The organism is Limimaricola pyoseonensis, assembly GCF_900102015.1.
Classification (GTDB): Bacteria; Pseudomonadota; Alphaproteobacteria; order Rhodobacterales; family Rhodobacteraceae; genus Limimaricola; species Limimaricola pyoseonensis.
This window is the reverse complement of the sequence record NZ_FNAT01000003.1, coordinates 382,598-464,323: the sequence shown is the minus strand read 5'-3', so window position 1 is coordinate 464,323 and position 81,726 is coordinate 382,598. Positions and strand designations below refer to the sequence as shown.

Annotated in this window: 76 protein-coding genes, 1 tRNA gene and 3 riboswitches (1 of these 80 running past the window's edge); of the genes, 47 read left to right on the top strand and 30 right to left on the bottom strand. The window is 71.6% G+C overall.

Annotated features, from left to right (window positions below; genetic code table 11):
- Positions 1–532: 532 nt before the first annotated feature.
- The gene (gene msrQ, locus BLT43_RS09800) at positions 533–1,162 is read right to left on the bottom strand and encodes a protein-methionine-sulfoxide reductase heme-binding subunit MsrQ (protein WP_090112337.1); all 630 of its coding nucleotides are present in this window, start codon (positions 1,160–1,162) and stop codon (positions 533–535) included.
- Positions 1,162–2,061, bottom strand: coding sequence for a protein-methionine-sulfoxide reductase catalytic subunit MsrP (gene msrP / locus BLT43_RS09795; RefSeq protein ID WP_090112336.1), 900 nt, complete (start codon positions 2,059–2,061; stop codon positions 1,162–1,164). Before msrP ends, msrQ begins: the two co-directional genes overlap by 1 nt.
- Before the next feature lie 300 nt (positions 2,062–2,361).
- Between msrP and BLT43_RS09790 the strand changes: the two genes are divergently transcribed.
- Positions 2,362–2,844, top strand: a complete 483-nt coding sequence (locus tag BLT43_RS09790) for a fasciclin domain-containing protein (RefSeq protein ID WP_090112335.1) — start codon at positions 2,362–2,364, stop codon at positions 2,842–2,844.
- A gap of 73 nt (positions 2,845–2,917) precedes the next feature.
- Here BLT43_RS09790 and clpB read toward each other — a convergent pair whose 3' ends face one another.
- Positions 2,918–5,533, bottom strand: a complete 2,616-nt coding sequence (gene clpB / locus BLT43_RS09785) for an ATP-dependent chaperone ClpB (RefSeq protein WP_090112334.1) — start codon at positions 5,531–5,533, stop codon at positions 2,918–2,920.
- 169 nt (positions 5,534–5,702) lie between these two features.
- On the bottom strand, positions 5,703–5,993 hold the full coding sequence (locus BLT43_RS09780; protein WP_090112333.1) for a hypothetical protein: 291 nt from the start codon (positions 5,991–5,993) through the stop codon (positions 5,703–5,705).
- A gap of 159 nt (positions 5,994–6,152) precedes the next feature.
- On the opposite strand from BLT43_RS09780, the gene pyrF reads away from it, so the two are divergent.
- Positions 6,153–6,863, top strand: a complete 711-nt coding sequence (gene pyrF, locus BLT43_RS09775) for an orotidine-5'-phosphate decarboxylase (RefSeq protein ID WP_090112332.1) — start codon at positions 6,153–6,155, stop codon at positions 6,861–6,863.
- A 130-nt stretch (positions 6,864–6,993) separates the two neighbouring features.
- A complete protein-coding gene (locus BLT43_RS09770; protein WP_090112331.1) occupies positions 6,994–7,206 on the top strand; it encodes an orotidine 5'-phosphate decarboxylase in 213 nt (70 codons plus the stop codon).
- Positions 7,207–7,284: 78 nt separating this feature from the next.
- On the opposite strand, the gene BLT43_RS09765 is transcribed toward BLT43_RS09770, so the two are convergent.
- On the bottom strand, positions 7,285–8,529 hold the full coding sequence (locus tag BLT43_RS09765) for a D-amino acid dehydrogenase (protein ID WP_090112330.1): 1,245 nt from the start codon (positions 8,527–8,529) through the stop codon (positions 7,285–7,287).
- A gap of 14 nt (positions 8,530–8,543) precedes the next feature.
- Positions 8,544–8,650, bottom strand: a riboswitch (glycine riboswitch).
- A 1-nt stretch (position 8,651) separates the two neighbouring features.
- A riboswitch (glycine riboswitch) is annotated at positions 8,652–8,739 on the bottom strand.
- Between the two features lie 188 nt (positions 8,740–8,927).
- Here BLT43_RS09765 and BLT43_RS09760 point away from each other — a divergent pair.
- On the top strand, positions 8,928–9,692 hold the full coding sequence (locus BLT43_RS09760) for an aldolase/citrate lyase family protein (RefSeq protein ID WP_090112329.1): 765 nt from the start codon (positions 8,928–8,930) through the stop codon (positions 9,690–9,692).
- On the opposite strand, the gene BLT43_RS09755 is transcribed toward BLT43_RS09760, so the two are convergent.
- Positions 9,689–10,126 carry an NUDIX domain-containing protein gene (locus BLT43_RS09755; RefSeq protein WP_090112328.1) on the bottom strand — a complete coding sequence of 146 codons (438 nt, stop codon included), beginning with the start codon at positions 10,124–10,126 and terminating at the stop codon, positions 9,689–9,691. The genes BLT43_RS09760 and BLT43_RS09755 overlap by 4 nt on opposite strands.
- On the opposite strand from BLT43_RS09755, the gene BLT43_RS09750 reads away from it, so the two are divergent.
- Positions 10,125–11,378 carry a DNA polymerase IV gene (locus BLT43_RS09750; RefSeq protein WP_090112326.1) on the top strand — a complete coding sequence of 418 codons (1,254 nt, stop codon included), beginning with the start codon at positions 10,125–10,127 and terminating at the stop codon, positions 11,376–11,378. The genes BLT43_RS09755 and BLT43_RS09750 overlap by 2 nt on opposite strands.
- Here BLT43_RS09750 and BLT43_RS09745 read toward each other — a convergent pair.
- The 3 genes from BLT43_RS09745 to BLT43_RS09735 form a co-directional block, all read right to left on the bottom strand.
- Positions 11,375–12,307 carry a lytic transglycosylase domain-containing protein gene (locus BLT43_RS09745; RefSeq protein WP_090112324.1) on the bottom strand — a complete coding sequence of 311 codons (933 nt, stop codon included), beginning with the start codon at positions 12,305–12,307 and terminating at the stop codon, positions 11,375–11,377. The two genes, BLT43_RS09750 and BLT43_RS09745, sit on opposite strands and share 4 nt — an antisense overlap.
- Positions 12,308–12,358: 51 nt before the next feature.
- Entirely contained in the window at positions 12,359–14,146 is a 1,788-nt protein-coding gene (locus BLT43_RS09740) for an SLC13 family permease (RefSeq protein ID WP_090112322.1), read from the bottom strand.
- Positions 14,147–14,217: 71 nt separating this feature from the next.
- The gene (locus BLT43_RS09735) at positions 14,218–15,075 is read right to left on the bottom strand and encodes an N-formylglutamate amidohydrolase (protein WP_090112320.1); all 858 of its coding nucleotides are present in this window, start codon (positions 15,073–15,075) and stop codon (positions 14,218–14,220) included.
- A gap of 146 nt (positions 15,076–15,221) precedes the next feature.
- On the opposite strand from BLT43_RS09735, the gene BLT43_RS09730 reads away from it, so the two are divergent.
- Positions 15,222–15,296 (top strand) — tRNA-Val (locus BLT43_RS09730).
- A gap of 84 nt (positions 15,297–15,380) precedes the next feature.
- Complete coding sequence (gene ykgO, locus BLT43_RS09725) at positions 15,381–15,506, top strand: type B 50S ribosomal protein L36 (protein ID WP_008884645.1); 126 nt, start codon at positions 15,381–15,383, stop codon at positions 15,504–15,506.
- 133 nt (positions 15,507–15,639) lie between these two features.
- Here ykgO and BLT43_RS09720 read toward each other — a convergent pair whose 3' ends face one another.
- Both BLT43_RS09720 and BLT43_RS09715 read right to left on the bottom strand, forming a co-directional pair.
- Complete coding sequence (locus BLT43_RS09720) at positions 15,640–17,304, bottom strand: peptidoglycan-binding domain-containing protein (protein ID WP_090112318.1); 1,665 nt, start codon at positions 17,302–17,304, stop codon at positions 15,640–15,642.
- 202 nt (positions 17,305–17,506) lie between these two features.
- Complete coding sequence (locus tag BLT43_RS09715; RefSeq protein ID WP_090112316.1) at positions 17,507–18,334, bottom strand: DUF481 domain-containing protein; 828 nt, start codon at positions 18,332–18,334, stop codon at positions 17,507–17,509.
- Positions 18,335–18,592: 258 nt separating this feature from the next.
- Between BLT43_RS09715 and BLT43_RS09710 the strand changes: the two genes are divergently transcribed.
- Positions 18,593–19,636 carry a saccharopine dehydrogenase gene (locus tag BLT43_RS09710; protein ID WP_090112315.1) on the top strand — a complete coding sequence of 348 codons (1,044 nt, stop codon included), beginning with the start codon at positions 18,593–18,595 and terminating at the stop codon, positions 19,634–19,636.
- On the opposite strand, the gene BLT43_RS09705 is transcribed toward BLT43_RS09710, so the two are convergent.
- Entirely contained in the window at positions 19,626–20,360 is a 735-nt protein-coding gene (locus BLT43_RS09705) for an SDR family NAD(P)-dependent oxidoreductase (protein WP_090112378.1), read from the bottom strand. The two genes, BLT43_RS09710 and BLT43_RS09705, sit on opposite strands and share 11 nt — an antisense overlap.
- Positions 20,361–20,519: 159 nt before the next feature.
- Between BLT43_RS09705 and BLT43_RS09700 the strand changes: the two genes are divergently transcribed.
- The 6 genes from BLT43_RS09700 to BLT43_RS09675 all read left to right on the top strand — a co-directional run bounded on the left by BLT43_RS09700 (position 20,520) and on the right by BLT43_RS09675 (position 25,903).
- Complete coding sequence (locus BLT43_RS09700; protein WP_090112309.1) at positions 20,520–21,512, top strand: glutathione S-transferase family protein; 993 nt, start codon at positions 20,520–20,522, stop codon at positions 21,510–21,512.
- Between the two features lie 62 nt (positions 21,513–21,574).
- Positions 21,575–21,958: a DUF1636 family protein gene (locus BLT43_RS09695; protein WP_090112307.1), complete on the top strand. Its 384-nt coding sequence runs from the start codon at positions 21,575–21,577 to the stop codon at positions 21,956–21,958.
- Positions 21,955–22,899, top strand: a complete 945-nt coding sequence (gene cobD / locus BLT43_RS09690) for a threonine-phosphate decarboxylase CobD (protein ID WP_131802638.1) — start codon at positions 21,955–21,957, stop codon at positions 22,897–22,899. Before BLT43_RS09695 ends, cobD begins: the two co-directional genes overlap by 4 nt.
- Before the next feature lie 20 nt (positions 22,900–22,919).
- Complete coding sequence (gene cbiB / locus BLT43_RS09685) at positions 22,920–23,801, top strand: adenosylcobinamide-phosphate synthase CbiB (RefSeq protein ID WP_242652266.1); 882 nt, start codon at positions 22,920–22,922, stop codon at positions 23,799–23,801.
- A gap of 65 nt (positions 23,802–23,866) precedes the next feature.
- Complete coding sequence (locus tag BLT43_RS09680) at positions 23,867–25,081, top strand: lytic murein transglycosylase (RefSeq protein WP_090112302.1); 1,215 nt, start codon at positions 23,867–23,869, stop codon at positions 25,079–25,081.
- A gap of 84 nt (positions 25,082–25,165) precedes the next feature.
- Positions 25,166–25,903, top strand: a complete 738-nt coding sequence (locus BLT43_RS09675; RefSeq protein WP_090112300.1) for a MauE/DoxX family redox-associated membrane protein — start codon at positions 25,166–25,168, stop codon at positions 25,901–25,903.
- 308 nt (positions 25,904–26,211) lie between these two features.
- Here BLT43_RS09675 and BLT43_RS09670 read toward each other — a convergent pair whose 3' ends face one another.
- Positions 26,212–29,667 carry a chromosome segregation SMC family protein gene (locus BLT43_RS09670; protein WP_090112296.1) on the bottom strand — a complete coding sequence of 1,152 codons (3,456 nt, stop codon included), beginning with the start codon at positions 29,665–29,667 and terminating at the stop codon, positions 26,212–26,214.
- A gap of 158 nt (positions 29,668–29,825) precedes the next feature.
- Positions 29,826–30,049, top strand: a riboswitch (cobalamin riboswitch).
- Between the two features lie 37 nt (positions 30,050–30,086).
- On the opposite strand from BLT43_RS09670, the gene BLT43_RS09665 reads away from it, so the two are divergent.
- The 3 genes from BLT43_RS09665 to BLT43_RS09655 all read left to right on the top strand — a co-directional run bounded on the left by BLT43_RS09665 (position 30,087) and on the right by BLT43_RS09655 (position 32,351).
- Positions 30,087–30,758 carry an energy-coupling factor ABC transporter permease gene (locus BLT43_RS09665; RefSeq protein WP_090112294.1) on the top strand — a complete coding sequence of 224 codons (672 nt, stop codon included), beginning with the start codon at positions 30,087–30,089 and terminating at the stop codon, positions 30,756–30,758.
- A 79-nt stretch (positions 30,759–30,837) separates the two neighbouring features.
- Complete coding sequence (cobW, locus tag BLT43_RS09660) at positions 30,838–31,902, top strand: cobalamin biosynthesis protein CobW (protein ID WP_090112292.1); 1,065 nt, start codon at positions 30,838–30,840, stop codon at positions 31,900–31,902.
- Entirely contained in the window at positions 31,899–32,351 is a 453-nt protein-coding gene (locus BLT43_RS09655) for a GNAT family N-acetyltransferase (RefSeq protein WP_242652260.1), read from the top strand. The genes cobW and BLT43_RS09655 overlap by 4 nt, the downstream gene beginning before the upstream one ends.
- A gap of 2 nt (positions 32,352–32,353) precedes the next feature.
- Here the strand turns inward: BLT43_RS09655 and BLT43_RS09650 are convergent, their stop codons facing one another.
- Complete coding sequence (locus BLT43_RS09650) at positions 32,354–32,536, bottom strand: hypothetical protein (RefSeq protein WP_090112291.1); 183 nt, start codon at positions 32,534–32,536, stop codon at positions 32,354–32,356.
- Positions 32,537–32,614: 78 nt separating this feature from the next.
- Between BLT43_RS09650 and cobN the strand changes: the two genes are divergently transcribed.
- From cobN to cobO, 4 genes are read left to right on the top strand one after another with little or no spacing between them, the layout of a single operon-like run.
- Positions 32,615–36,316, top strand: coding sequence for a cobaltochelatase subunit CobN (gene cobN / locus BLT43_RS09645; protein ID WP_090112289.1), 3,702 nt, complete (start codon positions 32,615–32,617; stop codon positions 36,314–36,316).
- Between the two features lie 22 nt (positions 36,317–36,338).
- Entirely contained in the window at positions 36,339–36,689 is a 351-nt protein-coding gene (locus BLT43_RS09640; protein WP_090112286.1) for a CidA/LrgA family protein, read from the top strand.
- Positions 36,686–37,423 carry an LrgB family protein gene (locus BLT43_RS09635; RefSeq protein WP_090112285.1) on the top strand — a complete coding sequence of 246 codons (738 nt, stop codon included), beginning with the start codon at positions 36,686–36,688 and terminating at the stop codon, positions 37,421–37,423. The genes BLT43_RS09640 and BLT43_RS09635 overlap by 4 nt, the downstream gene beginning before the upstream one ends.
- A 59-nt stretch (positions 37,424–37,482) precedes the next feature.
- Complete coding sequence (cobO, locus tag BLT43_RS09630) at positions 37,483–38,091, top strand: cob(I)yrinic acid a,c-diamide adenosyltransferase (protein ID WP_090112283.1); 609 nt, start codon at positions 37,483–37,485, stop codon at positions 38,089–38,091.
- Between the two features lie 3 nt (positions 38,092–38,094).
- On the opposite strand, the gene BLT43_RS09625 is transcribed toward cobO, so the two are convergent.
- The 4 genes from BLT43_RS09625 to BLT43_RS09610 form a co-directional block, all read right to left on the bottom strand.
- Positions 38,095–39,471 carry an HWE histidine kinase domain-containing protein gene (locus BLT43_RS09625; RefSeq protein WP_165612580.1) on the bottom strand — a complete coding sequence of 459 codons (1,377 nt, stop codon included), beginning with the start codon at positions 39,469–39,471 and terminating at the stop codon, positions 38,095–38,097.
- A gap of 83 nt (positions 39,472–39,554) precedes the next feature.
- Entirely contained in the window at positions 39,555–41,204 is a 1,650-nt protein-coding gene (locus tag BLT43_RS09620; protein WP_090112279.1) for a thiamine pyrophosphate-binding protein, read from the bottom strand.
- Between the two features lie 62 nt (positions 41,205–41,266).
- Positions 41,267–41,665, bottom strand: coding sequence for a VOC family protein (locus BLT43_RS09615; RefSeq protein ID WP_090112277.1), 399 nt, complete (start codon positions 41,663–41,665; stop codon positions 41,267–41,269).
- Positions 41,662–42,711, bottom strand: coding sequence for an NAD(P)/FAD-dependent oxidoreductase (locus BLT43_RS09610; RefSeq protein WP_090112276.1), 1,050 nt, complete (start codon positions 42,709–42,711; stop codon positions 41,662–41,664). Before BLT43_RS09610 ends, BLT43_RS09615 begins: the two co-directional genes overlap by 4 nt.
- Before the next feature lie 48 nt (positions 42,712–42,759).
- On the opposite strand from BLT43_RS09610, the gene mnmC2 reads away from it, so the two are divergent.
- The gene (gene mnmC2 / locus BLT43_RS09605; RefSeq protein ID WP_090112275.1) at positions 42,760–43,434 is read left to right on the top strand and encodes a tRNA (5-methylaminomethyl-2-thiouridine)(34)-methyltransferase MnmC2; all 675 of its coding nucleotides are present in this window, start codon (positions 42,760–42,762) and stop codon (positions 43,432–43,434) included.
- Between the two features lie 2 nt (positions 43,435–43,436).
- Positions 43,437–44,306 carry a DMT family transporter gene (locus BLT43_RS09600; protein WP_090112274.1) on the top strand — a complete coding sequence of 290 codons (870 nt, stop codon included), beginning with the start codon at positions 43,437–43,439 and terminating at the stop codon, positions 44,304–44,306.
- A 9-nt stretch (positions 44,307–44,315) separates the two neighbouring features.
- Here BLT43_RS09600 and BLT43_RS09595 read toward each other — a convergent pair whose 3' ends face one another.
- Positions 44,316–46,433 carry a transglycosylase SLT domain-containing protein gene (locus BLT43_RS09595; protein ID WP_090112273.1) on the bottom strand — a complete coding sequence of 706 codons (2,118 nt, stop codon included), beginning with the start codon at positions 46,431–46,433 and terminating at the stop codon, positions 44,316–44,318.
- Between the two features lie 146 nt (positions 46,434–46,579).
- Here BLT43_RS09595 and dapA point away from each other — a divergent pair, with 146 nt between their 5' ends.
- The 7 genes from dapA (at position 46,580) to BLT43_RS09560 (ending at position 52,841) form a co-directional block, all read left to right on the top strand.
- A complete protein-coding gene (gene dapA, locus BLT43_RS09590; RefSeq protein ID WP_090112272.1) occupies positions 46,580–47,455 on the top strand; it encodes a 4-hydroxy-tetrahydrodipicolinate synthase in 876 nt (291 codons plus the stop codon).
- Between the two features lie 113 nt (positions 47,456–47,568).
- Positions 47,569–48,045, top strand: coding sequence for an SsrA-binding protein SmpB (gene smpB / locus BLT43_RS09585; protein ID WP_090112271.1), 477 nt, complete (start codon positions 47,569–47,571; stop codon positions 48,043–48,045).
- A 124-nt stretch (positions 48,046–48,169) separates the two neighbouring features.
- Complete coding sequence (gene sseA / locus BLT43_RS09580; RefSeq protein WP_090112270.1) at positions 48,170–49,045, top strand: 3-mercaptopyruvate sulfurtransferase; 876 nt, start codon at positions 48,170–48,172, stop codon at positions 49,043–49,045.
- A 2-nt stretch (positions 49,046–49,047) separates the two neighbouring features.
- Entirely contained in the window at positions 49,048–50,232 is a 1,185-nt protein-coding gene (locus tag BLT43_RS09575) for an amino acid aminotransferase (protein ID WP_090112269.1), read from the top strand.
- Between the two features lie 335 nt (positions 50,233–50,567).
- The gene (locus BLT43_RS09570) at positions 50,568–51,317 is read left to right on the top strand and encodes a hypothetical protein (RefSeq protein WP_090112267.1); all 750 of its coding nucleotides are present in this window, start codon (positions 50,568–50,570) and stop codon (positions 51,315–51,317) included.
- Positions 51,314–51,751, top strand: a complete 438-nt coding sequence (locus tag BLT43_RS09565) for a phage holin family protein (RefSeq protein ID WP_090112265.1) — start codon at positions 51,314–51,316, stop codon at positions 51,749–51,751. The genes BLT43_RS09570 and BLT43_RS09565 overlap by 4 nt, the downstream gene beginning before the upstream one ends.
- On the top strand, positions 51,744–52,841 hold the full coding sequence (locus tag BLT43_RS09560) for a DUF3618 domain-containing protein (protein WP_090112263.1): 1,098 nt from the start codon (positions 51,744–51,746) through the stop codon (positions 52,839–52,841). Before BLT43_RS09565 ends, BLT43_RS09560 begins: the two co-directional genes overlap by 8 nt.
- A 67-nt stretch (positions 52,842–52,908) precedes the next feature.
- Here the strand turns inward: BLT43_RS09560 and BLT43_RS09555 are convergent, their stop codons facing one another.
- Together BLT43_RS09555 and BLT43_RS09550 are read right to left on the bottom strand one after the other, a co-directional pair.
- Entirely contained in the window at positions 52,909–54,258 is a 1,350-nt protein-coding gene (locus BLT43_RS09555; protein WP_090112261.1) for an ammonium transporter, read from the bottom strand.
- A gap of 20 nt (positions 54,259–54,278) precedes the next feature.
- Entirely contained in the window at positions 54,279–54,617 is a 339-nt protein-coding gene (locus BLT43_RS09550; RefSeq protein ID WP_090112259.1) for a P-II family nitrogen regulator, read from the bottom strand.
- Between the two features lie 269 nt (positions 54,618–54,886).
- Here BLT43_RS09550 and BLT43_RS09545 point away from each other — a divergent pair, with 269 nt between their 5' ends.
- Positions 54,887–57,109: a transglycosylase domain-containing protein gene (locus tag BLT43_RS09545; protein WP_090112257.1), complete on the top strand. Its 2,223-nt coding sequence runs from the start codon at positions 54,887–54,889 to the stop codon at positions 57,107–57,109.
- 1 nt (position 57,110) lies between these two features.
- Here the strand turns inward: BLT43_RS09545 and BLT43_RS09540 are convergent, their stop codons facing one another.
- Complete coding sequence (locus BLT43_RS09540; RefSeq protein ID WP_207497483.1) at positions 57,111–57,653, bottom strand: hypothetical protein; 543 nt, start codon at positions 57,651–57,653, stop codon at positions 57,111–57,113.
- 196 nt (positions 57,654–57,849) lie between these two features.
- Between BLT43_RS09540 and BLT43_RS09535 the strand changes: the two genes are divergently transcribed.
- From BLT43_RS09535 to BLT43_RS09510, 6 genes are all read left to right on the top strand, one after another.
- Positions 57,850–59,589, top strand: a complete 1,740-nt coding sequence (locus BLT43_RS09535; protein WP_090112255.1) for a type I secretion system permease/ATPase — start codon at positions 57,850–57,852, stop codon at positions 59,587–59,589.
- The gene (locus BLT43_RS09530; protein ID WP_090112253.1) at positions 59,586–60,890 is read left to right on the top strand and encodes an HlyD family type I secretion periplasmic adaptor subunit; all 1,305 of its coding nucleotides are present in this window, start codon (positions 59,586–59,588) and stop codon (positions 60,888–60,890) included. Before BLT43_RS09535 ends, BLT43_RS09530 begins: the two co-directional genes overlap by 4 nt.
- Before the next feature lie 94 nt (positions 60,891–60,984).
- Positions 60,985–61,458: a RidA family protein gene (locus tag BLT43_RS09525; RefSeq protein ID WP_090112251.1), complete on the top strand. Its 474-nt coding sequence runs from the start codon at positions 60,985–60,987 to the stop codon at positions 61,456–61,458.
- On the top strand, positions 61,455–62,231 hold the full coding sequence (locus tag BLT43_RS09520) for a glycerophosphodiester phosphodiesterase family protein (RefSeq protein WP_090112249.1): 777 nt from the start codon (positions 61,455–61,457) through the stop codon (positions 62,229–62,231). The genes BLT43_RS09525 and BLT43_RS09520 overlap by 4 nt, the downstream gene beginning before the upstream one ends.
- Before the next feature lie 31 nt (positions 62,232–62,262).
- Positions 62,263–63,471: a GNAT family N-acetyltransferase gene (locus BLT43_RS09515; RefSeq protein WP_090112376.1), complete on the top strand. Its 1,209-nt coding sequence runs from the start codon at positions 62,263–62,265 to the stop codon at positions 63,469–63,471.
- A complete protein-coding gene (locus BLT43_RS09510; protein WP_090112247.1) occupies positions 63,468–63,755 on the top strand; it encodes a 4a-hydroxytetrahydrobiopterin dehydratase in 288 nt (95 codons plus the stop codon). The genes BLT43_RS09515 and BLT43_RS09510 overlap by 4 nt, the downstream gene beginning before the upstream one ends.
- An 83-nt stretch (positions 63,756–63,838) precedes the next feature.
- Here BLT43_RS09510 and BLT43_RS09505 read toward each other — a convergent pair whose 3' ends face one another.
- Positions 63,839–64,327, bottom strand: coding sequence for a peroxiredoxin (locus tag BLT43_RS09505; protein ID WP_090112245.1), 489 nt, complete (start codon positions 64,325–64,327; stop codon positions 63,839–63,841).
- Positions 64,328–64,408: 81 nt separating this feature from the next.
- Between BLT43_RS09505 and BLT43_RS09500 the strand changes: the two genes are divergently transcribed.
- Positions 64,409–65,620: an NAD(P)/FAD-dependent oxidoreductase gene (locus tag BLT43_RS09500; RefSeq protein ID WP_090112243.1), complete on the top strand. Its 1,212-nt coding sequence runs from the start codon at positions 64,409–64,411 to the stop codon at positions 65,618–65,620.
- Positions 65,617–66,177 (top strand): 16S rRNA (guanine(966)-N(2))-methyltransferase RsmD, encoded by a 561-nt coding sequence (gene rsmD, locus BLT43_RS09495; RefSeq protein WP_090112241.1) that lies wholly within the window; start codon positions 65,617–65,619, stop codon positions 66,175–66,177. Before BLT43_RS09500 ends, rsmD begins: the two co-directional genes overlap by 4 nt.
- On the opposite strand, the gene map is transcribed toward rsmD, so the two are convergent.
- Positions 66,178–67,011 (bottom strand): type I methionyl aminopeptidase, encoded by an 834-nt coding sequence (gene map / locus BLT43_RS09490; RefSeq protein WP_090112239.1) that lies wholly within the window; start codon positions 67,009–67,011, stop codon positions 66,178–66,180.
- A gap of 127 nt (positions 67,012–67,138) precedes the next feature.
- On the opposite strand from map, the gene BLT43_RS09485 reads away from it, so the two are divergent.
- The 5 genes from BLT43_RS09485 (at position 67,139) to BLT43_RS09465 (ending at position 71,383) form a co-directional block, all read left to right on the top strand.
- Positions 67,139–67,861, top strand: coding sequence for a competence/damage-inducible protein A (locus BLT43_RS09485; RefSeq protein WP_090112237.1), 723 nt, complete (start codon positions 67,139–67,141; stop codon positions 67,859–67,861).
- Complete coding sequence (locus BLT43_RS09480; protein ID WP_090112235.1) at positions 67,858–68,541, top strand: GNAT family N-acetyltransferase; 684 nt, start codon at positions 67,858–67,860, stop codon at positions 68,539–68,541. Before BLT43_RS09485 ends, BLT43_RS09480 begins: the two co-directional genes overlap by 4 nt.
- Positions 68,538–69,461 carry an OmpA family protein gene (locus BLT43_RS09475; protein ID WP_242652259.1) on the top strand — a complete coding sequence of 308 codons (924 nt, stop codon included), beginning with the start codon at positions 68,538–68,540 and terminating at the stop codon, positions 69,459–69,461. Before BLT43_RS09480 ends, BLT43_RS09475 begins: the two co-directional genes overlap by 4 nt.
- A 43-nt stretch (positions 69,462–69,504) precedes the next feature.
- Positions 69,505–70,425, top strand: a complete 921-nt coding sequence (locus BLT43_RS09470) for a cation diffusion facilitator family transporter (protein WP_165612579.1) — start codon at positions 69,505–69,507, stop codon at positions 70,423–70,425.
- 175 nt (positions 70,426–70,600) lie between these two features.
- Positions 70,601–71,383, top strand: coding sequence for a GNAT family N-acetyltransferase (locus BLT43_RS09465; RefSeq protein ID WP_090112229.1), 783 nt, complete (start codon positions 70,601–70,603; stop codon positions 71,381–71,383).
- A 58-nt stretch (positions 71,384–71,441) separates the two neighbouring features.
- On the opposite strand, the gene dps is transcribed toward BLT43_RS09465, so the two are convergent.
- The 5 genes from dps to ilvD all read right to left on the bottom strand — a co-directional run bounded on the left by dps (position 71,442) and on the right by ilvD (position 77,505).
- The gene (gene dps / locus BLT43_RS09460) at positions 71,442–71,915 is read right to left on the bottom strand and encodes a DNA starvation/stationary phase protection protein Dps (RefSeq protein WP_090112227.1); all 474 of its coding nucleotides are present in this window, start codon (positions 71,913–71,915) and stop codon (positions 71,442–71,444) included.
- A gap of 188 nt (positions 71,916–72,103) precedes the next feature.
- The gene (locus BLT43_RS09455) at positions 72,104–73,009 is read right to left on the bottom strand and encodes a LysR family transcriptional regulator (RefSeq protein WP_090112225.1); all 906 of its coding nucleotides are present in this window, start codon (positions 73,007–73,009) and stop codon (positions 72,104–72,106) included.
- A 116-nt stretch (positions 73,010–73,125) separates the two neighbouring features.
- Positions 73,126–75,141: an NADPH-dependent 2,4-dienoyl-CoA reductase gene (locus BLT43_RS09450; protein ID WP_090112223.1), complete on the bottom strand. Its 2,016-nt coding sequence runs from the start codon at positions 75,139–75,141 to the stop codon at positions 73,126–73,128.
- Between the two features lie 70 nt (positions 75,142–75,211).
- Positions 75,212–75,775, bottom strand: a complete 564-nt coding sequence (locus BLT43_RS09445) for a DUF6478 family protein (protein WP_131802637.1) — start codon at positions 75,773–75,775, stop codon at positions 75,212–75,214.
- Complete coding sequence (gene ilvD, locus BLT43_RS09440; protein ID WP_090112219.1) at positions 75,772–77,505, bottom strand: dihydroxy-acid dehydratase; 1,734 nt, start codon at positions 77,503–77,505, stop codon at positions 75,772–75,774. Before ilvD ends, BLT43_RS09445 begins: the two co-directional genes overlap by 4 nt.
- A gap of 308 nt (positions 77,506–77,813) precedes the next feature.
- Between ilvD and accD the strand changes: the two genes are divergently transcribed.
- The 3 genes from accD to BLT43_RS09425 are packed head-to-tail and all read left to right on the top strand — an operon-like array spanning position 77,814 to position 80,610.
- Positions 77,814–78,809 carry an acetyl-CoA carboxylase, carboxyltransferase subunit beta gene (accD, locus tag BLT43_RS09435; RefSeq protein ID WP_090112218.1) on the top strand — a complete coding sequence of 332 codons (996 nt, stop codon included), beginning with the start codon at positions 77,814–77,816 and terminating at the stop codon, positions 78,807–78,809.
- Positions 78,806–80,095 carry a bifunctional folylpolyglutamate synthase/dihydrofolate synthase gene (locus BLT43_RS09430; RefSeq protein ID WP_090112217.1) on the top strand — a complete coding sequence of 430 codons (1,290 nt, stop codon included), beginning with the start codon at positions 78,806–78,808 and terminating at the stop codon, positions 80,093–80,095. The genes accD and BLT43_RS09430 overlap by 4 nt, the downstream gene beginning before the upstream one ends.
- Positions 80,092–80,610, top strand: a complete 519-nt coding sequence (locus BLT43_RS09425; RefSeq protein WP_090112216.1) for a hypothetical protein — start codon at positions 80,092–80,094, stop codon at positions 80,608–80,610. Before BLT43_RS09430 ends, BLT43_RS09425 begins: the two co-directional genes overlap by 4 nt.
- Positions 80,611–80,843: 233 nt before the next feature.
- Here the strand turns inward: BLT43_RS09425 and zapE are convergent, their stop codons facing one another.
- Positions 80,844–81,726 carry the 3' portion of a cell division protein ZapE gene (gene zapE, locus BLT43_RS09420; RefSeq protein ID WP_090112215.1) on the bottom strand. It continues 197 nt past the right edge of the window, so only the last 883 of its 1,080 coding nucleotides appear in the window; the start codon falls outside the window, past its right edge; it ends in the stop codon at positions 80,844–80,846.

Genomic DNA, 81,726 nt, shown 5'->3' with positions numbered 1-81,726 from the left:
GAACCTCTGCACATCGTCCCGGCCGGCTAGGACCGGGACAGTCATCCGTCTTGTGCTTCAGATCTCATAAGAGAACCGAAAGCCGTCCAAGACGGTGAAGCTGACATCTCATCATCGGCCGAAGCCTAGAGACGCGATACACAGACGTTGATCCATCGAAATGAACCCGTGACCGCCCGCATATCTCTTCAGATACTCGCGATGTCAAAGAGCCAACGGAAGAACATCAAAACCAGGCGCCCTAACTCGCGGCGCCCCGCCCTGCCTCATCTTCCGAAGCCCAGCAGCACCTCAGCGCCGCCGGTGAGGGGCCTTCTACGGATACCCACCGACCCCCGCAAGAGAAAAATTCGAACTCCCCGCGACACCCCGACACTCGCAACGATCTTGCGCCGCGCCGCGCCGGATGGACCGATCGGGCCGCGCCGTTATACGCCTCCGCGCAACTTCAGGCAAGCTTTTCCGGGCTCGATGGCGGGCCGCCCGGCGGCCGGCCCGCCGATGCGGGCCGAAACGGCCGGAATCGGGCGATTCAGGCCTCGGCGCGGCGCCCGATCCGCAGGCCGCGCCAGCGAATCCGGGTGGCCAGGAGCCCGAGGATCAGCCCGAGATAGACCAGCGGCTCGATCTGGAAGCCCTTGGCCAGCCAGAGGTAGTGCACGGCCCCCAGCACGGCGACCGGGTAGACCAGCTTGTGCAGGCTCCGCCATTTCCGCCCCAGCCGGCGCACCGAGAGGTCGTTCGAGGTCAGCGCCAGCGGGATCAGCCCGAGAAAGGCCAGCATGCCCACCGTCACGTAGGGCCGCTTCAGGATGTCGGCCCAGACCCGCTCGAGGCTCTGGACGTCGAGCAGCGCCCAGACGGAGAAATGCGCCAGCACGAAGAAGAAGGCGAGCAGGCCGATCGCGCGGCGGAACTTGATCAGGCTGACCCGGGTGAAGCGCAAAAGCGGCGTCACCGCGAGACCGGCGACGATCAGCTTCAGCGCGGTGTCGCCGTATTCGCGCTCGAGCGCGTTGATCGGCTCGACCCCGAGCCGGCCGGTCAGCCCCTGCCAGAACAGGAAGGCCGCCCAGGCCGCGCCGAGCAGATAGAGCGGCCAGGCCGGCACGCGGCGCAGCACGCCGTTGATCCTTTGCGCGGGCGTGAGCGGCCGGGCCATCAGAACTGCGCCTCGAGATCCATGCCGTCATAGAGCGCCGCGACCTCGTCATAGCCGTTGTACATCAGCGTGTCCTGGCGCGAGGAGAACAGCCCGCCGCCGATCCGGCGCTCGGTGGCCTGGCTCCAGCGCGGGTGGTCCACGTTCGGGTTCACGTTGGCGTAGAAGCCGTATTCCGACGGGGCGAGCACGTTCCAGGTGGTGCGCGGCTCCTCCTCGACCAGCGAGATGCGGACCAGCGACTTGATCGACTTGAAGCCGTATTTCCACGGCACCACCAGCCGGATCGGCGCGCCGTTCTGGTTGGGCAGCGGCCGGTCGTAGAGGCCGGTGGCCAGGATGGTCAGCGGGTGCATAGCCTCGTCGAGCCGCAGCCCCTCGACATAGGGGAAGTCGAGAACGCCGCGCCGCACGCCTGGCATCACCTCGGGGATGACCGCCGTCTCGAAGGCGACGTAGCGGGCGCCGGGCTGCACGCCCAGGCGGTCGAGCACGTCCTTCAGCTCGATCCCGACCCAGGGCACCACCATCGACCAGGCCTCGACGCAGCGCAGGCGGTAGATCCGCTCCTCCTCGGTCAGCCCGCCGATCAGCTCCGACAGGGGATAGCTGCCGGGGTTGTCGACGAGACCGTCGATCGTCACCGTCCAGTCCGCGGTCTCCATCGCGCCGGCATTCTCGGCCGGGTCGTCCTTGCCGGTGCCGAATTCGTAGAAGTTGTTGTAGGTGGTGATCTCCTCGAAGCTGTTGGGCTCGAGCGCCTGCTGCGCGGCGGCGTGCCCCGCCATGCCGGACAGGCCCAGCGCCCCCGCGCCCGCCATGATCTGCCGGCGGTTCAGCCACAGCGCGCGCGGCGTCACGTCGGCTCGGGTCAGGGTGTTGGTCCAGCGCTGCGCCATTCTGGGATCTCCTCGTCATGCTCGTTCGTTCACCTAGGCACGTTCTAGGATGCGAACATGTTTCCCGGCGTCACGATGACGTTGGAACGCGCGGATTTTCGACCGTTTCGTTGAACATCCCGTGACTTGACCCGCACGCCGCCCCGAGCTTAGCGCGCCAGGCCCCGCGACCATGCGACAAGACGCATCATAGGCGGAAAATTTCAGGCGAACCGGAACAGCGGACCGGCGTTTGCGCATCGGATGCCGGGACCGGCCTCCGCATGGCCGATCCACGGCCACGACCAAGGGAGATTACCAATGCTTCGCACCACTCTTCTTTCGATGACCGCCGCCGCCGCTCTTGCCGCTCCGGCCTTCGCCGGCAGCCACTCGGAGATGAAAGACATCGTCGCCACCGCCCAGGAGGCGGGCAACTTCTCGACGCTGCTGCAGGCCGCCGAGGCCGCGGGCCTGGTGGAGACTCTGGCGGGCGAGGGCCCGCTGACCGTCTTCGCGCCGACCGACGAGGCCTTCGCCGCCCTGCCCGAGGGCACGCTCGAGGAGCTGCTGGCCGACACCGACCAGCTGACCCAGATCCTGACCTACCACGTGGTCGAGGGCGCGGTGATGTCGTCGGACCTGTCGGACGGCCAGATGGTCGCCACCGTGAACGGCGCCGAGGCCGAGGTATCGGTCGGCGACAGCGTGATGATCGGCGACGCCACCGTGACGACGGCCGACATCGAAGCCTCGAACGGCGTGATCCACGTGATCGACAGCGTGCTGATGCCGCCGATGTAACCCGCGGCCAGACGGCAGAAGGCCCCGGCGGAGAGATCCGCCGGGGCCTTTTTCATGCGCGGATCGCGCCGCCTCAGTGCAGCACGGCGCCCTCGGGCTTGGGCCGGCTCGAGCCGGAGACCCTGTCGCCGACGATCAGCCCGTCGCTGCCGGCGCTGACCTGCACCTCCTGCCCGTCGCGGATGTCGCCGGCGAGGATCATCTCGGCCAGCTGGTCCTGCAGCGCCCGCTGGATCACCCGCTTGAGCGGCCGCGCCCCGAAGACCGGGTCGTAGCCCTCCTCGGCCAGCCATTTCTTGGCGGCCTCGTCCAGCGCCAGCGTGACGTTGCGGTTCGCCAGCCGCTTCTCCAGCCGCGCGAGCTGGATCTCGACGATGCCCGACATGTCCTCGCGGCCGAGACGGTCGAAGATGATCGTCTCGTCGAGCCGGTTCAGGAACTCGGGCCGGAAATGCGCCCGGACCGCGTCCATCACGTCGCGCTTGGCGGTGGCGGCGTCGGCGCCGTCGGGCAGCTGGCTCAGCGCCTGCGCGCCGAGATTCGAGGTCAGCACGATCAGCGTCTGCTTGAAGTCGACCCGGCGGCCCTGCCCGTCGGTCAGAACGCCGTCGTCGAGCACCTGCAAGAGCACGTTGAACACGTCCGGATGCGCCTTCTCGACCTCGTCGAACAGCACCACCTGGTAGGGCCGGCGCCGCACCGCCTCGGTCAGCACGCCACCCTCGTCATAGCCGACATAGCCCGGCGGCGCGCCGATCAGCCGCGCGACCGCGTGCTTCTCCATGAACTCCGACATGTCGATGCGCACCATCGCCTGATCGTCGTCGAAGAGATACTCGGCCACGGCCTTGGTCAGCTCCGTCTTGCCGACGCCGGTCGGCCCGAGGAACAGGAACGAGCCCAAGGGCCGGTTCTCGTCGTTCAGCCCCGCGCGCGCCCGGCGCACCGCGTTCGACACGGCCCGCACCGCCTGCCGCTGGCCGATCACCCGGCGGCCCAGCTCGTCTTCCATGCGCAAGAGCTTCTCGCGCTCGCCCTCGAGCATCTTCGAGGTCGGGATGCCGGTCCAGCGCTCCACCACCTCGGCGATCTGCTCGGGGCGCACCGCCTCCTCGACCATCAGCGGGTCGTCGGATTCCTCGGCCGCCTTCAGGTCGCGCTCGAGCTGCGGGATGACGCCGTAGGAGAGCTCGCCAGCTTTGGCGAGGTTGCCCTCGCGCTTGGCGATCTCGAGATCGGCGCGGGCGCGGTCGAGCCGCTCCTTGAGCGTGCGCGCGCCCTCGAGCTTGTCGCGCTCGGCCTGCCACTTGGCGGTCATCGCGCGCGACTTCTCGGTCAGCGCCGACAGCTCCTCCTCGATCTTCGCCAGACGCTCCTTGGAGGCCTCGTCATCCTCGCGGCGCAGCGCCTCGGCCTCGATCTGCATCTGCAGGATCTGCCGGTCGAGCGCGTCGAGCTCCTCGGGCTTGCTGTCCACCTCCATGCGCAACCGCGACGCCGCCTCGTCCATGAGGTCGATCGCCTTGTCGGGCAGGAAGCGGTCGGTGATGTAGCGGTGCGAGAGCTGGGCCGCGGCGACCAGCGCCGAGTCCGAGATCCGCACGCCGTGGTGCAGCTCGTACTTCTCCTTGATGCCGCGCAGGATCGAGATCGTGTCCTCCTCGGTCGGCTCCTCGACCATCAGGGGCTGGAAGCGCCGCGCCAGCGCCGCGTCCTTCTCGACATACTTGCGGTACTCGTCGAGCGTGGTCGCGCCGACGCAGTGCAGCTCGCCGCGCGCCAGCGCCGGCTTGATCAGGTTGGCGGCATCCATCGCGCCGTCGGCCTTGCCCGCGCCGACCAGCGTGTGCATCTCGTCGATGAAGAGGATGATCTCGCCCGCGGCGGCCTCGATCTCCTTCAGCACCGCCTTCAGCCGCTCCTCGAACTCGCCGCGATACTTCGCGCCGGCGATGAGCGCGCCCATATCGAGCGCCATCAGCCGCTTGTTGCGCAAGCTTTCGGGCACGTCGCCCGAGACGATGCGCAGCGCGAGGCCTTCGGCGATCGCGGTCTTGCCGGTGCCCGGCTCGCCGATCAGCACCGGGTTGTTCTTGGTGCGGCGGCTCAGCACCTGCATGGCGCGGCGGATCTCCTCGTCGCGGCCGATGATCGGGTCGATCTTGCCCTGCTCGGCGGCCTCGGTGAGGTCGCGGGCGTATTTCTTCAACGCGTCGTAGCCGTCCTCGGCATTGGCGCTGTCGGCGGTGCGGCCCTTGCGCAGCGCCTCGATCGCGGCATTGAGCGACTGCGCGCTGACCTTGCCCGCCTCGAGCGCCTCGCGCGCCTTCGACTTGACCATGGCCAGCGCCATCAGGATGCGCTCGGCCGGCACGAAGCTGTCGCCCGCCTTCTTCGCGACCTTCTCGGCCTCGTCGAGCACGCGGCCGGTGGCCGGGTCGAGATAGGCCTGCGCGCCCTCGCCCGAGACCTTGGGCTGCCGGGCCACGGCGGCCTCGACCGCCTCGCGCACGCGGGTCGCGTCGCCGCCCGCGCTCTGGATCAGGCTCGCGGCCAGCCCCTGCTCGTCGTCGAGCAGCGCCTTCAGCAGATGTTCTGGGGTGAGCCTCTGGTGGCTCTCGCGCATGGCGATGGTCTGCGCGGCCTGAATGAAGCCGCGCGAGCGTTCGGTGAACTTCTCGAGGTTCATCTGTCTCTCCTTGTCAAAGCGCCCGTGATGCGGCGCCCGCTCTGGCGGCGCGCCCGGCCCGGGCCTTCACAAGGAAGATGGGAAGCGGAAAATCGTGGCGCAAGTGTCACATGCGCGAAACGGCCGCCGGGCGTGTCCCGGCGGCCGACGGGCCCTGCCGGGCCGCGCGTCAGTCGGTGTCGGCGACGCTCGGGCGCACCTCGACATCCGGCGTCTGCGGCTCGGCGTCGTCGGTCAGCGGGTCGTCGAGCTGCACCTCGTCGGGCTCGGCATCGCCGGTCGGGCCGCTCTCGGCCGGGGTTTCCGGCTCTTCGAGCGGCACCTGCTCGACCGGCTCCTCGCGCGCCTCCTCGGCGCGGAAGAAGCCGCCCAGCACCATCACCAGCACGATGATGACGAAGCCGATCGGGATCATTGCGAATATGATGGCGCGGCCCTTGCCGCGGGATTGGTCAGCCATGGCCGTCTCCTTGCTGCGGCGGGGCTCGCCCGCCTGCGTTCGGGGGGCCAACGCCGGCCCCGCCCCCCCGTTCCCGCGACGCCCCGCCGCGCGGCTTGACCGGCGCGCCCCCCGCGCGCACAAGCGCCGCGACCCCACCCGAAGCCCCGGAGAGCCGCCATGACCGACACGCCCCGCGCCGACGACCGCCTGATCGTCGCCATCGACCGCCCCGACGCGATCTCGGGGCTGCAGCTCGCCGACCGGCTCGGCGACACGGTCTCGTTCTACAAGATCGGCCTCGGCATGCTGACCGGCGGCGGGCTGGCGCTGGCGCGCGAGCTGAAGGACGAGCGCGGCAAGCGCATCTTTCTCGACATGAAGCTGTTCGACATCGGCGCGACGGTCGAGGCGGCGGTGCGCGGGCTGGCGCAGTTCGACCTCGACTTCCTGACCGTGCATGGCGACCCGCACGTGGTGCGCGCCGCCCGCGAGGGCGCCGCGGGGCGCCAGACCAAGATCCTCGCCGTCACCATCCTCACCTCGCTCGACCGTGCCGATCTCGACGAGGGGCTGATCCGGGCGGGCGACGTCGCCGACCTGGTGGTCGAGCGCGCCGCGCGCGCGCTCGAGGCCGGGGCCGACGGGGTGATCGCCAGCCCGCAGGAGGCCGCCGCGATCCGCGCCCTGCCCGAGGCGGCGGGCCGGCTGATCGTGACGCCCGGCGTGCGCCCCGAGGGCGCGGCGCTCGGCGACCAGAAGCGGGTGATGACCCCGGGCGAGGCGGTGCGCGCCGGCGCCGACCACGTGGTGGTCGGCCGCCCCGTCTGGCAGGCGGAAAACCCCCGCGCGGCCGCCCGCTCGATCATTCAGGATATGGCCTCCGCCTAGGCCGCACCCCCAACCCCTAGGGGATTCATTTTTCACGACAAATGAATCCCCGAGTCTTCGCCGCCACAGGGAACCGAATTCGCCGTTTTCCGGTTGACGAACCGGAAATCGAGCAGAGGAGACCCGGGCGATGGCCAACATCAAACTCGGCGAAGTTCGTTACAACGCGCAGATCGGCGCCTTCGAGGCCCGGGTCGATGTCGACCGCGACGGCACCACCTACCGCTACCCCTGCCAGGTGGCCGGGCCGGTCGACATGGATGCCGGCCATGTGCGCGCCTCGCTGACCCGCCACGCCATGCGCATGTCCGACACCGGCGCGTCGCTCTGGTCGCATCTCTAGGATCGGCCGGGCCGATCCCCGGCACAGAAAAAGGGCCCGCCATCCGGCGGGCCCTTTTCTCGTTCGGGGGCCTGAGGCTCAGGCCGCGGCGAGCGGCACGGCGGCGCTCAGGCTGCGCGGCGCGGGGCCCTCGCCCACCGCCTCGCCCAGCGCCTCGGCGGTCGCGGCCGAGAGGGTCCAGCCCAGATGGCCGTGGCCGGTGTTGTAGAACACGCCCGGCGCGCGGCCGGGGCCCACCTTCGGCATCATGTTCGGCATCATCGGCCGCAGCCCGGCCCAAGGCACGCAATGCTCGGTCGAGACGCCCGGGAACAGCCGCTCCACCCACTGCACCAGCGGCTTGACCCGGTCGGCGCGGATGTCGCGGTTGAAGCCGTTGAACTCGGCCGTGCCGGCGACGCGGAACCGGTCCTCGCCCAGCCGCGAGGTGACGATCTTGGCCTTGTCGTCCAGAAGCGAGACGTAGGGCGCGGCGGCGCGGCTCTGCGCGTCGCGCAGGTTCACGGTGATCGAGTAGCCCTTGACCGGGTAGATGTTGACCCGGTCGCCCAGCTTCGCGGCGATGTCGCGCGAGCCGACGCCGGCGCAGACCACCACGCCGTCGAAGCGGCGCGCCTCGTCGGTGGTCACGGTGACGCCGCCATCCTTCGCCGCCACGTCGGTGATCTCCTGGCCCATGCGGAAGCGCACGCCCTGCTCGGCCAGCCATTCGGCCATGCCGTAGGTGAACTTGTGGATGTCGCCGGTCGAGTCGCTCTCGGTGACGAAGCCGCCGGTCAGCGGGCCGGTGAGCTGCGGCACCAGACGCCGCACCTCGTCGGGCGAGATCTCGTCGCGGCGCAGCCCGCCCTGCGCCAGCAGCTTGTTGACGCGGCGGCCGTCGGCGAAGTCCTTCTCGGTCTGGTAGAAATGCACGATCGAGGCGGGCGAGAAGTCGAAATCGATCCCCGCCGTCTCGGCCATCTCCTTCAGACCCGCGCGCGCGGCGATCGCCATCTTCGTCGTGGCGACGGTGTTGGCCTCGTAGTTGCGGATCTGCCCGAGGAACTCGGCCATCCAGCTCAACTTGTGCCAGCTGGGCTTGGGGTTCACCGACAGCGGCGCGTCGGGCTTCAGGAGCCACTTCGTGCCCTTGAGCACGGTGGCCCAGCGGTTCCAGACCTCGGCGTTCGAGGCCGAAAGCTGGCCGCCATTGGCGAAGCTCGTCTCCATGCCGGCATAGCGCTGCCGGTCGTAGATGGTGACGTCATGGCCGCGCTTGAGCAACGAATAGGCGGTGGTGACGCCGGTGATCCCGGCGCCGAGGACGGCGTAATGCGGCATCTGGCCTGCTCCAGCGCGCCCCTTCCGTCCTTTTGCCTGAGAGCTTCGCCGCCCCGCCCCTCGCGGGCGTCACGGCTTTCCCCTTCGGCGGGCCTTTCGGCCTCTCTCCGGATATCATGCGGCCCAGCCGGTCCTTTTGCCTGAGAGATCGCGGGGCGCGCGACTGCTCCTTCGGCGGCGGACCGTCCCGCGCTCTCCCGGCGGGGCCGTTTCCTATCGGAAACATACGGCATCGATCGGCGCATGGCCAGAGAAACCCGCACATGATCGTCATGAGCTTCGCGAAACGCGTGCCATGTCCGCAGCAGGCGTTGCAACCGCCCGGAAAGACGCCGATCCTCGCCCGAGGGAGAGGGCCGCCGCAGCCGGCGGATCGGTGCGCAGACCGGGAGGACGCCGTGGAGAACCCGAAGAACCGCTTCAAGGCCGCGCTGCGCGAGGGCCGCCAGCAGATCGGGCTGTGGAACATGATCGGCGGGCCGGTGGTGCCCGAGGCGCTGTCAGGGCTGGGCTTCGACTGGGTGCTGATCGACACCGAGCACGCGCCCACCGACGTCGCCGACGTGCTGCCGGCGCTGCAGGCCATGGCGGCCGAGCCCGCGACCGCGGCCGTGGTGCGCCCGGCCTGGAACGACCCGGTGATCATCAAGCGGCTGCTGGATTTCGGCGCGCAGACGCTGCTGATCCCCTACGTACAATCGGCCGAGGAGGCGCGCGCCGCCGTCGCCGCCTGCCGCTACCCGCCCGTCGGCCTGCGCGGCGTGGCCGGGCTGCACCGCGCCACGCGCTACGGCCGCATCGGCGACTACACGGCCCGCGCCCACGAGGAGACCTGCGTGCTGGTGCAGGTCGAGACCAAGGCCGCGCTCGACCGGCTCGAGGAGATCGCGAGCGTCGAGGGCGTGGACGGCGTGTTCTTCGGCCCGGCGGACCTATCGGCCAGCCTCGGCCATCCGGGCCGGCTCGACCACCCGGAGGTGGTGGACGCGATCATGGGCGGGATCGACCGGCTGAAGGCCATGGGCGTGCCCTCGGGCATCCTGTCGCTCGACCCCGCCTTCGCGCAGGCCTGCATCGAGCGCGGCACCGGCTTCACCGCCGTGGGCATCGACGCGGCGCTGCTTCTGGGCGCGGCGCGCGACCTGCTGGCGCGCTTCCGCTAGAGCGCCTGCCAGAGCCTGAGCCGCGCCTGCAGCGCTGGCACCGCGTCGGGCGCGGCGAGAAAGGCCTCGGGGGCCATCAGCGACCAGCCCTGCCCCTCGTCGCCGAAGCGGATCGCCGATTCGGCCTCCGACCCCATGCGGAGCACGAAGAACCAGACCTTGCCCGGCCCCGTGGCGCTGTCGAAGGGCCGCCGCCACAGCATCTCGGCGCGGGCCATCTCCAGCCCGACCTCCTCGCGCATCTCGCGCGCCAGCGTCTCGTCCGGCGTCTCCGCCCCCTCGCGGCCGCCGCCCGGGAAATCCAGCGCGCCGGGAAAGGAAATGCCCGGCCGGTCGTCGCGCCGGATCACCAGCAGGCGTGACCCGAGGAACAGCGCCGCCTTGGCGCCGTCGAAGCTTTCCCCGCCCCGGCGGGGGCTGTAACCTGTCGCCATGCCGTCCCTCTGCCGCGCCTGCCTGCATGCCTTCGAGGCGGGAACACGCTGTCCCGCCTGCCGATCCCCGCGCGTCACCTCGCATCCCGAACTCTTCACGCTCTCCATCGCCCACATGGATTGCGACGCCTTCTTCGCCAACGTCGAGAAGCGCGACAACCCGGAACTGGCCGACAAGCCGGTGATCGTCGGCGGCGGCAGGCGCGGCGTCGTCTCGACCGCCTGCTACCTCGCGCGCATCCGCGGCGTGCGCTCGGCCATGCCGATGTTCCAGGCGCTGAAGCTCTGCCCCGAGGCGGTGGTGGTAAAGCCGCGATTCGAAGCCTATTCCGAGGCCTCCCGCGCGATCCGGGCGATGATGGAGGAGATGACCCCGGCGATCGAGCCGCTCTCGCTCGACGAGGCCTTCATGGACCTGACCGGCACCGAGCGGCTGCACGGTGCGCCGCCCGCGGTGATGCTGGCGCGGCTGACCAAGCGGATGCAGGACGAGCTGGGTCTGACCGGCTCGATCGGCCTGTCGCACAACAAGTTCCTCGCCAAGATGGCGAGCGATTTCGACAAGCCGCGCGGCTTTTCCGTGATCGGCCGCGCCGAGACGGTGGAGCTTCTGCGCCCCAAGCCGGTGAGCCTGATCTGGGGCGTGGGACCGGCCGCGCAGGCGCAGCTCGACGCGGTCGGCATCCGCACCTTCGACGACATCCTGCGCTGGGAGCTGAAGGACCTCGTGAAGCGCTTCGGCGGCATGGGCGACCGGCTGTGGCACCTCGCGCGCGGCGAGGACCGCCGCCGCGTGACGCCGCACGACCCTGTGAAGAGCATCTCTAACGAGACCACCTTCGACAGCGACACCCGCGACCCGGACATCCTCGACGGCCATATCTGGCGTCTGGCCGAGAAGGTCTCGTCGCGCGCCAAGGCCAAGGATCTCGTCGGCCGGGTGGTGGTGCTGAAGCTCAAGCGCGCCGATCACACGCTGCTGTCGCGGCGCGTCAGCCTGCGCGCGCCGACGCAGATCGCCGACACGATCTACCGCACCGCGCGCGGGCTGTTCGACGCGCGCGGCGACGCGGCGGCCTACCGGCTCCTGGGCGTCGGGCTGAGCGAGCTGTCCGCCTCCGCCAGCGCGCCTTCCGAGGCCGACCTACTTGACCCCGGCGCCGCGGCGCGCGAGCGCGCCGAGCGCGCGGCCGACGCGATCCGCGCGAAGTTCGGCGAGGCGGCGATCCTCAAGGGCCGGGCGCTGCGCTAGTTCTTCAGCACCATGCAGGTGCCGCCGGCGCTGCGCAGCCGCGCGCAGAGCGCGGTGGCCTCGGCGCGGCTCTCGCGACCGATCTGTGCGACGTGGCGCGCCGCCGGCTGGCCGGGAAAGCGCGAGCGGGTGAAGGCCACCTGCTCGCCCGAGATCGCGGCACCGAGCCGGCCGCGCAGCTGCGCCAGCCGCCGCTCCACCGCCGCGCGACCCGGCGCCGAGGCCAGCACCACCCCCCAGGGCAGCACCGGCGCCTGCACCCGGAACTCGCGGATCGCCCGGTCGCGCGCCCGCGCCTCGCAGGCGGCGCGGAACGGCAGCGCCGCGTCGAGCGCGAGATCGAGCGTCTCGGGCGGCGCGTCGCGCCAGACGAGCGCCGGTACGCCGGTGATCGCCTGCACGTAATGCACCGTCTCCCCGGGCAGCCAGTCATGGCCCGACAAAAACTTCTCGGCCCGCGCCTCGCCGGCGTTGTAGGCCACCGCGGCGAGGCCGATATTGCCGAAGCGCGCGGCCAGTTCCGCGAGGTAGGCCGCAGAGGCCGAAAGCGCCTCGGCCGGGTTGAACGGGTCGCCCAGGCCGCGCAGCTTGGCCGTGCCGGGCATGAACTGCGCGATGCCCAGCGCCCCCGCCGGGCTGACCGCGCCCGCGTCGAACAGGCTCTCGCGCCAGATCAGCCGCGAGAAGAAGCCCGGATCGAGCGCATGTTCGCGCGACAGCGCCTCGATCGTCCGGCAGACATCGGGGATGTAGCTGTCGAGCGCGATGCAATACTCGCCGCCGGCGGTGCAGCGGCGGCCCGGGTCGGCCGGCCGGACCGGCGGGGCGGCGACGGAAGCCGACACCGGCAACGCGGCCGGGACCGGCGGCTGCTGGGCCGCGACGGGCATGGCGAGACAGGCAAACAGGAGCAACAGCAAACGGGCCATGCGCAGATCATCGCGGATTCGGCGGCGCCGCCCAAATCACGTTTGCACCGGTCACGGCGCCAGCGGAAAGAAGAGCGGGATCGTCAGTACCGCCGCCACGCCGACGATCAGGTTCATCGGCACGCCGATCCGCAGGAAATCGGTGAAGCGGTAGTCGCCCGCGCCGTAGACCAGCGTGTTGGTCTGGTAGCCCACCGGCGTGGCGAAGCTCGCGCTCGCGCCCATCATCACCGCCACCACCAAGGCGCGCGGATCGACCCCGGCCTCCTGCCCCAGCGCCACCGCGATCGGCGTCACCACCACCGCCACGGCGTTGTTGGTCACCGTCTCGGTCAGCACCGAGGTCAGCGCGTAGAACGCCGCCAGAAGCGCGATCGGCGGCAGCCCCTCGAGCCAGGGCGCGGCGGTCTCGACGATCAGGCCGACGGTGCCGGTCTCCTGCAGCCCCCGCCCCACGATCAGCATCGAGAAGATCAGCACCAGGATGCCGGCATCGATCGAGCCCCAGGCCTCGTCGCCGTCGATGCAGCGGCACCACAGGATCGCGGCCACGGCGATCAGCGCGAGGATCTCGATCGGCGCGACGTCGAAGGCGGCGAGCGTCACCACCGTGAGCAGCGCCAGAAGCGCCAGCGGCGCGCGGCGGCGGCGGTAGGCGCGCCCCGAGGCGCGGCTGACCGAGACCAGCTCGCCGCCCTGCGACAGCCGGTCGAACCCCTCCGCCGTGCCCTCGAGCAGGAGCTTGTCCGCCGGCCGCAGCCGGGCCGTGCCCAGATCGGGGCCCGGCACGTGGCCGTGGCGGAAGGCGCCGAGCACCCTCAGCCCGTAGCGGTAGCCCACGGAGAGGTGCGAGACGGTGTCACGCGCGCTGCCATGGGTGGGGGTGACCATCGCCTCGGCGACCAGAAGCTCGTCCTCGCCGTTGCGCGCGGTGCCGCGCCGCAGCCCGACCACCAGCCCCGGCAGGTCGCGCAGGGTCAGGATCTCCGAGGTGGTGGCCTGCGCCACCAGCACGTCCCCCGCCGAGAGCACATGCGCGCCCAGATCCGACCGCCTGAGCCGCGCGCCTTCGCGCCGGGCGGTGACGCGGATGCCGGGCCGGGTCAGGTCGGCGACCTCGGAAAGCGGCTTGCCGATCCCGGCATAGCCCTCGAGCACCTGCAGCTGCGTGAGAAAGACCGTCTCGTCCTCGGCCGCGTCGCCGCGGGCGCGCCGGTCGGGCAGCAGCCAGGGCCCCAGCACCGCCAGCGTCGCGACCCCGGCCAGCGCCGCGGCCGCCCCGACCCCGGCGATCTCGAAGATGCCGAAGGGCGGCAGGCCCAGCCCGGTCGCCACGCCCGCCACCAGCAGGTTGGTCGAACTGCCGATCAGCGTCAGCGTGCCGCCCAGCACGGCGGCGTAGGACAGCGGGATCAGCAGCCGGGTCTCGGCGATGCCGAGGCTGCGGGCGAGCCGGATGATCACCGGGATCAGGATCAGCACGACCGGGGTGTTGTTGACGATGCCCGAGGCCAGCACCGTGGCGCCGAGAAACACCATGACGGCGAGCACGGGCCGCGATTCGGCCCGCGCGATCACCAGCGCCGCCAGCGCGTCGAGCAGGCCGGTGCGCACCAGCGCGCCCGAGATCACGAACATCGCGGCGATGGTGATCGGGGCGGGGTTGGAGAACACGCCGAGCACCGCGTCGTAGGGCACGAGCCCCAGCCCCACGAACAGCGCCGCCGCCCCGGCGGCGGTGACGTCGGGCGGGTAGCGTTCGATCACGAAGGCGGCGAACAGGAGCGCGAGCAGAGCGAGCGCGACGGCCGGCTGCAGCTCCGCTGGGATGAGGGGCACGTGCAAACCTCCGGGGCTGGCCTCGGGGCAGCAACCCGGCGCAATCGGTGCGGGTTCCGGTGCGGGCGATACTATTCCGCGGCGAGCGGCCGCAGCGCCGGCCGGCCGATCTCGGCCAGATCGGCGATCACGGCGGCGAGCCGGTCGCGGAACGCCTCGAAGCCGGAATGCGGCACGACCCGCGCCTCGTCCATGTAGAGCGAGCGGTCGATCTCGACCTGCACCGCGTGCTGGCGGCGCGACGGCCGGCCGTAGCTCTGCGCGATGTAGGCCCCCGCGAAGGGGGTGTTGCGCGCCACCCGCAGCCCGGCGGCGACGAAGGCCTGCTCGATCCGCGCGACGATCTCGGGCGCGGCCGCGGCACCGAAGCGGTCGCCCAGCACCACATGCGGGCGCGGCCCGCCCCGGCCGCCGACCAGCTCGATCGCCTCGTGCGGCATCGAGTGGCAGTCGATCAGGATCGCCTCGCCGAATCCCTCGAGGCTCTCGCTCAGCAGCCCGCTCAGCGCGGCGTGGTAGGGCCGCCAGCTCTCGGCGATGCGGCGCTGCGCCTCCGACAGCGCGATCTTGCCGCGGTAGATCGGCCGGCCACCGGCCACGACGCGCGGGATCACCCCCAGCCCGCTGGCCACGCGCGGGTTGTGGCTGCGCGACGGGATCCCCTCGATCAGCGCCGGGTCGAACTCGTCGGCGGCGCGGTTGAGGTCGACCCAGGCCCGCGGATGCCGGGCCAGCAGCAGCGGCGCGCCCGAATCGGGCACCGCCGCGAACAGCCGGTCGACATAGGCATCCTCGGAGGAGCGGATCTGCCGGGCGTCGAGAATCGCGCGGGCCAGCAGGCTGTCGGGATAGTCGCGGCCGCTATGCGGAGAGGCGAAGACCACGCTCGTGGTGCGGGTGGCGGGACGGATCAGCTGGAAGGCGTCCATGCGGGCATTCCTCGGCGGCGACAGGCAGAACGATAGCTGCAAAACTTCGTTCGCCGAAACCCCTTGAACCCCCCGTCCGTTCCCCGTATAGGACCGCACACCCGCTGCTGGACGGGCCCGAACGGGCCAAGACGGCAAGGCGGTTAGGGCGGTTAGCTCAGCGGTAGAGCACTACGTTGACATCGTAGGGGTCACAAGTTCGAACCTTGTACCGCCCACCACGGATTTCGCCGGCCCCCCTTTGCGGGGGCCGAAACTTGCAACCACGGCGCAATCGCCGCGCCGCGACAAGGAGAGAGAGCGTCATGAAGGTCGCCAACTCGCTTCGTTCGCTCAAGCAGCGCCATCGCGATTGCCGCGTCGTGCGCCGCAAGGGCCGCGTCTACGTCATCAACAAGACCCAGCGCCGCTTCAAGGCCCGCCAGGGCTGAAGCCGGACGGGCCGGGACGCCGGACCGAACGCATCAAGGGCCGCTTCCGCAAGGAAGCGGCCCTTATCTTTTGCTCAGGCGCGCCTCTGCCCCGGCAGGGGCGGGCCCCGAAGGCCCCGCCCCGCCGCCGCTCCTACTGCTGCAGCGCGCCACCGAAGGCGTCGGCCAGAAGCCGCACCACGGTGGGCTCGTTGAGAAAGCCGGTCGCCGGCAGGTTGCGGTCGCGCTGGTAGTTGCGCAGCGCCTTGCGCGTCGCCTCGTCGAACTTCCCGTCGACCGGGCCCGGCTCCAACCCCTGCGCCTCGAGCCGCTGCTCGACCAGCCGCGCGGTCAGCGCGTTCAGCCCCAGGGCCTCTTCTTCGGCCTGCGCCGCCTGCCGCGCCTGCTGCTGCTGATTCCGCTCGGTGAGCGCCGAAATCCGCGCCTCGGCCTCGGCCTTGAAGCTGCCTTGGGGGAAGGCGCGCAGGTAGTCGCGGTAGCCCTCGAGCGAATCGGCTTCGCGCGCCCGGTCCCACGCGGCGCGGTCCTCGCCCTCGGCGGCGCGGCGCTTCTCCTCCTCGATCAGCGCCAGCCGGTCGGCGGCGGCCTCGGCGAAGGCGCCGTCGGGGTAGCGCTCGAGATAGGCCCTGAGCCCCGGCTCGTCGCCGCGCGCGCCGGTCTCCTCCCAGAAGGCGCGGTCGGCGCGGGCCTGCTCCTGGCGCTGACGCTCGGCCTCGGCCTCGAGCTCGGCGGCGCGGCGCGCCGCCTGCGCGTCGATCCGGCCGACCTGCTCGGGCGTGAGATAGGAGGTCTGTGGGAAGCCGTTCTGCTGCTGCCAGTTGGTGATCGCGCCGCGGGTGCCGGGGCCGAAGATGCCGTCGATGCCGCGGGTGTTGAAATCGAGCAGGCTGAGGTTGCGCTGGATGTCGCGCCGCGCGTCGCGGCTCAGCCCGATCGCCTCCTCGGCCAGCCGCGCGTCGCGGTTGGGCTCGGCCCGGATCTCGGCGATCGCCTTCTCGGCCGCTTCGGCATGGGCGCCCTGCGGGTAGCGCGCGAGGTAGTCGCGATAGGCCTCGACCGTGTCGAGCGCCACGGTGCCCTGCCACAGCGCCTCCTCGGCCGCGGAATCGGTCTGCGGCGCCTGCGGCTGCGCCGGCGCCTCGGCCAGCTCCGGCATGAAGGCGCGCGCCCGCGGCAAATAGCCCTGCGCCCGCAGCCCGTCCGCCTCGCGGATCGCGGCCGAGAGGTCGGCGCGCGGCGCGGCCAGCGGGCCTTCCATGAACTCGGCCACCGCGCGCGGGCTGCCGGTGAGCACGGTCACGCCCTGCGGGATCTCCAGATTGCCCAGACCCTCGCGCAGATAGGGGCCGAACTCGCGGTCGGCATCCGCCTCGCGGCCCAGAAGCAGCAGCGCCCGGCCCGGCGCCTCGGCCAGTGCCCGCAGCACGCCCTCGACCGGCAGGAGCCCGGCCTGCGGCGACAAAAGGCCCGGTGTGCCGGCCTCGGCCGTCAGGAAGAAGCTGCGCTCGCCATCGGTCGCGAACCGCCCCGACAGCGCCACCACCAGGCGGCTGGCCTCGGGCACCTGCTCGAGCCAGGCGCGCGCCGCCTCGCCGACCGGCCCGGCGCGGCCGTTGGGCAGCGAGGTGACGCTAAACCCCAGCGCCGAAAGCTCGTCGGCGGCGTCGAGGATCTGCGCGCCGCGCGCCACCCGGCCCAGCGTCTCGTAGCGCTCGTTGCCCAAGAGCAGCGCCGCATCCTCGGCGGCGGCGGCGCCCGCCAATAGGGCGATGGCGGTGCTGGTCAGCAGATGGCGCATGGAACTCCTCCGTCCTGTCGCTCGGGGGGGCAACCGGCGCCTTTCGCGCCGGTTCCCCCGCCGGTCGCGCCCAGACTGCCCCGAGAACGGCCGGTCATCAAATAGCGCGGCGCGGCCGCGCCCGGAAAACCCGACCCCGAATACGAGAAAGGGGGGCAGGTCGCCCTGCCCCCCTTCCCGGGTCCGGAACCGATCGGATCGATCAGTTGAAGGTGTAGACCACCGACACGCCGAGCTTGTTGTCGGTGTCGTCGAAGCCCGGCTCGGGGTCGGTGCGGTACTCGGTGGTCAGGCTGGTGCGCAGCGCCAGCTGGTCGGCCATCGCCACGTTCAGGCCGAGCTCGTTGGTGACGTAGGTGTCACGCTCCGAGGCGAGCACGTCGGTGTCGTTGGTCACGAACAGGTTCTCGTCGAGACGGTTGTAGTAGTTCGACGACAGCGACACGGCCGCTTCCTCGATCTCCTCGCCGTCGGCGGTCTCGATGTAGCGGAAGCCCGGGCCGACCTGGACCGACCACTGGATGTCGGGCGTGTTGAAGACGCGGTAGCCGACGCCGGCGCCGACGAAGGCGTCGGTCTCGAAGCTGTCGTCCTCGTCATAGGACAGGACCGCGGTCGCGAAGCCGTAGAAGTTGGTCGCGAAGTCGCGGGTGTAGTCGTAGCCCAGCAGCAGGTCGTTGTTCGACTGCTCGCCTTCGACCTCGCCGTAGTCGTAGCTCAGGCGCATCTCGTGGCCGTTGATGCCGTCGAAGTAGCCCAGGCGCGCGCCGATGCCGAGATCGGCGGTGTCGGTGTTGCCGTCGGTGGCGGTGCCGCGCGCGGCGATCGAGCCGGTGAAGCCGAGCTCGCGGCCCTCATTGCCGAAGCGGTCGATGTCGCGCTCGAAATCCTCCTCGATCTCCTCGTCGAGATCCTCGAGCTCGTCCTCGAGCTGGTTCTCGGTGGCGAAGACGTCGGTTTGCGCCAGCGACGCGGTGCCGACGAAGCCGAGGATGGTGGAGGCCATCAGCAGTTTGTAGGTGGCGTTCATTTCAATGTCCTTTCGGTTCCAAATCTCCGGCCGCAGCCGAGGCCGCCGGGGGCATGGTCGGTGAACGCGCCTCTTACAAATCCGGTCCCGCAGGGCAAATGGACACCGCGCAACCATGGCGAAAATGCAACAGTTCATCCCCATGCGTCCCGTTCAGCCCGGTGATATGCAGCGCGCGAGAGCCCGGTCAAACGAAACTGACGCTAGGTAAACTTCGCGATATGCTGCTTTGCAGCAAAGTTGCAAAAAGGACACAACATGACCCACTACTGGCTGCGCGAAGAGACCCGTCCCGACGAGGGGCGCAGCCCCCTCACCCCCGAGGGCGCGGCCCGGCTGATGGCGTCCGGCGCGCAGGTCACGGTCGAGGACAGCGCCCAGCGTCTGATTCCCACCGCGGCCTTCGCCCAGGCGGGCTGCACCGTGGTGCCGGGCGGGCAGTGGCGGGACGCGCCCGAGACGGCGGTTATCCTCGGCCTAAAGGAACTGCCGTCCGACGACGCCCCGCTGCGCCACGCGCATGTCATGTTCGCCCATGCCTACAAGGGCCAGCCGGGCGCCGCGGCGCTGCTCTCGCGGTTCCGGGCCGGCGGCGGCACGCTGCTCGACCTTGAATACCTGACCGATGCCGACGGCCGCCGGGTCGCGGCCTTCGGCTACTGGGCGGGCTATGCCGGCGCGGCGGTGACGCTCCTGGCACGGGCCGCGCAGGCGACGGGCCGGCCCATGGCACCGCTCGCGGCCCTGCCCGACCGCGCGGCGCTGCTGGCGCTGACGGCCGAGGCGCTGGGCCCGCTGCGCCCCTCGGCGCTGGTGATCGGCGCGCTGGGCCGGGTCGGCCGCGGCGCGGCCGATCTCTGCGCCGGCCTCGACCTGCCCGTGACCCGCTGGGACATAGCCGAGACCGCGTCGGGCGGCCCCTTCCCGCAGATCCTCGAGCACGAGATCCTGCTCAACTGCATCCTCGCCGCGCCGCAGACCCCGGTCTTCGTGGCCGCCGATGCCGGCCCGGCGCCGCGGGCGCTGCGCGCGATCGGCGACATCGCCTGCGACCCCGACAACGTCTTCACCCCGATCAAGGTGAACGACCGCACCACCACATGGGCCGCGCCCGCGCGCCGGGTCTGGGACGCGCCGCCGCTCGACGTCGTGGCGATCGACAACCTGCCCTCGCTGCTGCCGCGCGAAAGCACCGAGGATTTCGCGGCGCAGCTCCTGCCGCACCTGCTGACCTTCGCCGCCGACCCGGACGGGATCTGGGGCCGCGCCCGGACCCGCTTCGCCGTGGCGCTCAGCGGTTGAAGAGCCGGAAATAGGCCCAGTCCGGCAGGAACTGCGTGCCGCGGTAGAGCAGCGAGACGCCGTAGGGGTAGTTCAGCTTGAAGCGGTCCGAGCTCATGTGCTCGAAATACTCGCGCGCCGCGCGGGCCGGCTCCATTATGAAGGGCATCGGATGGTCGTTCTTGTCGGTCATCCGGGTCCGCACATAGCCCGGGTTCACCAGCTGCACCTCGACCCCGCTGCCCTGCAGGTCGTGCTGCAGGCTCTCGGCCAGATGCATCACCGCCGCCTTCGAGGCACCGTAGCCGATGGTCCCCGGCAGGCCGCGAAACCCCGAGATCGCGCCGGTCAGCACGATGTGGCCGCGCCCGCGCCGCCGCATCCCCGGCAGCGCCGCGCCGACCACGCGGGTGGCGCCGAGATAGTTGATGTCGGCCATCTCCTCGACCTTGGCCTCGTCCCAGCCCTGCGCCCGCATCGGCCAGTAGACCCCGGCGAGATAGGCCAGCCCGTCGATCTCGCCGGCCCGTTCGGCAGCGGCGGACACGGCCCCCGTGTCGCGCACGTCCAGCGGCAGCACCTCGGCCCGGCCCGGCAGCGCCTCGGAGAGCGAGCGCAGCCGCTCCGCGTTGCGGGCGCTCAGCACCAGCTCGACGCCGGCGCGGCTCAGGCAGAAGGCCAGCTCGCGGCCCAGGCCCTCGCTCGCGCCCACCAGCCAGTAGCGCTTTCCCTGCCAATCCCGCATCGCCATGTCCCCCGTCCTGCGTCCGCCAAGGACAACCGGACCCGCGGGGCGGGGGTTCCCGCCGCCGCGTCATGCACAGCCGCTGTTCGGTGACGGCCTGCCGGGGACCCGCGACAGGCCCTAACTGTTGATCGACAGCAGCAATACCGGGAGGCCCGCATGGGACGGCTCAACGACGGCAAATGGGAAGACGTCTGGTACGACACCAAGTCGAGCGGCGGCAGGTTCGAACGCTCGACCACCAAGTTCCACAGCTGGATCACCGCCGACGGCAGCGCCGGACCTTCGGGCGAGGGCGGCTTTCCGGCCGAGAGCGGGCGCTATCACCTCTACGTCTCCTATGCCTGCCCCTGGGCGCACCGCACGCTGATCTTCCGCGAGCTCAAGGGCCTGCACGAGCATATCGGCGTCAGCGTCGTGCATCCCGAGATGCTGTCGGACGGCTGGGAGTTCCGCACCGATTTCGACGGCGCCACCGGCGACCGGCTCTACGGGCTGCCCTTCATGCGCGACATCTACACCAAGGCCGACCCGCAGATCTCGGGCCGCGTCACCGTGCCGGTGCTGTGGGACAAGGTCCGCAAGACCATCGTCTCGAACGAGAGCGCCGAGATCATCCGCATGTTCAACTCGGCCTTCGACGGGCTGACCGGCAACCGCGACGACTACTGGCCCGAGGATCTGCGCGACGGCATCGAAGAGGTGAACGCGCGGATCTACGACACGGTCAACAACGGCGTCTACAAGTCCGGCTTCGCCACCACGCAGGCGGCCTACGAGGAGGCGGTGCATCCGCTGTTCGAGAGCCTCGACTGGCTCGAGAACCGGCTCGCCGACAACCGCTACCTGATGGGCGAGCGGATCACCGAGGCCGACTGGCGGCTCTTCACCACGCTGATCCGCTTCGACGCGGTCTATCACGGCCACTTCAAGTGCAACCGCCGCAAGCTGATCGAGTATCCGAACCTCTGGGGCTACACGCGCGAGCTCTACCAATGGCCGCGCGTGGCGGGCACCGTGCATCTCGACCACATCAGCCACCACTACCACTACAGCCACGAGACGGTGAACCCGCACCGCATCGTGCCGGTCGGCCCCGATCTCGACCTCGACGCGCCGCATGGCCGCGACCGCCTGAAGGCGGCGGCCTGATCCGGCCCCGGACCGCCCCGCCCGGCTTGTGGCCGGGGCGGTTTTCGGCTTGAAGCGGCGACATGGACCAACATGCCCCCACCACCTGGATCACCATCTGCGACACCTGCAAGCGCGAGGGCTGGGACGCGGCCTCCGGCGCGACCGACGGCGAGCGGCTCGCCGCGCTGATCGAGACCGAGGCCGAGGGGCGGCGCGTCCGCACCCGGCGCGTGTCGTGCCTGATGGGCTGCCAGCAGGGCTGCAACGTCGCCGTGCAGGCGGCAGGCAAGCTGAACTACACGCTGGGCCGCTTCGAGGTCAGCGAAGAGACCGCGCGCGGCATCGTCGACTGGGCCGAGCTGCACGCCGAAAGCGCCAGCGGACAGGTGCCCTACCGGACATGGCCGCAGGCCGTGAAGGGCCATTTCGTGACCCGCCACCCGCCGCTGCCGGAGGCCGAATGACCCCCGCGGGCGCCGCGCGCGACCATGGCGGCGGGCTCGACGCGGCGCTGGCCGAACATGGCGGCGCGCGGGCCGACTGGCTCGACCTCTCGACCGGCATCAACCCGGTGCCCTACCCGGTAGGCGATCTGCCCTTCGACGCCTGGACCGCGCTGCCCGACCGCGCCGCGCAGGAGCGGCTGATCGCCGCCGCGCGCCGCTTCTGGCGGGTGCCCGAAAGCGCCGCGATCCTCGCCGCGCCCGGCGCCTCGGCGCTGATCGCCAAGCTGCCGACGCTGTTCCCGGCGGGCGCGGTGCGCATTCCCGGCCCGACCTACAACGAGCACGAGGCCGCCTTCCGCGCCGCCGGCTGGAAGGTGACGACGCGGCCCGCCAAGGCGCAGGTCGCGGTGCATCCCAACAACCCCGACGGCCGGGTCTGGCAGGCGGCCGAGATCTCGTCGGCCTTCTCGGTGATCGACGAGAGCTTCTGCGACATCCGGCCCGACGCCTCTCTGGTGGCGCTCGCGGCCCGGCCCGGCGTGGTGGTGCTCAAGAGCTTCGGCAAGTTCTGGGGCCTCGCCGGTCTGAGGCTCGGCTTCGCCATCGGCCAGCCCGACACGATCGAGGCCCTGGCCGAGGCGCTGGGCCCCTGGCCTGTCTCGGGCCCGGCGCTGGCGATCGGCGCGCGGGCCTTGGAAGATCACGGCTGGGCCGAGACCAGCCGCGCGCGGCTGAAGCAGGACGCGAAGCGGCTCGACGCGCTGCTGACGGCCAAGGGAGCGGCCGTCGCGGGCGGCACCGACCTGTTCCGGCTCTACGAGGTCGATGACGCCGCCGCATGGCAGGCGCGGCTGGCGCGGGCCCGGGTCTGGAGCCGCGTCTTCCCGTGGTCGAGCACGCATCTGCGGCTCGGCCTGCCCGCGCCCGACCGCTGGGGGCAGATCGAGGCCGCGCTGTGAGCCTCTGGCTCGCGCTCGCCATGGGGCTCGACGCGCTCTTGGGCGAGCCGAAGCAACTCTGGGACCGCGTCCCCCACCCCGCCGTGCTGATGGGCCGCGCCGTGGGCTGGCTCGACCGCATGCTGAACGAGGGCGGCCCGGCGCGCGGGCGCGGCGTGGCGGCCTGCGCGCTCCTCGTCATCGGCGCGTGGTGGCTCGGCGGGTTGCTCGCCGCGCTGCCCGGCCCCTTCGCCGAGATCGCCGTTGCCGCCGTGCTGCTCGCGCAGCGCAGCCTCGTCGACCACGTGCGCGACGTGGCCTCCGCCCTGCGCCGCTCGCTGCCCGAGGGCCGCCGCGCCGTGGCGATGATCGTCGGCCGCGACACGCAGGCGATGGACGAGCCCGCCGTCGCCCGCGCCGCGATCGAGAGCGCCGCCGAGAACCTCTCCGACGGCGTCACCGCGCCCGCCTTCTGGTTCCTGATCGGCGGGCTGCCGGGGCTTCTGGTCTACAAGATCGTCAACACCGCCGATTCGATGATCGGCTACCGTACGCCGCGCCACGAGGGTTTCGGCTGGGCCAGCGCCCGGCTCGACGACCTCATGAACTGGGTGCCCGCGCGGCTGACCGCGCTGCTGATCTGGCTGGTCTCGGGCCGCCCCGGCCCGTGGCGCGACATCGCGGCCGAGGCGCGGCTGCACCGCTCGCCCAATGCCGGCTGGCCCGAGGCGGCGATGGCCCGCGCGCTCGGCGTGGCGCTGTCGGGCCCGCGCGCCTATCACGGGACGATGCAGGACTTCCCCTTCGTGAACCCCGACGGCCTGCGCGGCATCGGCCCGGCCGCGATCGACGCCGCCGTCGCGATTCTGTGGAAGGCCTGGGCGGCGGGTCTTTGCGTGGTGCTGGTTCTGGCGTGGACGTGAGTGGACGCCCCTATCCCGCCTGTTAGGCTCCGGCGCCAAAGCCATACAGACAGGATCCCATGCCCATGCGCTTCGCCTGCCTTTCGAAACCGCTCCTTCTTGCCGCCGGTCTCGCCGGCCTCTCCGCCCTGCCCGCCGCGGCGCAGGAGGCGACCGGCCCCAAGCCGCCCTGCGGCGGCGAGTTCGGCACCTGGCTCGAGGGGGTGAAGGCCGAGGCGGCGGCGATGGGCCACGCGCCCGAGACGATCAACGCCTTCTTCGCCAGCGTGCGCCCCGACGAGGCCGTGCTGCGCGCCGACCGGGCGCAGGGCGTGTTCCAGCGCGACTTCATCGACTTCTCGCGCCGGCTGATCTCCGAGAACCGGATCGCCAATGGCCGCGCCAATGCCGAGAAACACGACGCCGTCTTCGACCGGATCGAGGCGGAATACGGCGTGCCGCGCGGCGTGCTGCTGGCCTTCTGGGCCTTCGAGACCGATTACGGCGCGGTGCAGGGCGACTTCAACACGGCGAACGCGCTGGCCACGCTGGCGCATGACTGCCGCCGCCCCGAGCTGTTCCGCCCGCAGCTCCTCGCCGCGATCGAGCTTTACGAGCGCGGTGGCATCGAGCCCGCCTCCACCACCGGCGCCTGGGCCGGCGAGATCGGGCAGGTGCAGATGCTGCCCCAAGACATCATCGAGAACGGCGTCGACGGCGACGGCGACGGCCGGGTCGACCTCAAGGGCTCGGCCGCCGACGCGCTGATCTCGGGCGGCAAGATGCTGTCGTCGCTGGGCTGGCGGCCGAACGAGCCCTGGCTGCAGGAGATCGTGCTGCCGCAGGGGATCGACCTGCGCCTCACCGGCCTCGACCAGAAGAAGACCGTCTCGGAATGGCAGGCGCTCGGCGTCACCGGGCGCAACGGCGCGCTGGGCGCCGGCAACCTGCCCGCCTCGGTGCTTCTGCCGATGGGCCAGGGCGGGCCGGCCTTCCTCGCCTACCCGAACTTCGACGTCTATTTCGAGTGGAACCAGAGCCTCGTCTACGTCACCACCGCCGCCTATTTCGCCAACCGGCTCGAGGGCGCGCCGGTTTATGACGCCGGCAACCCGGCGCCGGGGCTGTCGGGCGAGCAGATGGTGCGGCTGCAGGAAAAGCTGCAGGCGCGCGGCCACGACGTGGGCGGCGCCGACGGCATTCTCGGCGAAAAGACCCGCGAGGCCGTGCAGGCCGAGCAGGAGCGGCTGGGCCTGCCCGCCGACGCCTGGCCGACGCCCGGGCTGCTCGAAGCGCTCTGACCTCATACCCCCCAAGGGTATCTTGAATGGAACCCTTGGGGGGTATAGCTGCGTATCAATGATGACGCAGATCGGAGGATCGCCATGAAGACCGCGCAGCTCTACCGCATGTCGATGCCCAAGCATCAGTGCCCCTTCGGGCAGAAGTCGCTCTGGCTGCTGAAGAAGAACGGCTACGAGGTCGAGGATCACGAGCTGACCACGCGCGAGGAGACCGACGCCTTCAAGCGCGAGCACGACGTGAAGACCACGCCGCAGGCCTTCATCGACGGCAAGCGGATCGGCGGCTACGACGCGCTGCGCGACCATTTCGACATGGCCCCGGCCAAGCCGGAAGGCACGACCTACCGCCCGGTGATCGCGATCTTCGGCATGGCCCTCGCCATCGCCGTGGCGATCAGCTGGGTGGCGCTCGGCACCTTCTTCACCGGCCAGACCGTCGGCTGGTTCATCTCGGTGGCGATGTGCCTTCTGGCGCTGCAGAAGCTGCAGGATGTCGAAGGCTTCACAAACGGCTTTCTCAACTACGACCTGCTGGCGCAGAAATGGGTGCCCTACGCCTATATCTACCCCTGGGCCGAGGGGATCGCCGGGGTGCTGATGACGGCGCTCCTGCTGACCTGGTTCTCGGCGCCCTTGGCGCTGTTCATCGGCACGGTCGGCGCGGTGTCGGTGATCAAGGCGGTCTATGTCGACAAGCGCGAGCTGAAATGCGCCTGCGTCGGCGGCGACAGCAACGTGCCCTTGGGCTTCATCTCGCTCACCGAGAACGTGATGATGGCGGGGATGGGCCTGTGGATGCTGGTGATGCTTTTCGCCTGATCTTTACTTTTCGGCCACCAGTGCCCATTATCATGCGCATACGGTAGAGATCGGTCGATGACATCTCATCTTCGGATCAGGACCCCGCAGAGTGGCTGCTCTGCGGGGTTTCTCTTTCCGGCGTTACCGCCCGATCGAGACGCGAACGATCGTCACCGCCAGCGTCGCCGCCGCGATGACCACCATCCACTTACGGTAGTTGGCTTCGGTCAATACACCTCACCTCCTTCCGCCGCGAAGCATCGCGACCCGCCCATCATCGGCGAAGGCGAGGTGTTCCTCAAGCGTTCTCCTGCCGCGGCCGCCGCTCAGGCGACCATCTGCTCGGCCTTCTTCAGGTCGACCGAGACGAGCTGGCTCACCCCCTGCTCGCCCATCGTGACGCCGTAGAGCCGGTCCATCCGCGCCATCGTCACCGCGTGGTGGGTGATGATCAGGAAACGGGTGTCGGTGCGGCGGGTCATCTCGTCGAGAAGGTCGCAGAACCGCGTCACGTTGGCGTCGTCGAGCGGTGCGTCGACCTCGTCGAGCACGCAGATCGGCGCCGGGTTGGCGAGGAACACCGCGAAGATCAGCGCCAGCGCCGTCAGCGTCTGCTCGCCGCCCGACAGCAGCGACAGCACCGAGAGCTTCTTGCCCGGCGGCTGGCACAGGATCTCGAGCCCGGCCTCGAGCGGGTCGTCGCTCTCGACCAGCGTGAGCCGCGCCTCGCCGCCGCCGAAGAGGTGCGTGAACAGCGTGCCGAAATTCTCGTTCACCTGGTCGAAGGCGGCGAGCAGCCGCTCGCGTCCCTCGCGGTTGAGGCTGCCGATGCCCTGGCGCAGCGCCCGGATCGCCTCCTCGAGATCGGCCTTCTCGGAAACCAGCCCGTCATGCTCCTCGCGGATCGCGGCGGCGTCCTCCTCGGCGCGCAGGTTGACCGAGCCGAGATTTTCGCGCTGGCGGCGCAGCTTGGCGATCTCGGCCTCGGCCTCCTCGGCGGGCGGCATCGCCTCGGGGCCGGTCTCGAGCGAGGCCAGCAGCTCGTCGGGGGTGCATTCGCGTGCCTCGGTGATCCGCTCGGCGGCCTGCGTGGCGGCGGTGCGGGCGGCCTCGGCGCGGGCCTCCGAGGCGGCGCGGCGCTCGCGCGCCTCGGAGGCGGCGCGCTCGCAGGCCCGCTCGGCCTCGGCGGCGTCGGTCAGCGCGCCCTCGGCGGCGCGCAGCTTCTCGGCGGCTTCGTCGCGGCGCGCCTCGGCGTCGCGGATGCCGGTGTCGAGCTTGCGGCGTTCCTCGGCCAGCGCTTCGGGCCGTTCGCGGGCGCGCTCCAGCTCCGCCTCGGTTTCCGAACGGCGCTGCGCCAGCTCCTCGAGCCGGGTGCGGGCGGTGTCGGCGCGCTGCCGCCAGCCGTCGAGTTCGCGCGCCACGGTCTCGGCGCGCCGCGCCCGGGCCTGCCCCTCGCGGCGCAGCTCGTCGGCCTCGGAGCGGCGGGTGATCATCGCGATCCGCGCGCCCTCGACCGCGACGCGGCCTTCCTCGACCGCCGCGCGGGCGGCGTCGAGATCCTCGAGATCGCGCATCCCGGCCTCGGCCTCGACCAGCGCCTCGCGCCCGGCGCGGCCCTCGTCCTCGTGGCGGGCGAGCGCGTCGCGCGCGGCGTCGCGCCGGGTCTGGGCGCGGCCCTTCTCGGCCTCGGCACGGCTCAGCGCGCGGGCGGCCTCCGACAGTGCCGTCTCGGCGACGCGGCGGGCGGCGCGGGCCTCGGCATCGGCGGTCTTGGCCTGCTCCAGCGCCTGCAGCGCCTCGCCATGCGCGGCGTCGAGATCGGCGAGCTTCGCCTCGACCGTCTCCAGCTCGGCGCGCAACTCCGCGAGCCGGTTCATCTGCTGCAGCCGCAGGGCCGCGGCCGAGGGCGCATCCTCGGCCCCGGCGCGGTAGCCGTCCCAGCGCCACAGGTCGCCCTCGCGGCTGACCAGCCGCTGGCCGGGCGCGAGCCGGGCCTGCAGGCGCGCACCATCGGCGGCCTCGACCACGCCGATCTGCGCGATCCGGCGCGCCAGCACGCCCGGGGCGGCCACGGCCTCGGCCAGCGGCTCGGCACCGCCGGGCAGCGGCTGGTCGGCGTCGTAGCCCGGCAGTTCGGCCCAGCCGGTGGCGGCATCGGGGCCGACCACGGGGGCCTTGAGTTCGTCGCCCAGCGCCGCGCCCAGCGCCTTCTCGTAGCCCGGCGCGACCTTGAGCGCGTCGAGCAGCTGCTCGCCCTCGCCCTGCCCGCGCTCCAAGAGCCGCGCGAGGCCCGCCACCTCGGCGCGCAGCGCCTTGGCCTCGCCCTCGACGCCCGAGCGCGCGGCGCGGGCCTCGGCCTCGCGCGCCTGCGCCGCGCCGCGCGCGGTCTCGGCCTCGGCCAGCGCGGTCTCGGCGGCCTCGGTCCTGGCCTTGGCGGCGGCCTCGGCCTCGGCGGCCTGCGTGGTGCCGGCCTCGGCCGTCGTGGCGGCCTTCGCGGCCTCTTCCAGACCGGATTTGGCGCGCTCGGCCTCCTGCGCGCTGGTCGCGACGCGCTTCTTCGCCTCGGCCACCAGCCGCTGCGCCGACTGGTGCCGCGCCGCGAGCCGCGCCGCGTCCTCGGTGCGCTGGTTCTGCGCGCGCTCCAGCTCGGAGAGCACCTCGCCCGCCTCGCGCGCCTGCGTCTCGGCCTGCGCCAGCCGGGTCTCGAAGCCCTCGCCTGCGCGGGCGAGCTCGGCCGCCTCGGCCTCCAGCGCGCGCATGGTCTCCCCGGCGTCGCGGTCGAGCACGCTCTCGCGCTCGGCGTCGCGGTCGAGCTGTTCGATCCGCGCGCCCATCGCCCGGATCGCGCCGCGCGCCCGCTTCTCCTGGTCGAGCAGGCGGTCGCGCTCGGCCTCCTGCCGGCTCAGCACGGCGCCGGCAACGGTGGCCTCCTCGCGCAGCGGCGGCAGCGCGGTCTCGGCCGCGGCGCGGGTCTCGGCGGCCTTGCGCGCCAGGGCGTCGGCGCGCGAGGCGGCCTGCGCCATCTCCTGCAGCTCGGCCTCGGCGGTGCCGCGCCCGGCCTCGGCGGCGCGCCAGCGCAGCCACAGAAGGATCCCCTCGGCCCGGCGCAGCGCCTCGCCGATCTCGCGGTAGCGCGCGGCGGTACGGGCCTGCCGCGCCAGCGTCGCGAGCTGCGCGGCCTGGCTCTCGACCACGTCGTCGACGCGGGACAGGTTCTGCTCGGCGGCGCGCAGCTTCAGCTCGGCCTCGTGGCGGCGCTGGTAGAGGCCCGAGATGCCGGCGGCCTCCTCGAGGATGCGGCGGCGCGCGGTCGGCTTGGCGTTGATCAGCTCCGCGATCTGGCCCTGCCGCACCAGCGCCGGCGACTGCGAGCCGGTCGAGGCGTCGGCGAAGAGCATCTGCACGTCGCGGGCCCGCACGTCCTTGCCGTTCAGCCGGTAGGCCGAGCCCATGTCGCGGGTGATGCGGCGGATGATCTCGAGCGAGTCGGCGTCGTTGAAGGCGGCGGGCGCCAGCCGCTCGCCATTGTCGACGGTGAGCGTCACCTCGGCGTGGTTGCGCGCGGGCCGGGTCGCGGCACCGGCGAAGATCACGTCCTCCATGCCGCCGCCGCGCATCGCGGTCGGGCGGTTCTCGCCCATCACCCAGCGCAGCGCCTCCAGAAGGTTCGACTTGCCGCAGCCGTTCGGCCCGACCACGCCGGTGAGCCCCTCGGCGATCACCAGATCGGTCGGGTCGACGAAGCTCTTGAAGCCGTTCAGCCTCAGTCGGGTGAATTTCATGGCACGGGCCCTTCACGTCCTCACCGCGCGCCTATGCGGGAGACGGGGCCGCGAAGTCAACGCAGCAAGGGGAAAACGGGCGGGGTTCCGCCGCGTTTCATGGCACCTGGACGGGCCGCGCCGCCCGGCTTGCCGCTTGACGCGGATCGGCGGGCGGGCGCAGAACGGTGGGGCAAGGTTCCCAGATGCGGCGCGAAGCGCCCGAGGGGATGAAATCGGGAATGCGGAAGGGGCCGATCCAGTCAGGAGGCCCCCGGCCGCAGCCGCCCCCGCGACTGTGAGCGGTGAGCGTCCCTCCGACAGGCCACTGGGCGATGCCCGGGAAGGCGGAGGGGTGCCGCGACCCGCGAGCCAGGAGACCGGCCCTGCGTGAACGAGACCCATATCCCCGTCGGGTGGACGGGAGAGGAGACAGTGACATGCATATCGAACCGGGCATCGTGACCGGCGCCAAGATCGCGCTGAGCTACGCCACCGCCGCCGGCGCCGCCGCCTACGCGCTCAAGTCGACCCTGACCGAGATCGGCGCGCGCGGCGCGGCCTCTCTGGCGACCCGCGGCGTCATCGGCACCGCCGCCGCCTTCAGCTTCTTCCAGCTGCTGCCGCATTTCCCGGTCGGCGTGAGCGAGGTGCATTTCATCCTCGGCTCGACGCTGTTCCTGGTGCTGGGCGCCGCCCCCGCCGCGATCGGGCTGGCGCTGGCGCTTTTGCTGCAGGGCCTGTTCCTCGCGCCGTTCGACCTGCCGCAATACGGCATGAACGTCACCACGTTGCTGGTGCCGCTCTTCGCGCTGCGCTGGCTGGCGGCGAAGATCATCGCGCCCGGCACCCGCTATGTCGACCTGAGCTACGGCCAGGCGCTGGCGCTCTCGACCGCCTACCAGGGCGGCGTGGTGGCCTGGGTCGCGTTCTGGGCCTTCTACGGACAGGGCGTGGCGGCGACCGCCGCCGTGGCGAGCTTCGGCGCCGCCTACATGATGGTGGTGCTGATCGAGCCGCTGGTCGACCTCGCCGTGCTGGCGGGCGCCAAGTCGGTGCGCGACCTCGACCGCTCGGGCCTCGTCGCCCGCCGGATGTTCCACACCGCCTGATCGCGCGCGCCGCGACCCAGACCACGAGACGGCTCCCGCAGGGGAGCCGTCTTTTCCGTGATAGAAAGGGGAGGCAGACATGCCCGCCAAGATTCCCGCCACCGTCGTCACCGGCTTTCTCGGCGCCGGAAAGACCACGCTGATCCGCCACCTGCTCGACAACGCCAAGGGCAAGCGCATCGCGCTCGTCATCAACGAGTTCGGCGATCTCGGCGTCGACGGCGGCATCCTCAAGGGTTGCGGCATCGAGAGCTGCCGCGACGAGGACGTGGTCGAGCTGTCGAACGGCTGCATCTGCTGCACCGTCGCCGACGACTTCATCCCGACCATGGAGAAGCTGCTCGACCGCGACGAGCCGGTCGACCACATCGTGATCGAGACCTCCGGCCTCGCGCTGCCGCAGCCGCTGATCCGCGCCTTCAACTGGCCCGGCATCTCGACCCGCGTCACCGTCGACGGCGTCGTCACCGTGGTTGACGGCAAGGCGGTGGCCGAGGGGCGCTTTGCCCACGACATCGCCGCGATCGACGCCCAGCGGGCCGCCGACGATGGCCTCGACCACGAGACGCCGCTGTCGGAGCTGTTCGAGGACCAGATCGCCGCCGCCGACATGATCGTCGTCAACAAGACCGACCTCCTGGGCGCGGAGGAAGCCGAGGCGCTGGCCGCGAAGCTGAAGGCCGAGGCGCGCGGCGGCGTGCAGGTGGTGCGCGCCAGCATGGGCGCGCTGCCGGTCGAGGTGCTGCTAGGCCAGGGCGCGGCCGCCGAGGCCGACATGGAGGCGCGCCACGAGGTGCATCACCATCATCACCACGACGACGATGAGGACGACCACCACGACGCCGAGCATCACCACGGCCATGACGAGTTCGAAAGCTTCGTCGTGACGCGCGCCGAGGTGGCAGACCGCGACGCCTTCGCCGAGCAGGTCGCCGAGGTGATCCGCGCGCATGACATCCTGCGGCTCAAGGGCTTCGTCGCGGTGGCGGGCAAGCCGATGCGGCTGACGCTGCAGGCGGTGGGACCGCGCGTCGATACGCATTTCGACCGCCCCTTCGGCACGGATGCGCGCGAGACGCGGCTAGTGGTGATCGGCGAGGCCGGGCTCGACCGCGCCGCGATCGAGGCGGCGCTGGCGGCGTGAGCGTCGAGGTGAAGCCGGCGCGCGCGACCGATCCCGGTCCGCGCGCGCTGATCGAAGCCAGCCACGAGCTGATGCGGTCGCTGTTCCCGCCCGAGGAGAACCACTTTTTGCCCATCGAGGCGCTCGACGCGCCCGACATCCGCTTCTTCGCGGCCTTCGACGAGGGCACGCCGCTGGGCTGCGGCGCGCTTCACGTGAAACCGGGCTATGGCGAGCTGAAATCGGTCTTCGTGGCCGAGGCGGCGCGCGGGCGCGGCGTCGGCCTCATGCTGCTCGACCGGCTGGAGCGGGCGGCGCGCGACGAAGGGCTCGCGGTGCTGCGGCTCGAGACCGGCGACCTGCTGGCCGCCGCGCACCGGCTCTACGCCCGGGCCGGCTACCGCGAGATCGGCCCGTTCGGGGACTACGCCGCGAACGGGTCGAGCCTGTTCATGGAGAAGCGGCTGTGACCTCAGCCCTTGGGCTCGGGCGCCTTCTCGGCGGCCTTGGCCGCGGCTTCCTTCATGCGCTTGAGCAGCTCGGACTTGTCCGCGCGCTTGTCGAAGGGGGTCTTCGCGCTGCCGCGTTCGTTGTGCTCGCGGTGCTTGGGGGCGTTGCGGCCCTGACGGGGCCCGCCCGACTTGCTGTAATCCATCATCCGCTCCTGTAACTGGGGGGTGCCGTTCCCTGCCCCAACGCGGGCAGCGGCGCAAGCGTTCACGAAAGGGCCGCCATGCATCTTCTCGCCGCCACGCCGGGCACCGTCTCCGACGGCACCGAGGCCGTCGATCTCGGCCAGACGCCCGGCGACCTCGTCGTCATCTCCGCCGCCGACACCGAACTGGCCGCGCTGAGCGCGGCGCGGGCGCAAATGCCGGACGCGCCCGACCTGCGGCTGGCGAGTCTCATGCACCTGCAGCACCCGATGTCGGTGGACCTGCATCTCGACGACTGCGCGACCAGGTCCCGCCTCGTCGTCGCCCGCGTGCTGGGCGGCTCGGGCTACTGGAAATACGGGCTGGTGCAATACGCCTCCCGTCTCGCCGAAGCCGGCGTGCCCTTCGCCGCCCTGCCCGGCGACGACAAGCCCGACCCCGAGCTGCGCGAGCTGTCGACCGTGGCGGCGGAGGATTACGACGCGCTCTGGTCCTACCTCGTCGAGGGCGGGCCCGAGAACGTGGCGGGCTTCCTCGCCCACGCGAAACACATGCTCGACGGAGACGAGGCGCCGCAGGCGGCGCGGCCGCTGCTGCGCGCCGGGGTCTACTGGCCGGGCCTTGGAGTGGCCGATCTCGACCGGCTGCGCGAGGCCTGGGACGGTGACGCGCCCGTCGTGCCGGTGGTGTTCTACCGCGCGCTGCTGCAGGGCGCACAGCTCGCCCCGATCGACCGGCTGGTGCGGGCGCTGCTGCGTCAGGGCCTGAACCCGATGCCGGTCTTCGTGGCCTCGCTGAAGGACCCGGTCTCGCGCGAGACGCTGGCCGGGCTGATGGCCGAGGCGCCGCCATCGGTCATCCTCAACGCCACCTCCTTCGCCACCGGCGGCGCGAGCGCGGGCGACGCCTCGGCCCCGAACCCGCTGGCCGCGCCCGAGGCCAACGAAGCCCCCGTCTTCCAGATCGTGCTCTCGGCCAGCAGCGAGGAGACCTGGGAAGAGGGCCTGACCGGCCTTTCGGCCCGCGACATCGCGATGAACGTGGCGCTGCCCGAGGTCGACGGCCGCATCCTGAGCCGCGCCATCGGCTTCAAGGGCGAGGCCTTCTTCGACGAGGCCACGCAGTGCCGCGTCGCCACCTACCAGCCGCGCGCCGACCGGATCACCTTCGTGGCCGACCTCGCCGCCCGCTGGGCGCGGCTGCGCGCCACGCCCGCCCGCGACCGCAAGGTGGCGCTTGTCCTCGCCAACTACCCCAACAAGGACGGCCGCCTCGCCAACGGCGTCGGCCTCGACACCCCCGCCGCCACCGTCCACGCGCTCGGGCTGATGCGTGGCGCGGGCTACGGCGTGGAGAACCCGCCCGCCGACTCGCAGGCGCTGATGGACCGGCTGATGGCCGGCCCGACCAACTGGCTCACAGACCGCGCCGCGCGCGAGGGCGGCGAGACGCTGCCGCTCGAGGATTACGAGCGTCATTTCGGCGACCTGCCGTGGGAAGCGAAAAAGAAGATCCTCGACCGCTGGGGCCCGCCGGGCGACGACCCCTTCCTGACCAGCGAGGGCTTCGCCCTGTCGCTGCACCGCTTCGGCAACGCATTGGTCGGGCTGCAGCCGGCGCGCGGCTACAACATCGACCCGACCGACACCTACCACTCGCCCGACCTCGTGCCGCCGCACCACTACCTCGCCTTCTATTTCTGGCTCAGGCATCGCTGGGGCGCGGACGCCATCGTGCACATGGGCAAGCACGGCAACCTCGAATGGCTGCCCGGCAAGGCGGTGGCGCTGTCCGAGACCTGCTGGCCCGAGGTCGCGCTGGGGACCGTGCCGCATCTCTACCCCTTCATCGTCAACGACCCCGGCGAGGGCACTCAAGGAAAGCGCCGCGCGCAGGCGGTGGTGATCGACCACCTGACGCCACCGCTGACCCGCGCCGAAAGCTACGGCCCGCTGCGCGACCTTGAGGCGCTGGTGGACGAGTATTACGAGGCCGCGGGCGTCGATCCGCGCCGCATCACCCATCTGCGGCGCGAGATATTGAGCCTCGCAGAGACCACCGGCCTCGCCGCCGATGCCGGATTCGAAGGCGAGGCCGACACCGACCTCGCCAAGCTCGACGCGTGGCTCTGCGAGCTGAAGGAGGCGCAGATCCGCGACGGGCTGCACGTCTTCGGGCAGTCCCCCGAGGGGCGGCAGGAGCGCGACCTCGCCATCGCGCTGGCCCGCGTGCCGCGCGGCTCGGGCGCGGCGTCGATCCTGCGGGCGCTGGCCGAGGATCTGGGCTTGGGCTTCGACCCGCTCGACTGCGACATGGCCGCGGCATGGGACGGCCCCCGCCCCGAGGCGCTCGGCGGCCCCGGCAAGTGGCGCAGCGCCGGCGACACGGTCGAGCGGCTGGAGGAGCTGTGCCAGCGCCTGCTCGACGGAGAGGCCACGGCCCCCGGCCCCGCCTCCGCCGCCGTTCTGGACGAGATCGAGCAGAAGCTCCGCCCCGCCATCGCCGCCTGCGGCCCGGCCGAGGGCGAGGGCCTGCTGACAGGCCTCGACGGCCGCTTCGTCCCCCCCGGCCCGTCGGGCGCGCCGACGCGCGGCCGGCCCGACGTGCTGCCGACCGGGCGCAACTTCTACTCGGTCGACGCCCGCGCCGTGCCGACGCCGACCGCCTGGGCGCTCGGCTGGAAATCCGCGAACCTCCTGATCGAGAAGCACCTGCAGGATCACGGCGACTGGCCCCGCACCATGCTGGTCACCGCATGGGGCACGGCGAACATGCGCACCGGCGGCGACGACATCGCGCAGGCGCTGGCGCTGATGGGCGTGAAACCGACATGGGATTCGGCCAACCGCCGCGTCACCGGCTTCGAGGTGCTGCCCGAGGGCGTGCTGGGCCGGCCCCGCGTCGACGTGACCTTGCGCATCTCCGGCTTCTTCCGCGACGCCTTCCCGCAGCTCGTGGCGCTGGTCGACAGCGCGGCCCGCGCCGTGCAGGCGCTGGACGAGCCCGAGGAGATCAACCCCGCCGCCGCCCGCGTCCGCGCGGGCGAGGCGGCGGCGCGGGTCTACGGCTCCAAGCCCGGCGCCTACGGCGCGGGGTTGCAGGCGCTGATCGACGAGCGGATCTGGTCCGAGCGCGCCGATCTCGGCCGCGCCTATCTCGACTGGGGCGGCTACGCCTACGGCGCGGGACAGGAGGGCGCGGCCGACCGCGAGGGCTTCGCCGCGCGTCTCGGACAGGTCGAAGCGATCGTCCAGAACCAGGACAACCGCGAGCACGACGTGCTCGACAGCGACGACTACTACCAGTTCGAGGGCGGCGCCGCGGCGGCGGTGGCGCATCTGCAGGGCCGCGACCGCCCGATCTACCACAACGACCACTCCCGCCCCGAGCGACCCGTGATCCGCAGCCTCGACGAGGAGATCGCCCGCGTGGTGCGAAGCCGCGTGGTGAACCCCAAGTGGATCGATGGCGTGAAGCGGCACGGCTACAAGGGCGCCTTCGAGATCGCCGCGACGGTCGACTACCTCTTCGCCTTCGCCGCCACGACGCGGGCGGTGAAGAACCATCATTTCGACCTCGTGGAGGAAGCGGTGCTGGCCGACGAGGACACGCGCGACTTCATCGCCGAGCACAACGCCCCGGCGCTGAGGGAGATCGCCGAGCGGCTGCAGGAGGCGATCGACCGCGGCCTCTGGCAGCCGCGCTCGAACTCGGCGCGCGCCCGGATCGAGGAGCTTCGGCAAGGCCGCTTGACCGCTGCGCCCTCCGCGTCACTGTGAGGGCCATGCAAGCGGAGGCCCCATGATCGTCAACCTCGTCGTCCTGCTCGCCTGCCAGCTTGCCGGCGAGGTCGCGGCACGGGCCTTCGGCCTGCCGGTGCCCGGCCCGGTGATCGGCATGGCGCTGCTCTTCGCGGCGCTGGTCCTGCGCCCGAAGCTGGCCGCGCGCATCGCGCCCACCACCTCCGGGCTGCTGTCGCACCTGTCGCTGCTCTTCGTGCCGGCCGGCGTCGGCGTGGTCGGCCATCTCGACACGCTGGGCCGCGACGGCGTGGCGCTGATCGCGGCGCTGCTCTTGTCCACCGTCGCCGCGATCCTCGTGGGCGTCTGGGTGTTCCTCGCGGTGGCGCGGCTCATGGGCACGCCGGAATGAGCCCCGCCGACCCCGCCGAGATCTGGACCTACCTGCGGCAGGACCCGCTCCTGTGGCTGACGGCGACGCTGGTGGCATACGCTCTGGGCGATCTGGCCTTCCGCCGCTCGGGGCGGCGGCCGCTGGTCAACCCGGTGCTGGTGGCGGTGGTGCTGCTGGCGCTGCTCCTGCGGCTTACCGCCACGCCCTACGAGCGCTACTTCGACGGCGCGCAGTTCGTGCATTTCATGCTCGGCCCGGCCACCGTCGCGCTGGCGGTGCCGCTCCACGCCAACCTGCGGCTGATCCGCTCGACCGTCTGGCCGATGCTGGCGGCGCTGGTGGCGGGCTCGGTGACGGCGCTGGTCACGGCCGTGGCGATCGGCGCGGCCTTCGGCCTCCGGGGCGAGACGCTGCTGTCGCTCGCGCCCAAGTCGGTCACCGCGCCGGTGGCGCTGGGCGTGTCGGAAACCATCGGCGGCGCGCCCAACCTGACGGCGGTGCTGGTGATCCTGACGGGCATCACCGGCGCGATCATCGCCACGCCGCTTCTGAACCTCGTGCGCATCCGCGACTGGCGCGCCCGCGGCCTCGCGGTGGGGGTGGCGGCGCACGGCATCGGCACGGCGCGGGCCTTCCAGGTCAACGAGACGGCGGGCGCCTTCGCGGGCATCGGCATGGGGCTCAACGCGCTGCTGACCGCGCTCATCGCGCCCCTGATCGCGCCTTGGCTCGTGGCGCTGCTCGCCGGCTGACGGGTTGCGAAGCGCGCCCCTTCGGCGCAGTCTGCCGTTCCGAAGACAGGAGCCGCGCCATGACCGACGACACCGACCGCCACGCCGCCAAGATGGCCAAGAAGAAGGCCGCGCGCGACAAGATCATGGCGACCAAGACCGACGAGAAGGGCCTCGTCATCGTCCATACCGGCAAGGGCAAGGGCAAGTCCTCGGCCGCCTTCGGCATGATCTTCCGCTGCATCGCCCACGAGATGCCCTGCGCGGTGGTGCAGTTCATCAAGGGCGGCATGTCCACCGGCGAGCGCGACCTGATCCTCGAGCGGTTCTCGGATGTCTGCCAGTTCCACACCATGGGCGAGGGCTTCACCTGGGAGACCCAGGACCGCACCCGCGACACCGAGATGGCGCAGGCCGCCTGGGCCAAAGCCAAGGAGCTGATCCGCAACCCGGAGATCCGCATGGTGCTGCTCGACGAGATCAACATCGCGCTGCGCTACGAGTATCTCGACATCAAGGAGGTCGTGGCCTTCTTGCGCGAGGAAAAGCCCGCCATGACCCACGTGGTGCTCACCGGCCGCAACGCGCATGACGACCTAATCGAGGCGGCCGACCTCGTGACCGAGATGGAGCTGGTCAAGCACCCGTTCCGCTCGGGCATCAAGGCGCAGATCGGGGTGGAGTTCTGAGCCCTAGCCCTTCGCGGCGATCAGCTTCCTGAGCTCCGAGACGACGCGGTCCTCGCTCACCGGCTTGGACAGCACCTCGCAGCCCGGGAAGTCGGCCTTCAGCTCCTCGCCGTCGACATTGCCGGTCACGAACAGGATCGGCACGCCCAGCGCGTGCAGGTCGCGCGCCACCGGCAGGCTCGATTCGGCCCCGAGCCGCACGTCGAGCACCGCCGCGTCGGGCCGGGTCGCCACCGCCTTCTGCGCCTCCGACAGCTTGGTGTAGGGCCCCTCGACCAGCGCCCCCTGCTCGCCCAGCGCCATCTCGAGCGAGATCGCGATCAGGAACTCGTCCTCGACCACCATCACCCGCTTGCCCTCGAGCCGCGCCGCGCCGGCGGTCGCGCGCTGGGTCTCCTCGGCGTCGTGGCCGACCGGCAGCTCGATGGTGCAGGTCACGCCCTCGGCGGCGTAGTCGACCTTCACCTCGCCTTCCTCGGCCCGCAGGATCGAGCGCAGCAGCGTGCTGCCGAAGCCCGATCTCTCGGGCGGCACGACGGCCGGGCCGCCGCTTTCGCGCCAGACCACCTGGGCCCGGCCCGGCATGGTGCGGGTCACGTCCACCGACACCCGGCCGGCGTCGTTCGACAGCGCGCCGTACTTGATCGCGTTGGTGGTCAGCTCGTAGAGCGCCAGCGACAGGCTCTCGGCGATCTTGGCGCTCAGCGTCGCACCGGTCGCGCCGGTGACCGAGAAGCGCCCCGCCTCGGGCCGGAAGGGCGAGACCGCGCTGTCGATCACGTCCGAAACCCTGAGCGCGCTTTCCGACAGCTGCACCGTCAGCGCGTGGCTGCGCGACAACGCCTCCATGCGCCCCAGCAGGCTATGCTCCATCTCCGCGACGCTGCCCGCGCGCCGCGCCGACATCCGCACCATGCCCTGCAGGACCGAAAGCATGTTGCGCGTGCGGTGGTTGAGCTCCGAGGTCACCAGCCGCAGCCGCTCCTCGGCCTCCTTGTTCTCGGTGATGTCGATGACATGGCCGATCAGCCGGTCATGGCCGGTCTTCTCGTCGCGGACCTGCCGGCCATGCGCGGTGATCCAGCGCATCTGGCCGTCGGCGCGGATGATGCGGCATTCGAAGGCCCAGGGCTCGCCATGGGTCGTGGCCACGCCGAAGCTCTGCTCGACCTTCTTGCGATCCTCCTCGACCACGTGGCCGAGGAAATCCTCGTAGCTCCAGGAGGGCAGCAGCGTGTCGTAGCCGAAGATCTGGTCGTGGCGCAGGCTGCGCCACGCCTTGCCGGTGACGGTGTCGAGGTCCCAGACGCCGATCTCGCCGACGGCCAGCACCAGCCGCAGGTGATCCGCGCCTGCCTCGAGTTCCCTCAGTTCGTCCATCCGCGCGGGTCCGGTCCGTTCATCCATCGTTCACAGCTATAGGCGCGCGGTGCGGGATTGAACAGCTCGGACCCTCCGTCGCCCTATCCGTGCGGCATCGTACGCAGGCCCGACAGCGTCTGCCCGGTCGAAAGCGCGTCCGGATCGACCCTGAGCTCGATCACCGCGGGCCGGCCCGCGGCGCGGGCGCGGGCGAAGGCCTCTGGAAAATCGGCGTCGCGCTCGACCGTCTCGCCATGGCCGCCATAGGCCCGCGCCAGCGCCGCGAAGTCCGGGTTGGCCAGCGCCGTGCCCGACACCCGGCCGGGATAATGCTTTTCCTGGTGCATCCGGATCGTGCCGTAGCGGCCGTTGTTGACCACGATCACCACCGGCGCCGCGCCGTGCTGCGCCGCCGTCGACATCTCGTTCAGCGTCATCTGGAAGCAGCCGTCCCCGGCGAGGCAGACCACCGCGCGGTCGGGATGGGCGAGCGACGCCGCGATCGCCGCGGGAAAGCCGTAGCCCATCGAGCCGGAGGTCGGCGCGAGCTGGGTGCGGAAGCCCTTGAAGCGGAAGTAGCGGTGCAGCCAGCCCGCGTAGTTGCCCGCGCCGTTGGTGAGGATCGCGTCCTCGGGCAGGTTGTCAGAGAGCCAGCCGATCACCCGCTCCAGCTTGACCGCGCCGGGCGTCTCCTGCGGCGCGAGCCAGGCCTCGTAATCGGCGCGCGCGGCGCTGACCCATTCCGTCCGGTCGCGCTCGCCCGGCGCGCAGGCGGCCAAGGCCGCGAGCATCGCCGGCGCGGGCGCGGTCACGGCCAGCTCGGGGCGGTAGACCCGGCCGATCTCGTCGGCGTCGGCATGGACATGGATCAGCGTCTTGCCGTGCCCGCCCGGCTCCATGAGCGTGTAGCCCTGCGTCTCGATGTCGCCCAGCCGCGAGCCCAGCACCAGCACCGTGTCGGCTTCGCGCAGCCGCGCGGCCAGACGCGGGTTCACGCCGACATTCAGGTCGCCCGCATAGTTCGGATGCCGGTTGTCCATGTAGTCCTGCCGCCGGAACCCGGCGGCGATGGGCAGGCCCTGCGCCTCGGCGAAGCGGGCGAGGTCGGCCGCCGCCTCGGCCGACCAGTGCGGCCCGCCCGCCACCACCAGCGGCCGCTCGGCCTCGGCCAGCCGCGCGACGATGCGCCGGGCGGCGTTCGAGAGGTCGGGCGCGATCCGCTCGGGCGCGGGCACGAGATCCGCCGCCTCGGCGCGGGCCGAGAGCACGTCCTCGGGCAGCGCCAGCACCACCGGGCCGGGGCGGCCCGAACAGGCCACCTCGAAGGCGCGGCCGACATATTCGGGGATGCGCGCCGGGTCGTCGATCTCGGCCACCCACTTGGCGAGCGGCGCGAACATGGCGCGGTAATCGACCTCCTGGAACGCCTCGCGGTCGCGGTCGCCGCGCGCGATCTGGCCGACGAACAGCACCATCGGCGTGCTGTCCTGCCGCGCGACATGCACGCCGGAGGCGGCGTTGGTGGCGCCGGGGCCGCGGGTGACGAAGGCGACGCCGGGCCGCCCCGTCAGCTTGCCCTGCGCCTCGGCCATCATCGCCGCCCCGCCCTCGTGGCGGCAGACCACGTTGGCGATGGCGCTGTCATGCAGCCCGTCGAGCACGGCGAGAAAGCTCTCGCCCGGCACCGAGAACACCCGCTCCACCCCGAGCCGCACCAGCTGCTCCACCAGTATCGCGCCGCCATGCCGCATGTCGTCCTCCCTGATCTGACCGGCGCCGACCTTGGCGGCGGCCGGGCCGGGAGGCAAGCCGCTCAGAGCCGCGCGGCGATCTCCACGAGGTTGCCGTCCGGGTCGCGGATGCTCAGCGACGCCACCGGGCCGTTCGCGCCCTCTCGCCGGTCGGGGCCGGATTCGACCGGCACGCCGAGATCGTCGAGATGCTCCAGCCAGTGCGACATCGGCGCCTCGGTCAGAAGGCACAGGTCGATGCAGCCGGTGCCGGGGTGGCGGGCATGCGGCGGCACCGGCGCCTCGGAGGCGTGCAGCTCGATCATCTGCCCGCCGAAGCGCAGCGCAGCGCGGCGCTCGCCCGCGGCGCCGCTCGACCAGACCGGCGCCATGCCGAGCACGGCGACGTAGAAGTCCACCGTCTCGGCCACGTCCGAGACGGTCAGCACGAGATGGTCGATGGCGGTGATACGCGGGGTCACAGGCTGGCCTCCGGCTGGAACGCGGCTGGAATGCGGTCGCGCCCTTCGAGCACGAGATCGGCCATCACCTCGCCCACCAGCGGCGCGAGGCCGAAGCCGATCTTGAAGCCGCCATTGGCGATGTAGGCGTTGGCGCGGAACGGGTGCGCCCCGAGCATCGGCGCGCGGCTCTTGGCGCGCGGCCGGAGGCCGGCCCAGCGCTCGACCAGATCGGCGTCCTCGAGCGGAGGGCAGATGCGCCGCGCCCGCGCCACCAGCGCGTCGAGTTGGTCGTCGGTCGCCGCGCCGTCGGCGTAGTCGCGCTCGGAGGTCGAGCCGATCCCCACCGTGCCGTCGGCATGCGGGATGACGTGCAGCCCGTCGACGAAGAGCTGCGGCCGCGCGCGCGCGTCGAACTCCTTGGGACGCAGCAGCGCCGCCTGCCCCTTCACGCCGTTGCCGACGGTCTTTCCCGCCTGCGCCGAAAGCTCCTCGAGCCCGGCCACGCCGGTGGCCCAGACCACCGGCCCCTCTGGCAGCCCCTCGCGTTCGACCTCTCCGCCCTGCACCTCGAAGGCCCGCGCCAGCGCCTTCGTGGCGCGGCGCGGATGCAGCCGTGCGCTCAGCGTGTCATGCACCAGCCGCCCCGTCGGGCTGCCCGGCGACCACGCGTCGAGCCCCTCCGCCGCGATCACCCGCCACTCGGCCGCGCCGCGCCACAGCCCGGCCGCGCCCTCGGCCCGCGCCTCGGCCCGCGCGACCGCCTCGGCATCGGCCAGAGGCTGCAGCCGGCCGCTGCGCGCATAGCCCGGATCCTCGCCCGAGAGCCGCGCGATGTCGGCCCAGAACTCCTCGGCCATCAGCAGCGCCTCGAGCTGGAACGCCTTCTTGTCGTTCCACTGCTCGGGCACGTGCGGCGCCAGCGCGCCGACCACGCCGCCGGAGGCCCCGGCCGCCGGACCCGCGGGGTCGATCACGCGCACATGCGCGCCGCGCCGGGCACAGGCCACGGCGACCGAGAGTCCCCAGACCCCCGCCCCCATCACCGTCAGATCCGCGCTTGCCATCATCCTCCCCCGCTGCCATCGCTGGACCGCAGCCTAGGACGGAACCCCATGCAGGACCAGAAGGCAAAGCTCGACTGGCGCGACGGCCGGGTGCCGGTCTCGACGCGCTTCGACGACCCCTACTTCTCGCTCGAGGACGGGCTCGAGGAGACGCGCCACGTCTTCCTCGCCGGCAACGGCCTGCCCGACCGCTTCGGCGGCGACTTCCGGATCATGGAGACCGGCTTCGGCACCGGGCTGAACTTCCTCGTCGCATGGGAAGCGTGGGAGACGGCCGGAGCGCGCGGAAGCCTGCGCTTCACCAGCTTCGAGGCCTTCCCGATGGACCCGGCCGAGATGGCGCGCGCGCTCGCGGCCTTTCCCGGCCTCGCCGCCCGCGCCGAACGGCTGGTCGCGGCGATGGAGCAGGGCTTCGGCCCGCATCTCTTCGACGGTGCGGTGACGCTCGAGGTGGTGGTGGGCGACGCGCGCGAGACGCTGCCCGCGCATGAAGGGCTGGCCGATGCCTGGTTCCTCGACGGCTTCGCACCCGCCAAGAACCCGGAGCTGTGGGGCGAGGCGTTGATGGCGGAGGTCGCCGCGCATACCGCGCCGGGCGGCACGGTGGCGAGCTACACGGCTGCCGGTCACGTGCGGCGGGCGCTGGCCGCGGCGGGGCTGGAGGTCGCGCGCGCGAAGGGTTACGGGCGAAAGAGACACATGACCCTCGCGCGAAAGGTGTAGACATGCGCAGCGACGCCCGGCTCGGCATTCTGCTGATGACGATCACCACCTTCGTCTTCGCCATGCAGGACGGGCTCTCGCGCTACCTCGCGGGCGAGTACAACGTGCTGATGGTGGTGATGATCCGCTACTGGTTCTTCGCCGCCTTCGTGATCGCCATCGCCCGGCGCCAGCGCGGCTCGGTCCGCGCCGCCGCCCGCACCACCCAGCCGCTGCTGCAGATCGGCCGCGGCCTGCTACTGGCGGCCGAGATCTGCGTGATGGTCGTCGGCTTCGTGCATCTCGGGCTGGTCGAGAGCCACGCGATCTTCGCGGCCTACCCGCTCGTGATCGCCGCGCTCTCGGGGCCGGTGCTGGGCGAGGCGGTGGGCTGGCGGCGCTGGGCCGCGATCGGCATCGGCTTCGTCGGCGTGATGGTGATCCTGCAGCCCGGCTTCGGCGTCTTCGCCCCGGCGGCGGTGTTTCCGCTGGTGGCGGCGCTGTGCTTCGCGCTCTACGGCCTGCTGACCCGCTACGCCGCGCGGCGCGACACGGCGGCGACCAGCTTCTTCTGGACGGGCGTGAGCGGCGCGGTGCTGATGACCGCGATCGGCCTGCCGAACTGGCAGATGCTCATCGGCTGGGACTGGGCGGTGATGGCGTTGCTCTGCGTGTCGGGCGTGACCGGGCATTACCTGCTAATCAAGACCTACGAGGTCGCCGAGGCCAGCGCGGTGCAGCCCTTCGCCTACCTGCAGCTGCCCTTCGCCGCCGGGCTCGGCATCCTCGCCTTCGGCGAGACCGTCGCGCCCAACGTGGCGCTGGGCGCGGCGATCGTGGTGGGCGCCGGCATCTTCACGCTGATCCGCACCCACCGGGTGCGGCGGGGCTGAGCGCCCCGCTCACTCCTCCAGCGGGCGCTGCGGCGGCCGGCTCTCGATCCGGCGCGGCGCCAGGACCGAGACCGACATGGTCGAGGTGCGCGCCTCGGGCGCGATCTCGACCAGCGGCGGCACCGGGGCCGGCTCGGCCTCGGCCAGCACCGGCTCGCGCTCGCCCGGGCGCAGCTCGGGGCGCACGAAGGGCGGCTTGCCGTTGAGGATGTCCGAGAAGCGCACCCGGCCGGTCTCGCCGGTCAGCCGCGCCCGGTAGACCGGGATCGATTCCGTCACCCGCATCACGTAGTTGCGGGTCTCGGTGAAGGGGATGTGCTCGATCCAGTCGACCACGTCGGCCTGCCCGATCCGCGGGTCGCCGCGCTCGGCCATCCAGATCCGCGGCCGCGACGGCCCGGCATTGTAGCCCGCCGAGACCATCACCGGGCTCTGGCCGAACATCTCCTCGAGATGGTTGAGATAGCGCCCGCCCAGCGTCGCGTTGTAGCGCCAGTCGCCGGTGAGCTTCGCGCGCGAATAGGGCAGGCCCACCCAGCCCGACACCTCCTCGGCGGTGGCCGGCATCAGCTGCATCAGCCCCAGCGCGCCGACATGGCTGCCGGCGCCGGCGTTGAACTCGCTTTCGCGCCGGGCGATCGACAGCGCCAGCTCGGGCGAGACCGGCAGATCCATCTCGGCAACGTCGTGCAGCGGGAAGTAGATCTCGGGCACCACGATCTGCCGGTAGGCCGCGGCCTTGCCGAGCGTCAGCGCGAGGTAGGTCTCGTCGCGCTCCAGAAGCATCCGGCCGAGCTGGGCGATGCCCTCGCGCTCGAGCGTGCGGCCGAGCTCCACCGTGAAGCGCAGCGCCGCCCGGCTCTCGCCGGCGTCGAGCAGCATCGCCAGCGCCTGCGTGCGGTCGTCCTCGAGCACCTCGCCCTGCCGCCAGTCGGCCACCTCCTCGCGGCCCGTCAGGGCCGGGTCGAGCGCGAGGCCGAGCTTCTCGGCCGCCAGAAGGCCGTAGAAGGCGGTCTGGTGCAGCGCCGCGCGGGCATAGTCGAGCGCCGCCTTGTCATAGGCGCCCGCCGCCTCGCGCGCCCGGCCCTGCCAGTAGCCGGCGCGGGCCAGCGAGATCGGGCTCTCCACGTCGGCCTCGAGCCGCATGAAATGCTCGAGCGCGCGCTCGGGATCGTCGAGATAGGTCAGCGCCACGTAGCCCGCGATCCATTCGAGATCGGCGTAGAAGCTGCCCTCGGTCAGGAAATGTCGGCTGGCGAGGTCGTAGGCGCGCTGCGGCTCGCCCTCGCGCATCAGCCAGCGCGCGAGGTTGGCGCGCCAGGCCGCCCAGCGGAACGGCTCGCCCAGGCGCTCCTCGCTGCCGGTGTGGCGCTCGATGATCTCCAGCGCCTCGGTGTAGTCGCCCTTGTCGGCGAAGCGGTTGAAGCGGGCATTGGCAAGGCCGGGCGTGTCGCGCAGCCGGTCGGGCACCCGGCCCAGCATCTGCGCGGCGCGCTGGTCGCGGATCAGCGCCACCCGCGCCTCGGCCACGCGGCGCTCATCAGCCGACAGCGTGTCGAACAGCTTCTGCGCGTCGGTGATCCGCCAGCGCCAGAGCATCGCGTCGACCCGCTTCGCGTGATGCGGCGCGAGGATGTCGGGGAAGGCGTCCATCATCGCCGCGAATCCGGTGCCGTCGAGCCCCAGCGTCAGCCAGCTCTCGACCAGCATCTCGCGCGCGGCGTCGACCCGGCCCTCGGCCATCAGCGCCTCGGCCAGCCGCACCGCGCCCTCGCCGGTCTCGGGCGTGCGGTCGCCGAACCAGGCCAGCACCTGCTCGGAGGGCAGCCCCTTGGGCATGTCGCGCTCGCCCTCGGCGCGGATCTGATCGAGCCGCGGCCAGTCGGGATGGGCGGCGACGAAGGCCACGTAATCGGGCCATTCGGCCGCCCCGGCCTGCAGCCGCTCCCATGTGACGAGGTCGAGCGCGACCTCGCCCAACGGCGCGGCCAGCGCCTCGGCGCGGGCCCAATCCTGCGAATCGGCGGCCGACATCGCGTCGCCGAGCGGGTCGGCCAGGGCCGTGAGCGGTGCGGAAAGGCTGAAAATCGTGGCGAGGGCAGTCGAAAAACGGCTGATCTTCGTCATGCGGGCTGGCTCCGAGGTCCGGGGGATTTCGGCACGAGACTTGACCCTAGGGATAGTTTGTCTGCTCGCAACTCACAAACTTGGCAAGCGGCGGAAAGCCGTCTAGGTTCCGCGCGATTTATCACCCCGACTCTAGGAAAAGCGTCATGTTCAAGGGATCGCTCCCGGCTCTCGTCACGCCGTTCGCCAACGGCCAGCTGGATCTCGAGACGCTGAAGAAACTCGTCGAATGGCACGTGGCGCAAGGCAGCCACGGCCTTGTGCCCGTGGGCACCACCGGGGAGAGCCCGACGCTGAGCCACGAGGAGCACGACATCGTCGTCGAGACGGTGGTCAAGACCGCCGCGGGCCGGATCCCGGTCATCGCCGGCGCCGGCTCCAACAGCACGGCCGAGGCGGTGCGCCTGGTCGAGGCCGCCAAGGCCGCCGGCGCCGACGCGGCGCTAGTGGTCACGCCCTACTACAACAAGCCGACCCAGCGCGGCCTCCTGGCGCATTTCCACGCCGTGGCCGAATGCGGCCTGCCGATCGTGATCTACAACATCCCCGGCCGCTCGGTCGTGGACATGAGCCCGCAGACCATGGGCGAGCTGGCGCGCCACCCGATGATCGTCGGCGTCAAGGACGCCACCGGCGACCTGAGCCGGGTGGCCAAGCAGCGCATCCATTGCGGCACCGACTTCCTGCAGCTCTCGGGCGAGGACGCGACCGCGCTGGGCTTCAACGCCCATGGCGGCCGCGGCTGCATCTCGGTCACCGCCAACGTCGCGCCGAAGCTCTGCGCCGAGTTCCAGGAGGCGACGCTGAAGGGCCGCTACGACACCGCGCTCGACCTTCTGGACCGGCTGATGCCGCTGCACGAGGCCATCTTCCTCGAGCCGGGCGTGGCGGGCGCGAAATACGCGATGAGCGTGCTCGGCCTGTGCCGCGACGAGGTGCGCTCGCCGCTGACCACGCCGCTCGAGGGCACCCGCCTCGCGATCAAGGACGCGCTGCGCCACGCCGGGCTGATCGGGCACTGAGCCCCGGCCGCCCCGGGGTCGCCCCGGCGCGACCGGGCCTCCGGCCCATCGGTGAAACGTCGAAAGGCAGCGGCGCGCTGGACTCGGAGCCGGCGCGTCCCTAGATCGGGCGCATGGCCAAGCAAGAGCAGAACAAGAACTACAAGGTGATCGCCGAGAACCGGCGGGCGCGCTACGACTACGCGATCGAGAGCGATCTCGAATGCGGCATCCAGCTCATGGGCTCGGAGGTGAAGAGCCTGCGCACCGGCCAGTCCAACATCGCCGAGAGCTATGCCAGCGTCGAGAACGGCGAGCTGTGGCTGACCAACGCCTACATCGCCCCCTACGACGCCGGCCGCACCTTCGGCCACGAGGAACGCCGCCGCCGCAAGCTCTTGGTCAAGGGCAAGGAGCTGGCGCGGCTGTGGAACGCCACCCAGCGCGAGGGCATGACCATCGTGCCGCTGGTGATGTATTTCAACGACCGCGGGCTGGTGAAGCTGAAGATCGCCGTCGCCAAGGGCAAGAAGACGGTCGACAAGCGCGCCACCGAGGCCAAGCGCGACTGGAACCGCCAGAAACAGCGCCTGCTGCGCCAGTCCGGCTGATCGGTTCCGGCTGATCGGTCGGGCGGACCGGCCCGGCCGCGCGCGCCGCCTGACGCCGCGGCTTGCACCCGCCGCCCCGCGGGTCTACTCAGTCGCCCGACGCAAGCGACCCGAGGAGACGCGCATGACCGTCGACGATCCCCGCACGCTGGTCTCGACCCGCTGGCTGGCCGAGCGTCTGACGGATCCCGATCTGCGCATCCTCGACGCCTCGTGGTACCTGCCCGATGCCGGCCGCGACGCCCGCGCCGAGCACGAGGATGCCCACATTCCCGGCGCCCGCTTCTTCGACATCGACGAGATCGCCGACCATCGCAGCGACCTGCCGCACATGCTGCCGCCGCCCGAGAAGTTCGTGTCGCGGCTGCGGGCGATGGGCGTGGGCGACGGCCACCAGGTGGTGGTCTATGACGGCGCCGGGCTGTTCTCGGCGGCGCGGGTCTGGTGGATGTTCCGCGCCATGGGCAAGCGCGACGTCGCGGTGCTCGATGGCGGGCTGCCGAAATGGCGCGCCGAGGGCCGCCCGCTGACCGACCGCCCCACCCTGCTGCGCGACCGCCACATCACCGTGGCCCCGGTGCGCGGCATGGCCGCCGACGCCACCGAGGTGGCCGCCGCGGTCAAGCTCGGCAGCGACCAGATCGTCGACGCCCGCGCGCCCGAGCGCTTCGAGGGCCGCGCCCCCGAGCCGCGCCCCGGCCTGCGCTCGGGCCACATCCCCGGCGCCCGCAACCTGTTCTTCCGCGAGCTGCTGCGCCCCGACGGCACGCTGCGCGACGAGGGCGAGATCCGCGCCGCCTTCGAGGCGGCGGAGATCGACCTCGACCGCCCCGTCATCACCAGCTGCGGCTCCGGCGTCACGGCGGCGGTGCTGTCGCTGGCGCTCGAGCGGATCGGCAAGACCGACCACCGGCTCTATGACGGCTCGTGGTCCGAATGGGGCATGTTCCCCGACCTGCCGGTGGAAACCGGCCCCGCCAGAGACAATTCCCAAGGATAGACATGTTCGAGCATCTCACCGACCAGCCGGCCGACAAGATCCTGGCGCTGATGGGCGCCTACAAGGCCGATCCGCGCGACGACAAGATCGACCTCGGCGTCGGCGTCTACAAGGACGCCGAGGGCCGCACCCCCATCATGCGCGCGGTCAAGGCCGCCGAGGCGCGCCTGCTGGAGCGGGAGACCACCAAGAGCTACACCGCGCTCGCCGGCGATCCGGCCTTCTCCGACGCGATGATCGACCTCGTTCTGGCCGACACGCTGCCGCGCGACCGCATCGCCGCGATCGCCACGCCCGGCGGCACCGGCGCGGTGCGCCAGGCCTTCGAGCTGATCGGCCGCACCACGCCCGAGGCCACGATCTGGGTCTCCGACCCGACCTGGCCGAACCACCTGTCGATCCTCAAGCATCTCGACGCCAGAACCCGCAGCTACCGCTATTTCGACCCGGCGAGCCGCGCGGTCGACATGGCCGGCATGATGGCCGATCTGGGCGAGGCGCAGCCGGGCGACGTGGTGCTGCTGCATGGCTGCTGCCACAACCCCACCGGCGCCAACCCGACCGCCGAGCAGTGGGACGAGATCGTCGCCACGCTCAAGGCGCGCCAGCTCGTGCCGATGATCGACATCGCCTATCAGGGCTTCGGCGACGGGCTCGACGCCGACGCGGCGGCCACCCGCCTCATCGCCTCCAGCCTCGACGAGGTGCTAATCGCGGCCAGCTGCTCGAAGAACTTCGGCATCTACCGCGAGCGCACCGGCATCCTGATGGCGATCGCCCGCGACGTGCCGCAGGCGCGCAAGGCGCAGGACAACCTCGCCTATCTCAACCGGCAGAACTACTCCTTCCCGCCCGATCACGGCGCCCGGGTGGTGAGCACGATCCTGACCGACCCCGAGCTGCGCGCCGACTGGCAGGCCGAGCTCGAGGAGGTGCGCGAGGGCATGCTGAAGCTGCGCGAGCAGCTCGCCGCCGAGCTGCGCCAGCTGAGCAATTCCGACCGGTTCGACTTTCTCGCCGAGCATCGCGGCATGTTCTCCCGGCTCGGCGCCAGCCCCGAGCAGGTGGCGCGGCTGCGCGACGATCACGGCATCTACATGGTCGGCGACAGCCGGATGAACATCGCCGGGCTGAACGCCAAGACGGTGCCGGTGCTGGCCCGCGCCATCATCGCCGCCGGGATCTGACGCCGCCGCAGGCTGCCACGGGCCGCCACGGGCCGCCACGGGCCGCCACGGGCCGCCACGGGCCGCCACGGGCCGCCACGGGCCGCCACGGGCCGCCACGGGCCGCCACGGACCGCCACGGACCGCTTCAGGCCGGCCGGAACGCAGGACGCCGCCCCACCCGGGGCGGCGTTTCGCGTTTCCACCCCTTGGTGCCGCTTGGTCCCGCGCCGCACCGACCACCCGCATCGCGAAACTTTTGTCCCGGCCCGTCGTTCTGGAGTCGAGACAGACCGACGGAGCCCGGCGCCCCTCCCCGCGCCGACCGCCGGCCAACGCGAATCAAGGAGGTCGACATGGCCAATACAGGCGAAACGCTGGACCAGCGTGCGAAGCAGGCGGCCGCCGATGCCAAGAGCGGCGCGGCCGAATTCGCGGACACCGCCCGCGAACGGGCCCGCGAGATGGCGGAAGAGGCGCGCGAGCGTGCCTACGAATACGGCCGCGGCTACAAGGACGAGGCCGCCAACGAGACGTCGAAGATCGCCGAGGCGCTGCGCAAGGCGGCCGACGACCTGCATGACGGCTCGCCGCAGGAGCGGGTCTTCGCCCGCCTCGCCGACGCGGTGGCCGACACCGCCGACAACATGCGCTCGATGGATCTCGACGACATGGCCTACGCGGCGAACGACTATGCCCGCCGCAACCCGGCGCTGTTCCTCGGCGGCGCGGCGCTTCTGGGCTTTGCCGCGGCGCGCTTCATGAAGTCCTCGGCCCGGCATGGCGAGCCCCGCATCGGCTACGCCTCGGACGGCCACGGCGTCGGCGGGCACGACCACCCCGACACCATGCCCGACGACTACGATGCCGACGACCGCATCGACCGCCCGGTGCCGACCTCCGAGCCAATGACCTCGAACGCCCCGAGCCCGGCGGCGCCGCGCACCACGCAGTCGACCGCCGCGCCGCAGCCCGGCGCCTCGACCGGCACGACCTCCGGGGCGGGCACCACCACCGGCGCGCCGAGCGGCATCGAGCAGCCCGACAGCAAGCCCGAAATTCCCGGCAAGCCGCAGCCGGGCGAGACCGGGGCCGTGAAGAAATGAGCCAGACCGACCCCCGTTTCGAGGATGCGCGCAACGCCGCACCGCGCGGCGAGGCGAAGTCCATGTCCGCCCTGCTCTCCGAGGCGATGAGCCATGTGAGCGGCCTCGTGCGCAAGGAGGCCGACCTCGCCAAGGCCGAGGCCCAGCGCGCGCTGTCGCGCGCCGGCATGGGCATCGGCCTCGTGGTCGCCGCCGTGGTCCTCAGCCTGACCGCGCTCGACGTTCTCGCCGCCGCCTTCGTGGCCTGGCTTGCCGAAGCCGGCCTCGGCGCGGGCCTCTCCGCCCTGATCGTCGGCGGCGTGATCCTCGTGATCGCCGCGATCCTCGTGAAGGTCGGACTGAACCGCATCAAGGCCGTGACCAACGCACCCAAGCGCAGCGCCGAGTCGATCCGCAAGGACGCCGCTGCCGTCAAAGGAGCCATCAATGACTGACACCACCCGTTCCCCCGAAGAGATCGAGCGCGAGATCGAGACCGAGCGCTCGGAACTGCAGCGCACGATCGACGATCTTCAGGAGCGCCTGTCGCTCGACGGGCTGATGCGGTCGGTGACCGACAGCCTGAGCGACAACGCCTCCGACATCGGCCAGACCGTCTCGCGCACCGTGCAGCGCAACCCGGTGCCGATCGCGCTGGTCGGCGCGGGCCTCGCCTGGCTCGCGGTCTCCAACGCCCGCGGCGGCGGCGACGACGAGCGCTATGCCGGCGAGGTCGACTATCGCGGCCAGCGCGACTACGCCCGCTCGGGCCGGCTCGGCGCCGACCCCTACCTGTCGCGCAAATACGGCACCGGCAAGATGGACGAGCCGCGCGGCCCGGTGCCCGGCGACATCGACGAGGATTCGCCCTGGCACGAAGAGCGCGGCCGCTTCGCGCGGATGCGCGGCAAGGTCGGCGGCAAGATGGCCGGCGCCAAGGGCCGCATGGGCCGTTACCGCGAGGAGATGCGCCGCCGCGGCACCGAGTGGGGCGCCTCGGCCCGGCAGATGCGCGAGCGCCTCTCCGACGGCACGCAGAACATGTCCGACGAGGGCCGCAAGCGCGTGATCGCCGCGCGCACCCGCGCCTACGAGGCGCAGGTGAAGGCCGAGTACTATGCCCGCAAGGGTCGCGACAGCGCGGCGGGCATGTACCAGGACCAGCCGATTCTGGGCGGGCTCCTGGCGCTGGCCGCCGGCGCCGCGGTGGGCATGATGCTGCCGCGCACCCAGCGCGAGGACGCCTATTTCGGCAGCTACCGCGACGATCTGATGGACGAGGCCTACCGCGTCTACAACGAGGAGCGCGCGCGGCTGGCCGACGTGGCGAAGACCACCGCCGAGGATGCCCGGCATCAGGCCGAGGATCTGGCGCGGCATGTCCGCGAGGACCTGAAGGACACCGCGACCGACGTGCAGGGCCGCGCCCGCGACGCCGCCCACCACGTGGCCGACACCGCGAAGTCCGAGGCCCAGAAGAAGGACGTGGGCGCCTCGGCGCAGGCCGAGGCCGAGAAGGCCAAGCAGAAGGCCGGCCAGTCCTGATCCGGCCATCCCGGAACGACGAAGGGGCGCCCCGCGGGGCGCCCCTTTTGCTTGCGATCGGTCCGGATCAGGCCGGGGTGAAGTCCGGATAGGCCTCCATGCCCAGCTCGTGCATGTCGAGACCGGTCATCTCGGCTTCCTCGCCGACCCGGATGCCCATCACCGCGCGCAGCACCAGCCAGACCACGAGGCTGACCACGAAGGTGAACACGCCGACGATGACGATCGGGACGAGCTGGCCCAGGAAGGTCGCGTCGGAGTTGGTGAACAGCACCGCCATGGTGCCCCAGATGCCGCAGAACAGGTGCACCGGGATCGCGCCGACCACGTCGTCGATCTTCATCCGGTCGAGCATCGGGATCGCGAAGACCACGATCACGCCGCCCACCGCGCCGATCAGCGTGGCGCCGCCCAGCGTCGGGGTCAGCGGCTCGGCGGTGATCGAGACGAGGCCCGCCAGAGCGCCGTTCAGCACCATGGTGATGTCGGGCTTCTTGTAGAGCAGCTGCGTCAGGATCAGCGCGGCGATCGCGCCGCCGGCGGCCGCGGCGTTGGTGTTGGCAAAGATCCGGCCGATATCGGCCACGTCACCCACGGTGCCCATCGCCAGCTGCGAGGCGCCGTTGAAGCCGAACCAGCCCAGCCACAGGATGAAGGTGCCGAGCGTGGCCAGCGTCAGGTTCGAGCCGGGCATCGGGAAGATGCGGCCGTCCTTGTACTTGCCGATGCGCGGTCCGAGCACCAGCACGCCCGCCAGAGCCGCCCAGCCGCCGACCGAGTGCACCACGGTCGAGCCGGCGAAGTCGAGAAAGCCCCACTGGCTGTCGAGGAAGCCGCCGCCCCATTTCCAGCTCGCCTGGATCGGGTAGATCAGGCCGGTGAGCACGATGGTGAAGATCAGGAAGGGCCAGAGCTTGATCCGCTCGGCCAGCGTGCCCGAGACGATCGAGGCGGTAGTCGCGGCGAACATCAGCTGGAAGAAGAAATCGCCCGAGGTGGCGGCGTAGCCGTAATCGTCCGCGCCGTCGCGGCCCACGCCCACGGTCTCGAGCACCGCGACGCCGAAGGCGCCGAGATAGCCGCCGGTCTCGTCCGAGCCGATCGACCAGTTTCCGAGCGGATACATGAGGTTGTAGCCGATCAGGTAGTACATGAGACCGGCGAAGGAGAACAGCGAGACGTTCTTCATGCACTGCATGGCGACGTTCTTCGAACGCACGAGGCCGGCCTCGAGCATGGCGAAGCCCGCGGCCATCCAGAACACCAGGAAGCCGCCGATCAAAAACAGCAGGCTGTTGAGGATGAAGGCCGTGTCGGTCGCGGCCACGACGCCGGGGCCGGGGCCGGCCGCCTCCTGCGCCAGGGCCGGCAGGCCGATGAGCGCCGCCGCGGCGGCAAGGGGGATGGTTCGTTTCATTGGGGTCTCTCCTTGTCGCTTCAGAGCGCGTCGTCGCCGGTCTCGCCGGTGCGCACCCGCAGCGCGCTGTCCATGTCGAGCACGAAGATCTTGCCGTCGCCGATCTTGCCCGTGCGGGCGGTCTCGGTGATCGCCGCGACCACCGGCTCGACCAGCGCGTCGGGCACGGCGACCTCGAGCTTGACCTTGGGCACGAAGTTCACGGCGTATTCGGCGCCGCGGTAGATCTCGGTATGACCGGACTGCGAGCCGAAGCCCTTGATCTCGGTCACCATCATGCCGCGCACGCCCTGGGCGGTGAGCGCCTCGCGCACCTCCTCGAGCTTGAACGGCTTGATCGCTGCGATGATGAGTTTCACGTCGAATCCCCTGTGGCCTCGGTTCGGCTGCGGCCCCGGGCGGGCCGCGACTGCTGCAGGAAGAGGCAGAGATTGCCTTGGCGGCAACGAATCCGGCATCGCGACCGCCCCCGAATCCGGGCCGATTGCACAATTTCCGCGCAAAACGGCCCGACCGCCCGAATCTTGGGCGGCATAAAAAAGCCGAGACCGGGATTCCCCTCACCTCAACATTCCGCCGCGATGCGGCTATGGTCCGGCCAATCAACAAGGGAACGAGTGGCAGGACGATGAGCGCGAGCAACGGCAGGAGGCCGCCCCTGACCGCGGACCGGCGCTATGGCAAGCCGGCCGGGCAGGCGAACGGCACCGCGGGCGGCAGGAGCGGCGGCGGCGGCAAGACCCCGCGCGCGGCGAAGCCCGCCCGCAAGGCGCGCCGGACCCGGACGCCGCGGCGGCAGCCGCGCGGGCCGCTGGGCTGGCTCGCGGCGCTGGTCTCGGGCCTCATGCGGCTGGTGCTGCGGATCATCTGGGGCGTGTCGTGGCGCGCCGGCCTCGCGCTCGGCATCGTCATCGGCCTCGGCGTCGCCTACTACGCCGCGCAGCTGCCGCCCGTCACCGATCTGGTCGACGGCCGCGCCCGCGGCTCGGTCACGCTCTTGGACCGCGAGGGCCGGACATTCGCCACGCGCGGCGACCAGTTCGGCGGCATGGTCACCGCCCAGACCGTCTCCGAGGATCTGCGCGACGCGGTGATCGCCACCGAGGACCGCCGCTTCTGGTGGCATCCGGGCGTCGACCCGCAGGGCATCGCCAGCGCCATCCGCATCAACCTCTCCGAAGGCCGCGGGCCGCTGTCGGGCAACGGCGGCTCGACCATCACCCAGCAGACCGCGAAGCTTCTGTGCCTCGGCCGGCCCTTCGACCCGGAGGTCTGGAAGAACGAGGCCGAATACGAGGCCGACTGCCGGCGCACCACGCTGTGGCGCAAGGTGCAGGAGGCGGTCTACGCGATGGCGATGGAGGCGCGCTACACCAAGGAGGAGATCCTGACGATCTACCTCAACCGCGCCTATCTCGGCGCCGGCACCCGCGGCTTCGAGGCCGCGTCGCAGCGCTACTTCGCCAAGCCGGCCGGCACGGTCGGCCCGGCCGAGGCGGCGATGCTGGCCGGTCTTCTGAAGGCGCCCACCACCTACGCGCCGACCAACAACCTCTCGCGCAGCCAGAACCGCGCCAACGTGATCGTCGGGCTGATGGAGCAGCAGGGCTACCTGACCGCGGACGAGGCCGCGCAGGCCCGCGCCAACCCGGCCGGGCTCGCCGACGGGGCCGACCAGCGCACCGGCGGCTACTTCGCCGACTGGGTGATGGACACCGGGCCCGAATTCTTCACCCGCGACACCACCGAGGACGTGGTGATCCGCACCACGCTCGACCAGCGGGTGCAGGCCGCGGCCGAGGAGGCGCTGGTGCGGGTGTTCGAGGAGCGCGTGAGCCCCGGCTCAGAGGCGCAGGCGGCGATCGTGGTGATGGGCGCCGACGGCGCGGTGCGCGCCATGGTCGGCGGCCGCAACATCGAGGCCGCCGGCGCCTTCAACCGCGCCACCCAGGCGCTGCGCCAGACCGGCTCGGCCTTCAAGCCCTTCATCTACGCCGCCGCGCTCGATCTCGGCATGCGGCCCTACGACCTGGTCGAGGACAGCCCGCTGACCATCTCGATCCCCGGATCGGGGCCGTGGTCGCCCGAGAACTACGACCGGCAATATGCCGGCATGGTCACGCTGACAGAGGCGCTGGCCCAGAGCCGCAACATCCCCGCGGTGCGGGTCTCCGAGCAGGTCGGGCGCGAGAACGTCCGCACCGTGGCCTCGATGTTCGGCATCGACAGCGACCTCGCCGCCGGGCCGGCGCTGGCGCTGGGCGTGTCGGAAAGCACGCTGCTGGAGATGACCGGCGCCTATGCCGGCATCCTCAACGGCGGGTCATCGGTCGAGCCCTACGGCCTGGTGGAACTGCGCCTGAAGGGCGACGACACGCCGCTGATGGGCACCGGCGGCGGCATCGGCGAGCGGGTGATCGGCCAGCAGGCCGCGCAGGAGCTGGTCTACATGATGAGCCGCGTCGTGGCCGCGGGCACAGGCGGCCGGGCGCAGATCGACGGCTGGGAGGTGGCCGGCAAGACCGGCACCACACAGGGCGCGCGCGACGCCTGGTTCGTGGGCTTCGCCGGCGACTACGTGGCCGGCGTCTGGATGGGCTACGACGACAACCGCCCGCTCACCGGCGTCACCGGCGGCGGCCTGCCGGCGACGATCTGGCGCGAGGCCATGGCGCGGGTGCTGGCCGGGGAGGCGCCCAAGCCGCTGCCGATGCGCCGGCCCGAGCCGCCGCAGCCGGACATGCCGCCGCAGACCGTCTCCTCGGGCGACCTGAGCGCGCCGGTGCAGCAGAACGAGACCGAGCAGCACCTGCTCGACGTGCTGAGCAACATCCTGGGCGGCGGCAACTGAGCTAGCCGGCCTCCTCTCCGGGGTCGAGCTCGGCCTCGCTGCCCGCCGCGCCGCCGGCGGCCGGCGTGGCGGGCCCGTCCCCGGCGGGCGCGATCACCAGCGGCTGCTCGGTTCCCGGCAGCACCACCAGCGGCAGCACGACGCGCGGCGCCTGCGCCGCCGCGGCGGCGACGCTGCCGGGCGGCGGACAGGGCGCGTAGCGGAAGGCGTAGCCGTCCCACAGCATGATCAGCCCCTCGCCATCGGCGGCGCGCATCAGCATCGCCCGCTCGCTCCACTGCATGTCGCCCGCCTCGCAGCGCATCGTGTAGAGCGTCGCCTCCATGTCGACCACGTCGACGGGGCGGGTCATGCGGCACTGGCTGCCGATTCCCTCGAACAGGTCGTCCTCGATCCTGAGAACCCCGCCCTCCTCGCCGACACGGCCGCAATCCGAGCCGGAACCGGGCCGGTAGAGGCCGTCATAGGGCGAGGCGGCGGCCGTTCCGGCCGCGAGGCCGGCAAGGCACAGCCCGCGCAAAATATCGCAGATCTGCATGGTCATGCAGAAAAAGTTAGGATTCTTCGCCGCAGGGTCCAGACTGGCGGCGGCGCGGATGGCCAGAGCACCGGCTGTCCTTTGCCGACGATGCGTCATTTTTGCTACACCCCGTGACCCGGCTGGGATATTGAGCGCGGGTCATTCTCATCCCACCCGAGGCCCGGCCGGGCCGATCCCAGCGAGCGGAGGCTAGGATATCATGAAACGCGACGCGGCCACGACCGGCGCCGCCGAGTTGCGGGCCGCCCGCAACCGCAATGCCGGGCTGTTCTGGGCGGTCGGCATCTTCAGCCTGATCGTCAACCTGCTGATGCTGACCGGCCCGCTCTACATGCTCAACGTCTACGACCGGGTGCTCGGATCGCGCTCGGTGGCGACGCTGGTGGCGCTGACGGTGCTGGTGGTCTTCCTCTACGCGATGATGGGCCTTCTGGACCTCGTGCGCGGCCGGGTGATGAGCCGCGTCGCGGCCCGTTTCCAGGCCGCGCTCGACGAGCGCGTCTTCTCGGCGGCGCTGCGCGCCAGCTCGGGCGGCCGCGCCCGCGCCGAGGCCGCCACCGCCCAGCGCGACCTCGAATCGGTGCAGAAGCTGCTCGCCTCCCCGGCGCTGATGGCCAGCTTCGACCTGCCCTTCGCGCCGGTCTTCTTCTTCGGCATCTTCCTGTTCCACCCCTGGCTCGGCCTGCTCGGCCTGGGCGGCGCCGCGATCCTCGTCGCGCTGGCACTGTCGAACCAGATGATGTCGCGCCGCCTGCTCGAGGACAGCAACTCGGCCAGCTTCCGCTCCGAGCAGCTCGGCGGCCAGATCCGCGGCGATGCCGAGATGATCCAGGCGCTGGGGATGCGTGGCGCCGCCTTCGGCCGCTGGAACACCGCGCGCCGCCGCTCGCTCGAAAGCTCGATCGGCGCGACCGACACCACCGGCGGCTTCAGCTCGGTCATCAAGGCGTTCCGACTGCTGCTGCAATCGGCGATGCTCGGCCTCGGCGCCTATCTGGTGCTGCAGGGCGAGATGACCGCCGGCGCGATGATCGCCGGCTCGATCCTGCTCGGCCGGGCGCTGGCGCCGATCGAGATGATCGTCAACCAGTGGCCGCTGTTCCAGCGCGCCCGCGAGGGCTGGGGCAAGCTGTCCGAGCTTCTGGGCGAGGTGCCGCCCGACGCGCCGCGCACCAACCTGCCCCGGCCGGCGGCGCGACTGGCCTGCGAGCAGGTCACCGTGCTGCCCCCGGGCGAAAGCCAGGCGGCGCTGCGCATGGTCAGCTTCCGGGTCGAGCCGGGCCAGGCAGTCGGTGTGATCGGCCCCTCGGGCGCCGGCAAGTCGACCCTAGCGCGGGCGCTGATCGGGTTGTGGCGCCCCGCCGCCGGCAAGATCCGCCTCGATGGCGCCAGCCTCGACCAGTACGACCCCGACGTGCTCGGCTCCTATATCGGCTACCTGCCGCAGCAGATCACCCTGTTCGACGGCACCATCAAGGAGAACATCGCCCGGATGTCGCTCGAGCCCGACGACGCCGAGGTGGTGCGCGCCGCCCGTGCGGCGGCCGCGCACGAGATGATCCTCAAGCTGCCCGACGGCTACGACACGCAGGTCTCCTCGAAGGGCGGCCGCCTCTCGGGCGGCCAGATCCAACGCATCGGCCTCGCCCGCGCGCTTTACGGCGACCCGCAGGTGCTGGTGCTCGACGAGCCGAACTCCAACCTCGACAATGACGGCAACGCCGCGCTCAACGCGGCGATCCGCGATGCCAAGGCGCGCGGCAAATGCGTGCTGATCATGGCCCACCGCCCGGCGGCGATCCAGGAATGCGACCTGATCCTGATGATCGAGAACGGCGGCCGCCGCGCCTTCGGCCCCAAGGAGGAAGTGTTGCGCGAAATCGTCCAGAACCACCGCGAGATCGCGGCCTCGGCCGGCCATGGCGGGGGTGTGTCGTGAAGGGCCCCGTCCAATCCGCATGGTCCGCCGCCGGCCCGCTGATCGCCGGCTTCCTCGCGCTCGTCGTGCTGCTGGGCGGCTTCGGCAGTTGGGCCGCGCTCAGCCAGATCTCGGGCGCCGTGGTCGCCTCGGGCCGGATCGAGGTCGACCAGAACCGGCAGGTGGTCCAGCACCCTGATGGCGGCGTGGTCGAGGAGATCCTCGTCGACGAGGGCGACGAGGTCGAGGCGGGCGAGCTGCTGATCCGGCTCGATTCCGAGACGCTGCGCTCCGAGCTTGCCGTGGTCGAGGGCCAGCTGCTCGAGGTGCTGGCGCGCCGCGCCCGGCTCGAGGCCGAGCGCGACGACGCCGATGAGCTGCAGTTCGACCAGCTGCTGCGCGAGACCGAGAACCCGGTCGCGCCCGAGCTGATGGAAGGCCAGCGCCGGCTGAACGAGGCGCGGCGCGAGAGCGAGGCCCAGCAGGCCGAGCAGCTCGCCCGCCAGCGCGAGCAGATCGAGGACCAGATCGTCGGCATCGAGGCCCAGCAGGAGGCCACCGACCGCCAGCTCGAGCTGGTCGAGGAAGAGCTGGCCGACCAGAAATCGCTGCTCGACCGCGGGCTGGCGCAGGCGACGCGGGTGATCGGGCTGCAGCGCGAGCAGGCCAACCTGCTCGGCCGGGTCGGCGAGCTGAAGGCCAGTGTCGCGCAGGCGCGCGGCCGCGTCTCCGAGCTCGAGATCGAGATCCTGCGTCTGGCCTCGACCCGCCGGCAGGAGGCGATCAGCCAGCTGCGCGACCTGCAGTTCAACGAGATCGAGCTCAGCAACCGCCGCCGCCAGCTGCTCACGCAGCTCGACCGACTCGACATCCGTGCGCCGGTGGGCGGCGTGGTCTACGGCCTCGAGGTCTTCACCCCGCGATCGGTGATCCGCGCCGCGGAACCGGTGATGTACATCGTCCCGCAGGACCGGCCGCTGGTGATCTCCTCGCAGGTTCTGCCGACCGACATCGACCAGCTCTTCGTCGGCCAGGAGGTGGTGCTGCGCCTGCCCGCCTTCGACCAGCGCCGCACGCCCGAGTTGACCGGCGAGGTGGTGCAGATCTCGGCCGACGCCTTCCAGGAGGAGGGCAGCCCGGTCTCCTACTACCGGGCCGAGATCCGGCTGGCCGAGAACGAGGCCGAGCGCCTGCCCGAGGACATGACGCTGATCCCCGGCATGCCGGTCGAGGCCTTCATCCGCACCGGCGAGCGCACGCCGCTGGCCTATCTGGTCAAGCCGCTGGCCGACTACTTCGCCAAGGCGTTCCGGGAGGGCTGATGCCCCCCGGAGCGTCCGGCATGCGCCCCGCCGATTGCCCCTCCGGCCGCGCCGGTCTAGCGTGCGCGCGAACCCTTCGCAGGAGGAGAGACGGATGGGCGAGCTGACGCGGATGATCGAATCGAAACTGGCGGAAAAGGGCCTGTCGCTGCCCGACGCGCCGAAGCCGGCGGCCAATTACGAGCCCTTCGTGATCGAGGGCGGCCTGCTCTACGTCTCGGGCCAGATCGCCGCCGGCCCGGACGGGCTGATCACCGGCCGGCTCGGCGACGGCATGACCACCGAAGCGGGCGCGAAGGCCGCCCAGGCCTGCGCGCTGTCGATCCTCGCCCAGGCGAAATCCGCGCTCGGCGGCGATTTCGACCGCGTGGCGCGGCTGGTGAAGCTGACCGGCTTCGTCGCCACGACGCCCGACTTCACCGAGCAGCCCAAGGTGATCAACGGCGCCTCCGACCTGATGGTCGAGCTGATGGGCGAAAAGGGCCGCCACGCCCGCTCCGCCGTCGGCGTGGCCGCGCTGCCTTTGGGCGTCGCGGTCGAGATCGAGGCGGTCTTCGCGCTCGCATGAGCCGCCCCGCCCCCGCCCTGCCCGAGGCCTTCCTGCAGCACCCGATCGCGCATCGCGCCTTCCACGGCGCGGGCCGGCCCGAGAACTCGCTCTCGGCGGTGCGCGCCGCCGTCGAGGCGGGCTACGGCATCGAGATCGACGTGCGCAGCTCCTCGGACGGTGCGGCGATGGTGTTCCACGACGCCGATCTGGAGCGGCTGACCGGGCTCTCGGGCCCGCTGGTCGCCCGCGAGGCCGCGGCGCTGCGCACGATCTCCCTGATCGGCAGCGCCGACACCATCCCCACCCTGCGCGAGGTGCTCGACCTCGTGGCCGGGCGGGTGCCGCTGCTGATCGAGATCAAGGATCACGACGACGCGCTCGGCCCCAATGTCGGCGCGGTCGAGGCGGCGGTGGCGCGCGACCTCGAAGGCTATTCAGGCCCGGTCGCGGTGATGTCCTTCAACCCGCATGCCGTGGCCGAGATGGCCCGCCTCGCGCCCGATCTGCCGCGCGGTCTGACCACCTGCGATTTCGCGCCCGAGGAGTGGCCCGAGCTGCCGCCCCGCCTCGCCGACCGGCTGCGCGAGATCCCCGACTACGAGAATCTCGGCGCGAGCTTCGTCAGCCACGACGTGCGCGACCTCGACCGGCCGCGGCTGGCCGAGCTGAAGGCGCAGGGCGCCGCGCTGCTGTGCTGGACCGTGCGCGACCCCGAAACCGAGGCCGCCGCCCGCGCCACTGCCGACAACGTGACCTTCGAGGGCTATCTGCCGCGCCCCCCGGCATCTTGACCGGGGCGGCCCAGATGCCAGTTTGGCGCGCATGAGCCAGACAGACACCGACCCGGACGGCGATCTGATCGAGATCACCGCCCATGCCAGCCTGCGCGACATCGCGGCCGCCGACTGGGACGGCTGCGCCTGCCCCGAGGCGGGCGATGGCGGCCGCCCGCGCGACCCCTTCACCACGCATCGCTTCCTCGCGGCGCTGGAAGACAGCGGCTCGGTCGGGCCGGGTACCGGCTGGCAGCCGCGCTACCTCACCGCCCGCCGGGGCGGCGAGCTGATCGCCTGCGCGCCGCTCTACGCCAAGGGCCACAGCCAGGGCGAATACGTCTTCGACCACGCCTGGGCCGACGCCTACATGCGCGCGGGCGGCGACTATTACCCCAAGCTGCAGGTCGCGGTGCCCTTCACCCCGGTGGCCGGGCGGCGCTTTCTCACGAAACCGGGCCACGAGGTCGAGGGGCTCTCGGCGCTGGTGCAGGGCGCGGTGCAGGTCGCGGCGCAGAACCAGCTGTCGTCGCTGCACGCGACCTTCTGCTCGGAGGCCGAGGCCGTGGCGGGCGAGCGGATGGGGCTGATGCGCCGCACCGGCCAGCAATACCACTGGCTCGACCAGGGCTACGGCGATTTCGACGGCTTCCTTGCGGCGCTGTCCTCGCGCAAGCGCAAGACCATCCGCCGCGAGCGGCAGGGCGCGGCGGCCTCCGGGCTCGACGTCGCCTTCCTGACCGGCGACGAGTTGCAGCCGCATCACTGGGACGCGGTCTGGGCCTTCTACCAGGACACCGGCGCGCGCAAATGGGGCACGCCCTACCTGACCCGCGAGTTCTTCGAGATCGCGCACGAGACGCTGCGCGACGACATGCTGCTGATCCTCGCCTCCGACGATGACCGCCCGGTCGCCGGCGCGCTGAACCTGATCGGGCGCGACACGCTCTACGGCCGATACTGGGGCGCGCTCGAGCATCACCCCTTTTTGCATTTCGAGCTGTGCTACTATCGCGCCATCGACTGGGCGCTGGCGCATGGCCTGACCCGGGTCGAGGCCGGCGCGCAGGGCGAGCACAAGCTGGCGCGCGGCTACCTGCCGGTGGCCACGCATTCGCTGCACTGGATCGCCGATCCGGGCTTTCGCGACGCCGTGGCGCGCTACCTCGAGGCCGAGCGCGCGGCGGTGGACGAGGAGATCGAGGTGCTGACCGGCTACGGGCCGTTCCGGCGCACGCAGATGGAGGACCAGGAATGAGCCAGCCACTCGACGAAGCGGGCCGCGCCACGCTGAAGGCCGCCGGTTGGGAGACGGCCGAGGATCGCGACGCGGTGACCAAGACCTACGGCTTCGCGAATTTCGTCGAAGCCTTCGGCTTCATGACCCGCGCAGCCCTCTGGGCCGAGAAGCTGAACCACCATCCCGAATGGTCGAACGTCTACAAGACCGTGACCGTCACGCTCACCACCCATGACGCGGGCGGGCTGACCGATCTCGACGCCAGGCTCGCCTCGAAGATGGACAAGCTGGCGGAGAGTTGAAGCAAAACGGGGGCCCGAAGGCCCCCGCGCGGCACCCGGCCCATGCCGTCGGGCCGAGTATTTGAAGAGTGAAGTGGCAGGACTCAGATCGCCTCGACCATGCTCTCGCCGCCCGAGAGGTCGCACAGGCCGGGATGCTCCTCCTGCTGGAACACCCGCACCTCGCCATCCTCGGCCATCAGCGCGTAGCGCTTGGAGCGGCGGATGAAGCCGCGCTCCTTGTTGGTGAACGCCATGCCGATGGCGGCGGTGAAGTCGCAATCGGCGTCGCCCAGCATGGTGATCCCGGCCGCCGTGGCGCCGGTGTCCTGGCCCCAGGCCTTGAGCACGAAGGGGTCGTTCACGGAGACGCAGATCACCTCCGCGACGCCCTTTTCCTTCAGCGCGTCCATGTTGCGCACGAAGCTCGGCACATGCGCGGTCGAGCAGGTGCCGGTATAGGCGCCGGGCAGGCCGAAGATCACCACCTTGCGGCCCTTGGCGAGTTCGCCCAGCGCCACCTGTTCCGGCCCTTCCGCCCCCATCCGCAGCAAGGTCGCCTCCGGAAGCCTGTCGCCAGCCTTGATCGTCATCCGTCTCTCCCCTTTCGAGATTGCGGTCCGTGGCCAGCGATATAGGTTGCCGCGGGTCTAAGGAAGCAAGGAGCGGACGCGATGTCGCATGTGGTCGTGATCGGGGCCGGGCAGGCCGGGGCCGCGCTGGTGGCCAAGCTCAGGGGCGAGGGCTTCGAGGGCCGGATCACGCTCGTCGGCGCCGAGACCGCCCCGCCCTACCAGCGCCCGCCGCTCTCCAAGGCCTACCTGCTGGGCGAGATGGCGCGCGAGCGGCTCTTCCTGCGGCCCGAGAGCTGGTACGCCGAGCATGATGTCGCGCTGCGGCTCGGCGCACGGGCCGAGGCGATCGACCCCGCCGCCCGCCGCGTCACCCTGCAGGACGGCGAGACGCTCGACTACGACGCGCTGGCGCTCTGCACCGGCGCGCATCCGCGCCGCCTGCCGGCGGCGATCGGCGGCGACCTGCCCGGCGTGCTGACCATGCGCGACCTCGCCGATGCCGACCGGCTCTCGCCCGAGATGGTCGAGGGCCGCCGCCTGCTGGTGGTCGGCGGCGGCTATATCGGCCTCGAGGCGGCGGCGGTGGCGCGCAAGCGCGGGCTGGAGGTGATCCTCGTCGAGACCGCCGAGCGCATCCTGGGCCGGGTCGCGGCCCCCGAGACCTCGGCCTACTTCCGCGACCTGCACGCCCGCCACGGCGTCGAGATCCGCGAAGGCTGCGGGCTGGAGCGGCTCTTGGGCGAGGACCGCGTGACCGGCGCGCGGCTCACCGACGGCACCGAGATCGCGGTGGACTTCGCCATCGCCGGCGTCGGCGTCGAGCCCGCGACCGGGCTCGCGGAGGCCGCGGGCCTCGCGCTCGAGAACGGCATCCGCTGCGACCGTCACTGCCGCACCTCCGACGAGCGCATCTGGGCCGCGGGCGACTGCGCCTCGCTGCTCTGGGGCGACGCGCGGGTGCGGCTGGAAAGCGTCGGCAACGCCATCGACATGGCCGAGGCCGCCGCGCTGAACATCATGGGCCGCGACGTGGAATACCGGCCCCGCCCGTGGTTCTGGTCGGACCAGTACGACGTGAAGCTGCAGATCGCCGGGCTGAACGCCGGCTGGGACGCGGTGCATGTCCGCCCCGGCGCCACGCCAGAGCAGTGCTCGCACTGGTACTACCGCGGCGCGACGCTCATCGCCGTCGACGCGATGAACGACAGCCGCGCCTACATGGTCGGCAAGCGGCTGATCGAGGCCGGGAAGTCGCCCGACCCCGCGCAGGTGGCCGACCCGTCCGTCGAGTTGAAGGCGCTCCTGAAGTGAGGATCGTGGCCGGAACCCATCGCGGCCTCGCGCTCGCCTCGGTCGGCAAGGGCGACGCGGGCGCGCATCTGCGCCCCACCGCCGACCGGGTGCGCGAGAGCCTGTTCAACGCGCTTTCGGGCGGCCGCTACGGCGATCCGCTCTCGGATGCCGTCGTGCTGGACCTCTTCGCCGGGACCGGCGCGCTGGGGCTCGAGGCGCTGTCGCGCGGCGCGGCGCGGGTGACGCTGGTCGATGACGGGCGCGTGGCAGGCAAGCTGATCCGCGAGAACATCGCCAAGATGCGGGTCGAGACCCTCGTGACGCATCTGCGCTGCGACGCCACCCGCCTGCCCGCGACCGATGCGCCGGCCACGCTGGTATTTCTCGACCCGCCCTACGGCAAGGGGCTCGGCGCCCGCGCGCTGGCCTCGGCCGTGGCGGGCGGCTGGGTCGCGCCCGGCGCGCTGGTGGTCTGGGAGGAGAACGCGCCGCAGCCCGCGCCCGAGGGGTTCTCCCCCCTCGACACGCGGCGCTACGGCGACACCCATGTCACGCTTCTGGAGCGCGACGGCTGATCAGATGTCCCAGGTCGGGTGAAACCGGTCGGCGGGCGACAGCGTGAAGATCTCGCAGCCCTGCGCGGTGATGCCGATCGAATGCTCGAACTGCGCCGAGAGCGACTTGTCGCGGGTCACGGCGGTCCAGTCGTCGGCCAGCACCTTGGTCTCGGGGCGGCCGAGATTGACCATCGGCTCGATCGTGAAGAACATGCCTTCCTCCAGCACCGGGCCGGTGCCGGCGCGGCCGTAATGCAGCACGTTGGGCGGCGCGTGGAACACCCGGCCGAGACCGTGGCCGCAGAAGTCGCGCACCACCGACATCCGCCGCTCCTCGACATAGGTCTGGATCGCGTGGCCGATGTCGCCGAAGGTGTTGCCGGGCTTGGCCGCCTCGATGCCGCGCATCAGCGCGTCATGCGTCACCTGGATCAGCCGCTCGGCCTTGCGGCTGAGCTTGCCGGCCACGTACATCCGGCTGGTGTCGCCGTACCAGCCGTCGACGATCACCGTGACGTCGACATTGAGGATGTCGCCGTCCTTCAGCTTCTTGTCGCCCGGGATGCCGTGGCAGACCACGTGGTTCACCGAGATGCAGCTGGCGTGCTCGTAGCCCTTGTAGCCGATCGTCGCGCTCTTGGCCTCGGCGCGCTCGATCATCTCGGTGATCATGCGGTCGATCTCGCCGGTGGTCTGGCCCGGCACGACATGCTCGGCGATGTCGTCGAGGATCTGCGCGGCCAGCCGGCCGGCGCGGTTCATCCCCGCGAAATCCTCGAGGTCGTGGATCCGGATACCGTCACGGGTCAGTCGACCCTTGCGTTCGTCGGCGGCGCGCTCGTCCAATGTCATCACCTGTTCCTTCTGTCCCCTCCGAAATAGGCCCTCGGAGCGCGGGAATCCAGCAGCCCGTCCGGACAGCGTGGAAATGCCCCCCGCCCCGCCCTATACCTTCGGGGGCAGCAGACCGGAGCGCGCCATGACCAACCCGACCGCCGCCATGCTCGTCATCGGGGACGAGATCCTCTCGGGCCGGACCCGCGACAGCAACATGCACCACCTGGCGCAGGAGCTGACGCTGCGTGGCATCGACCTCGTCGAGGCGCGGGTGGTCTCCGACCGGCACGACGCCATCGTCGCGGCGGTGAAGGCGCTCTCGGCGGCGCATGACCACCTTTTCACCTCCGGCGGCATCGGCCCCACCCATGACGACATCACCGCCGAGGCGGTGGCCGAGGCGATGGGCGCACCGATCGGCGTGCGCGACGACGCCCGCGCCATCCTGCAGGCCCATTACGACCGTTCGGGTCAGGATCTGAACGCCGCCCGGCTGCGCATGGCGCGCATCCCCGACGGCGCCGTGCTGATCGACAACCCGGTCAGCGCCGCGCCGGGCTTCAGCATCGGCAACGTCCACGTCATGGCCGGCGTGCCGCGCATCTTCCAGGCGATGCTGGCGGGGCTCCTGCCGGGCATTCCCGGCGGCAAGCCGGTGCTGTCGCAATCCCTGCGGGTCGAACGCGGCGAGGGCGACGTGGCCGAGCCGCTCTCGGAACTGGCGCGTGCGCACCCCACGCTCGCCATCGGCTCCTACCCGTTCAGCGAGAACGGCGTGCACGGCACCAACATCGTGATCCGCGGCGCCGACGGCGCCGAGATCGAGGCGGCGCTCGTGAAGCTGTCGGAGCGGTTCGCGGCGTGACCCCGGCGCGCGGCTTCGCGGCGCTCGCGGCGACATGGCCGCCTGCGGCGTCGCGGCGCTGCGGACCGGTCCGGCTACGCGACGGCGCGGGCGGCGGCAGCCGGGTCTCGGCCGCGACGGTCGAGGATGCCTTCGACGACGCCGATCTCGACGCCGCCATCTCGGAGATGGGCAACGAAGGGCGTGCGCCCCTCTTCATGGTCCGAAGCGGCGAGGACGCGCTCGACGCGGCGCTGGCCGCGCGCGGCTTCGCGGTGAAGGACCCGACGCTGATCCTCGCCGCGCCCCTGGATGCCCTCGCCTCGACGACGCCCGACGCCCATTGGCCGCCCGACGAAACCGACCGCGCCATCTGGGCCGATGGCGGCATCGGGCCGGAGCGCATCACGGTGATGCAGCGCACGCCGCACCCCAGGGCCGTGCTGCGCGGCCCCGACGCCTGCGCCTTCGTCGTCTGCCACGACGAGGTCGCCATGCTGCACGCACTGGAAGTGGCGGCCCCGGCCCGCCGCCGTGGCGCGGGCCGGACCGTCATGGCCATGGCGGCGGGCTGGGCGCGGACGCAGGGGGCGGCGCATCTCGCCCTCGCCGTCACCCGCGCCAACGCGCCTGCCCGCGCGCTCTATGCCCGGCTCGGCTACGCGGAGCTCGCGCGCTACCACTACCGGGTCGCGGCGTGAGGGCACTGGCCGCCCTCCTCGCCCTCTGCCCTGCCATGGCGGCGGCGCTCGACCTGCCGCTGCCCGCGGGCGCGCGGCTCACCGCCGAACGGGTCGAGGACGGCGCGAGCTACGCCCTGCCGACCGGCCCGGCCCGAGGCGGCCCGCCGCCCGCCGAGACCCTGACCGGCACCATAACCGCCCGCGCCTGGCGGCTGGCCGGCGCAGGGCCGCCGGCTCAGATCGTCGCGCCGCTGCGCGCGGCGCTCGAGGCCGAGGGCTTCGAGATCCTGCTCGACTGCGCCGCCGAGACCTGCGGCGGCTACGACTTCCGCTACGGGACCGAGGTGCTGCCGCCGCCCGACATGCATGTCGATCTCGGCCGCTTTCGCTTCCTGTCGGCCCGGCGCGACACCGAGGACGGCACCGAGGCGGTCGGGCTGCTCGCCAGCCGCAGCGCGGATGCGGGCCATCTGCAGGCGATCCGCGTCACCCCCGCAGGTGCGGCACCGCCCGCCCCCGCCCCGGCTTCGCCCCCCGTCGCGCCGGCGCCGGACGAGGCGGACGACCTCGCCGCCCTGCTCGAACGCGACGGTCACGCCGCCCTGCCCGGCCTCGCCTTCGCCCCCGGCCGCTCGACCCTCGGGCCCGGCCCGCACCCGGCGCTGGCGGCGCTGGCCGACTGGCTGGCCGCCGATCCGGAGCGGCGGGTGGCGCTGGTCGGTCACACCGACCTCACCGGCGCGCTCAAGCCGAACGTGGCGCTGTCGCGCCGCCGGGCGCAGGCGGTGCTGGACGTTCTGGCGCGCGACCACGGCGTGGCGCGCGACCGGCTGCGCGCCGAGGGCGCGGGCTGGCTGGCGCCGCGCGCCGGCAACGCCACGCCGGAGGGGCGCGAGGCCAACCGCCGGGTCGAGGCGGTGGTGACGGCCGGGGGTTGAACCCGCCGGCCTGCGGGCGTCATCTGGAATGCAGGAGGCGCGCATGGGTCATTCGCATCACCACGGCCATCACCACCACGTCCACCCGGAGGCCGGCGACCGGCGGGTCGGCGGCGCCATCGCGGTCAACCTCGCACTGACCGCGGCGCAGATCGTGGGCGGCCTCGTCTCGGGCAGCCTCGCGCTGATCGCCGACGCGCTGCACAACCTGTCGGACGCGATGTCGCTGGTGATCGCGCTGGCCGCCCGGCGCATCGCGCGCCGCCCGGCCGACGCGGCGATGACCTTCGGCTATGGCCGGGCCGAGGTGGTGGCGGCGCTGGTCAACTACACCACGCTGATCCTGATCGGGCTCTATCTCGGCTACGAGGCGGTCGCCCGCTTCTTCGCGCCCGAGCCGGTGCTGGGCTGGATCATGGTCTGGGTCGCGGGCCTCGCGCTGGCGGTGGACCTCATCACCGCGGCGCTGACATGGGCCATGGCGAAGGACAGCGTCAACATCCGCGCCGCCTTCCTGCACAACCTCGCCGACGCGCTGGGCTCGGTCGCGGTGATCGTGGCGGGCCTCGCGGTGCTGGCCTTCGGCTGGCACTGGGTCGACCCCGTCGTGACGCTCGGCATCGCCGGCTACATCCTGTGGATGTCGCTGTCGGAGATCGGCGGCGTGATCCGCATCCTGATGCTCGGCGCGCCGCCCGGCCTCGACACCGATGCGGTGCTCGAACACCTGCGCGGCATCGACGGCGTCGGCTCGGTGCACCATGTCCACCTGTGGCAGATGCAGGAGCACGCCCCGGCGCTCGACGCGCATGTCGCGGTGCCCGAGGGCCGCTGGTCCGAGGCCGACGGCATCAAGGCCCGGATCAAGCGCTCGCTGGCAGACCGCTTCGGCATCGGCCACGTGACGCTGGAGATGGAATGCGCGGCCCATGCCTGCGAGGGCGCGAACGCCATCGGGCATTGAGAGCTGCGGGCGGCTGCGACACGAATCTGGCGGTCCGGAGGACGGTGGCGTGGCGTTCCCCGGTCACCCGAAAACTCCGCGCGCCCCGTCGCCGGCCGCTTGACGCCTCCCGGGCACTGGGACGAGATCCGCCAAGTGCCCGGGCTTCAGGCCGCGTCCCAAGGAGAGAAACCACATGTTCAGCACGTTGGGATTCGCGAGCGATGCGCTGGTGCTGTCGGGCGCGGCGCGGATCGAGCCGCATGACGACCGGCTGGTGATCCGTACCCCGGCCGAGCCGGATTTCTGGTTCGGCAACATGGTCGTGTTCCGCGACCCGCCCGACCCCGAGGCGCAGATCGCGCGGTATCACGCCGACTTCCCCGAGGCGAAGCACGTCACGCTGGGCTGGGACCGGCCCGACCTCGAACGCGGCGCGGCGCTCGACGCACTCGCGGCCCAGGGCTTCGAGATCGGCGAGACGGATGTGTTGGCGCTGCGGGGCGAACTGCAGCGTTTGGAGGCGCCCGAGGGCATCGCGATCCGCGCCGTCGAGGGCGAGGCGGACTGGGCGCAGCTGTTCGACTTGCACCTCGCCACCGCGCGGGAGGAGGGCATGGAGGGCCCCGAGTTCCGCGCCTTTCTGGCGGGCCGCATGGCCACCCGGCGGCGGCAGATCGCGACGGGGTTCGGCATCTGGCTCGCCGCCCATGACGGGGCCGGGATGGTCGCCGCTCTCGGCATCTTCGCCGACGACCACGTCGCCCGCTACCAGGAGGTCGAGACCGCAGCGAACCACCGCCGCCGCGGCATCTGCGCGGCGCTGGTCTGCGCCGGCGCCGACTGGGCGGCAGCCCGGCGGCCCGGGGCGGTTCCGGTGATCCTGGCCGACCGCCACGGCCCGGCGGGACGGATCTACCGCCGTTGCGGCTTCGCCCACGAGGAGACGCTGTTCACCGCGCTGCGCCAGCCTGCCTGAGCCGGAAACGCGCACGGCCCGCCGAGGCGGGCCGTGCGTATGACGGTTCGACGTTCGGTCAGCCGTTGGCGCCGATGAACCACGCGTCTTTGTCGATGGTGCGGCTCACCTCGGTGAACAGGTCGGCGGTGTCCTCGTCGCCAGCCTCGCCGGCCTCGTCCATCGCCTTGCGGATCTCGCCGCCGACGAACATGTAGCGCGCCTTCAGCTCCTCGATGTGCTTGCCGATCTCCGACAGCTCGACCGGGTAGGCCTCCATCTGCGACTTCTCGGCCGCGACCTCGACGGTGCCGCGCGCGAAGCCGCCCAGGATCACCGCGCGCTCGGCCATCAGGTCGGCGCCCTCGCGCAGGCGGTCGGCGGCGTCGTCCAGAAGCTCGTGCACGCCGATGAAGCCCTTGCCCTTGAGGTTCCAGTGCGCCTGCTTCACCGCCAGCGTCAGGGCGACCATGTTGGCAAGGTTCTTGTTGAGCAGGTCCACCATCTGCTGGCGGGTGTCCTGCGTCAGTTCGGACGTGAAATTCTCGGGCATCTCTGGCCTCCTTCCAATTGCCAAGTCGGCTGTCGGTCAGGCAACGTCCCGGCGCTGCGCGGGTTCCTGCGCGCATCCGCCGCGCCATGCGCAAATCCGTCGCACCCCGCCGTGGCGCGACGAAAAAGCGGCGCGATCCGCGAGGGGACCGCGCCGAGGCGCAGGCACGGGGCAGCGTGCGCTGGGGATCACCAGTCGTCGGGGCCCTTCTCGGCGAAGGCCTGGACGAGGAAATCTATGAAGGCGCGGACCTTGGGCTGGGTGAAGCGGCCCGGCGGGTAGACCGCGTAGATACCCTGCGTCTCGACCGGCAGGCTCGGGATCGCTTCCTCGACCAGCCCCTTCTTCAGCGCGTCGGCATAGAGGAAGGAGGGCAGGTAGGCGATGCCGAGACCCCCGATGCAGGCATTGAGCAGCGACTGCCCGTCATTGACCGTGAGCCAGCCGGCGGTGCGGACGTGGCGCTTCTCGCCCGAGGGCGAGGTGAGCTTCCAGACCGCGCCGTTCGAGGCGTTGGAGTAGTGCAGGAGCTTGTGCTCGTTCAGGTCGTCGATCCGCTCGGGCCGGCCGTAGCGCGCGAAGTAGGAGGGCGCGGCGATCATCTTCTTGCTGGTCTCGGTCAGCTTGCGGGCGCGCAGCGTCGAATCCTCCAGCTCGCCGATCCGCACCGCCATGTCGAAGCCCTCGGAGATCAGCTCCACGTAGCGGTTGTTGAGCACCATGTTGACGGTGATGTCCGGAAACTCCTGCAGGAAGTTTCCCAGCACCGGCGAGAGGTGGTTCACCCCGAAATCCGTGGCGACCGAGATCCGCAAAAGCCCCGATGGCGCCGACTGCATCGATGTCACCAGCGCGTCGGCCTCGCCCGCGTCGTTCAGCACCCGCCGGGCGCGGTCGTAATAGGCCAGCCCGATCTCGGTCGGGCTGACGCGCCGCGTGGTGCGGTTCAGAAGCCGCGCGCCGAGCCGCGCCTCGAGCGAGGAGACGTGCTTGGAGACGGCGGATTTCGAGATCCCCATCTTGCGCGCCGCGTCGGTGAACCCGCCCTGGTCCACCACCGTGGCGAAGGCCTCCATTTCGGTCAGGCGATCCATGACGTCTCTCCGCGTTTCCGTCTGCCCCGTCGTTCTGACGAAGGATTCGGGCGCGATTGGGACGCCTGCCTGACAATTCGAAGCCTGAATACGGACTGGAACCGCAGCGGAAACAGCTAGAGCGCGGCGGCGAGACGCGTGCCCTGGTCGATCGCGCGCTTGGCGTCGAGCTCGGCCGCGACGTCGGCGCCGCCGATCACGTGGGTCTCGACGCCCAGCGCCCGGAGCGCGTCGGCCAGGCTGCGCTCGCTTTCCTGCCCGGCGCAGAGCACGATGGTGTCGGCCTCGATCAGACGCGACCCCTCGGGCGTGCCGACGTGCAGGCCATGTTCGTCGATCCGCTCGTAGCTCACCCCGCCCAGCATCTCGACCGCGCGCATCTGCAGACCGGCGCGATGCACCCAGCCGGTGGTCTTGCCCAGCCGCTTGCCGAGCTTCTCGGCCTTGCGCTGCAGGAGCGTCACCTTGCGCACCGGCGCCTCGGGGCGCGGCCCGTCGGGCGACAGCCCGCCGCGCGCGGCCTCAGGGTCGGTGATGCCCCATTCGGCCCGCCAGGCCGGCAGGTCGATGGTGGTGCTGTGGCCGGTCACGAGGAACTCGGCCACGTCGAAGCCGATGCCGCCCGCGCCGACCACCGCGACGCGCGGCCCGGCCTTGGCGCGGCCCGAGAGCAGCTCGGCATAGGAGACGACGTTCGGCCCCTCCTGCCCCGGGATGTTCGGGTCGCGCGGGGTGACCCCGGTGGCGACGATCACGGCGTCGAAGGCCGCCAGCGCCTGCGCGTCGGGCGTCTCGTTCAGACGGGTCTCGATGCCGCTCGCGGCCAGCTCGGTCTCGAACCAGCGGATCAGCCCCCTGAACTCCTCCTTGCCGGGGATCGCGGCGGCGTAGTGCAGCTGGCCGCCGATCCGGCCCGCCTTGTCGAAAAGCGTGACCGCATGGCCGCGCTCCGCCGCCGCCAGGGCCGCCGAGAGCCCGGCCGGACCGGCGCCGACCACGGCGAGGCGGCGCGGTGTCTCGGCGGGCGCCAGCACCAGCTCGGTCTCGTGGCAGGCGCGCGGGTTGACGAGGCAGCTGGTGAGCTTGCCCTGGAAGGTGTGGTCGAGGCAGGCCTGGTTGCAGGCAATGCAGGGCGCGATCCGCGCCGCCTCGCCCTTCGCCGCCTTGGAGACGAAGTCGGCATCGGCGAGGAAGGGCCGCGCCATCGAGATCATGTCGGCGCCGCCATTCGCGAGGATCGCCTCGCCGATCTCCGGCGTGTTGATCCGGTTCGAGGCGATCACCGGCACCGAGACCTCGGGCCGCAGCTTCGCGGTCAGCTCGGCGAAGGCGGCGCGCGGCACGCTCGTCACGATGGTCGGCACCCGCGCCTCGTGCCAGCCGATGCCGGTGTTCAGCACGTCCGCGCCCGCCGCCGCGACCGCGCGGGCCAGCGCCACGACTTCCGACCAGTCCTGCCCCTCGGGCACGAGGTCGAGAAGCGAGATGCGGTAGATCAGCAGCTTTTCCGGGCCGAGCGCGGCGCGCACCCGGCGCACCACCTCGACCGGCAACCGCATCCGGTTCTCGAGGCTGCCGCCCCAGCGGTCGGTGCGGCGGTTGGTGCGCGGCGCGAGGAACTGGTTGAGGAAGTAGCCCTCCGAGCCCATCACCTCGACGCCGTCATAGCCGGCCTCGACCGCGCGCGCGGCGGCGGTGGCGATGTCGGCGATCTGCTGCTCGATCCCGTCCTCGTCCAGCTCGACCGGGGTGAAGGCGCTGATCGGCGCGCGGATCGCCGAAGGGCCGACGCAGCGCTTGGAATAGGCGTAGCGCCCGGCATGCAGGATCTGCATCGCGATCCGCCCGCCCTCCTCGTGGACGCGGGCCGTGACGCGGGCGTGGTTGGCGATGTCGTCCTCGGTGAAGAGCCCCGCCGCGCCGGGATAGACCCCGCCTTCGCGGTTGGGCGCCATGCCGCCGGTGACGATCAGCCCGGCCCCGCCGCGCGCGCGGGCGGCGTAGAACTCCGACACGCGGTGCCAGTCGCCGGTCTCCTCCAGACCGGTATGCATTGAGCCCATCATCACCCGGTTGGGCAGCGACAGCGGGCCGAGATCGATCGGCGAGAGGAGGGTCGGATAGGCGGTCATGCGGGTCTCCCTGTTCGGGCGCAGAATGGCGGCAGGTGACGCGCGCGTCATCCGCGACGCGGCGTCAGCCTCAGAACCGCGCGCGCGGCAGGCGCGACAGCGTCAGCTCGCGGATCAGGAGCGGCCCCGGCGCGGGGCGCTCGAGGATCAGGTCGATCCAGCCCGCATCCGCCTGCAGCACCATGGCGGGCAGCGGCCACATGTCGAACTCGACCGCGCCGTCGCCGCTCTCGGGCAGCGCTTCGACGACCTGCTCGACATTCGGGCCATGCCGCAGGTTCAGCCGCACCGTGCTGCGCGGGGCGGTTACCCGGACCGACAGGTCGAGCCGCAGCAGATGGTCGCGCGAAAGCCCGCGCAGCGCCTCGGGCGCGAGGTCGATGGCGAGGCTGAGATAGGCGAGGCCGGCACCGGGCGTGACGGCGAGGCCGCCGTCACCCGGCGCGACCTCCGGCGCGTCGCCGCCCTCGAAGAACAGCCGCAGGCCGGGGGCGAGCGTCATGCCGGAGGCCGGGCGTGCGGCGGCGACCTCCGCCAGCGGCACCTGCCACAGCCAGTCGGCCCCGTGCGGCAGCGGCGGCCCCTCGGGCCGCCGCGAGGCGGCGCGCCGGAACACGCCGCCGGGCCGTGTCACTGGTCCATGTAGATGTGGCTCTCGCCCTGCGCGCCCGGATGGGTCACCGCGCCCTTGCGGGCCGAGCCGACGAGCTGGGCGTATTTCCACAGCGCACCCGAGGTGTAGTCGTTGGTGCGCGGGCCCTTCCAGGCGTCCTTGCGCTCGGCCAGCTCGCTTTCGCTGAGGTCGACCGAGATCTCGCCCTTCACCGCGTCGATGGTGATCATGTCGCCATCCTTCAGCAGCGCGATCGGCCCGCCATGCGCGGCCTCGGGGCCGACATGGCCGACGCAGAACCCGCGGGTCGCGCCCGAGAAGCGGCCATCGGTGATCAGCGCGACCTTCTTGCCCATGCCCTGGCCCGAAAGCGCGGCGGTGGTCGCCAGCATCTCGCGCATGCCGGGGCCGCCGGCCGGGCCCTCGTTGCGGATGACGATCACCTCGCCTTCCTTGTACTGGCGCTGGCGCACCGCCTCGAAGGCGTCCTCCTCGCTCTCGAAGACCCGCGCCGGGCCGGTGAAGACCTGGTCCTCGGCCTTCATGCCCGCGACCTTCACGATGGCGCCGTCGGGGGCGAGGTTGCCCTTGAGGCCGACCACGCCGCCGGTGGGGGTGATCGGGCTGGCGACGGTGTGGATCACCCGGCCGTCGGCCTCGCGCTCGATCCGCTCGATCTCCTCGCCGATGGCGCGGCCCGAGGCGGTGATGCAGTCCTCGTGGATCAGCCCGGCCTTGCGCAGCTCCTTCATCACCACCGGCACGCCGCCCGCCTCGTGCAGGTCCTTGGCGACGTATTCGCCGCCCGGGCGCAGGTTCACGAAATAGGGCGTGTCGCGGAAGATCTCGCAGACGTCGAGCAGGTCGAAATCGATCCCCGCCTCATGCGCGATCGCCGGCAGGTGCAGGCCGGCATTGGTCGAGCCGCCGGTGCAGGCCACCACGCGGGCCGCGTTCTCGAGGCTCTTGCGGGTGACGATGTCGCGGGCGCGGATGTTCTTCGCGATCAGCTGCATCACCGCCTGGCCCGAGAAGTCGCCATACTGGTCGCGGCTCTCATAGGGCGCGGGCGCGCCCGAGGAGTTCATCAGCGCGAGGCCGATCGCCTCGGAGACGCAGGCCATGGTGTTGGCGGTGTACTGGCCGCCGCAGGCGCCGGCCGAGGGGCAGGCCACGCGCTCGAGGATCGCTAGTTCCGCGTCCGACATGTTGCCCGCCGCGTGCTGGCCCACCGCCTCGAACACGTCCTGCACCACGACGTCGCGGCCGTTCAGCTTGCCCGGCAGGATCGAGCCGCCATAGATGAAGACCGACGGCACGTTGAGCCGCACCATCGCCATCATCATCCCCGGCAGCGACTTGTCGCAGCCCGCGAGGCCCACGAGCGCGTCGTAGCAATGGCCGCGCATGGTCAGCTCGACCGTGTCGGCGATGGCGTCGCGCGAGGCGAGCGAGGAGCGCATCCCCTCGTGGCCCATGGCGATGCCGTCGGTGACGGTGATGGTGGTGAACTCGCGCGGCGTGCCGCCGCCCTTCTTCACGCCCATCTTCACCGACTGCGCCTGGCGCGACAGCGCGATGTTGCAGGGCGCGGCCTCGTTCCAGCAGGTGGCGACGCCGACCCAGGGCTGGTGGATCTCCTCCTCGGAGATGCCCATGGCGTAGTAGTAGCTCCGGTGCGGGGCGCGCTCGGGGCCCTCGGTCACGTGGCGGCTGGGAAGTTTCGTCTTGTCGAAACGGGCGTCGGTCATGGGCTGTCCCTCCCGGAGTTGGCTGTGGGCAGGGATAGACAGGCCCCGCCGGGACGGCAAGGCGCGATGGCTCTTCGAGACGGCTGCGCGATACGAAATCCGCGCTTTCGCCGCGCCCCGGCGCAACAACCCGCCACCGCGCGCCGCGCGAGCGACAGATCGCGAAAGCCCGCCGGCGCCGATCCCGTGCCGTTTGCGCGTCTGGCGCGCGTCTGGCGCGCGGCGCCGCGGCGCGACCACCGCCCGAATTGCAATCCGCCCGCGCGAAGCGTATCTCGGGCCCGACCCGACGCGCCCGGAGCAGCAAGATGAACTGGATTTCCAACTACGTCCGCCCGCGGATCAACTCGATTTTCTCGCGCCGCGAGGTGCCCGAGAACCTGTGGACCAAGTGCGACGAGTGCGGAACCATGCTGTTCCACCGCGAGCTGGCGGACAATCTCAACGTCTGCACCAATTGCGGGCACCACATGGCGATCACGCCGCGCGACCGCTTCAAGGCGCTGTTCGACGGCGGCGCCTTCACCGAGGTGAAGGTGCCCGAGCCGATCGCCGACCCGCTGAACTTCCGCGACCAGAAGAAATACACCGACCGCCTCAAGGAGGCGCGCCGCAAGACCGCCGAGAAGGAGGCGATGCTGGTCGCCGAGGGCGAGATCGGCCGCACCAAGGTCGTCGCCGCCGGGCAGGACTTCTCCTTCATGGCCGGCTCCATGGGCATGTATGTCGGCAACGCGATCATCGCGGCGGCCGAGCGCGCGGTGAAGCTGAACGCGCCGCTGGTGCTGTTCTCCGCCGCCGGCGGCGCGCGGATGCAGGAAGGCATCCTGTCGCTGATGCAGATGCCGCGCAGCACCGTCGCGATCGAGATGCTGAAAGAGGCCGGGCTGCCCTACATCGTGGTGCTGACGCACCCGACCACCGGCGGCGTCACCGCCTCCTACGCGATGCTGGGCGACGTGCAGATCGCCGAGCCGAACGCGCTGATCTGCTTCGCGGGCCCGCGCGTGATCGAGCAGACCATCCGCGAGAAGCTGCCCGAGGGCTTCCAGCGCGCGGAGTACCTGCTCGACCACGGCATGCTCGACCGGGTGACGCCGCGCGGCCAGATGCGCGAGGAGCTGATCAAGGTGCTGCGGATGCTGCTCGGCCTGCCCGAGGCGGTGATGGCCGACCTGCCCGCCCCCGAGACGCCCGAGCCGGCCGCCGCCAAGGAGGCCGAGGACGCGAAGGGCGAGACGCCCGAGACCCCGGCCGCCAAGCCCGAGCCGAAGCCCGCCAAGCCCGAGGCGCCGAAGAAATGACGCCGGCAGCGGCGGACGCCGGGTCCGACGCGATCCTCGCGCGGATGATGACGCTGCACCCGAAGGTCATCGACCTGACGCTCGACAGGGTCTGGCGGCTGCTCGCGGCGCTGGGCCACCCCGAAGAACGGCTGCCGCCGGTGATCCACCTCGCCGGCACCAACGGCAAGGGCTCGACCCAGGCGATGATCCGCGCCGGGCTCGAGGCCGGGGGTGACCGCGTCCACGCCTACACCTCGCCGCACCTCGCGCGCTTCCACGAGCGCATCCGGCTGGCGGGCGAGCTGATCTCCGAGCCCGACCTCACGGCCCTCCTGGACCGCACCCATGCCGCCAACGGCCCCGAGGCGATCACCTATTTCGAGATCACCACGGCAGCGGCGCTGCTGGCCTTCGCCGAGACCCCGGCCGAGTGGACGCTTCTGGAGACCGGCCTCGGCGGCCGGCTGGATGCGACCAACGTGGTCGCGCGCCCGGCGCTGACCGTGATCACCCCCGTCGATCTCGACCACCAGCAATATCTGGGCGAGACGCTGGAGGAGATCGCGGGCGAGAAGGCCGGCATTCTCAAGCGCGGCACCCCTTGCGTGGTCGCGCCGCAGCACGAGGCGGCGCTCGAGGTGATCGAGGCCAAGGCCGCGCGGCTCGGCGTGCCGCTCCTGGCGCATGGCCAGCACTGGCACGTCACCACCGAGGCCGGCCGGCTGGTCTACCAGGACGAGCGCGGCCTGCTCGACCTGCCGATGCCCAATCTCAGGGGCCCGCACCAAGTGATCAACGCCGGCACCGCCATCGCGGCGCTGCGGGCGCTCGGCCGCGACGAGGCGGCCTGCGAGGCGGCGGTGACCCGCGCCGAATGGCCGGCCCGGATGCAGCGCCTGACGCGCGGCCCGCTGGTCGAGGCCGCGCCCGAGGCCGAGCTCTGGCTCGATGGCGGCCACAACCCGGCGGCCGGCGCGATGCTGGCCGAGACGCTGGCCACCCTGCCCCGCCGCCCGACGCATCTGGTCTGCGGCATGCTCAACACCAAGGACATCGCGGGCTACCTGCGCCCGCTCTCCGGCATGGCCGAGAGCCTGCAGGCGGTGTCGATCCCCGGCGAAGCCAACACCGTGCCCGCCGCCGAAACCACGCGAATCGCCCGCGAGGCCGGCTTCGCCGCCGCCAGCGCCGCGGCGGGCGTCGAGGAGGCGATCCGCGCGATCACGGCGCAGGCGCCGCAGGCGCGGATCCTGATCTGCGGCTCGCTCTATCTCGCCGGGCACGTGCTGCGGCAGAACGGGTGAAAGCGGGGCCGGCGCTGCTTGCGGCGCTGGCCGCCCTGCCGGCCCTGCCCGCCCAGGCCGTCGAGCTGCATTTCTGCTGGCGCGGCAATGCCGGCTACACGATGACCGGCAGCATGCGCTTTCCCGACGCGCTGCTCGCGACCGACCTCGTCACCGAGGCCGATGTCACGCATTTCGAGATCACCGGCTACCGCGACGGCGAGACGCTGGGCCGCTGGCGGCTGAAGGATCTGACGCCCGAGACCTCTTGGCTGCTGAGCTTCGACCCGCAAGAGATGCGATTTCCGATGCCGGGCTTCGGGGTCTTTCAGGCCTGGAACGCCGATGGCGCGGTGGACGACTGCGGCGATCCGGGCTTCGGCTTCAACGCCGGCAATGGCGGTCAAGACGTCTGCGTGAACGGCCGCTTCGTCACCGAATCGACGATTCCCTGGCACACCCCGCTGATCGCCGGCCCCGAGCCAGTCTCGGCCGACTGCATCGGCTCCCGGCTGCTGTCCGAGGCAAGGAATTGAATCGTTAACGATTCTGCCGATCGCGGCCCTCGGCCCGGCACCACTACCGGGGAATGGGACGTAACGGAAAAACGCGCCCCGGTTGACCGCGAGCCCGCGGTTGGCGATTTTGGAGGCACAAGGAAACAGCCCAAGACATCTGGCGCAGATCAGGACGGGGCAGGTTTTCGGGCAGTGACGAAGGGGGTCGCGAGGCGCGCCCCCTTCATTGCATTTCTCGAGGAATTACAACCTCAGGCTGCATCCGCGCCCCAGCCATCGGCCTGCATCTCCTCCAGCCGGCTCGCGGTCCGCTCGAACTCGAAGCTGCCCTCGCCCTCGAGGTAGAGATAGGCCGGCTCGGCGGCGGCCGAGGCCACGAGCCGCACCTTCGCCTCGTAGAGCGCATCGACCAGCGTCACGAATCGCTTCGCCTCGTTGAAGTTCGACCGCGACAGCCGCGGGATGCCGTCGATCATCAGCACCTGCACCCGGTCGGCCAGCGCGAGGTAGTCCGCCGCGCCCAGCGGGCGGCCGCAGAGATCGTGGAAGCCGCTGCGCGCCACGCCGTTGCGATACTCCGGCAGCACCACCTCGCGGCCCGAGACCTGCAGCGTCAGCGGCTCGCCGCCCTCGGCGCCGGTCAGCTCCTTCCAGATCGCGTCGAGCTTGGCCCGCGCGCCCGAATCATTGGGCATGATCCAGCTCTCGCCGCCCCGGAGCCGGCCCTGCCGGTGATCGGTGGCGCTCGCGAGCTCGACCACCTCCATGCGGGCCTTCAGCTGCTCGATGAAGGGCACGAAGAGCTGCCGGTTCAGCCCGTCCTTGTAGAGGTCGTCGGGCACCCGGTTCGAGGTTGTCACCACAGTGACGCCCTGCGCGAAGAGCTTCTCGAACAGCCGCCCGACGATCATCGCGTCGGTGATGTCGGTGACCTGCATCTCGTCGAAGGCGAGAAAGCGCAGCTCGCCCGCCAGCCCCTCGGCCACCGGCGCGATGGCGTCGTCGACGCCGCGGGCGCGGGCCGTCTTCATGTCGGCATGCACCCGCTGCATGAAGGCGTGGAAGTGCCAGCGCGCCTTCGGCAGGTCGATCTCGTCAAAGAGCAGGTCCATCAGCATCGACTTGCCGCGCCCG

What these genes read in the sequence shown, in the direction of transcription:
- BLT43_RS09700 (WP_090112309.1), top strand. Translation starts at nt 20,520, where the DNA reads ATGGGACGGCTCAACGACGGCAAATGGGAAGACGTCTGGTACGACACC.
- smpB (WP_090112271.1), top strand. Translation starts at nt 47,569, where the DNA reads ATGGCCAAGCAAGAGCAGAACAAGAACTACAAGGTGATCGCCGAGAAC.
- BLT43_RS09745 (WP_090112324.1), bottom strand. Translation starts at nt 12,307, where the DNA reads ATGGCCCGTTTGCTGTTGCTCCTGTTTGCCTGTCTCGCCATGCCCGTC.
- BLT43_RS09755 (WP_090112328.1), bottom strand. Translation starts at nt 10,126, where the DNA reads ATGGCGACAGGTTACAGCCCCCGCCGGGGCGGGGAAAGCTTCGACGGC.
- BLT43_RS09470 (WP_165612579.1), top strand. Translation starts at nt 69,505, where the DNA reads ATGGGTCATTCGCATCACCACGGCCATCACCACCACGTCCACCCGGAG.
- BLT43_RS09625 (WP_165612580.1), bottom strand. Translation starts at nt 39,471, where the DNA reads ATGGACGAACTGAGGGAACTCGAGGCAGGCGCGGATCACCTGCGGCTG.
- BLT43_RS09515 (WP_090112376.1), top strand. Translation starts at nt 62,263, where the DNA reads ATGAGCCAGACAGACACCGACCCGGACGGCGATCTGATCGAGATCACC.
- BLT43_RS09640 (WP_090112286.1), top strand. Translation starts at nt 36,339, where the DNA reads ATGATCGTCAACCTCGTCGTCCTGCTCGCCTGCCAGCTTGCCGGCGAG.
- BLT43_RS09540 (WP_207497483.1), bottom strand. Translation starts at nt 57,653, where the DNA reads ATGACCATGCAGATCTGCGATATTTTGCGCGGGCTGTGCCTTGCCGGC.
- BLT43_RS09455 (WP_090112225.1), bottom strand. Translation starts at nt 73,009, where the DNA reads ATGGATCGCCTGACCGAAATGGAGGCCTTCGCCACGGTGGTGGACCAG.
- BLT43_RS09765 (WP_090112330.1), bottom strand. Translation starts at nt 8,529, where the DNA reads ATGCCGCATTACGCCGTCCTCGGCGCCGGGATCACCGGCGTCACCACC.
- BLT43_RS09565 (WP_090112265.1), top strand. Translation starts at nt 51,314, where the DNA reads ATGAGCCAGACCGACCCCCGTTTCGAGGATGCGCGCAACGCCGCACCG.
- dps (WP_090112227.1), bottom strand. Translation starts at nt 71,915, where the DNA reads ATGCCCGAGAATTTCACGTCCGAACTGACGCAGGACACCCGCCAGCAG.
- cobW (WP_090112292.1), top strand. Translation starts at nt 30,838, where the DNA reads ATGCCCGCCAAGATTCCCGCCACCGTCGTCACCGGCTTTCTCGGCGCC.
- BLT43_RS09675 (WP_090112300.1), top strand. Translation starts at nt 25,166, where the DNA reads ATGAAGACCGCGCAGCTCTACCGCATGTCGATGCCCAAGCATCAGTGC.
- BLT43_RS09780 (WP_090112333.1), bottom strand. Translation starts at nt 5,993, where the DNA reads ATGGCTGACCAATCCCGCGGCAAGGGCCGCGCCATCATATTCGCAATG.
- dapA (WP_090112272.1), top strand. Translation starts at nt 46,580, where the DNA reads ATGTTCAAGGGATCGCTCCCGGCTCTCGTCACGCCGTTCGCCAACGGC.
- BLT43_RS09650 (WP_090112291.1), bottom strand. Translation starts at nt 32,536, where the DNA reads ATGGATTACAGCAAGTCGGGCGGGCCCCGTCAGGGCCGCAACGCCCCC.
- BLT43_RS09670 (WP_090112296.1), bottom strand. Translation starts at nt 29,667, where the DNA reads ATGAAATTCACCCGACTGAGGCTGAACGGCTTCAAGAGCTTCGTCGAC.
- BLT43_RS09770 (WP_090112331.1), top strand. Translation starts at nt 6,994, where the DNA reads ATGGCCAACATCAAACTCGGCGAAGTTCGTTACAACGCGCAGATCGGC.
- map (WP_090112239.1), bottom strand. Translation starts at nt 67,011, where the DNA reads ATGACATTGGACGAGCGCGCCGCCGACGAACGCAAGGGTCGACTGACC.
- pyrF (WP_090112332.1), top strand. Translation starts at nt 6,153, where the DNA reads ATGACCGACACGCCCCGCGCCGACGACCGCCTGATCGTCGCCATCGAC.
- BLT43_RS09545 (WP_090112257.1), top strand. Translation starts at nt 54,887, where the DNA reads ATGAGCGCGAGCAACGGCAGGAGGCCGCCCCTGACCGCGGACCGGCGC.
- ykgO (WP_008884645.1), top strand. Translation starts at nt 15,381, where the DNA reads ATGAAGGTCGCCAACTCGCTTCGTTCGCTCAAGCAGCGCCATCGCGAT.
- BLT43_RS09525 (WP_090112251.1), top strand. Translation starts at nt 60,985, where the DNA reads ATGGGCGAGCTGACGCGGATGATCGAATCGAAACTGGCGGAAAAGGGC.
- BLT43_RS09790 (WP_090112335.1), top strand. Translation starts at nt 2,362, where the DNA reads ATGCTTCGCACCACTCTTCTTTCGATGACCGCCGCCGCCGCTCTTGCC.
- BLT43_RS09610 (WP_090112276.1), bottom strand. Translation starts at nt 42,711, where the DNA reads ATGGCAAGCGCGGATCTGACGGTGATGGGGGCGGGGGTCTGGGGACTC.
- BLT43_RS09465 (WP_090112229.1), top strand. Translation starts at nt 70,601, where the DNA reads ATGTTCAGCACGTTGGGATTCGCGAGCGATGCGCTGGTGCTGTCGGGC.
- BLT43_RS09510 (WP_090112247.1), top strand. Translation starts at nt 63,468, where the DNA reads ATGAGCCAGCCACTCGACGAAGCGGGCCGCGCCACGCTGAAGGCCGCC.
- BLT43_RS09575 (WP_090112269.1), top strand. Translation starts at nt 49,048, where the DNA reads ATGTTCGAGCATCTCACCGACCAGCCGGCCGACAAGATCCTGGCGCTG.
- BLT43_RS09715 (WP_090112316.1), bottom strand. Translation starts at nt 18,334, where the DNA reads ATGAACGCCACCTACAAACTGCTGATGGCCTCCACCATCCTCGGCTTC.
- ilvD (WP_090112219.1), bottom strand. Translation starts at nt 77,505, where the DNA reads ATGACCGACGCCCGTTTCGACAAGACGAAACTTCCCAGCCGCCACGTG.
- BLT43_RS09570 (WP_090112267.1), top strand. Translation starts at nt 50,568, where the DNA reads ATGGCCAATACAGGCGAAACGCTGGACCAGCGTGCGAAGCAGGCGGCC.
- cbiB (WP_242652266.1), top strand. Translation starts at nt 22,920, where the DNA reads ATGGGGCTCGACGCGCTCTTGGGCGAGCCGAAGCAACTCTGGGACCGC.
- BLT43_RS09710 (WP_090112315.1), top strand. Translation starts at nt 18,593, where the DNA reads ATGACCCACTACTGGCTGCGCGAAGAGACCCGTCCCGACGAGGGGCGC.
- BLT43_RS09520 (WP_090112249.1), top strand. Translation starts at nt 61,455, where the DNA reads ATGAGCCGCCCCGCCCCCGCCCTGCCCGAGGCCTTCCTGCAGCACCCG.
- BLT43_RS09620 (WP_090112279.1), bottom strand. Translation starts at nt 41,204, where the DNA reads ATGCGGCATGGCGGCGCGATACTGGTGGAGCAGCTGGTGCGGCTCGGG.
- BLT43_RS09705 (WP_090112378.1), bottom strand. Translation starts at nt 20,360, where the DNA reads ATGCGGGATTGGCAGGGAAAGCGCTACTGGCTGGTGGGCGCGAGCGAG.
- BLT43_RS09595 (WP_090112273.1), bottom strand. Translation starts at nt 46,433, where the DNA reads ATGACGAAGATCAGCCGTTTTTCGACTGCCCTCGCCACGATTTTCAGC.
- BLT43_RS09450 (WP_090112223.1), bottom strand. Translation starts at nt 75,141, where the DNA reads ATGACCGCCTATCCGACCCTCCTCTCGCCGATCGATCTCGGCCCGCTG.
- mnmC2 (WP_090112275.1), top strand. Translation starts at nt 42,760, where the DNA reads ATGCAGGACCAGAAGGCAAAGCTCGACTGGCGCGACGGCCGGGTGCCG.
- BLT43_RS09665 (WP_090112294.1), top strand. Translation starts at nt 30,087, where the DNA reads ATGCATATCGAACCGGGCATCGTGACCGGCGCCAAGATCGCGCTGAGC.
- BLT43_RS09735 (WP_090112320.1), bottom strand. Translation starts at nt 15,075, where the DNA reads ATGGACGCCTTCCAGCTGATCCGTCCCGCCACCCGCACCACGAGCGTG.
- sseA (WP_090112270.1), top strand. Translation starts at nt 48,170, where the DNA reads ATGACCGTCGACGATCCCCGCACGCTGGTCTCGACCCGCTGGCTGGCC.
- BLT43_RS09750 (WP_090112326.1), top strand. Translation starts at nt 10,125, where the DNA reads ATGCCGTCCCTCTGCCGCGCCTGCCTGCATGCCTTCGAGGCGGGAACA.
- BLT43_RS09535 (WP_090112255.1), top strand. Translation starts at nt 57,850, where the DNA reads ATGAAACGCGACGCGGCCACGACCGGCGCCGCCGAGTTGCGGGCCGCC.
- BLT43_RS09680 (WP_090112302.1), top strand. Translation starts at nt 23,867, where the DNA reads ATGCGCTTCGCCTGCCTTTCGAAACCGCTCCTTCTTGCCGCCGGTCTC.
- msrP (WP_090112336.1), bottom strand. Translation starts at nt 2,061, where the DNA reads ATGGCGCAGCGCTGGACCAACACCCTGACCCGAGCCGACGTGACGCCG.
- BLT43_RS09500 (WP_090112243.1), top strand. Translation starts at nt 64,409, where the DNA reads ATGTCGCATGTGGTCGTGATCGGGGCCGGGCAGGCCGGGGCCGCGCTG.
- BLT43_RS09720 (WP_090112318.1), bottom strand. Translation starts at nt 17,304, where the DNA reads ATGCGCCATCTGCTGACCAGCACCGCCATCGCCCTATTGGCGGGCGCC.
- cobD (WP_131802638.1), top strand. Translation starts at nt 21,955, where the DNA reads ATGACCCCCGCGGGCGCCGCGCGCGACCATGGCGGCGGGCTCGACGCG.
- clpB (WP_090112334.1), bottom strand. Translation starts at nt 5,533, where the DNA reads ATGAACCTCGAGAAGTTCACCGAACGCTCGCGCGGCTTCATTCAGGCC.
- BLT43_RS09635 (WP_090112285.1), top strand. Translation starts at nt 36,686, where the DNA reads ATGAGCCCCGCCGACCCCGCCGAGATCTGGACCTACCTGCGGCAGGAC.
- BLT43_RS09430 (WP_090112217.1), top strand. Translation starts at nt 78,806, where the DNA reads ATGACGCCGGCAGCGGCGGACGCCGGGTCCGACGCGATCCTCGCGCGG.
- BLT43_RS09560 (WP_090112263.1), top strand. Translation starts at nt 51,744, where the DNA reads ATGACTGACACCACCCGTTCCCCCGAAGAGATCGAGCGCGAGATCGAG.
- BLT43_RS09505 (WP_090112245.1), bottom strand. Translation starts at nt 64,327, where the DNA reads ATGACGATCAAGGCTGGCGACAGGCTTCCGGAGGCGACCTTGCTGCGG.
- BLT43_RS09485 (WP_090112237.1), top strand. Translation starts at nt 67,139, where the DNA reads ATGACCAACCCGACCGCCGCCATGCTCGTCATCGGGGACGAGATCCTC.
- BLT43_RS09555 (WP_090112261.1), bottom strand. Translation starts at nt 54,258, where the DNA reads ATGAAACGAACCATCCCCCTTGCCGCCGCGGCGGCGCTCATCGGCCTG.
- BLT43_RS09600 (WP_090112274.1), top strand. Translation starts at nt 43,437, where the DNA reads ATGCGCAGCGACGCCCGGCTCGGCATTCTGCTGATGACGATCACCACC.
- cobO (WP_090112283.1), top strand. Translation starts at nt 37,483, where the DNA reads ATGACCGACGACACCGACCGCCACGCCGCCAAGATGGCCAAGAAGAAG.
- BLT43_RS09695 (WP_090112307.1), top strand. Translation starts at nt 21,575, where the DNA reads ATGGACCAACATGCCCCCACCACCTGGATCACCATCTGCGACACCTGC.
- msrQ (WP_090112337.1), bottom strand. Translation starts at nt 1,162, where the DNA reads ATGGCCCGGCCGCTCACGCCCGCGCAAAGGATCAACGGCGTGCTGCGC.
- cobN (WP_090112289.1), top strand. Translation starts at nt 32,615, where the DNA reads ATGCATCTTCTCGCCGCCACGCCGGGCACCGTCTCCGACGGCACCGAG.
- accD (WP_090112218.1), top strand. Translation starts at nt 77,814, where the DNA reads ATGAACTGGATTTCCAACTACGTCCGCCCGCGGATCAACTCGATTTTC.